Raw genomic sequence first — 115343 nt, 5'->3', positions numbered from 1 at the left:
GCTCATGTAGTTCGGTCCGTTGCAGCCATCCACAACGAGCTCCGCCGGTGGCTTCGGCGATTTGCTGGAATGACAGCGCGCGCAGGTGTTGGCGAACACCTCGCGGCCATGAGCCAGCACGGCAGCGTCGTGGCTGAGGTAGGCGTCGCCGCCGGGCGCATCGGCCAGGTGATCGGGTTTGGCGGCGGCGAGGAAGAATTGCGCGGTCTTGATCGTGCCTTGCTCGGTGGCACGCCAGTAGGCTGAGTGCTTCTCGGCCACTGCAATCTCGAACGGCGTGATCGGTTTGCCACCGACCACTGCGTTGAAGTGCTGCAACCACTCTTCGCTGAATAGCCCGATGTTGATATAGACGCGGTTCAGCGCACCCAGCGCGCCCACCGAATCGGAGCCATCCTTGAGCACGTGCGGCGTCCATACCTGGTCCGGCTTGCGGTACAACCCGGTGAGCCAGCCTTCGCTGAGGAAGTCGTTGAACTGGCGATTGTTCTGCTCGCCACCGGCCAGTTGCTCATGCCCCAGGCGCTTGCCGACCTCCAGGCGCGCCTGGAGGCTGTAGACGGCATTCATGGTGCGCGGGTTGTTGATGTTGTCGGTGGAAACCAGCGAGGTGTCCATCGAGCCGGGCCGATAGGTCTTCACCAACTGGTACATGAAGTTTGCCTTGTTCGGCTCGATGATGAACAGCCGGTCCACCCACATGTACTGCGCGCCCACGGTGGAGTTGAGGTTGGCCCACTGCGGGTTTTCCGGGTCGCACGGCGGATTGACCGGGCTGGGGCCGACATGGCAGAAGCCGCAGGACATGCCGACGCGATACGGGCGCACCAGGTTCGGGTTGCTGTAGTAGGCAGGGTCGTTGTAGTAGCGCTGCGGGTCCCAGGCAGCCTTTGCGGCCTCATCGAAATCCGGGTTGGTGAACAGGCGCAGGCCGACGATGCCGGTGGGCTCGCCATAGTACGAGCCCACCGGCAGCATGCTGCCATCCTTGTAGGTCTGGCCTCGCGCGCCGATCTTCACGCCGGGGTACTTCTGCGCGTTGGCGAACGGGTCGGGCGGGCAGTCGGCGCGGCGCACGTCCAGGCGCAGGCCGAAGCGCGACGGGTCACCGCTGGCGGCGGCGTCGAAGCAAGGCTCGTTGACCAACCCCAGGACCTTCCAGCGCTGGCCGCGCTGCAGGTCGCTGCCAGGCGGTGGGGCGACGATCTTCAGCAGGTCGAAGCCGCCCAGCGTCGGGCGGCCCATCGTGTCCCAGAAGCGGTCGTTGCCACCGCTCCAGACCAGCCACATGTTGCGGCCCTGCTCCTGGTCCGGCGTAAGGCTCACGCCGTTGTCCATGTCTTTGAAGTACGGCTCGTCCGCCTGCGGGAAATTCTTCTCGCTCAGGCCCGCACGGCTAGCTTCATCTTCGGTAGGTTTGTCGCAAGCGCTGCACAGCAGCGTCGCGGCCAGTATCAGCGCGATGCGGAATCCCTGCTGCCCGACCATCTCCGTGACTCCCCGGCAATCAGTTGCTGGAAAGGCGTCTGGCGAACTCCAATGCTCCAACGCGGTTCGAGGTTCGATGCGAGAGGTGCCCGCTGTGGCGTGAGCCGGCGGGGCGCGGTGCTGCCCGACCACCTCCCGCATCGCCGACACGCAGACACGGCTCGCACGGAACCGAGGGGCCGAAACGACTTGCTCGAATGCTGTCCCATAGCTTGATATAGGGCATGCTCCGCCGGCTCGATTGACTCAATCGCGCTAATGGCTAGAGCGTTCGGGAACAATGGCGCCTTGCCAGTGCGGCCGATTCCTGCGAAAACGCTCGCCTTTCGCGTCCCGCCACATCACCAGAGAACAGCATGAACAGCGAACTGCAGATCGAAGATATCGTCGTTGGCGACGGCAAGGCCGTGGTCAAGGGCGCCCTGATCACCACCCAGTACAAGGGCACGCTGGAAGACGGCACCGTGTTCGACTCGTCCTACGACAAAGGCCGCCCGTTCCAGTGCGTGATCGGTACCGGCCGCGTCATCAAGGGCTGGGACATCGGGCTGATGGGGATGAAGGTCGGCGGCAAGCGCAAACTCTTCGTCCCCGCACACCTGGCCTATGGCGAACGGCAGATCGGTGCGCACATCAAGCCCAATTCCAACCTGCAGTTCGAAATCGAACTGCTGGAAGTGCTCACCCGCGACGATTGACGCTCACGCAGGCGCAACCTCCGCGCTGCGCCGCATGGCCAGGATAGCCGTCGGCCCCTGCGCCTTGCGTGTGAACCAGAGCACCCGGCTCACGCCCCGGGTGATCGCCACGTAGGCCAGGCGCAGTTGCTCGTCCTGCTGAGCCTGGTCGTAGCCGCTGGCGAAGAAGCCAGACGCTGCGTACATCGCGCTGCGCAACGGGTGCTTCTCAGGCGGTGCGCAGTCGTCGACGATGATCGCCACCTCCGCCTGCAAGCCCTTGGCGCGATGGATGGTCATGCCCTTCACCGGCAGCTTGCGGTCCAGCTCGGCCTGGATCGTCTGCAAGGTTTCGTTGCGCCGGCTGAGTAGCAGCACCGCCGTCTTTTCCCGCGAGCCGCGCGCGGCGACGTGCTCGCACTGCCGGCGAATTTCCTCCAGCAACAGCGGCAGGCTGTTGCGCGCATCGAAGCGCTGGATCAGCTTCACCCCGTGGTCGCCGGCCTCGGCGGACTTGAAGGCGCGGCACGTCTTCGCCTGTTTGTGCGCCACGCCAGCCAGCACCCGATCGCCGTCCCGGATCACCGGATCGATGGAGCGGTAATTGGTCTCCAGTAACAGCACCCGGCTCTTGCGCCGCCCCTTGCTGGGGAAGTGCCGGTCGAAGTCCATGAACAGTTCCGGCGAGCTGCCACGCCAGGCGTAGATGGACTGCCAGTCATCGCCGATGGCCATCAGGCTGACCGCCTCGCCACGCTTGGCCAGGTCGCGATGCAGTGCCTGCAGCCACTGGACGATCTGCGGCGAAACATCCTGGAACTCGTCGATCAGCAGATGCTGGAATGGCTGCAGTGCCTCGGCCGGCAATTTGCCGTCACCCAGCCGGTCGGTGAGGTGCTGGAACGCCAGGTTGAAGGTGAGCAGTCCCTGCTCCTGCAACGCCGCTTCGAAGGCCGCCCAGAACAGTTGCAGCGCCAGGACGAAACGCCGCTCGCGCGGCGGGCAATCGAGCTTGCTCGGTTGCAGAGCGGCGATGCGCAGGCCGATGCTCTCGATGAAACCAGCCTGGGCGTGGAACGCTTCGAACAGCGGCAGCGCAGTGAATTCGCCCGCCAGCTTGAAGGTATCCAGCGGCGCCTTGCCGATACGCGCGGGCTTGCCGTCCTCCGTCGTTTCGGGCGGAGGCGGCAGGTCGAGCAACTGATGCACCAGCACCCGGAACTCAGGCTGGCCGGAGTAGCACTGCTGGTAGACCTGTTTGAGCAGGCGCTGCTGCGCGGGGCGCAGGCGGCCGGCGAGCAACGGGTTGTCCAGTTCGCTGGCAGGGTCGCGTTCATCCAGTTGCTCGAACCAGCGGGGATTCTTCAGTGCAGTCTTGGCCAGCGTACCCATCGCCGAGTGGAAGGTACGCACACACTGCCGGGCCTGCGCGGCGTCGAACGGGTGCCCCCAGAAGCCGAGCACTTTCACCAGTTGCTCGCGCAGTTGTGCGCAGGAAGCGTTGGTGAACGAAATCACCGTGACGCGCTGGGCGTCGATGCCCAGATGACAAAGCATATAAACCACGCGCAGCACCAGCGTGGTGGACTTGCCGGAGCCGGCACCGGCGAAGATGCGGGTCAGCGGGTCGGGCGCCAGAATCATCGCCCATTGTTCGTCCGACGGCAGGCTGATCACCCCGGCGGCAGCCGCCTGGCTGACCCGCGCGCGCATGTCGGCGGCGTGCTGCTCGTCATGATGCCGGGCATTGCCGTAGATGCCGGCTACCGTCGCTCGCGCTCGCTTCGCCGCCGGGGCGTCGCCGTCCTTCCTGGTCCGTACGGGGCGCTTGGCCTGAGCCTTGTTCTTGCCTTTCGCCTTGCCACGCACTGCCGGCTGCTTCGCTTCGCGCTCGGCGCGCAGGTACTCCGTGGTACGCGGGAAGTAACGCGCCAGGGCTTCGGCGACCAGCCGTTTGTAGCGTTCGACAGCAGACTCCATGAACCCCGTCCATTACAGATACTGCATTGAATAATAAGCGCTTTTCGTGACGGACAGGGAACCACGCGGCAGGTTCCGCGGGGTACTTAAAAATTGATAAGCATTAGCATTTGAATTAGAGTCGATCTGCCGCTCTTCCGGCCACGCAGCCCTACGGATTGACCTCATGTTCGAACTGGAAAACGTCAGCTTCAGCGTCCCCGGCCGCACCCTCCTGCACCCGCTCAGCCTGCAACTGCCGCATGGCCGGATGATTGGCCTGATCGGCCACAACGGTTCGGGCAAGTCCACTCTGCTCAAGCTGCTCGCCCGCCAGCAGCAGCCCAGCGCCGGCAGCATCCGCCTGGACGGCAAGGCGCTACGGGACTGGGGCAACCGTGACTTCGCCCGCCAGGTCGCCTACCTGCCGCAGCAACTGCCACAAACCGATGGCCTGAGCGTGCGCGAACTGGTCGCCTTCGGCCGCTATCCCTGGCACGGCGCACTGGGCCGAGTCACCGCCGACGACCGCGCACAGATCGACCGAGCTCTGGAACTGACCGATACCCAGGTCTTCGCCGACCGCCCGGTGGACCTGCTTTCCGGCGGCGAGCGCCAACGCGTCTGGCTGGCCATGCTGCTTGCGCAGAACAGCCGCTTCCTTCTGCTGGACGAACCGACCTCTGCGCTGGACATTGCGCACCAGGTGGAGGTGCTGTCGCGCGTGCGCGAGCTGAGCCGTGAGCTGGATCTGGGTGTGCTGGTGGTATTGCACGACGTCAACATGGCCGCGCGCTATTGCGACGATCTGATCGCACTGCACGGCGGCCGGTTGCTGTCTCGCGGCACTCCGGCACAACTGATGCGCAGCGAGACACTGGAAGATATCTACGGCATCCCGATGGGTGTGCTGGCAAACCCCGCGGACGGGTCGCCGATCAGCTATCCGCGCTGATTCCGACACTCAATCGAAACGGCTCGCCTCTCGCACCCTGGCGAGCCATTTGCGTCGAGAGAAAAACTGACGGCTACAAGTCGCTCGCTTCAGCCGGCGGCGCGTCGATCAACGGGCAATTGTCGCAATGGCCGATGCAGCCCAGCCGATAACGGATACAGCAGGTTCGCCGCTGACGCCACAGCCCATCCAGGCGCAGATCGCACGGTACCTCGACATAGCGGACCGGTCTGAACAGCGGATTGCGTGTGCCGTCCGGGCGACGCTCGGTTTCCAGCAGCTCCCTGCCGTGCCCGAGCGTTGCGGCCAATTGCGGCAACTTGCCCATTTCACCGATGAACCATTCGAAGTAGTTGCCGGCGTTGCTCCACAGCACCTTGGGCGAAAGCCGCGCTTCGGCGGCCAGTGCCTGGATGAAGGGCTGCAGATGTCCCTCCAGAAGATGGCCGAAGCGCTGGAACGGGTCGCCAGGTTGCGCGGCGAACGGAGCCCCCTCCCCCGGCAGCTTGAATGCCTCGGGAATCCCCTGGGCGTCCAGCACCACCTCGACCTCGTCGAACGCCAGCGGCAACGTGCGCCCCAGCACCAGGGCCGCCGCCACCACGGGCGGGATGATCCGCACCAGGTACCACTTGGACCATTGCGATGCGAGCGCGCGCCGGTCGCCGTCTGCGTGGGGCGGGTCGAAACGGCGCAGCACGCTGTCGAGCACCTCCCGCTCCAGAAGAGCACGGGCGGGAAGCGAAGGCCGAGGATCATCGCGGGTCACCAGTACGTCGCGGTAGCTGGCGAACTCGCCGAAATACAGCGGCGCAAGGGCTGCGATCACCGACAGCCTCCAGCGGCGAAGTATGGCGCTCTCAACACAGCGCGCAGCGCTCGAAGAAGGTTTCGCGGCTCTGCACCATCAGCGCCGCGCGTTTGTGCGGGAAGTCGAACTCCTTCTCCTTGCAGAACCCCAGGCGCTGCATGTGCCCGATCATTCGCGCATTGTCGGCGCGCGGCTCGGCAACGATGCGGCGGGTGCGCGGGTCGTCCAGCAGCAGGTAGTGCACCAGGGCGGTGAGCCAGCTTTCCACCTTGTGCGGGCCGCGATGATGCTCCTCGCCCACCAGCATGTGGATGCCACGATCGTAATCGTCGACCTCGTAGAACGGCGCGATGCGGTCTTCCTTGGCCCAGTAGGCTTCGTAGTAGGCGAACGGCTCGTCATCGATACAGCCGATCAGCGTCGTCGTGTGCGGGGCCTGGGCGAGCTTCTCAAGGTAGGCGCGATGCTGCTCCAGGCTGCCGCCTTCCTGCCAGAACTCCAGCACGCGCGGGCTGTTCTGCCAGCGATTGAAACGCTCCAGATCCAGCTCGACATCCAGAGTGCGCAGGGAAATCCACTGGCCCAGCCTGGCATCGAACCGCCGGTACACCTCACCCTGCGGCTTGGGCGCGCGCAGTGGATGGCGGCGGCCACTGTTCATGCGCCAGACCTGGGGATACCCGGCACTGCCCGTGCTCTGCAGCCAGAGCCCCGGCAACTGCCAGAATGCGGCTCGCTCGAGCTGCAGGCCGCCGATCTCATCGCGGCTGGCCAGCCCCAGGCTGAACGCCTCGGTGGCAACGCTGGCGGCGGTGAACCGTACACGCTGGCAAGGCGCGTCGCTGGCAAAGGCCCAGTAGGCCATCGCCCATAGCATCTCGACGCTGGCCGGACCGCCCAGTTGCCAGCAGTCGCCCTCGCGCCGGGCGACAAGCAGCGGCCGGTCGTCCAGCGACAGTACAAGGCTGCCGGCCCCGCAGTCGGCGGACAACCGACGGCCATCGGGCAACGGCAGGGAGTGAAGCGGAGCGGAATGCGTCATGGCGGGTCAACCTCGGGGAATGCAATGACCCCGCTCGTATGACGAGCAGGGCCGGAAAAAATTTAGTGGCCCGGATCATTCGACCCGGACGCAGGAATCAGGCGCTTTCGGCGGCCAGCGGACGCGACGGCGTTTGTGCGGTCTCGTGGGGCGGAAGATGCGCGAACATCGATGCGGCGATTTCCTCGGCGCGGATCGGCAGTACCGACAGCAACGTGTCGCTCAGGCCGTGGCTGTCCTGAGTAAAGCCCTGCAGGTAGACGGCGGCGCGCAGGCGCTCGTCGCTGCGCAGGCGGTAATCGCGGCCCACTTCGAAGTTGCCGAGGTAGTCCTGCAGCGGCGCCAGCAGTTCACGGTGGGACTTGCGCTCATAGCCGGTGGCGAGGATCACGGCATCGTAGAGGTGGGTCTCGACGGTACCGGTAGCGCTGTCGCGCAGGGTCAGCTCGATGCCCGCCGCATCAGCCTTAGCAGCTTCGACAGTGCGGCGGCAGCGGAAGGCGTGGCGTTCCGAGCCCGCCACCTTCTGCCGATAGAAGATGCCGTAGATGCGCTCGATGAGGTCGAGGTCGACCACCGAGTAATTGGTGTTGTGGAACTCCTGAATCAGCTTCTCGCGCTCGGCCTGCGGCTCGTTGAACACCAGATCGGTATAGCGCGGCGCGAAGATTTCGTTGACGAAGGGGCTGTCGTCCGCCGGCTTGAGCACCGCAGCGCGCAAGATCATGTCGACCTGCACCGACGGATAGCTGTCGTTGAGGTCGATGAACGCTTCCGCCGCGCTCTGCCCGCCGCCGATCACCGCGATACGCATCGGCTCGTTGCGGGTGCAGGGCTGGATGGCCATACGTTCGATGTAGCACGCATGGTGGAAGACCCGCGCATCGTCGCGCAGATGGCTGAAGGCCGAGGGAATTCGTGGCGTGCCACCGGTGCTCACTACCACGCTGCGCGCCAGACGGAAGCGCTCGTGGCCGCGAGCATCGGCAGACAGTACCTTGAGCAGCTCGATACCGGCAGGCCCCTGCACCGGCTCCACGCGAGTGACGGTTTCGCCACCGGCACGCTGTTCGGCGAACTGGTCGCTGACCCAGCGCAGGTAGTCGTTGTACTCCATGCGGCACGGATAGAAAGTGCCCAGGTTAGTGAAGTCGATCAACCGGCCCATCGCGTGCAGGTAGTTGACGAAGCTGTACGGGCTGGTGGGATTGCGCAGCGTCACCAGGTCCTTGAGGAAGGAAATCTGCAATTCGCTCTGCGCCACCAGGGTGTTGCCGTGCCAGCGGTAGTCCGCCTGCTTGTCGAGGAACAGCGCGTGGTAGTGGCGGCCCTCGCGTCGCGCTTGTTCCTGCAGGGCGATCGCCAACGCCAGGTTGGAGGGGCCGAAGCCGATGCCGAGCACGTCGTAGGTCGGAGTGATCATCTGAGTCATGGTGCCAATGTCCTGTGTCGCGATGGCCGTGGGGCACGACGACGCGGGAGCCGGCAGCCTGCCGCTGCGGCCAGCGGCACGGCGACTTCGCCTGCTGCTCCTGCGTGTCGTCCATGAGTTGCGCTATCTACAGCGCGTTCTCTGGAGAGACGAGACAAGGACGGCGAAATTTAGAATGATTCTCACTAAGCGTGAAAGTCCGGCTCAAACCGACAGCCATGCCGCGTATTGGCAAAGACGCGGAAAAGCGAAGGCGATTGCGTCAGCGCTGCCCGCCCCAGGCCTTCAGGCGCAGGCGACAGTGCTTCATGGCATTGACGATGTGCTTCTCCACCATGTCGCGGGAGATGCCCATGCGCTCGGCGATCTCCGTATGGCTGCAACCGTCTACCTTGCGCAACACAAACGCCTGGCGGCAGGGTTCGGAGAGCTCGCCCAGGGCACGCTGCAACAGGTTCAATTGCTGGTCGCGGCTGGCCTGCTCCTGCGGGCAGCGTTCGTCCAGAACCCCTTCGCGATCAAGGACCTCCAGCTCTTCGGTGCGACGTACGCGGGCGCGCCGATGCATATCGATGCTGAGATTGACGGCCGTGCGATAGAGAAATGCGCGCGGTTGTTCGATATGCTCGTGGCCCTTGCGGTCAAGCAGGCGCAGGAAGGTTTCCTGAGTGACATCGGCAGCCGCCTGGCGGTCGCCAAGCGTGCGATTGAGGTACAGGACCAGTTCCTGGTAGTAACGGATCAACGCGCTCTCCACCCCGTCGGGCATCCCATGAAAACAGTCGAGGCTGCTGGCGCCTGCTGACAGTCCGAGTCAGGCTTATTTATAATCACTCGCATCAACTCGAAAAGAAAGTGTGATACGAGCCACGCCAAAGGCTCGAACCGGGACCCTCGATGAACGCCTCCCCCTCTCCGATCGACGATGACCGCATCAGCGACGAAGCCGCGCACTGGTGCGCTCGTCTGCACGATGCCGATTGCGGCGTCGCCGAGCGCGCGGCGTTCGCGCAGTGGTGCGCGGCCGATCCCCGGCATGTGGAGGAATATCAGGCGATGCTGGAAATCTGGCAGCTCTCCGAACTGCTGCCGGCGACAGCCAGCGATGCGCCATTGCCGGCAGCCCCGCGTCGCTCCAGGGCTCGTCGAGCACGCAGCGGGCGCCGGTTCGCGGCAATCGCCGCCAGCCTCCTGGTGACCCTGGGCGCGGCCTGGTCGGCGGGCTGGTCCGCCGGTTGGCTGCCTTCGCGCATCGGCTACTACGGCAGCCAGCCCGCGCCACGCGAAGTTCATCTGGCCGACGGCTCCGCGGTCGAACTCAACAGCGACTCGCAACTGATCTATGCCGACTTCCGCGATCGCCGCAGCGCCTGGCTCAAGAGCGGCGGCGAAGCCTATTTCCGCGTCACCCATGACACACTGCACCCCTTCTCCGTACACACCGACAACGGCAGCGTGCGCGTCACCGGCACCCGCTTCAACGTCTGGACCGATGCCAACCAGATGCTGGTAACCCTTCTTGAAGGCTCGGTGGTGGTCAGCCCGCCGGACGACATCGATGGCAACAGCGCTCAGCTCACCCCAGGTATGCAGGCACGCTACCTGCGTGGCAGCGGACACATAGAACTGGCGCAGGTCGCTCCGGCAGGTGCAATCGCCTGGACCGAGGGCAAGCTGGTGCTTGACGACCTCACCCTGCAAGCTGCCATCCCGTTGATAAACCGTTACCTGAAGCAACCGGTGCGCCTCGACGACGCCGAAGCCGCCGCCATGCGCATCGGCGGCATCTACCGCACCGACGACCTGCAGGCACTGGTGGACTCCCTGCCCAAGGTACTGCCGGTAGAGCTGCGCAAGGACAACGCAGGGCGCATCACCCTCTCCAGCCGCTACGTACAACTCTGACTCCCCGCCTTTTTGCGAATCTTTCGCAAATTCCTTTCAGTTTTCTCCCGGCTCATTCGTCTTAACAGCAACGATTCGGATTTGCAGATCAGTCCATCGATCCGCCTGCCGTCTCGCCCACGATTTCCGGCCCGCCAAACCGCGGGCCGAGCCTAGGAAAAGACGATGCACACGCCTGCGCAAAGCCCACTGGGCGAACTCTTCAAGCTGCTGCGGCCGTTCTGGCTGCCCCTCGCCATCGCCACCCTGCTCGGCATTCTCGGCGGCGCGAGCATCACCGCCCTGCTGGCCACCATCAACTACAGCCTGCACTCCGAAGGCGGCATGCCGTCGGGCCTCCTGCTGGGCTTCACCGGGCTCTGCGCGCTGGCTCTGGTGGGCTCGATCATTTCCGATATCGGCACCAACTACGTTGGCCAGCACGTCATCGCGCGGCTGCGCAAGGAGCTGGGCAGCAAGATCATTTCCGCACCAATCGAGCAGATCGAGCGCTATCGCAGCCACCGCCTGATCCCGGTGCTGACCCACGATATCGACACCATCAGCGATTTCGCCTTCGCCTTCGCGCCGCTGGCGGTGTCCCTCACCGTGACCCTTGGCTGCCTGGGCTACCTCGCCAACCTGTCGCTACCAATGTTCCTCACCACCGCCGTGGCCATCATCATCGGCAGCGCCGTGCAGTACGTGGCGCGCAGCAAGGGCATCAAGGGTTTCTTCGAGGCGCGCGACGAAGAAGACGAACTTCAGAAGCACTACCGTGCAATGGCCGAAGGCTCCAAGGAACTGCGCATCAGCCGGCCCCGGCGCTTCCAGCATTACAGCGAGCGCCTCCAGGGCACCGCCGACCGCATCTGCGACATACAGGTCCGTTCGATCAACCTGTTCGTCATCGCCAAGGGCTTCGGTTCGACGCTGTTCTTCATCGTCATCGGCGTGGCGCTGGCCTACCAGTCACTCTGGCCAAGCACCGACAAGGCAACCCTCAGCGGCTTCATCCTGGTCTTGCTGTACATGAAGGGCCCACTGGAGCACCTGATCGGCCAACTGCCCATCGTCAGCCGCGCGCAGGTGGCGTTCCGCCGTATCGCTGAACTGTCGGTGCGTTTCTCTTCCCCGGAGCCGAACCTGCTGCTGGCCGACGACGGCCGCGCCGCCCTGGATATGCAGCGTATCGAACTGCGCGACCTCAGCTATCACTACCCCACCGAAGACGGCTCCCGGGGATTCGGTGTCGGCCCGCTGAACCTGACCCTGCTCCGTGGCGAAATTCTCTTCATCGCCGGCGAGAACGGCTGCGGCAAGACGACCCTGATCAAGCTATTGCTGGGCCTCTACGCACCGCGTGGCGGCGAGCTGCTGCTCAACGGCGAGGCCGTGAGCGATGCCAATCGCGACGACTATCGCCAGTTGTTCACCACCATCTTCGCGGACTACTTCCTGTTCGAGGACCTGCTCAAGGACAGCGGGGAAATCCCCGTCGAAGCCAATCGCTACCTTGAGCGCCTTGAGATCGCCCACAAAGTCAGCCTGAAGGGCCAGGAGTTCTCCACCACCGACCTCTCCACTGGCCAGCGCAAGCGCCTCGCCCTGGTCCAGGCGTGGCTGGAGAAGCGCCCGGTGCTGGTGTTCGACGAGTGGGCCGCCGACCAGGACCCGGAGTTCCGCCGCATCTTCTACACCGAGCTGCTGCCGGAGCTGCGCGCCCAGGGCAAGACGCTGATCGTGATCTCCCACGACGACCGCTACTTCGATGTCGCCGACCGACTGCTGCGCATGAGCGCCGGGCAGATCGTCGAGATCGAGGAACATGGCGCGCGGCAGCCCAGCGCCACCCCGGACATCGCCCTGCACTGAGACATTCATTTTTTCTGAAAAAGTTCTTCCGGTTTTTCCGGTCCTGCGCGTCATATAAAGCTAAATCATTCTTATTAGAAACAGCATTACACGATCATAGGAGTCTTCAAGTGAGTCGCACCCGCTCTGCGCCGCAATTCCAGCACCCGGTGAAACCCCTGGCCCGCCTGGTTCGCGCCACCGCCTTCGGCATGGTCCTGAGCGCCACCGCCGCCTACGCCGCTCCGGTCAACATCGACATCCCGGCGCAGTCGCTGGCGTCCGCCCTGACCACCCTGGGCGCGCAGTCCGACCTGCAGATCGTCTTCAACCAGACCCAGGTACGCAACCTGCGCAGCGCCAGCGTGCGCGGCGAAATGGAGCCGACCCAGGCCCTGGAGCGCCTGCTGCGCGGCACCGGCATCAAGTACCAGGTGGATGGCAGCCGTGTGACCCTGCTGGGTGCCGATGCAAGCGACAGCGACACCCTGAACATGTCCGCGCAGACCATTACCGGCACTGTCGAGGGCGAAGACAGCTACGTCCCGCGCACCTCCAACAGTGGCAGCAAGACCGATACACCGCTGCTCGAAATTCCCCAGTCCATCTCCGTGATCACCCGCAAGCAGATGGATGCCCAGGGCGCGCAGACCGTCACCGAAGCGCTGCGCTACGTGCCGGGCGTCAAGGTCGAAGCCTACGGCCTCGATCCCAAAGGCTTCGACTGGCTGTACATTCGCGGCTTCAATGCCCAGGCTACCAGCGACTACCTGAACGGCCTCCGCCAGCAGAACAACAGCTACGCCTACTTTCGTAGCGAACCCTACGCCTTCGAGCGCATTGACGTGGTCCGCGGCCCATCTTCGAGCCTGTTCGGCCTGGGCGACGCCGGCGGCATCATCAACCGCGTGAGCAAGAAGCCCACCGCCAACCACGTCAACGAAGTCGAGCTCACCGGCGGCAACCATGACCGCAAGCAGGGCCAGTTCGACCTCGGCGGCGCGCTGGACGACCAGAACCAGTATCTCTACCGCGTGGTTGGCCTGGCCCGCGACGCCAACACCCAGGCCGAATACGACGACGGCCACGAACTGCGCGACGACCGCCAGTACCTCGCGCCCTCCTTCACCTGGGCGCCGGACGAAGACACCAGCCTGACCCTGCTCGCCGACTTCCTGCGCGACCGCAACGCCGGCTCGATCTTCGACTACAGCGTGGGCGGCCACACCACCGGTACCCTGCTCGGCGACCACAGCTACAACCACTACGATCAGGACCAATACACCCTCGGCTATGAGTTCCGCCATCGCTTCGACGATGTCTGGGAATTCCGCCAGAACGCCCGCTACGGCCAGGTCGACCTGATCTTCGCCAACCTCCTGCCCCAGGGCGTGGTGGCCGGCAACGTGATCCGCACCGCCGACCGTTTCGACCAGCACATGAATACCTTCAACCTGGACAACCAGCTCCAGGCCAACTTCGAGACCGGGCCGTTCAAGCACACTCTGCTGATGGGCGGCGACTATGCCTGGCAGGACGCCGACATCGCCCGCTGGCGCACGCTCGGCCCATCGCTGAACCTGAACGATCCGAAGTACGGCCAGAGCATCCAGCGTCCCACCGAAGACACCACCCTGCGCGGCCAGGCAATCAACTACGACCAGAACATCGAACAGATCGGCGGCTACATCCAGGACCAGATCAAGTACGACGATCGCTGGATCCTGACCGCCGGTGGCCGCTACGACTATGTGCGCAACGACCTCGACAGCCACACCGGCGCGCACAGCATGCAGAAGGACAACGCCTTCACCGGCCGCGTGGGTCTGACCTACCTGACCGACTTCGGCCTGGCGCCCTACATCAGTTATGCCGAGTCCTTCGTCCCCAACACTGGCCTGGATTCCGCCGGCAACGCATTCAAGCCCAGCGAAGCCAACCAGTGGGAAATCGGCGTGAAGTACCAGCCCACCGAAAACCTGTTGGTCACCCTCGCGGCCTACGACCTGATGAAGAGCAATTCGCTGACCCCGCAACTGAACGCCAACGGCATCCCCACCGGCTTCAGCGAAGCCACCGGCAAGCAGCGCTCGCGCGGTATCGAGGCGGAACTCAAGGCCAGGCTGGACGAGAACTGGGACCTGCTGGCGTCCTATACCTACACCAAGGCGGAGATCCACAAGAGCAACGACGGCAACCAGGGCAACCGCCCGGCCAACGTGCCCGAGCACATGGCTTCCGGCTGGCTGAACTACACCTTCCGCGACGGCACCTTGGGCGGCCTCTCCATCGGCGGTGGCGCGCGCTACACCGGCTCGCTCTACGGCAACAACGCCAACACCTTCCACGTCGACAACTACACCCTGTTCGACGCCGGCGTGAGCTACCCGATCAACAAGAACGTGACCGTTTCGCTGAACGCCCAGAACCTCCTCGACGAGGACTACGTGGCTACCTGCGACAGCGCCATTTCCTGCTACCCGGGCCTGCGCCGCACCGTGCTCACCAGCGTGAAGTACAGCTGGTAAGCCACCCCGCGGCGGGCCGTCCCGCCGCAACTCCGGGCTCCCTGTTCGCAGGGGGCCCGTCGTCGTTTCAACCGCGTGGAGAAATGCCCATGCTCCTCAACCGCCGTCAGTTGCTGCAGCACCTCGCCATTGGCGGGCTGGCCTGCGCCACCGGGCTGCCAGCGTTCGCCGGGGAACGCCTGACCCGTATCGTCGCGCTCAACTGGGTCGCCGCCGAGACCCTGCTGACCCTGGGCGTCGCGCCGCTGGCGGTATCCGACGACCGCTACTACCGCGTACGCATGCCCACCCAGGCGCTGCCCGCCACAGTGCGCGACGTCGGACCGTACTGGGAACCGAACCTCGAACTGATCCAGCAACTGCGTCCGCAACTGATCCTCAGCGACCCCATGACTCCCACGCTGGAGCGCCGTCTCAACGGCATCGCTCCCACCGAGCGAGTAGCCATCTACCCCGCCGCGAATGGCGCCTGGCGCGCCACCACCGACTTCATGCGCGCACTGGCCGAGCGCCTTGGCCAGGAGGAGCGCGCGGTTCAGTACATCAAGGCCGGCGAGCGACGCCTGGCCGAGCTGCGCGCCCAGCTCGGGCGTCGCCCGCAGCCGCCGGTGTGCGTCGCCGTGCTCAACCAGGATGGCCGCCATGCGGCAGTCTATGGACGCAACAGCATGGTCCAGGATGTGCTGGACCAACTCGGCCTGGTCAACGCCTGGCAGGGGCCGGTCGGCCCGGTCGGGCTGGCGATGGTCAGCATCGAACGCCTGGCCGAGCGCCCGGATGCGCACCTGGTCTACCTCGACATCCCGACCACCTCGGCGCGCCTGCAGGCGCTGCGCCAACCCAACGACCTGTGGGCCAATCTGCCCGCCGTGCGCCGCGGCCACACCCTGACCCTGCAGCGCTTCTACCCCTACGCCGGGGCCGCCTCGATGCTCGACCTGGCCGAGCGCATCGCCACCTATCTCGACGCCCGGCCGGAGACCGACCATGCCTGAATCCACCCTCGGCCTCTCCGCAGCACACCGCCGTCTGCCCGCCGGGCCGGCGCTGTGCACGCTGGCCCTCGCCGCCCTCGCCGCGCTACTGGTGGTGCACGGCTTGCAGAACGCCCTGCCCCGCACACTGTGGTGGCAGGCGCTGTGGTCGCCGGACCTCGATGACGTGCGCCAGGTACTGATGCACTACAGCTTCTACCCGCGCCTGCTGGTAAGCCTGATGGCCGGCGCTGCCCTGGCCCTGGCCGGCACGCTGTTCCAGCAGATCCTGCGTAACCCGCTCGCCGAACCAGTGACCCTTGGCGTTTCCGCCGGCGCGAACCTCGCGCTGTCGGCCGCCACCATCTTCGCCCCGACCCTGCTTGTGCACGGCCTGGAAGCCGTTACCCTGACCGGCGCCGCCATCGCCACCGGCCTGCTGTTCGCCTTCGCCTGGGGCCGCACGCTGTCGCCGCTGCGCTTCATCCTCGCCGGCATGGTCATCAGCCTCTACTGCGTATCGCTCAACGCACTGCTGGTGCTGTTCAACCACGACTACCTGATCGACCTGCTGCTCTGGCAGGCCGGCTCGCTCAACCAGAGCGGCTGGGATGGCGTGCTGTACCTGGCGCCACGTTTGGCGATAGCCCTGGTCACCGCGCTGCTCATGGTCCGCCCGCTCGCCGCACTGGGCCTGGACGACGAAGGTGCCAGCGCCGTCGGCGTCAACCTGCGCCGCACCCGCGTGCTGGGCCTGGCGGTAGCCGTGGCGCTCAGTGCCTTTGTCACCAGCGCCGTCGGCATGCTGGCGTTCGTCGGCCTGGCCGCACCCGCCATCGCCCGTCTGTGCGGGGCGCGCACGCTGCGCCAGAGACTGGTCTGGGCGCCGTTGCTGGGAGCCGCACTGCTCTGCGTGGTGGACCAGATCGCCCGCGAACTGTCGCGCTTGGCTGGCGAAATTCCAGCCGGCATCCTCACCGGCGTATTCAGCGTGCCACTGCTGCTATGGCTGCTCGGTCGCCAGCGCAGCGGCGGCATCCTCCCGCGTCCCGCGGCAGCCAGGCCGCAACGCGAGCATCCCTGGAGAATGATAGGCGCCGCCGCCATCCTCCTCGCATTGCTGACCCTGCCGGCAATCTACTTCGCCGTCGATGCCAACGGCTGGCACTGGGGTGATGCCGGGCTCAGCGAAGCCATCATGCAATGGCGCCTGCCTCGCGTGCTCGGCGCACTGGCGGCCGGCGCCATGCTCGCCGTGGCCGGCCTGCTGGTACAGCGCCTGACCGGCAACCCGATGGCCAGCCCGGAAGTGCTCGGCGCTACCTCGGGCTCAGCGATCGCCGTGCTGGTGCTGTTCCTGGTCATGCCGCAGCCGCAGCCCTATATGGTCCCGGCGGCCAGCGCCGGAGCCCTGCTCACCCTCGGCCTGCTGCTGTGGTTCGCCTGGCGCAGAACCTTCAATGCAGAGCGCCTGCTGCTCACCGGCGTCTGCCTGACCACCCTGCTGCACTCGCTGAGCACCCTGCTGCTGGCCAGCGGCGACCCACGCATGACGGCGATGATGAGCTGGATGACCGGCTCGACCTATCAGGTGGATGCGGTATCGGCGAGTACCGGGCTGGCGGTCGGCTCGGTGATGATCGGTATCAGCCTGCTGATGGCTCGTCAGTTGGACCTGCTGACGCTGGGAAATGGCACCGCCACGGCGCTGGGTTTGCACCTGCGCGCAAGCCACCTCGCGATCCTGCTGACTGCCGCCGTACTCACCGCCAGCGCCACCATCATCGTCGGCCCGTTGAGCTTCGTCGGCCTGATCGGCCCGCACATCGCCCGCCACCTCGGCGTTCGCCGCGCCGCCCCGCAACTGCTGCTGAGCGCAGTTGCCGGAGCACTGATCATGGTGGTCGCCGATTGGCTGGGCCGCAACATCGCCTACCCCTGGCCGGTTTCGGCGGGCCTGCTGGCAGCGTTCATCGGCTGTCCCTACTTCCTCTGGCTGATGCACCGCGAGCGCACGGCCTGATCCACCCGTGCGGATTCGCTCACGAACAAAATCCTCCCCTGCGAAAGCCGCCCCAGCTCAGGAATGACCGGCATGGCAAGTTCGTAGGATGGCGTGGAGCGCAGCGATACCCATCGCAGCCCGCGCAATCGTGTTGATGGGTATCGCAAGCTCCACCCATCCTACGGCTGATCACCGACAGATCGCCGACCAGGCCCGCCCCGACGAAAGCCACCCCAGCTCGGGAATGACCGGCATGGCAAGTTCGTAGGATGGCGTGGAGCGCAGCGATACCCATCGAGGCCCGCGCAATTGTGTTGATGGGTATCGCAAGCTCCCCCCGCCCTACGGCTGATCACCAGCAAATCGCGGACGAGGCATCACCGGTTCACCAGCGTGCCGCAAGGAACTCCGCCACCCGTCGGTAATACCCCTCCACCTCCGGCACCAGGTTGGCCATGCGCAGGAAGTCGTGGGTCATGCCGCAACAGCGCTCGGCCTCCACCTCCACGCCCTGCTCTACCAAGGCCTGCGCGTAGGCCAGGCCTTCGTCCAGCAAGGGGTCGAACTGTGCAGCGAACAGCAGCGCCGGCGCGCTGCCCTGCAAGACGGAGCCCCCATGCAGGGGCGAACAGCGCCAGTCACTGCGCTGCGCAAGGTCCGGCACGTACTGATCATGGAACCAGTCCAGGCTGGCGGTTTCCAGCAGATAACCTTCGGCGAACAGTTCCCGGGACTCGCTGCGGCCGGCGGCATCCGTGGCGGGATAGAACAGCAGTTGCGCGCAAGGCTGATCGGCGGCCTCACCGGCCAATTCGGCGCATAGCACGGTGGCCAGCGTGGCCCCCGCACTGTCGCCGCCCACCGCCAGGCGACGCGGGTTCAGCCCAAGACTCCGCGCGGCGCCCGACAGCCAGTGCCAGGCGTCCCGGGCATCGTGGGTGGCCGACGGGAACGGTGCTTCCGGCGCCAGTCGATAGCCCACGGAGATCACCGCGCAGTCGCAATGCCGAGCCAGCCCCCTGCACAGCCCATCGTGGGAATCCAGGCTGCCTACCGTGTAGCCGCCGCCGTGGAAGTACAGGATCGCCGCATCTCCGGACGCCACCGGCCGATACAACCGCACCGCCAGCTCACGGCCATCGCGCGCGGGTATATGCAGATCCTTCACCGGCATCGATGGCGCACCGGCCCTGAGCGATGCGGAGGACGCCTCGAAGTCCTCCCGCGCCTGCGCCACCGACAATTCGTGCAGCGCCGGGCGACCGCCACGGCGGCCGTCATCGACCATGTCCAGAAACGCCGAAATCTCCGGGTGCAACATACCAACCTCTTTCAGGAACGCATTCATACTGTGGCTTTCTCCGTGCGGGCAGCGCCTTCGACCTGCGCGCAGCAGTGGCCGATCACCCCGTCCAGCTCCGTGCGCAGCTTCGCCATCAACGCCTCGATGCGCGACGGGCGGAACACCCGGCGGCTGAACATGCAGCGCAGCGTCAGTTCGCCGTCGTAGACCTGGCCGACGATCTCCAGCCAGTTGTTCATCGGCGTGCTGGCGGCATAGGTATCGCCGGGCTTCTCCTGCAAGGGTACGAACAGCGCCTTGTCGTCGAAGCTCTGGTCGAACTGGCCGAGGTAGTTGAAGGTGACGCGCGGTTCGGCGCGGGCAGCGAGCTGGCGGCGCAGCGCGCTGTCGCCCAGGTAGCGCAGCGCGCCGTAGCCGATGCCCTTGTCCGGTACCGCGCGCAGTTGCTGGCGGATCGCCGGGATGGCCTGGGCGTAATCGCCCTGCCCCGGCGTCAGGCGCAGCGGGAACAGGCTGGTGAACCAGCCCAGGGTGCGGCTGTGGTCGACCTCATCGAGAATGTCCTCACGGCCGTGTCCCTCCAGTCCGATCAATACCGACTCGCTGTCGCACCAGTCACAAAGAGTGCGCCCCAGGGCGGTCAGCAGCAGGTCGTTGATCTGCGTGCGGTAGGCCTCCGGCGCCACCTTCAGCAGGCGCTGGGTCTGCTGGCGGTCCAGGCGCAGGAACAGTTGCTCCATGTGCGCCATGCGCTCGGCACCACGCGGGTTGTCGCGCTGCGGCTCGCCCAGGCCAGAGGCTTCGGTCTGCTCCAGCCAGTACGGCAGGTCGGCTTGCGCCAGTTGACTATTGGCGTACTCGCGCAGGCCCTCGGCCCATGCGCGGTAGGTACTGGTGCGCTCCAGGCGAGGCGCCGGCCCGCCAGTGAGCTGCGCGGTGTACCGCTGTTGCAGCTCTTCGAGCAGGATGCGCCAGGACACCCCGTCCACGCCCAGGTGATGGATCACCAGCAACAGGCGCTGGGTGCCGTCGGCCATATCGGTGAGCACCCCGCGCAGCAACCGGCCTTCGGCAAGGTCGAGGCTGCGTTGCGCCTGGTTGGCAATCAGCAACGCCTCCCCGGCATTGGACGCCTGACGCTGCCAGAGCAGCGCTCCGGTGATCTCGCTGGCCTCGCGCAAGCGCTGGCGCCACTGGCCGTCAGCCCCTCGCTCAAACGCCAGGCGCAAACTGCCGTGCTCGGCCAACAGGCCTTGCAGCGCCGCCTCCAACGCGTCGCCGTCGAGACGCTGGCGGCACTCCAGCAGCACCGCCTGGTTGAAATGGTTCGGTTGCTCCAACCGCTGTTCGAACAGCCATTGCTGAATCGGCACCAGGCCGAAGGATTCGCCGTCGTCGGCCTCTGCCACCACGTCTGCCGGCGCCGCCTCGGGCACAGTCCCGGCGCGCTCCAGCAGGCCGGCGATGGTCTGGTATTGCAGCAGGTCACGCAGGCGGATTTCTACTTCTTCGCCCAGCGCCTGGCGAGCGCGGGAGACGATCTGCAGACTGAGGATGGAATCGCCGCCCAGATCGAAGAAGTTGTCGCGGATGCCCACGCGATCCACTTGCAGCACATCCTGCCAGATGTCCGCGAGGGCCCGCTCGCGCGCGTTGCGCGGCGCCTCGTAGGACTCGCCCTGCCAGGTCGGCTCAGGCAGGGCCTTGCGATCGATCTTGCCGTTGGGCGACAGGGGGAAGCGCTCAAGCCGCAGAATCTGCGCCGGCACCATATAGTCCGGCACCTGCTCGCGGAGGTAGCTGCGCAGCGCATCGCCCTCCACCTCACCGACAACGTAGCCCACCAATTGCTTGCCGCTGATGCCGTCGCGGGCCACCACCAGCGCCTCGCTGACCTGCGGGTGGTCCTGCAGGCGCGCTTCGATCTCGCCCAGTTCGATGCGGAAGCCGCGAATCTTCACCTGGTGGTCGATGCGCCCAACGTAGTCGATCACGCCGTCGGCGCGGCCACGCACCAGGTCGCCGGTGCGGTACAGGCGACCACCCACGGCGCCAAACGGATCGGCGACAAACCGCTCCGCAGTCAACCCGGCGCGCTGGTGGTAGCCGCGCGCCAGGCCGTCGCCACCTATGTAAAGCTCGCCGGCCACGCCAAGCGGCACCTGGCGCAACTGCTCATCGAGGATGTACAGGGTACGCGCGCCAACGCCCTTGCCGATCGGCGCATAGGCGGCATCGCAGGCGGTGGCGCGGCCGGCCTTCCACAGCAGCGGCGTGACCACGGTTTCCGTAGGGCCGTAGCCATTGATCAGGTACTCTGCCCGCAGCGCGCGCCTGGCCAGTTCGAAGCTGGCGTTGGGCACCGCGTCGCCGCCGAAGCAATAGATGCGCACCGGCGGCGGATTGCCGTCGCGCAGGGCGTGCTCGGCCAGTTGTTGCAGGTACACCGGCGGGAAGGCCGCCACGCTCACCTGCCGCTCGTGCAGTACGCGATAGGTCTGCTCCGGCGTCCACAGCTCGTCACCGCGCAGCACGAGGCTCCCGCCGTGCACCAAGGTCGTCAGCCAGCGCTCGTGGGCGCCGTCGAAAGCGAAGGACATGAAGTGCAACTCGCGGGTCGCCGCATCCATCCTGTACAGCTCGCCGATGGCAGCGCAGTGCATGGCCAGCGGGCCATGACTGACCGCCACGCCCTTGGGCTTGCCGGTGGAGCCGGAGGTGTAGATCAGGTAGGCAAGGTTTTCCGGCTCCAGGGCCACCACGGGCAGGTCGCAGTCTTCGGCGGAAAGATCGATGCCGTCCATTTCGAGGCAGGCCACATCCGCCGGCAGCGGCAAGCGTTCGCGCAGGTGGCTGTCGGTGATCAGCAGCGCAATGCCGGCGTCGGTCATCTGGAATGCCAGGCGCTCGCGGGGATACTCGGCATCCAGCGGCACGTAAGCGCCGCCTGCCTTCAGCACCGCCAGCAGGACCAGCGGAATGCGCACACCGCGCGGCAACGCCACACCGACACGTACTTCCGCGCCGACGCCCAGGGCCATCAGGCGATGGGCCAGGCGATTGGAGTCGCGCTCCAGCGAGGCGTAGTCGATCTCGTCGTCACCGCAGATCAGCGCGGTTTCGCTGCCGCGCAGAGCCGCCTGGCGGGCGATGGCCAGGTGCACCGGTTCCGCTGGCGGCAATGGCTGGTGCGGGCCGCGACAGGCGGCAAGAGCTGCGCGGTCGCTGACCGACAGGCACTGCAACTCGCCGAGGTGCTTGCCGGCACCGTGCAGCAGGCTGTCCAGCACCTGCTCCAGGTTGCCGCGCAGGCGTGCCACGGCTGCGGCAGTGAAATGACTGCGCAGGTACTGGTACTCGATCTCCAGCCGCTCCCCCACGCGCACCGCGAGGTCCATCGGGATGCTGGTCTCGTCCTTCGACTTCAGTTCGCCGAAACGCAGGCCCCGGGCGCTGCGCAGCACGTCGTCCACCGGGTAGTTCTCGAACACGATGATGCTGTCGAACAGCGCCTGCCCGGCCTGGCCGGCCCAGCGCTGGATGTCGTACAGCGGGGCATGGCCGAACTCGCGCACCGCCAGGTTGTAGTCCTGCAACTCGCGTAGCCAGTCGCCCAGCTTCATCTGCCCGTCCGGTGCCTGGACGATGGGCAGCGTGTTGATGAACAGGCCCAGCAGGCTGTCGGCGCCTGCCAATTGCGTGGGGCGCCCGGCCACGGTGGCGCCGAAGGCCACGCGCCGCTGGCCGGTATAGCGCTGCAGCAGGAGAATCCATGCAGCCTGCACCAGGGTGTTCAATGTCACCCGCTGGCTGCGTGCGAATGCCTTCAGGCGCTCGGTGGCAGTTTCGTCGTAGCGGCTGTATTCCAGGCCGTGGCCGCTGCCTTGCGTCGGGCGCGCCAGGCTGTCGGCGAGCAGGGTCGGCTGGGTCAAGCCCTCCAGCCGCCCACTCCAGAATTCCCGCGCCTGCTGCTGGTCCTGGGCTTGCAGCCAGTGGATGTAGTCGCGGTAGCGGCCCGGCTCGCCCAGTGGTTCGCCGTTGTAGCGCCGCAGCGCCTCGGCGAACAATTGGGCGTTGCTCCAGCCATCGAGCAGGATGTGGTGATGGGTGTAGAGCAACTGGTGGCAGTCATCGGCGCTGCGCACCAGCACCAGGCGCAGCAGCGGCGGCCGCTCCAGCGCAAAGCCACGGCCGCGCTCGGCGGCGGCCAGTTCGTCCAGGGCTGCTTCCAGGTTCTCGCGGCCACGCCAGTCGAGCACCTCCAGCGGCAGTTCGACCTGTTTGTGCACGGCTTGCAGCGGTTGCGCGAGGCCCTGCCAGTGCACGCCTGCGCGCAGGTTGCCGTGGGCATCCAGCGCGGCCTGCCATGCGGCGCGGAAACGCTCCACCTCCAGCCCATGCACCGCCACGCGCAACTGGTTGACGTAGACACCATCCTCGCTGCCGTCCACGCCGTGGAACAGCATGCCCTGCTGCATGGGCGACAGCGGGTAGAGCTCTTCGACCTGCTCGGGGTCCAGGCCAAGCGCGGCCACTTGCGCGGCGTCCGGCGCTGCAATGCCGGCAACGGCGACAGGCGCTTGCATCGATGCGGAATCACCGGCGACACGGGCCAGAGCTTGCAGCGTCTGGTACTGGAACAGGTCCTTCGGGCTGAGGTGCAAGCCGGCGGCGCGGGCACGGCTGACTACCTGGATGGAGACGATGGAGTCGCCGCCCAGCTCGAAGAAGTTGTCGTCGAGCCCCACGCGCTCCAGGCCCAGCACGGCGCGCCAGATGGTCGCCAGGGCTTGCTCGCGCTCGCTTTCCGGTGCGCGGTATGCCCTTTGCTGCAGGCTGAAGTCGGGGTCCGGCAATGCCTTGCGGTCCAGCTTGCCGTTGGGCGTAAGGGGCATGCGTTCGAGCAGGACGATCTGCGCGGGAACCATATAGTCCGGCAACTCATCCAGCAGGGCCGCGCGCAGGTCGCTCTCTATCCGGCCGGTCACGTAGCCCACCAGTTGCTTCACCTGCCCCGCGTCGCGGGCGATCACCACCGCCTCGCGCACGCCGGGCTGGCCGAGCAGGCGCGATTCGATCTCGCCCAGTTCGATGCGGAAACCGCGAATCTTCACCTGGTGATCGATGCGCCCGAGGTACTCCAGCACGCCATCCGCCCGCCAGCGCGCCAGGTCGCCGGTGCGGTACATGCGCACTCCCGGCTCGCTGGTGCAGGGATCGGCGACGAAGCGTTCGGCGGTCAGCCCGGGACGACCGTGGTAGCCGCGCGCCAGCCCGTCACCGCCGATGTACAGCTCGCCGGCCACGCCGATGGGCGCTGGCTGCAACTCGCCGTCGAGGATGTACAGCCGGGTGTTGGCGATAGGCTTGCCAAGCAGCGCGCGGGCGCCCTCGTCGACCTTCCAGGCCGCCGACCAGATGGTGGTTTCGGTGGGGCCGTAGAGATTCCACAAAGCTGCGGCCTGCGCTGTCAGCTTGCCAGCCAGCTCGGCGGACAGCGCCTCACCGCCGCAGAAGAAGCGGCAGCCGCTCAGGCGCGGGAACTCCTCGTGGCCACTGAGCAGGGTCCAGGTGCTCGGGGTCGCCTGGATCACCGTCACGCCCTGCTCCAGCGCCACGCCAAGCAGGCGCGACGGGTCGCGGGCGACGTCGCGGTCCACCAGCACCACGCGGCCGCCGACCAGCAGCGGCAGGTACAGCTCCAGCGCGGAAATGTCGAAGGACAGCGAGGTCAGCGCGAGCACGCGGTCCCGCGCATCCAGGCCGGGTTCGCGGGCCATGCTGAGCATGAAGTTGACCACCCCGCCGTGGCGCACCGCGACCCCCTTGGGCTTGCCGGTGGAGCCGGAGGTGTAGATGACGTAGGCGAGGTCGTCGGGCCGCGCGAGGTTCGGCAGGTCGCTGTCGGCGTAGCCATCAATTTGCGCCCAGTCGCGGTCCAGGCAGAACGTGCGGGCGCCGGTCTGTGGCAGTTCGCCAAGCAGGTGCTGCTGGGTCAGCAGCAGGCGCACGCCACCGTCTTCGAGCATGTGCGCCAGGCGTTCGGCGGGGAACTCCGGGTCCAGCGGCACGTAGGCGCCACCGGCCTTGAGCACCGCCAGCAGCGCCACCGGCAGCTCTACCGAGCGCTCCAGCGCGACGCCGACGCGGCTGTCCGGGCCGACGCCCTGCGCGCGCAGCCAGCGCGCCAGGCGGTTGGCGCGGCGGTTCAACTCGGCGTAGCTGAAGCGGCGCTGCCCGTCAGTCACTGCCATGTCGTTCGGCGAGCGCTGCACCTGCTGCTCGATCAGTTGGTGCAGGCAGGCGTCGCGCGGGTAGTCCATCGCGGTGGCGTTCCAGTCGTAGAGCAGTTGCTCGCGCTCGCTGCCGCCCAGCAGCGGCAGGCGCGCCACCGGGCATTGCGGGTCGCCCACGATGCCGTGCAGCAGGTTGAGGAAATGCTCGCCGAGGCGCGCGATAGTCGCCGCGTCGAACTGGTCGGTGGCGTACATGAACTGTCCGCGCACCTGGCCGTCGCGGCTTTCCTCGGTGTTCAGGGTCAGGTCGAACTTGGCGATGCCGCCGTCCAGCTCCAGGCTTTCCAGCTGCAGGCCGCCGGGCAGCTCGCGCAGGGCGTCGCGGCGGCTCGGCTGGTGGTTGCAGGCCACCTGGAACAGCGGGTTGTAGCTCAGGCTGCGCTCGGGTTGCAGCGCATCCACCAGTTGCTCGAACGGCAGGTCCGGATTGGCCTGGGCGCCGAGCACCGCGTCGCGGGTGCGGGCGAGGAAGGCGGTGAAGGATTGGTCGCCATCGATGCGCGCCGACAGCACCTGGGTGTTGACGAAGAAGCCGATCAGCCGCTCGCTCTCGGGGCGGCCCCGGCCGGCGATGGGCACGCCGACGCGCAGCTCGCGCTGGCCGCTGTAGCGCGACAGCAGCAGCTGGTAGGCCGCGAGGATCAACATGAACAGCGTGGCGCCCTGCCCCCGCGCCAGTTCGCGCAGGGAGTCGCCGAGCGCGCGAGGCAGTTCGAAGTCCAGCGTGGCGCCGCGATAGCTCTGCACCAGCGGACGCTGCCGGTCGCCCGGCAGTGTCAGCAGCAGGGATTCATCGCCCAGCCGCTCCTTCCAGTACGCCAGTTGCCGCTCTCCCTCCCCGGACGCCAGCCACAGGCGCTGCCAGCGGGCGATGTCGCTGTACTGGACGGGCAAGGCTTCCAGTTCGGCCTTGGTACCTCGCACCTGGGCGCTGTAGAACGCAGCGAACTCATCGATCAGCACGCCGATGGACCAGCCATCGGCAATGATATGGTGGAGGTTCACCAGCAGCAGCGCTTCACCCGGCAGACGCGCCAGGTGCAGGCGCAGCAGCGGGCCGTCGGCGAGGTCGAAGGGGCGCTGGGCACAATCGCTGAGCCATTGCCGTGCCCCGGCCTCGCTGCCGAAATCCTTCGCCTCCAGATGCGCCGGGCCCGGCGGCAGGATGCATTGCATCACTTCGCCTTCTGCCTCCACGCCCGGCCCACCTTGCGGCGGATGACGCTGCGCGTCATGCGCCCTACCAGAGAGCTCCTCTGCCGTGCGCGGAACCTTGCCGGCCGGCTCCCGTAGGGCGCATAACGCGTCAGCGTTATCCGCCGAGGAAGCGTGCCCGGACTGCGCCGCGCGGAACACGGTACGCAGGCTTTCATGGCGCGCGATCAGCGCGGCGAAGGCCTGCTCCAGCGCGCCCTCGTCCAGAGTGCCGCGCAGGCGCACCGCAGCCGGGATGCTGTAGGCGGCGCTGTGCGGCTCCATCTGCCAGAGGAACCACAGGCGCGCCTGGGCTGCCGACAGCGGCGCGCGCTCGCGCCCCTCGCGTAGGATCGGCAGGCGCGAAAGGCTCACGCCTTTCTCGCGGAGCTGGCGCAGGAAGATCACTTGCTTGTCCTCGGGAAGCGCACCAAGGCGCTCCGCGACCTGTTTCAACTGGGCGTCCATCGGGTGCGTCATTACAGGTTCTCCAGCTCGCCGAGCAGCTCGTCCATCAGATCCAGTTCCTCTTCCGCGCTGGCGGAACTCGCTCGCTGGGCCTCGATCCAGGCGGCCTGCGCCGCAATGTTGCTCAGCTCGAACAGGCGGTGCAGTGGCAGCTCCAGCCCCAGGCGCTGACGCAGCGTCAGGCCGACCTGGGTGAGCAGCAGCGAATGGCCGCCCAGTTCGAAGAAGTCATCGTGCAAGCCGACGCGGTCCACCTGCAGCACCTGCTGCCAGATACCGGCCAGTTCGACTTCCAGATCGCTGCGCGGCGCTACGTACTGGCGCGCACTGCCGCTGAATTGCGGTGTCGGCAGGGCCTTGCGGTCCAGCTTGCCATTGGGCGACAGCGGCATGGCGTCGAGGGCGATGATCCGCGCGGGCACCATGTAGTCCGGCAGCTCGCCTTGCAGCACCTGGCGCAGGGCTTCGGGCTCGGCGCTGGCGACCACGTAGGCCAGCAGCACGCCGTCCCTCGCCACAACCACCGCTTCGCTGACCTGCGGGTGAGCCTGCAGGCGCGCTTCGATCTCACCCAGCTCGATGCGCAGGCCGCGAATCTTCACCTGCTGGTCGAGACGGCCCAGGTATTCGATGGCGCCGTCTTCGCGCTGGCGAGCCAGGTCGCCGGTGCGGTACAGGCGTTCACCGCTGCCGAAGGGATCGGCGACAAAGCACGCCGCGGTCAACCCGGGGCGCGCATGGTAACCGCGCGCCAGGCCCACGCCGCCGATGTACAGCTCGCCGGCCATGCCTTGCGGCACCGGCTCCAGGCGCTCGTCCAGCAGCACCAGGCGCAGGTTGTCGATGGGCCGGCCGATGGGCACCACCTGCCGCGCGTTGTCCTCGTCGCAGGCCCAGAAGCTGACGTCGATCGCCGCCTCGGTGGGGCCGTAGAGGTTGTTCAGCTTCGCACTGCTGCGCTGGCGGAACTGCTGCTGCAGCGCATAGGGCAGCGCTTCGCCGGAGCACATCACCTGCCGCAGCGACGGGCAGCGTTCCAGCTCGCCAGACGCGACGAACGCCTGCAGCATCGACGGCACGAAGTGCAGTGTGGTGACCTGCTCCGCCTCGATCACCTGGCGCAGCGCTGCCGGGTCGCGGTGCGCGCCAGGCGCGGCGACCACCAGGGTGGCACCGGCCAGCAGCGGCCAGAAGAACTCCCACACCGACACGTCGAAGCTGAACGGGGTCTTCTGCAGCACCCGGTCGGCGCCATCCAGCGCATAAGCCTTCTGCATCCAGTGCAGGCGATTGACCAGCGCGCGGTGGCTGTTGCCGGCGCCCTTGGGTTTGCCGGTGGAGCCGGAGGTGTAGATCAGGTAAGCCAGGTTCTGCGGGCTGCCGAGGATGGCAGGGTTCTGCTCGGAGGCCGTGGCGATCTCGCCCCACTGGCTGTCCAGGCACACCATTTCAGCGTTACTCGCTGGCAGGCGCTGCAGCAGGTGCTGCTGGGTCAGCAGCAGGCGCACACCGCTGTCGGCGAGCATGTGCTGCAGGCGCTCCTGCGGGTAGTCCGGGTCCATCGGCACGTAGGCGCCGCCGGACTTGACGATGCCCAGCAAGGCTACCACCAGCTCCACCGAACGCTCGGCTGCCACGCCCACCAGCACCTCCGGGCCGACGCCCTGATCGCGCAGCCAGTGCGCCAGTTGGTTGGCGCGGGCGTTGAGCTGGGCGTAGCTCAGGCGCAGTTCGCCGAATTGCAGGGCCAGCACCTCCGGAGTCGCGGTGACCTGGCGCTCGATCAGCGCCTGCAATTGCATGTCTGCCGGGAACGCCGCCTCGGTGTCGTTGAAGCGTTGCAGCAGTTGGTTGCGCTCGGCATCGGCCAACTGACTGACCCGGCCCAGCGGACGCTCGGCATCTTCCACCAGGGTCAGCAGCAGGTGTTCGAAGTGGCCGCGCAACAGTTCGATCTGGCTGGCGCTCAAGCGGTCGGCGCGGAAGGTGTAGCGCACGTCCAGTTGCTCGCCGGCACTGACGACAAGGGCCAGCGCGTAGTTGGTGCCATCCACCGGACGGTGGCCGAGGATGCGCAGATCGCCGCCGGACGACGACAACGCCGCATCCATCGGGAAGTTCTCGAACACGATGAGAGTGTCGAACAACGCCTGACCGCCGCGCCCTGCCCAGCGCTGGATGTCATACAGCGGCGTGTGCTCGAACTCGCGCACGTCGAGGTTGAACGCTTGCAGCTCGCGCAGCCAGTCTCCGATGTGTTGAGCGTCGTCCGGCGATTGCAGAATCGGCAGGGTGTTGATGAACAGGCCAAGGCTCTCCTCCGCCCCCGGCAGCGTGGCCGGACGCCCCGCCACGGTGGCGCCGAAGGTAACGCTGCGCTGGCCGCAGTAGCGTTGCAGCAACAGCGCCCAGGCACCCTGCACCAGGGTGTTGAGGGTAATGCGCTGGCTCTGGGCGAAGCGCTGCAACGGTGCGGCGGCAAGGCGGCTGTACAGCTCGCGTGGCGCTTCCTGGAGGAAGCCCGCGGCGCAGGCGGTGGACAGCAGGGTCGGCTCGTCGAAGCCTTTCAGGCGCTCACGCCAGAAGGTCTCACCCGCCGCGCCGTCCTGGGCATGCAGCCAGCCGATGTAGTCGGCGTACTGCACGACCGGCGGCGGCAGCGTTTCGCCGCGGTAGAGGGCGAGTACTTCGCCGATCAGCCGCGCGCTGCTCCAGCCGTCCAGCAGCAGATGGTGGCAGGTCCAGATCAGGTGGTAGCGGCGTTCGCCCAGGCGCACCAGCGCCAGGCGCTGCAGCGGCGGCGTGGCCAGGTCGAAGCCGAGGCCGCGCTGCCCATCGGCGATGCCGTCCAGGCTCTGCTCATCCACCGGCCTTCCGCGCCAGTCGATGGACTGCACCGGCAATTGCACGTCGCGCAGGACGAATTGCAGCGGCGCCGAACCCGCATTCGCGAGGAAGCCGGTGCGCAGGTTGGCGTGGCGGGCAATGACGGCCTGCCAGGCGGCGAGCAAGCGAGCCTCGTCGAGGCCGTCCAGGTCGACACGCAACTGGTTGACATAGAGCGGCGAGCCCGGCACATCGAGAGCGTGGAACAGCATGCCCTGCTGCATCGGCGACAGCGGATAAAGGTCTTCCACGCCGGCCGGCAGCGGCAATGCGTCCAGTTGCGTCTGTTCCAGTTGCAGCAGCGGCAGATCAGCGGCCTCCAGCCTGCGCGGCGTGTTCAGGCACCAGGCGACCAGCGCCTGCAATTCGGCGCGCAGCAGGGCCTGGAGTTCGTCGATGTCGGCGGCGTCGAACATGGCGTTGCTGTAGGTGACCTCCAGGCTCAGCTCGCTGCCAAGCACGCGGCCGGTGTAGACCAGTGCGTTACCCAGAGCGGCATCGCGCGGCTGGGTGCGGCCCACGCCCTCGAAGACCGGCAGGAAGTCGGCGTCGGCGAACGCCTGGTCGAGCTGGCCGAGGTAGTTGAAGGTCACGTACGGCGCGGGCAGGTCACGCAGGCTTTCGGCATGCGTGCTCAGGTAGCGCAACAGGCCGTAGCCGATGCCCGCGCGCGGCAGGTCGCGCAGATGCTCGCGGGTGGCGCGCAGGTCTGCGCCCGGCTCGCCGCCGGCTTGCAGGCGCACCGGGTAGAGCGCGGTGAACCAGCCGACACTGCGGCTCAGATCCAGCACCGCCGCATTGTCGAAGGCATCGCGGCCGTGCCCTTCCATCTCGATCAGCGCGCACGATTCACCGCTCCAGGCGCACAGCGCGCGCGCCAGGGCGGTCAGCAGCAGGTCGTTGACCTGGATGCCCTGGGCCTTCGGCGCTGGGCCAAGCAACTGGCGGGTAGTCTCGGCGTCGAGACTGAAGCGCGCGTGGGCGGCTTCCTTCCAGGTAGCAGGGGCGCCGCGGTGGCCGCGATTGAGGGACGGCGCATCGCTCAGTTCGGCTTGCCAGTAGTCGAGCTCCGCTACTACATCTGTGCTGCTAGCGGCCTTCTGCTGGCGCGCGCTCCAGGCCTGGTAGCTATCGCTGCGCGGCAACGCGGCTGGAATACGGCCGGCGTGCAGCTCGCGATAGGCGTATTGCAGGTCCTCCAGCAGGATGCGCCACGACACGCCGTCCACCGCCAGGTGATGGATCAGCAGCAACAGGCGCTCCCCACCATGCTCCAGCGAGACGTGCATGGCACGCAGCAGCGGGCCGTTGACGATGTCCAGGCTGGCCTGGGCATCGTCGCACAGGCGTTCCAGGGTACGCATGCCGGAAGCTCGGCGGCGCCAGAGCAACGTCATGTCGAGCGGGCCGTGGTCCGCGTAACGCTGGCCGCTGTCATCGAAGCGCAAGCGCAGCGCGTCGTGCTGCCCGACCAGCCAGTGCAGCGCGCGGGCCAGGGCATCGACATCCAGCGGCTCCCGGGGTTGCAGCAGCAATGCCTGGTTCCAGTGATGGCGCTGGCCACTCGGCACGCGCTCGAAGAAGCGCGCCTGCACCGGCGACAGAGCCACCTCGCCGCTGACAGTGGCTACCGGCGCGGGTGCCGTGGCGGCAGCCGGCGCGCGGCTTTCCAGCCATTGCGCCAGCTGGCGCACGGTCTGCCGTTCGAAGAGTTGCCTGGGGCTGAGCTTGTAACCCAGTTTCCTGATGCGCGCGATGATCTGCAGGCTGAGGATCGAGTCGCCGCCCAGCTCGAAGAAGTTGTCCTGCGCACCGACATGCTCGACCTTCAGCACCGCCTGCCAGATATCGGCGATACGCTGTTCCAGCTCGCTCAGCGGTTCACTCTCCGCAGGCTTGGCAGCGGTTTCGGCACGCGGCAGTGCGTGGCGGTCGACCTTGCCGTTGGCATTCAGCGGCAGGCGCTCCAGCAGGATCAGCTGCGCCGGCATCAGATATTCCGGTAGCTCGATGGCCAGTTCCTCGCGCAGGCTCTCCACGCTCCGGCCATCGGCCACGGCCCATGCCATCAGGCGCTGCGGACCGTCGTTCTCGCGCTCGGCCAGGGCCACGGCATCGCGCACGCCCGGCAGGCGCTTGAGCGCTTGCGCCAGCTCCCCCGGTTCGACGCGGTAGCCGCGAATCTTCACCTGGTCGTCGATGCGGCCAAGGAACTCCACCTCGCCGCGACGGTTCAGGCGTACACGGTCGCCGCTGCGGTACAGGCGCTCGCCTTCGATCTCCACGAAGCGTTCCGCGGTCATCTCCGGCAGGCCGAGATAGTCCAGCGCCAGACCGGCGCCACCGATGTACAGCTCGCCGGGTACTCCCGGCAGCAGGTCGCGACCGTTCTCGTCGAGCACGCGGATGGCGGTGTTGGCCAGCGGCGTGCCAATGGGCAGGCTGCCCGCCGGCAGGTCGTCGTGCAGCGCCCATTCATGGGTCAGCACACCCACCGTGGTTTCGCTGGGGCCATAGTGGTTGACGATGCGCAGCGTGGGCGACAGCTCGCGGATCGGCTGCAGCAGCGCATGGCCGCAGGCTTCACCGCCCAACACCAGCAGGCGGCGCGGCAGCACGGCGGCAGCATCGGGGGCGGCGGCGAGCAGGCCGGCGAGGTGGCCGGGGACGATTTTCAGCACGTCGACGTTGCGCATGAATGCGGCGAATCGCTCGGCATCGGCCACTGTCCCGGCGTCGGCCAGGTGCAGACGCGCACCGCCGCACAGGGCACCGAACAGCGTGGTATAGCCAAGATCGGCGGCCACCGAGGAGACCACTGCCATACCCAGGCCCTTGGCGCGTCCCTGGTCCAGTTGCAGGCGCTTGAGCACGGCTTGCACATAGTTGGCCAGCGCGGCGTGGCTGACGCGCACGCCCTTGGGCTGGCCAGTGGAGCCGGAGGTGAAGATCACATACGCCGCCTGCTGCGGATCGATGTGCAGCGCAGGCGCAGCATCGCTGCCCTGCTCCGGGCCGCCAGCCGGCACCCGTGTGGCGGCGGCGCCGAAGGTTTCCAGCAGCCCGGCATCGCTCACCAGAACACGGCAGATGCCGCTGTCGCGCAGCAACTGGCGCAGGCGCTCGGCCGGTTGCGCCGGGTCCAGCGGCACGCAGGTGGCGCCAGCCTTGAGCACGCCCAGCAGCAGGAGTACCCATTGCGCGCCGCGCTCCTGGCAGATCGCCACGCACTCGCCCGGCTTCACGCCGTTTTCGATCAGCAGGCTGGCCAGACGATTGGCGCGGCGGTCCAGTTCGGCATAGCTGTAGCGGACGCCATCATCCTGCACGGCGATGGCATCGGGCTGTCCGGCCACCTGGGTGGCGAACAGGCCGAGAACAGTCTGCTGCGGCCACTGCCGGGCTTCGCCGCGGCGCCGCGAGGCCAACGGGCACGGCAGTTCGCCGAGGGCCCGCTGCGGCTCGGCGCACAACTGGCGCAACAGCGCCTCGAACTGGCCGGCAATGGCGGCAACGCTGTCTTCATCGAACAGATCGCGGGCATAGACGAAGCTGCCGCGCAGCTCATCGCCGGGCTGGCCGCTGGCATCCAGCGCCTCGGCCATGTCCAAGGCGAGGTCGAAGCGCGCGCCGTACTGTTCTTCGCTGAACAGCTCCAGCTTCAGCGCGCCGGCATCGGGCAGGCGGCTGACGTCGAAGCCGAAGTTGAACTTCACCTGCACCAGCGGGTTGTGGGCCAGGCTGCGCTCGGGTTGCAAGGCTTCCACCAGTTGCTCGAACGGCAGGTCCTGGTTTGCCTGGGCGCCCAGGGCCACGGGTTTCAGCCGCGCCAGCAGCGCGGCGAAGGACTCGTCGTCCGCCACTCGGCAGGGCATCACCTGGGTGTTGACGAAGAAGCCGATCAGGCCTTCGGTTTCCAACTGCTGGCGGTTGGCGATGGGTACGGCGATGCGCAGGTCGCGCTGGCCGCTGTAGCGCTGCATCAGCACGGCGTAGGCGGCCAGCAGCAACATGAACAGGGTGACGTCCTGCTCGCGGGCGAGCCGCTTGAGGCGGCGGCCCAGGCCGGCATCCAGGCTGAAGCCGAGGCTGCCGCCACGGTAGCTCTGCACCGCGGGGCGCGGACGGTCGGCGGCCAGTTCAAGAACCGGCGTTGCGTTACCGAGCAGCCCGGTCCACCAGCTCAACTGACGCTGGCCCTCATCGCCCGCCAGCAGTTCACGCTGCCACTGGGCATAGTCGGCGTACTGCACCGGCAGTTTCGGCAGTTCAAGTTCCTCACCCACGGCGAAGGCTCCGTAGAGGCGGCTGAACTCGTCCACCAGCACGCGGATCGACCAACCGTCGGAGACGATGTGGTGCATCGTCAGCAGCAACACGTGGTCGGCGTCGGCCAGCTTGAGGAGGATCAGGCGCAGCAGCGGGCCGTTGCGCAGGTCGAAGGGACGCTGCGCCTCTGTCTCCGCCAGTTGCCGCGCGGCGGCTTCGGCGTCTGATTCAGCGGACAGATCGACCCGCGCCAGATCCAGGGCCTGCGCCGGCTGGATGCGCTGGAAGGCCTGACCGTCCACCTCGCCGAAGGTGGTGCGCAAGGTCTCGTGGCGCGCCACCAGGGTGTCGAAGGCACGGCGCAGCGCGGCCTCGTCCAGAGGGCCGCGCAGGCGCAGCGCGCCGGGCACGTTGTAGGCGGCGCTGGCTGGCTCCATCCGCCAGAAGAACCACAGGCGGCTCTGCGCGGCGGACAGCGGGAGGTCGCCGTCGCGGGCCACGGCACGCAGCGATGGGCGGGTGCCGGGCGCAAGGTTGCCGACACGGGCGGCGAACTCATGCAGGCGGCTGGCTTCGAACAGGTCGCGCAGCGGCACATCGCAACCCAGGTCGCGACGCAGGCGGGAGACAACCTGGGTAGCCAGCAGTGAATGGCCGCCCAGGTCGAAGAAGTCGTCCTCGCGGCCCACGCCCGGTACGCCGAGCACATCGGTCCAGACGGCGGCGATGCTGCTTTCCAGCCCATCACGCGGCGCTTCGGCAGTGCTGGAGGTTTCCTGCGGTTCGGGCAGTGCCTTCCGGTCGATCTTGCCGTTGGCATTGAGCGGCATTTCATCGAGCACGAGAATGCGCCACGGCACCATGTAGTCCGGCAATTGAGCCCGCAGCGCGGCTTTCAGGGCCTCCTCGACGAGGCTTTCGCCGCTTGCGTAGCCCAGCAGGCGCTTGCCGCGCTCGCTGTCGCGGGCGATCACCGCCGCTTCGCGCACGCCAGGCAGCGCACGCAGGCGCGCTTCGATCTCGCCCGGCTCGATACGGAAGCCACGGATCTTCACTTGCTGGTCGATGCGGCCGAGGTAGTCCAGCGCACCGTCTTCCCGCCAGCGCACACGGTCGCCGCTGCGGTACAGGCGAAGGCCGTCGGCACAGGGATCGGCGACGAATCGTTCGGCTGTCATCCCGGCGCGCTGGTGGTAGCCCCGGGCGAGACCGTGACCGCCGATGTACAACTCGCCGGCCACACCCCTTGGCAGCGGCTGCAAACGGTCGTCGAGGATGTACAGGCTGCGCTCGCCGACCACCTCGCCGATCGGCGCGTAGGCGGCACCGCACGCGGTACGCGCGTCGGCCTTCCACAGCAGTGGCGTAACCACGGTTTCGGTAGGGCCGTAGCCGTTGATCAGATGTTCCGGCTTCAGTGCCCGGTGCGCCAACTGGTAGGCCGACTCCGCCACCGCGTCGCCGCCAAAGCAGTAGATACGCATGCTCGGCACATGGCCATGTTCCAGAGCCTGCTCGGCCAGTTGTTGCAGGTAGGCCGGCGGGAAGGCAGCGACGGTCACTTCATGGCGGCGCAACTGCCCCAGGGTCTGCTCCGCGGTCCACAAGGCGTCATTGCGAATCAGCAGACTGCCGCCGTGGGACAGCGCGGTGAGCCAGCGCTCGTGGGCACCATCGAAGGCGAAGGACATGAAGATCAGCTCACGGTCGGCGGCGCTCATGGCATAGCGCTGGCCGATGGCGTGGCAATGCGCGGCGATCTCGCCGTGGGCGACGGCTACGCCCTTGGGCTGGCCGGTGGAGCCGGAGGTGTAGATCAGGTAGGCGAGATTCTGCGGCTGGATACGCAGCAGCGGACGCACCGCCGGGGCGTTGCCGAGGTCGGCCTCTTCCAGCACCAGGCGCTCGACGCCGGCGGGCAGCGGCAGGGTTTCCGCGAGCGCGGCGTTGGTCAGCAGCAGCTCGACGCCAGCGTCCTGCATCAGCCAGGCCAGGCGCTCTGCGGGATAGTCCACGTCCAGCGGCAAATAGGCGCCGCCGGCCTTCAGCACCGCGAGCAGAGCCAGCGGAATATCCACGCCACGGGGCAACGCCACCGCCACCCGGCGCTCCGGACCGATGCCGAGCTGGACCAGACGCTGCGCAAGACGGTTGGAACGGTCTTCCAGCTCGGCGAAGGTCACTTCGCGCTGCTCATCGATCAGCGCCACCTTGGCCGGATGGCGGCGGGCCTGGGCGGTGATGGTCTCGCTGAGCGCCTCGAAGGCTGGCGCATCACCAGCCACGGCGATGCGCCAGTCGCTGGTTGGCAGCCAGTCGCGGGCGTCCAGCACGGCATCGGCATCCAGCCTCGGCAACGCCCGCAGCAGGTCGAGGAAGTGCCCCGCCAGGCGCTGCATGCCGGTCTCGGCGTAACGCTCGCGGGCATAGCAGAAGCTCAGACGCAGGCTCTGTTCGCCTTCGCGGACGCGCAGCACCAAGTCGAAGGGGGTTTCCAGGTCAAGCTGTTGCAAGGCTTCCACGCTGACGCCCGGCAGGCCGTTGCCGGCGAGCGGCTGCCACTGGTGGTCGAAGGCGACCTGGCACAGCGGATGGCGGCCATGCGCGCGCTCGGGTTGCAGCGCCTCGACCAGTTGTTCGAACGGTAGGCCCTGGTGTGCCTGGGCTTGCAGCAGGTCGTCGCGCAATTGGCGAAGCACACCGCGCAGGCTGGCGCCTTCGGGCAGCTCGCTGCGCAGCACCAGCAGGTTGACGAAGAAGCCGACCAGGCGTTCGCTATCCAGTTGCTCCCGGCCGGCCTGGGTCAGGCCAATGCGCAGGTCGTGCTGGCCGCTGTAGCGTTGCAGCAGCAGGTTGTAGGCGCCGAGCAGGAGCATCGGCAGCGTTGCGCCGTGGGCCTGGGCCAGTTGGCGCAGGCGGCCGGTCAGTTCGGCATCGACATCCAGCTCGATCAGCGCGGCACGCAGGCCATGCTCGCCGGCTTTCGTTTCAGGCAGGCCGAACGGCAGCTCCAGCGGCGCGTGCTCGCTGCCCAGGCGCTCGCGCCACCATTGCAGCAGGCGTGCGCCCTCTCCCGCTTCCAACGCGTTGCGCTGGGCGACAGCGAGGTCGAGGTACTGGCGCGGGAGAGTCGGCAGCACCGGCTCGCGCTGTTCGACGATGGCCCGGTAGCACTCGGCGAACTCGTCCAGCAGCAGGTTCAGCGACCAGCCATCGGCGACGATGTGGTGCACGCACAGCAGCAGGGCCTGACGTCCACCACCGAGATTCTGCAGGCGCAGGCGCAACAGCGGGCCGGTGGCCAGGTCGAACGGCTGCGCGGCGAAGCGCTCCGCGTCTTCGCGCACGGCGACGTCGCGGCGGGCGTTGCCCAGGGAGCTGAAATCGCTTTCGCTCAGCTCGACCTGAGAATCGTCGGCCAGGCTCAGCGCTACCTCGCCATCGGCCTGCTCGACGAACCGACTGCGCAGCGTCTCATGGCGGCCCAGCAATTGGGTGAACGCCTGCTCTACCGCCGGCCGGCGCAGCTCGCCGCGCAGGATCATGCGCCCGGCGATGTGGTAGACGGCGCTTTCCGGCGCAAGCTTCCAGAGGAACCACAGGCGGCGTTGGGCCGGCGACAGCGGCAGCAATCCGGCACGCGATACCTGGGGCACGGCCTGGGTTTCGCTGACGTGCAGCGCCGCCAGCGCGGCGGCGAAGGCACCCAGCTCCGGCGCCTCGAACAACAGCCGCAGCTCGACCGCCTGCCCCATGCGCTCGCGCAACCGCGCCATGAGCTGGGTAGCCTTGATCGAGTTGCCACCCAGGGCGAAGAAGTTGTCATCGCGGCGGATCGCCGGCAGCTCCAGCACTTCGCTCCACAGCGCGGCGATGGCTTGTTCCTGCGCAGTCAGTGGCGCGACCGGCCTGGCGCTCGCGCCGTCGCTGATCGGCTCGCCGGCCCGCTGGATGGCGTAGGCCTGGATGCTGCCGTCGAGCAGTTGGGCACGGCAGGCGGAGCGTTGCAGTTTGCCACTGGAGGTCTTGGGCAGCGCGCCGGGTTCCAGCAGCGCCACCACCAGCGGTGCTTCCTGGAAGGCTTCCGCCACAGCAGTGGAGATGGCCTTCGCCAGCGCCTCGGCGGAAACCAGCTTGCGCACGCTGCGCCCGACCTCGGCGGCGATGCCGATGCCTTCACGACCCTGGTGCTCGATGGCGAAGGCCGAGACACGCCCCTTGCGCACCAGGTCCACCTCTTCCTCGACACAGCGCTCCAGGTCCTGCGGGTAGAGGTTCTGTCCGCGAACGATGAGCATGTCTTTCAGGCGGCCGGTGACGAACAGTTCGTCGTTGTGCAGGAAGCCCAGGTCGCCGGTGCGCAACCAGGTGTGGCCGTCCTTCTGAACAAAGGTACGCGCGCTGGCTTCCGGGTTGCGCCAGTAGCCGAGGGCGACGCTGGGGCCGCTGCTCCAGATTTCACCGACGCGATCCGGGCCGAGTGTTTCGCCGCTGAGCGGGTCGACCAGCCGGATGTCGTGATCGGGCTGGGCGCGACCACAGTTGATCAGCGCGGTACCACGCCCCGGCCGGGCGATGTTCTCGCCCAGGGCGTCGAGGTCCACTTCCAGTTGGCCGATGCCTTCGCCACGCACGCCGCCGGTGACGAACAGGGTCGCCTCGGCCAGGCCGTAGCAGGCGTAGAACGCCGACGCGTCGAAGCGCGCCGGGGCGAACCAGGCGGCGAAGCGTTCCAGGGTGTCCTGGCGGATCGGTTCGGAGCCGGAGAAGGCGAGGCGCCAGCAGCTCAGGTCCAGCCCCTCCAGCGCGCTTTCGTTGACCCGCTCGCAGCACAGGCGGTAGGCGAAATCCGGCCCGCCGCTGATGGTGCCGCCGAAACGGGCGATGGCTTCCAGCCAGCGGCGCGGGCGTTCGAGGAAGTAGCGCGGCGACATCAGTACGCACTCGATGCCGCTGTAGATCGGCTGCAGCAGGCCGCCAATCAGGCCCATGTCGTGGAACAGCGGCAGCCAACTGACGATCACGTCGTCGTCACCGATGCCGAAGCCGTGGCGGATCAACCGCTCGTTGGCCACCAGATTGCCGTGGCTGACCTGCACGCCCTTGGGGGTGGACGTGGAGCCGGAGGTGTATTGCAGGAAGGCGATGTCGTCGGCGGCCAGCTCGGGCATCTGCCACTCGACTGCGAGCGCCGGATCGGCCTGGTCAACGGCCAGCAGCAGCGGGCTGCCGCCGTTGTCGCGCGCACAGGCCGGACGCAGGGCTTCGATCAGGCTCGAGTCGGTAAGCACCAGGCTCGGCTCGGCGTCAGCGAGGATCGAACGCAGGCGCGCCAGGTGCTGCGGGCGTACGGACTCCGGCGGGTAGGCAGGCACGGCGATGATGCCCGCGTAGAGACAGGCGAAGAACGCGGCGACGTAGTCCGGGCCGCTGGGCAACAGCAGCACGGCGCGGTCGCCCTGCCGGCCGTGGCGAAGCATCCACACGGCGAGGGCGCGGGCGCGCTCGTCCAGCTCGCGAAAGCCAACGGATTCCTCGACACCCTCGGCGATGAATCGCAGGGCGGTTTTGCGCGGCATCTCGCTGGCGCGCTGCAGCAGCGCCTCGACCAGGTTGCCTGCGGCTTCGTAGCGGTCGTTCATGACATCACCTGTGCTGTCGGCAAATGGTGGGCATCTGCCGGAAAAGATTTTCGGAAATGGACCTGGGCGCGCGAGCGGGAGCCTGGCGATGCGGGAGGCTGGCAAACGTGGAGCGCACTGCGGTGAATGGTCCTGCCTGCCTTCCAACGGAACATGGCCGGCGCGCGGCCGCTCAGGCCCCGTACCCTTCGGCCATCGCGACCACTACCTTGCGCGGCCCGCTGAACGGCGCGCGCGCATGGGCCGCGAGCATGTTGTCGAGCATCAGTACATCGCCGCTGCACCAGGGGAAGCAGACCTTGGCCTGGTCCAGCACGCCGCGGATTTCGTCGAGTACCGAGGGCTCGATGGGGCTGCCGTCGCCGTAGTAGACGTTGCGCGGCAGGTCCTGCTCGTCGACGATTTCCAGCAGGCTTTCGCGCACTTCCGCAGGCAGGTTGGAGATGTGGAAGAGGTGCGCCTGGTTGAACCAGACCCAGTCATGGGTGAACGGATGCTGCGCCACCGCCTGGCACACCTGGCGGGTGCGCAACTCGCCGTCGTCCTTCCATTCGCAGGCGATGCGATGGGCCTTGCAGTAGGCCTCGACCACTGCCGGGTCGTCGCTGTTGAACACCTGTTCCCAGGCCACGTCGAGGCCATTGCCGAAGTTGCGGGTGTACATCAGCCCGCGCTCGCTGAAACGGCGGCGGATGCCTTCGTCCACTCGGCGGTAGATCTCGCGGCTGTCGGCAATGGGCGTCTCTCCGCCGCTGTGCGCGGCCTGCACGCAGTAGAACCATATCTTCATCGGCCACTCGCGGGTGTATGCCTGCTCGTTGTGCAGCGGGATGTGCTGGTGCGGCGGGTACTCGGTGGAGGTGTAGACGCCGCTGGTGACGTTGCTGCGCGGGGTGGAGCCGAACTCGTAGTTCAGCAGCGGGTGACCGAAGCCGGCGGCGAACTCGCGGAAGCGCTCCGCCGCGCCGACCTGGAAGCCGCGAAACAGGATGCCGGCACATACCGGCAGGCGCTCATCCACGAGCGGCCGCAGCTCGGTGAGGGCGTCGAGCAGGTCGATGCCATCGCCGCGCGCCTGCACCAGTAGCGGCAGGCCACCACGGGCACCGGCAAGGGGAGCGATTTCGAACAGGGTTGATTGGGACATCGGAGTTCTCCGCGCCAGCCGTTCAGGCCAGCGCCAGGCTAGGCGCAAGGCCCGGCTGCCGCAGGCGCCCGAGCAGAAGTTCAAGCAGGCGCGCTTCGCCGCTGTTGATGAAGAAGTGGTCGCCGTCGAGCATCTCCAGAGAGAAGCCGGCGCGGGTTTCGTCCTGCCAGGCCGACAGCGATTCCACCGACAACCGATCGCGCTTGCCGCCGAAGACGTGGATCGGGCAGCCGAGCTGGGCGCGGCGGTAGTAGCGGTAGCGTCCGCAGAGCAGGAAATCGGCGCGCAGCACCGGCAGGATCAGCCGCAGCATTTCGCTATCGGCGAACACTGCTTCCGGCGTACCGCCCAGGCGCCGCATGCGCTCCATGAGTTGCGCGTCGGTCTGTTCCCGCGCCAGCTCCAGGTGGCTTTCGCGGCGCGACGGCGCGGGGGCGGCGGAGGCGAACAGCATCTGCGGCGCGGGCAGGCCGCGACGGCGCAATGCGTGGGCCAGCTCGAAGATCAGCAGAGCGCCGAGGCTATGGCCGAACAGTGCGTAGGGCTGGTCCAGACGCTCTTCGATCTCCCCGGCCAGTTGATCGGCCAGCGCGTGCAGGTCGGTCTGCAGGGCTTCGCCAAAGCGCCGGCCACGGCCAGGCAATTCCAGCGGGCAGATATCGATCCAGCCGGGCAATTGACGTTTCCAGCGCGCATAGACCATCGCACTGGCGCCGGAATACGGCAGGCAGAACAGCCGCAGCATGGCTCAGCGCCCCGCCACCGGGCCGTCCATCTTCTGTCGCAGGCTCAGCGGGCGCATGTCGGTCCAGTGACGCTCCACGAAGGCCAGGCACTCCGCCTTGCTGCCGCGCTGACCGGCTTCGCGCCAGCCGGCGGGGACTTCCTTGTAATCGGGCCACAGCGAGTATTGCTCCTCGCCGTTGACCAGAACCTTGTACACCGCATCTTCGCGATCGAATGCCATCGCACGTTCTCCTGTCGCTGCATGGAAAGGCGGCACCGGGCCATCGCCCAGGTTTTGCCTGCTCTGCCATGAAGACGAGGGAGATCGAGAAATAGTTAGTGTTCTCGTATGTGATTAATTCTCATAAAATGCCTGGAGATGAATCCGTCTGGCCGGCGGCGCCCCGCGATACGCATGAATTTTCTTCATGCCGCCTGGGAACCCTGTCGCAGAGCGATAGTCGGAGTCTCTCGAATAAATTGATAATAATTATCATTTGAACTAGATTGGCCGCCTCACCCCATGTGGACGCCCCCTCCGCCGCATAGGAAACCTTGCATGTCCAAGCCAATGCCCGCCGAGTCGCGGCCCGCTCTGCACGAGCTGTTCGCCACCCACCGGCAGACCTTCATCAATGCGGCCGCACGCATCCTCGGCTGCCGCAGCCATGCCGAAGACGTGGTGCACGATGCCTATCTGAAGCTCAATGGCTCGGTGCTCACGCCCGGCATCCAGTCACAGAGCGGCTACCTGATGCGCGTGGTGCGCAATCTCGCCATCGACCTCTACCGGCGCCAGGCGCTGGAGAAGCGCTACGCCGGCAGCGAGGAGGAAGGCATGTACATCCCGACGCCCTCGGCGTCGCCGGAAGCCGAGCACGAAGACCGCCAGACTCTGGAAGCCATCTCCAGCGCCCTGCAGTCCCTGCCCGAACGCACCCGCTATGCCTTCGAGATGTATCGCCTGCACGGCTGTACGCAGAAGGAAATCGCCGAGGAGCTGGGGGTTTCTCCGACCCTGGTGAACTTCATGGTGCGCGACGCGCTGGTGCACTGCCGTAAAACCCTGAAGAGCCTGGATGGCAACCGCGGCTGATTTCAGCCTTCCGTCAGCGCACGGAAGGTCAACCGGTACTGCTCAGGGGTCGTGCCGGACAGCCGGCGGAACATCGAGATGAACGCCGACGGACTGCTATAGCCCAGATTGAAGGCGATCTGCTGCACACCCTCCCCCGACGCCAGTGCCTCTATCGCCGCAAGAAAGCGCAGGCGCTGGCGCCATTCACCGAACGACATTCCCAGCTCCCGCTGACAGCAGCGCGCCAACGTGCGCTCGGTGCTGTGGACACGCTCGGCCCACTGTGCCAGGGTGCGACTGTCGCCCGGTTCGGCCTGCAGCGCAGCCAGCACTTCGGCCAGCGCCGGGCTGCTGGCATAAGGCAGGTAATCGTCGTGGGGCTGGGCAGCCTGCAACTGGTCGATCACGACGCCGGCCAGGCGGCGGTCGGCATCGCTGCGCGGGAGATTGACCCGACGTGCGGCGAAGTCGGAGAGGATCGCCTTGAGAATGTCGCTGATAGCCAGCGTACAGGGCGTCGCCGGCAACTTGCGGGAAAGCTCGGCGGACACATACAGCGAGCGGTAGACGATGGCCTGGCGGTTGTAGCAACTGTGTTGCAGCCCCGGCGGCACCCAGACCGCGTACTGCGGTGGCGAAAGGAAGCGCTGACCGTCCACCTCCAGTTCCATCACACCATGAGACGCATAGTTCAACTGGCCCCAGGCGTGGCGATGGCTGGGCGAATGGGTGCCGGCGTCGAACTCGTCGTAGCGGAAGTACAGGTCGCCGGGCAGCCGGTCGGTGTCGGGAAGCGGGAGAGGTAACGGGCGGGTCATGTCCGAATGCCGGGGTGGATTGTCCGAAATTCATTATACGTCGAGGTACAGACAAGCCGACAATGAGCGCCGTTATCCCCGGAAGCGCTCCACCATGAATTACCTGTTCCCCTTGCTGGCCGTGGCCATCTGGTCCGGCAACACCGTCGTCAACAAGCTGGCCGTGGGGCAGATCGCCCCAGCGGAGATCGGCTTCTTCCGCTGGCTGCTGGCAGGCCTGCTGCTGACACCCTTCCTGCTGCGTGCCACCCTCGCCCACTGGCCGACGATCCGCGCCAACCTGGGGAAGATCGTCACCCTCGGCCTGCTCGGCATGGCCGTCTACCAATGCCTGGCGTACTACGCCGCCGCGCTCACCTCGGCAACCAACATGGGCATCATCCTTTCGCTGATGCCACTGATGTCCCTGGCGCTCGCCGCGCTGATGCTCAACCACCGCATGAACCTCGCCGCCGTGCTCGGCGCGCTGGTCTCGCTGGGTGGCGTGCTGCTGGTGATCACCCAGGGCAACCCGCGGCAACTGCTCAGCCACGGGATGAACCTGGGCGACGGCATGATGATCGTCGCCACCCTCGCCTACGGTGTCTACGGCGTACTGCTGAAGAAGTGGAACCTGCCGCTGCCGCCGCTTTTGATGCTTTACCTTCAGGTGCTTGTGGCGATCATCGCGCTGGCGCCGCTGTACATCGCCTCGCCGCATCACGGCCTGACCTCCACCAACCTGCCGCTGGTGCTGTATGCCGCTCTGCTGGCGTCCATCGTCGGTGCGCTGGCCTGGATGCAGGGCGTGGCGCGCATGGGGCCGAGCCGCATGGCGCTGTTCTTCAACCTGCTGCCGGTGCTGACCGCCGCCATCGCCGCCGTAGTGCTGGACGAACGCCTGACCAGCTACCACCTGATCGGCGGTGCTCTGACACTGGCCGGCGTGCTGCTCGCCGAGCTGTGGCGGCCACGGGAGAAACCCGCCGCCGCCATCGGCGCGCGCTGACTCAGGCGCCGGCGCGCAGTTCCCGCATCAGGGTCGCCACCAGTTCTGCCGCCGGCATCTCCCGTGAAAGAGGCGCGCCCTGCCCGGCCCATTGCACGGCGAAATCCGCGTTGCCCCTGGCCGCTGCAGCGGCAGTCAGCGCCTTGGCCGCATCGTAGGCGATCGGGTAGTCCGGCAGTGACGGTGCGCCTGCACAGCCCACAGCGGTGAACAGGCGATTCACAAGCCCCCGCGCCGCCCGTCCGGAGATCGCCGCGGTCACTTCGGTGCGCTCCCCCCGCTCGCCGCGCAGTGCTGCCTTGAAGGCGGCATTGGCGGAGGATTCGTTCGCCGAGATGAAGGCCGTGCCCATCTGCACGGCCTGCGCGCCCAGCTCGAAGACCGCGCGCATCCCCTGCCCGTCCATGATGCCGCCGGCAGCGATCACCGGCACGCCGGTGCCCTTGACCAACGTGCGGACCAACGCAAAGGTGCCGATGCGCGCGTCCTTCTCCGGGTCGAACACGCCACGATGGCCGCCGGCTTCATAGCCCTGGGCAACGATTGCATCGATCCCCGCCGCCTCGATGGCACGGCCTTCATCCAGGCAGGTCGCGGTAGCCAACAGGCGAATGCCGGCGGCCTTCAGGCGCTCGATCCACGCCTGGGGCGGCAGGCCGAAATGGAAACTGACCACTGCAGGCTGCGCATCGAGAAGAAACTCCAGCATCTGCGGATCGGCCAGGAAGCTACGGTAGATCTCGCCGATCCGCTCGGGCGGCTGCGCACCGAACTCCTCGAACAACGGCCGCAGATGCTCCAGCCAGGCAGCCTCACGGGCCGTATCGGCGACCGCCGGGCGATGGCAGAACAGGTTGAGATTGAGCGGTTTGTCGGTCAGCGCGCGCGTCTGTTCGAACAGGCAGCGAGCCTGCTCCGGGTTGCTCGCGCCCAGGCCGATGGAGCCCAGCCCGCCGGCATTGGACACCGCCGCCGCCAGCGCCGGCGTGGACACGCCGACCATCGGAGCCTGGATGATGGGGTGCTGGATGCCTAGCAGTTCCGTGATGCGCATTGAAGGGTCCTCGTCGTCGGGCACGGCAGATCGCCGCTTGACTTACGATCTCATACAGAGAATATTCTTCGCAATACATTCTCTTATAGAGATACAAATGGATCTCTCCAGTCTGGAAATCTTCCGCTGCGTCGCCGAGGAGCAGAGCGTCACCCGCGCAGCCGCCCGCCTGCAACGCGTGCAGTCGAATGTCACCACGCGCATCCGCCAGCTCGAAGACGACCTCGGCGCGCCGCTGTTCCTGCGCGACGGCAAGCGCATGACGCTCACCGACCAGGGCCGTGACTTCCTGGCTTACGCCGAGCGACTGCTGGCGCTGGCCGCCGAAGCGCGCCAGTCGCTGCACCCCGACACTGCCAGCGGGCCACTGCGCCTGGGCAGCATGGAAAGCACCGCCGCCAGTCGCCTGCCCATTCCGCTGGCGCGCTTTCATCGCGACTTTCCCGAGGTGGAGTTGCGCGTCAGTACCGGTCACAGCCAGAAGCTCCTGGGTGAGGTGCTCGATCGCCAGCTCGACTGTGCCCTGATCGCCCATCCCGATATCCTGCGGGCCGAGCCCGGCTTCGAAGCGACACTGGAACGCGGCCTGTGCGCCGAGCCGGTGTTCCGCGAAGAGTTGTTGCTGGTGCTGCCCGCCAATCATCCGCCGGTGGCGCGCCCGGAAGACGTGCGCATTCGTACTCTCGCCGGGTTCGCCCGTGGCTGCACCTATCGCCTGCTGGCGGAACGCTGGCTGGCCGGCGCGCCGTTGGCGGTGCAGGAAGTCGGTTCGTACCACGGCATCCTGGCCTGCGTGAACGCCGGTTCCTGCATCGGTGTGCTGCCGCGCTCGGTGCTGGAGCTGCAGCGCGATATGCCCGGCCTGCAGGTCGTCCCGATGCTGGAAGTGGATACGCTGCTGATCTGGCGCGAGGGCTACGCGACCGGCGCGTTCCGGCGCTGGCGCGAGATCCTGGCGGCACGCCCATGAGCAGCGCGCGACGCCTGCCCGCCGCACTCTCGGCGGCCTTGATCCTCGCCGTGGGCATGGGCTTTGGACGTTTCGCCTTTACCGGCCTGTACCCATTGATGGTGCGCGACGGCCTGCTCAGCGTCACTGGTGGCTCGCTGGCGGCGTCGGCCAACTACGCCGGCTATCTGCTCGGCGCGCTGCTGCTGGCACGCAGCCACGAACGCCACGCCGCGCGCATCTGCATTCTGGCCCTGGCCGGTACCGTAGCGGCCCTCGCGGCGATGGCGATTCCCGCACCGGTCTGGTTCGCCATTTGCGTGCGTCTGCTCGCCGGTATTTTCAGCGCCATGACCCTGGTTGGGGCCGCCCAATGGCTGCTGCAGACGATGGGCGAGAGCCACGGCGCGCCGCTGATGTTCTCCGGTGTCGGGCTGGGCATCCTGCTCTCGGCGGAGCTGATCGCCGCGGGCAACGCCTTTGGCCTGGGCAGCGCATCGATCTGGTGTGCCCTGGCGTTGGCCGGGCTGGTGCTCGCACTGCTCGCAGGGCCGGCTCTGCGACAGGCGCCCACGCCACAGCAGGCGCAGTCGGCAGCCGCCGCACCGCATGACGCGCCCATCCCGGCCGGTGCAATTCTGCTGATCTACGGCCTGGCGGGCTTCGGCTACATCATCACCGCTACCTACCTGCCGCTGCTGATGAGGTCCGGGCTCGCCGCCGTCGACCCGTTGCAGGTCTGGGCCGTCTTCGGTCTGGGCGCGGTGCCTTCGTGCTTCCTCTGGCACCGGCTGCACCTGCGGCTGGGAAGCCGTATGGCGCTGGCGTTGAACCTGCTGGTACAAGCCATCGGTGTGATGCTGCCGGCGCTCGGCCAGTCCGCCCTGCTCTACCTGGGCAGCGCCGTGCTGGTCGGCGGCAGCTTCATGGGCACCGTGACCATCGCCATGCCCGCAGCACGCGCGGTGGCCGGGCAGGTGCGCTTCAACATGCTGGCGGCGATGACGGCGCTGTATGGTATCGGGCAGATCGTCGGCCCACTGGCCGCCAGCGCCCTGCGCGGACTGACCGGCAGCTTCGTGCCGGCCCTGGGCACCGCCGCCGGCGCGCTGCTGGTCGGCGCGCTGTGCTGCCTGCCGCTGCGCCGCAACGCCAGCCTCGCCGGAGACACATCAGGGCGGCGGTAACTGGCGGAATGAAACGGCCAGCCGGTTCCAGCAGTTGATCGCGCCGATGGCCACCGTCAGGTCCACCAGTTCGCGCTCGCTGAACTGCTCACGGGCATGCAGGAACACCGCTTCGGGCACCCTGGACTCCGACAGCAGTGTCACCGCCTCGCACCACTCCAGCGCAGCCCGTTCGCGCGCGGTGAAGAATGGCGACTCGCGCCACACGCTGACGGCGAACAGGCGCCGCTCCGTTTCACCCGCACGGCGGGCCTCCATCGCGTGCATGTCGGCGCAGAACGCGCAATTGTTGACCTGCGAAACCCGCAGGCGGACCAGCTCCAGCAGAGGCCGCTCGACGGACAGTTCGAAGATCGCGGCTTCCAGGGTCAGTACAGCCTTCAGGGCCTCTGGCGAGGCGGTGTAGTAGTCCAGGCGAGGCTCCATGGCCGGCTCCGGGATAAATGAATGGCCCACTCATTGTGCGCCGCGCCGGGCATGCTGCCGGTGGCCAATTGCGGGAAATCCCGCCGCTCAACTTCACCAGCCTTCCACCCCGGCGCTACTCTTGATGTTCTGCATGCCCGCCGGGAGTCCGTTCTTGGAGCTTCACCTGATCATCCACGGCCAGAAGGACCTGGCCGGGCAACTCTATCGCCAGTTGCGCGAAGCCATCGACTCCGGCCGTCTCGCTTCGGGCACCCGGCTGCCTCCCAGCCGCCTCCTGGCAGAGCAACTGGGCATTTCGCGCAAAACCATTTCCGATACCTACGCACAGCTTACCTATGAAGGCGTGCTGGTCGGCAAGGTCGGCAGCGGTACCTTCGTCAACGCCCGCGCACCACGTCACGAACGCAGCCAGGAGACCTTCCGCTTCGCCAGCCAGGACAATATCGACCACTGGGCTGGCCTGAACACACGTCTCAGCCATCCTGGCGCAGAAGGCACAGCGCGAGCCGATTTCATCGGCGGCGCCACTACCCGATTGCAATTTCCCCAGGAGGAATGGCGCCGCTGCGTGAATCACGCCATGCGCCAGATGAACACGCCGCGCGGGCACTACAGCCGCCCCGAGGGGCTCACCCAACTGCGCGATGGTATCGCCCAGCACATCGCCTATGCCCGCGGGGTGAACTGCCGACTGGACGACGTGATGGTCTGCAACGGCGCGCAACAGGCCCTCGACCTGCTGGCCCGGGTGATGCTGCGGCCCGGCGACAAAGTGGCGATGGAAGACCCCGGCTACCCTCCGGCACGCCTGCTGTTCCGCATGCTCGGTGCCGACGTGGCGAGCGTCCCGGTGGATGCCGAGGGAATTTGCGTCGACCGGATTCCCGACGGCACGCGGATGATCTACACCACGCCATCGCACCAGTTCCCGCTCGGCATGCCGATGAGCCCCGCACGCCGTGAAGCCTTGCTGGCGCGCGCGGTGGAACTTGGAGCGCTGGTGATCGAAGACGACTACGACAGCGAATTCCGCTACGAGGGCCGCCCCAGCGACTCGCTGCAAAGCCTCGACCGCCACGGCGTGGTCGCCTATATCGGCACCTTCTCAAAGGTATTGCTGCCGGAGCTGCGCCTGGGCTACCTGATCCTGCCGCCACCACTGTTCCCGGCGGTCATCCGCGCCCGCCAGCTCAGCGACTGGCATAGTTCCACCCTGCCGCAATGGGCGCTGGCCAAGTTCATGGCCGAGGGCTACCTGCTCAAGCACATCCGCCGCTGCCACGGCATCTACGCTGGCCGCCGCGAGCGCATCCTCGCGCGCCTGGCCGGCGATCTGGCGCCGTGGCTGGAGGCCGTGCCGTCGGTTGCCGGCTTCCACCTCACCGCCCTGCTGCACAAGGACGTCAGCGTGCCGCTGCTGATTGAACTGGCACGCAAGCTGGACGTCGGCCTCTACGGGCTCGCCCCGTTCTACGACCAGGTTCCACCCCGCGAGGGCCTGGTGCTGGGTTTTGGCGCCATCGATACCCTCGACATCGACCCGGCACTGGACAAGGTACGCAACCTGCTGCAGCAACTGGGCTGAGCAGCGGCGATTGGCCAGGCACTTTTGCGCGGAGCTGGCGGTTCAGGCAGCCGCCGCAGGCACCCAGGCTTGCAGCATCGATCATATCGTTTGAAAGCCGTTTCCGGCGTTTACCCAAACCCAGCGTCGGCGCCCAATGACACCGTGTCCGCCAGCCCAGGGAGCTTCGCCATGTCTTCGCCCGCCATTGCCATCGTTCGCGTCCGCGCGGCTCCAGGCCGGGCCGCCATGCTGGAACAGCATCTGGGCGCCCTGCGCGACCAACTCCGGCGCCAGCCCGGCTGCCAGTCCTGCGAACTGTGGCCACTGGCTGTCGATCACTGGCAGATGCAGAGCCACTGGATCAGCCAGAGTGAGCTGGACGCCCATCTGTCCGGCCCGGAGGCGCAGCAATGGCTCGGCCACCTCGGCTGCGGCAGCCTGGCGCTGGGGCTGGAGTTCGAAAGCCTCAGCGCCGACTGAGCGCCAGCCCTAGACGATCGAGCGCACCACGCCGCCGTCCACGCGCAACGCCGCGCCATTGGTGGCCGATGACGCCTCGGAACAGACGTAGACCACCAGGTTGGCCACTTCCTCGGGACGGGCGAAACGCTTGATCAGCGAGCTGGGCCGAGCGCTGCGGAAGAATTCCGCCTCGAACTCCTCGAACGGCTGCCCACCGGAAAGCTTCTCCACGAAGTCGCCCACGCCTTCCGAGGCTGTCGGCCCCGGCAGCACTGCGTTTACCGTCACCCCGGTGCCGGCGCAGCTTTCCGCCAGCCCGCGGGACAGCCCGAGCTGGGCAGTCTTGGTCACACCGTAGTGAATCATCTCCAGCGGAATCTGCACGCCGCTCTCGCTGCTGATGAACACCACGCGCCCCCAGTTCTTGCGCTTCATGCCCGGCAGGTAGGCCCGGGACAGGCGCACTCCCGACAACAGGTTGACGTCGAGAAAACGTACCCAGTCCTCATCCGGAATCTCCTCGAACGGCTTCGGATCGAAGATACCGAGGTTGTTCACCAGCACATCCACCACCGGATGACGCGCGACCAGCGCGGCAATCTGCACCGGGTCGGCAAGATCACCGGCGAACCCCTCCACCCTGGCATCGGCCTGCGCGGCACGCAGCCGGCCCAGCGCCTCATCGACCGACGCCTGGCTGCGGCCATTGATGATCACATCTGCGCCTTCGCGGGCGAGGCCCTGGGCGATGGCGAAGCCGATGCCTTTGGTCGAGCCGCTGACAAGGGCCAGTTTGTCTCTCAGGTGCAGGTTCATCACATGCCTCCAACGTTGAGGATGATGGCTTCGGCGTGCAGCCGAAGAGTGGGCAAAGGATTCAGGATAGGCGCCCGTTCGGCGTAAAGCAGGCCAATCGATACAGGGCGTCCGCGCAGAGACACAGTGGACACCGGCAACCAATTGCACACCGGATAAACCTGCTCGGCAGTCCCAACAGATAGCGATCTTTCCTCAGGTATTCCCGGAATTGACCGACTGCGCCCCTCTTGTATGAAACCCCAACATCCAGGCCTTCTCCGCCAGCCATTGCGGCACAGCGGACCTCCAACAGAAGGCCCTGTGAATGTTCGCCAACGACATCACCTCTCGCGTCACACTGCGTATCGATGACTTTTCCCAGGAGTTGCTGGTCTGGCGAGCAACTGGCGAGGAAGCCATCAGCCAGCCCTATCGATTTGATATCGAGTGCGTCAGCGAACGAGCCGACATAGACCTGAACCGACTGCTAGGCAAAACGGCCTACCTGAAGCTACCCGGAACCGACCAGGGCATTCACGGCGTCATCTACCGCGCGGAATTCGCCGAACCAGGCGTACGACTGAGCCACTACAGGCTGAGCCTGGTTCCACGACTACAGCTCCTTGCCCATCGGCGAAATTCCCGCGTATTCCAGCACCTGCGTATTCCCGACATCATAGCGACGCTGCTTGAGTCGCACGGCATCCTTCAGGGCGACTATCGCTTTTCAGAACTTGCCGTCGATTACCCCGAGCGCGAGTACTGCGTGCAATACGCCGAGAGCGACCTCAATTTCTTGCAAAGAATTTGTGAGGAGGTTGGCATTCACTACCACTTCCAGCACACCACGGAAAATCACGTGCTGGTTTTTGGCGATGACCAGACAGCCTTCCCTCTGTTGCCCGCTCCGGTCTCCTTCCATCAAGGCAATGGCCTGGTATCCGACGAGCCCGTCATCAAGCGCTTCAGCCCGATTGCCACCATCGCCAGCTCAAACGTTGCCCGACGCGATTACAACTTTCTCCAGTCCAGCCTGACCCTGGAGGCAGAGGCGACCACCGATCTTGCGCCCAGCCTCGAAGACTATGATTTCCCTGGGCACTTCGATAACCGCGCAACTGGTAAGCGGCTCAGCCAGCGACGCCTCGACCTGCATCGTTTGCAGCGCGATCAGGCCACAGGAGACAGCGACCAACCTCTGCTGCGCAGCGGCTATTTCCTGACCCTGCGCGACCATCCCCGGTCTGCCTTGAACGACCTGTGGCTCATCACCTCCGTCAGCCATACCATCGTGCAGAGCCAGGCCCTCGAAGAACTCGCCGATGCAACCGGCGACAACGACAGCCAGAGCTACAGCAATCAATTCACCGTAACCCCCTGGGCGGTCCCATTCCGACCGCCGATGAAGCATCCACGGCCTCGCGTGCTGGTGAGCCAGAGCGCGCACGTAACCGGCGACTCGAACGATGAGATCTGCTGCGATGAGTTCGGCCGGGTAAAAGTCGTATTCCCCTGGAGCCGCGAAGGCGACCTGGGTGCCCGCAGCAGTTGCTGGATTCGCGTGGCCTCCAGTTGGGCCGGCGACCGCTACGGTGCCGTCACCATCCCGCGCGTGGGGATGGAGGTGCTGGTCAGCTTCTATGAAGGCAACCCGGACAACCCCGTCATCACAGCCTGCATACCAGACTCCCGGCACAAACCACCGTACGAACTCCCAGCCAATCGAACACGCAGCGTATTCCGCAGCCACAGCAGCCCGGGTAGCACTGGCTACAACGAACTGCACATCGAGGATCGTGCAGGCCAGGAGCAGATCTACCTGCATGCCGAACGCGACCTGCGCCAGGACATCAAGAACGATAGCCTGCTGCACATCGGCAACCAACGACGCGAGATCGTGGAAGGCAACAGCCTCAGCCAGTTGAACGCCGAAGAGCACCGCATCATCCAGGGCGACCGCAAGGTTCACCTCTGCTCCAACGACCATCTGTGGGTCAGCGGCGATCAGCACACCCGCACCAATGGCGTAATTACCGTCGCGGCAGGCCAGCAGATCCACCTGAAAGCTGGTGCGCAACTGGTGATCGACGCAGGCTCCAGCATCAGCCTGCATGCCGGCGGGCACCACATCCTCATCGGGCCAGGGGGCATTTTCAGCAGCACCTCGATCGTGCTGGGCGGCGCCCCACTTCCCGGCCTGCCCGCAACCCCCCTGCCGCCCGGCGAACTTGTCGCGCCACCGCAACCACCAGAGCCACCCGCAGCGATCAGCGTTACCCAACTCGGCCTGATGGCTGCGTCTCGCCGCCTGCAAAGTGACTTCTGCCCGATTTGCGAGGCCTGTCGCGAAGGCCAGTGCGAACTCGGAGGTGCAGCATGAACGTCATTCAGCAGTGGATGCATGAGCAACGCCGGCGGGGCGATTCGCTGTACCTGATCCTCGATGCGCAGTGCCAGCCCGACACCCTGAAAGCCCTCAATCAGATGACGCAATTGCCGGGAGCGCAAGCCATCTACGCCGGTACACCGCTGGCCGAACTGCAGCAGGCCGGCCCCTGGCTATTCGAATTGGACGAAGCAGCACTGGACCTGCTGACACCCTTGCACGACGCCCCTCGGCAAGACTGGGGTTGGTTGGCCAGCGCACCGTCCGGGCAAATCGCAGCCATCGCCCGGCACTGGCGCGAGCGCCTGCTGATCGGTGAACCGCCGCGCCAATTGCTCTACCGCTTCCACGACAACCGCGTGCTCGGCCGCGCCCTTCACCACCTCGCAGAACAAGACCTTCCCGCTTACCTCGGGCCAATGCATGCCGTCTGCTATTGGGCCTCCGGGTGGCGCGCCACGCGAAATCCCGCCCCCGGCAACCTGCCCGTACCCGCCGCCCCCGCCTGGCTTTCACTCCCGGAAGACCACCCGCAAGCAAACTCCATCCTGCGCGAAAACCTTCACCGCTACCTGCTTGCCGAACATCCTGAGGCCTATACCGGGCTGGCATCAAAGCAGCCCCCGCTGGAATGGCTCGACAGCATCATCCACCAAGCCACGCAGTGGCAGTGGAAAGAACCAGAAGCACTGCATCTGCTGCTCATCCAGACTCTCTACGACGGCCATCACCGCTTTCCGGAGCGCTGGCATCCGCAGCCTGGCGAAACACCCACCAGTCACTTCCAGCGAGCGCTGGGCGAAGCGCGCTTCCGGCCGCAGGGAAGCGACTTATGAAACAGGCGACGCAACTGTTACTGCTGCTCGCCCTTGGCGGCTGCGCCAGCAAAGATTTCACGCTGGAGACCGACCTGCCCGCCAATTTCAAAATCACCGCGCTTGCGCGCTACGAACCTGCCCCAGGCACCGAATGCGCGCTATTTCGTGCCACACGAGGCCCTACTGAGTACCCCCATAAGTCATCAGACTTCACCGACAGACCTCAGCACCTCAGTTTTCAGATTCCTGTCAGCCAGCGTGTCAGTGGCTGCCCACTGGCATTGATGAGCGTCTCCTTCGTCGTGCGTGGCAGATGGGGATATCTGCGCCAGGGAGGATATTGGGTTCAGCAGGACGGAACAGGCGCTGGGGGGCTGTCGGTTCTTGACCAACTGCCGGAACAAATAACAGGCATGCCGACCTCCGGCGTTAAGCAGTTCGATGGCCAATGCCGCTGGCTGTTTCGAACATCCGGCGCAAAACGCCAGTTGATCAAGATTCTCGACTGCCGTGCCGTGGACGAGCACGGCCAATGGCTCAAACACATGCCCGGCGGTGCGGTACAGCGTGAGCAGGTAGTTGGGAAAACAGTGCGGCTAGTGATCGAGATGTCACCCGATGAGCTACCCGCCGTGGGTGACAACTGGATCAGATTTCCCTCGGGCTGGAAACGTTGCTTAGGCAAGGGACTGGCGGACCCATATGGATTCTGTTTTGGGAACACATCCGACTTCTCGACATATACAGCCCCTGATGGCCGGACTTGCACCATTTATCCCAATTGCACTGAGCAAGGAGCTTCGCATGACAAGTTATAAGCCTCTGAAATCTGAAGACACCCCTTTTCTCAGCAACAAGATTCTCGCGTGCCCTCGTCGTGGTAATCGGGTCTCCTTTCAATTAGTTGATGAATCTGGCGACGGCAAAATTTTTGCGGGCTTGTCGTTTAAAGTAGTGGACCAAGAGTCACAGATATATTCCGGCATACTCGACGCCGAAGGCAGGGGGAAGGTCGACAATTGTTTCAAGGGCCCGATTATCCTTTCGCTCCCGGCGGCCTACATCGGCACTGACTCGGCTTATCGCTGGCTGATGACACGTCCCCACTACCCCCTCCCCATCACCGAACTCCAAGTCCGCGCCGAGCAAACCCGCTTTATCAACCCCAACGCCCAGCGCACCGCACACAACCCCGCCGTCAACGCCGGCGACAATTTCATCCAGGTGGAGGTGCGGGACCTGGTGGAACATGGCGCGCACCTTCCGCCACGCGTACCAGCGCCCTTTGCGCCCAACCGCGGCATCCCCATTGCCCTGGCCGCCAGCCAGCATTCGCCGGACGAGTTGCCGCTGTTCGGCGTGGGCCTGCTGCCCAACCGCCGCATGCTAGGTCTGCTGACCCTGCTCACCCTTGGCGGCTGCGCCAGCAAAGATTTCACGCTGGAGACCGACCTGCCCGCCAATTTCGCGGCTACTGCCGAGGCGCGATACGAGCCAGCCGAGGGGCCGGAATGCGCACTCTTTCGCGCTACGAAGGGACCTACGGTCTATCCCCAGGAATCACCGGACATCATCCCCGAACCGCGCCGCGCCAGTTTCAGAATCCCGCTTGGCAAACGGGTCGGTGGCTGCCCGCTGACACTCGACGGCGTAGGCATCAAATTGATGGGGCAATGGCGTCCCTATCATCCAAACTTCACCGGCTCCAGCTATGTCTATGCGTCACTCGGGCTTCTCGAGCAACTGCCCGCCAACTATCCCGGTATACCCAGTGACGGGGTACGCGTCCTCAACGGCCAATGCCGCTGGCTGTTTCGAACATCCGGCGCAAAACGCCAGTTGATCAAGATTCTCGACTGCCGTGCCGTGGACGAGCACGGCCAATGGCTCAAACACATGCCCGGCGGTGCGGTACAGCGTGAGCAGGTAGTTGGGAAAACAGTGCGGCTGGTGATCGAGATGTCGAGCAATGACGAACCATATTACAGCCGATCCTGGTTAAAAACCTCAAAAGGCTGGAAACCGTGCCAAGAAACAAAAGAGACCATTCGTTGCCAATCATCGCCGACCTTCACTGATTACACAGGCGTAGACGGTCGCACTTGTACTGTTTACCCAAATTGCACCGAATAAGGAATTCATCATGAGCATATACAGGCCACTAGAAGAAAAAGACCACCCTTCATTCAGCCGAAAAGTCCTGGCGTGTCCAATACGCGGAGGATGGGTAAGTTTTCAATTAGTGAATGAGTTTGGCGATGGAAAACCTTACTCAAACTTGGAATATGAGTTGCTTGATGCAGAGAACCAGCGATACAAGGGTAAGCTTGATGCCGACGGAAATGGCAAAGTAGAAAATTGTTTCAAAGGCCCAGTTTGTTTGTCACTTTCTGTTCCGTACCAAGGCGGCGTAGACACGCTTTATGAAAAATTAACGGACCGCAAACACTACCCCCTCCCCATCACCGAACTCCAAGTCCGCGCCGAGCAAACCCGCTTTATCAACCCCAACGCCCAGCGCACCGCACACAACCCCGCCGTCAACGCCGGCGACAATTTCATCCAGGTGGAGGTGCGGGACCTGGTGGAACATGGCGCGCACCTTCCGCCACGCGTACCAGCGCCCTTTGCGCCCAACCGCGGCATCCCCATCGCCCTGGCCGCCAGCCAGCATTCGCCGGACGAGTTGCCGCTGTTCGGCGTGGGCCTGCTGCCCAACCGCCACCATGTGCTGGAGGTACGGCCGTTGCGGGCCCTGCGCCCGATGTTGTCCACCGACAACCGCTTCTGTGCGCTTAACCTGTACCAGTTGGCACTCATGGCCAGCATGTCCTACGACCCGTTGGGCCAGGTACCGGAACAGCACCCCAGGGACCAGGTGAGCTTTCCCCTTGCCCAAACGGTCGGCAACTTCTTCGCCGAGCAGGCCGGCAATGGCTACGAGGCGTGGCGCATCGACTCCGGGCAGAAGCAGCACTACGTTCCGCTGTACGAGGACGTACCCTATTCCCGGCGCTTCGAGATACTGCCGTTCGACCCCACGCTCTACCCTGCCAACGACCCGGCACTGGGCGACAAGCAGGAACACCCCAATACCCTGCATTACTTCGACGACACCAGGGCGCCGCAAGGGACCGATACCCAGGCTTTCGTCACCCACCACGAGCAGACCATTCTGATTTCCGTGCGTGGCACCGCCAGCCTGAGCGACCTCCGCCGCGACCTGAATGCAGCCCAGGTGCGCTTCGAGGAAGGGGAAGGCATGTTGCACAGCGGCTTCTACGGGGCCTATCAAGCACTCAAGGGGTTCATTCTCGGCTATCTGGACAAGTTCTATGTTGGCCAGAAGATCATCATCTGCGGCCACAGCCTTGGCGGTGCCATCGCGCAGATTCTTGCAGAGGCGCTGCGCCGGGACACCCACCAAGGCGCTTACGACATCCTGCTCTACACCTATGGAGCCCCTCGCGCTGGCGACAGGAACTTCGTCAAGGGCGCGCAGGCCCTTGTCCATCACCGCATCGTCAATAATAACGACCCGATTCCGAGCGTACCGGCCCCTTGGATGAGCACGAAGAAGGCGCTCTGGCTGCCCGGGCTGGTGGCGATCATCGGAGGTGCCAATCCGGTACTGGGCGTACTGGCCTTTGCCTTGGGCCTGACGCGTATCGGCGGAGGCGAAGATTACGAGCACCAGGGCGAGTTGCAGCACTTCATGCCGATCAGGCTGGGCCGCGGGGAAGAGTCGGCGATTCTCTGGCGGCCAGGTTGCGAATCGCTGGAAGAAGCCGGCTGCACCCGTGTTCTGGCCAAGTACACCAATGGCGATCTGCCTGATCGCGCCGCTCTCCTGCTGCAACTCTTCCAGATCAACAACCATCGGATGTCCGCCGGCTACATCCCCCACTGCTGGGCCACCCTGCGACGCTGGAAGGAAGCGCTGGACAATGGCCGCCCCCTGGTAACGGCGCGGGAGGTAGAGATGGTGGACCTGGAGCTGGAGCACCTGCAGCAGCGCCTGGCAGCGCAGCGGCAAAGCAGCCGGGAAAACTTCTGGCGCTTTGGTGACGATCGGGAATATGTCGCGGCTGAAGGTGCGCTTACCCGGGAGATCATCAATCTCAAGGCTTCGCGGGAACGTCTGGGCACCCTGCAGTATCGACACCCTGACGCCACGGATGTCTACGGCAGCATGGCGGACGGCGACACACTCGCCGAAGGGCTCGAACGCTGGCTGGCACACGCACAGAACACGGCGGCCGAGCAACTGGCGATGGCACCACGGGACTACACGGACGTTCTTGCTTCAATCCAGGGGCTGGGCCGACGGCCTCTGGATCTGGACAGCATCTTCTGATGCCCTGCCCACCTTCGGCTACCCGCGGCTGCCCCCCTCGGGGCGCGCCGGGGCGGCGTGCCACTGATCCTTCGGCACCCATTTGGGCTGGCTCGGGTCGCCCAGGTAGTGCGGCGACATGATCTGCACGCCGTACTCGTTGAACACATCCTGGATATTGGCGTGCAGCATACTCAGCAGCACCGCTCGCGGCCTGGGCTCGCTGGGGATGGCCTGGGCCACCAGGCGGTACTCGGGGTAGAAGTCCGATAGCGCCGTCTGGAAGACCTGCGGCGCTGGCGCCTCCAGGATACCTTCGGTGCGCCGCGCCGCCTCGATCAGCATCGCTTCGACCTGACGCCAGGGAGTGTCATAGCCGATGGTGACCACGGTATCGACCACATAGCCCTTGCCCTGCACGATGCGCGAGTAGTTCTTGGTCACCGAGCCGGTGATCATCGAGTTGGGCAGGGTCAGCACCTCGCCCAGGCCGGTGCGGATGGTGGTGTTGAACATGCCCACCTCAGTCACCGTGCCCTCATGCTCGCCCACCCGCACGAACTCGCCGGCGCGCAGCGTCCGCGAGTAGGTGAGGATCAACCCGGCGGCAGCCTGTCCGACCACGCTGGAGGCGCCCAGGGAGATCATCAGGCCGATCAGCACCGACAGGCCCTTGAAGGCTTCGGTCCCCGAGCCCGGCAGGTAGGGATAGGCCATCACCAGGGCGAACAGCCACACCGCCAGGGAGGTCAGCCGGGTGGTCGGCTGCAGGGTTTCCTCGGTCAGCCAGCGCAGGGTGCCGGGGCGCGCCAGGCGTTGCAGGAGATGGCGGGCGAAGCCGCTCACCGCCCGCGCGATCAGCAGGATACCCAGGGCCACCGCCAGCCCCGGCATCGCATCGAGAATGCCGTTCAGCAGGTAGCGCACCAGGTCCAGCAGGTGAACGTTGAGGCTCTCGCCCCAGGGTCGGGTATAGGGGAATTGCGAGAGTACGAAGCTCAGCCACTGGTAGCTGATCAGGAACACCACCAGCCAGTAGATCAGCCACAGCAGCCGGCCGAACAGGTAGTAGAGGTACTGGATGTCGAACAATGGTGTCTGCCCAAGCTTCAGCCAGTGTCGGTGCTGGCTCATCAGCCCGGGAAGACGGCTGAACAACCGGCTTCTGACCCATGCAGTGCCGCGCAGCAGCAGGACATAGATGACCGTAGCCAGCGCTGAGTAACCCAGCGCAGTGAGCAGGAAGCGCAGGCTGCGTGCCTGCCGGTTCTCCTCCACCGCCAGGCGCAGATTGCCTGCCGCCTGCTCCGCCGCGGCACGCACGGACGAGCCCGGCGGGTCGACATCCTGCGGCGAGACGATGAAGGCGCGGCTATAGCCCAGCAGCACCAGGTAGCTGTTCTGGATCGGGTCGATGCTGACCTTCGGATCTGCGCCGCTCTGCAGCGCTTCCTCGATGGAAGCCGTGGCCCGGTGTGCGCGGACCACCGGCGTTTCGCCGAGCAGGGTGCTGCGAAAAACAATGATGCTGCGGTTCTCGATTTTCAGCTCGGCGGGTCGTACGTCCTGGACATCGGCGGCTTCGCCCCCCGCCGCTTCGCAGAAACCGGGCTGGGGCCAGGCGAGCAGCGTCAACACCAGCAGCATCCAGTACTTGAGTCGACGCATTGGCGATCTCTCCCCATTGTTGCGCAACGGGCCTGCCTCTATTCACTGAGGCTTGGCCCCTCCTGACGCTCAAGCGTAGTAGCCGCGGCGGAATTTGCCGGGTCGCAAGGGGCGCGAGGAATGGATGCCGCGAGAGGTTCGAGGAGCACGGATAGCCCTTGCAAGCCGACCCTCGGAGCAATGCCGGAGCAAGTGCAGTATGAGCAACGTGAAGCCCTGGGTGCCAGGACAAGACCTTTTGGTTCCTTCGGCGAGGACGGCTATACGACGTTTGGCAGAAGGGACTCGCAAATCCTCCAACCAACCCCGAAGCGACGCATGAACAAATCCACACACCGCCACCAGAAAGAGCATTCCTCCGATCGCTCTCTCGGGTTGCCCAACGAGCGATGCCTCGCTAGAGTGCGCCGGTCGCGGTCAATCCCGCGACTCGGGTTTGGCGACTCGATTCACAAGGCGCGGTTCACGCGCTGTAAAGGCTATTGGTGCTGACCAGCATCGATACGCCTGTGGCTGGAAGCTGCACTCTCTAGTGCTGCATCAAGCCCTCTATGGCCGGCCGCGTGGGGAGACCCTCGGGTCTGCCGGGTCCTTGTGCCGGTTCGCCAACCCTGCGCGGTCTGCCACCCTATGTTTGGCGACATGGGTGACAGCTCTAATCCATTCACAAGGAGCTTCACCATGGACGATGGTTTCTTCCCTTCCGTCTTCATCCGTAACAACCGCCCCCTACGCGCCACGCTGATCGACGATCAGGCCTGGTTCGTCACCTCCGACTTCGCCCGCCTCATGGGCCAGTACAACGAACAACGCTTCCGCCGCAGGCTGGACGAAGACCAATGGCGCGAGTCATTCATCCGTGCGCAGTCCGGCAACGAAATCCCCGTGGAGCTGATCAGCGAATGTGCGATCTATGCCCTGCTGGTGTATTTCCCTCACCCCGAACAGCGCGCCCTGCGCCAGTGGATCAGCCGAACCGTCGTCCCCGCCCTGCGCAGCGAGTTCGACAGCCGCAGCGAATCGCCCAGGCGCACGCAACTGCGCTGGGAAGCCCGGCGCATCAATGTGCTGGAATGGCAGAACAAGCTCTGGCTGGACATCGATGAACTGCCGCGCTGGACCTACGCCAGCCGCAGCAACCCGGTAAAGCGCCTGCTCTCGGGAATCGGCGTGCGCTGAAGCCTGGCGATGGCAGCGGGGTAAAAAAAGCCCGGATGTCTTTCGACATCCGGGCTTGCTGCCTGAGGGGCCGAGTGCGTGGCTACGGCTGGACCGGCGGCAGGTACTGCAGCGTGGTGCCCAGTGCCCACAGGAGCAATAGCACCAGCGGGATATGCACCAGCAATTGCACGAATGAGAACCCGATCAAATCTCGCGCCTTCAGGCCCAGCACGCCCAGCAGCGGCAGCATGTAGAACGGGTTGATCAGGTTCGGCAGCGCCTCGGCGGCGTTGTAGATCTGCACCGCCCAGCCCAGGTGGTATTGCAGGTCGTTGGCCACCTGCATCACATAGGGCGCCTCGATGATCCACTTGCCGCCGCCGGAGGGAATGAAGAAGCCCAGCACGGCGGAGTACACACCCATCAGCAGCGCATAGGTGTCGTGGGAAGCGATCTGCACGAAGAAGGTGGAGATGTGGTGCGCCAGGGTCGAACCGTCGGAACCATTCACGGTGGTGAGGATCGCCGCGATGGAGCCGTACAGCGGGAACTGGATCAGCACCCCGGTGGTGGTCGGCACGGCGCGGGCCACGGCGTCGAGGAAGCTGCGCGGGCGCCAGTGCAACAGCGCGCCGGCCATGATGAACAGCAGGTTGTAGGTGTTGAGCCCGGAGATGGCGGTGATCGCTGGCTTGGTGCTGAATTCGTTGACCAGCCAGCCGGCAGCCAGCGCCACCAGCAGCAGGATCAGCAGCGGGCTGTGCTCCAGCCACTCGCCCGGGCGGGTCGCCTTCGGCGCGCTCGGCGCAGTGAAGCTGACGTCGACGCCGCATGCCTTGGCGTCACGGGCGCTGCCGGAGCCCGGTGCAGTCATGTAGGCGATGGCCAGCGACACCAGCACCAGGGCCAGCAGCATCACTCCGGATTGCCAGAGGAAGATGGTCTCGGTGAACGGGATCACCCCGGTGATCGCCAGGATCGACGGCGGCAGGCTGGCCGGGTTGGCCTGCAACTGCGCGGCGGACGACGACAGGCCCAGCGCCCACACGGCGCCCAGGCCGAGGTAGGCGGCGGCGCCGGCCGCGCGGTAGTCCATGTTCAGCTCTTCGCGGCGCGCCAGCGCACGCACCAGCAGGCCGCCGAAGACCAGCGACAGGCCCCAGTTGAGCAGCGACGCGAGCATGGAGATCAACGCGACCCAGGCCACCGCCTGGCGGCCGTTCTTCGGCACGCGGGCGAACAGGTCGATGAGGCGCGAGGCGGGGCCGGAACTGGCCACCACATAGCCGCCGATGACCACAAAGGCCATCTGCATGGTGAAGGGAATCAGGCTCCAGAAGCCGTCGCCAAAGGCTTTGGCAGCAGAGGTAGCCGGCGCACCCATTGCCAGGGCAGCGACGGTGACGATGAAGACAGCGAGGGCAGCGAATACCCAGGAGTCAGGGAACCAGCGCTCGGCCCAGTTGGAGCAGGCCATCGCGAAGCGCGCGGAGCGACTGTCCTGCAAGGCCGTGCGGTTGGATTGCACGTGGGAATTCATAGTGGTCTACCTCTACCTCGTTGTTCTTGTAATCGCTCATTGTGCAATGAGAAGCCGCCCGGCCTACTGTGGGCCGGGCGGTGACGCAAGTGCCCAGGCGCTTCCGGGAAGAACGTCGCCGGGCGGGTTCAGCGCTGATGCCGCCTGTCGGCTCCCATCACGCTGCCCGGCCTGGCTGGGGGAAGCCGGCCGGATCTCGCCAATGATTCCTCAGTCGCGCGCCAGTGCCAGGGCAACGCCCTGCCCGCCGCCGATGCAGAGGGTCGCCAGACCTTTCCTGGCGTCGCGGCGCAGCATTTCGTGGAGCAGCGATACCAGCACCCGGCAGCCCGACGCGCCGATGGGGTGGCCAAGGGCGATGGCGCCGCCGTTGACGTTGACCTTCTCGGCGTTCCAGCCCAATTCCTTGCCAACCGACAGAGCCTGGGCGGCGAAGGCTTCATTGGCCTCGATCAGGTCGAGTTGGTCCAGCGACCAGCCTGCCTTCTCCAGACAACGGCGGGTAGCCGATACCGGGCCGATGCCCATGATCGCCGGGTCGACGCCGCTGCTGGCGTAGGCCTGGATGCGCGCCAGGACCGGCAGGCCGAGCGCCTTGGCCTTGGCGGCGCTCATCAGCAGCACGGCGGCGGCGCCGTCGTTCAGGGTAGAGGCGTTGCCGGCGGTGACGCTGCCGTCCTTCTTGAACGCCGGCTTGAGTTTGGCCAGCGACTCGGCGGTGGTGCCGGCGCGCGGCTGCTCGTCGGTGTCGAAGGACAGCGGGTCGCCCTTGCGCTGCGGAATCAGCACGGGGGTGATTTCATCCTTGAAGCGCCCCGCCTCGATGGCCGCGCTGGCCTTCTGCTGGGACTGCGCGGCAAAGGCGTCCTGGGCCTCGCGGCTGATGCCGAACTTGTCCGCCAGGTTCTCGGCGGTGATGCCCATGTGGTAGTCGTTGAAGGCATCCCACAGGCCATCGATGATCATGCTGTCCTGCAACTGAGCGTGGCCCATGCGCAGGCCGGTGCGGGCCTTGGGCAGTACGTAGGGCGACAGGCTCATGTTCTCCTGGCCGCCAGCGATGACCACCTCGGCGTCGCCGCAGCGGATCGCCTGGGCACCGAGGAACAGTGCCTTGAGGCCGGAGCCGCAGACCTTGTTGATGGTCATGGCCGGTACGCTGTTCGGCAGCCCTGCGCTGATGGCGGCCTGGCGCGCCGGGTTCTGCCCCGCGCCGGCGGTGAGCACCTGGCCGAGGATCACTTCGTCGACCTGCTCGGGCTTGACGCCGCTGCGTTCGAGCAGCGAGCGGATGATCAGCGCCCCCAGGTCATGGGCCGGAATGTTCGCCAGGCTGCCCTGGAAGGCACCGATGGCGGTGCGGGTGGCGGCGACGATGACGACGTCTTGCATGTTTCGCTCTCCTGAATCGGGTATCACGCTTGCGCAGATGGGGTTACTTCTGCCGCCCATCCTACGCTGCTTGCCCCTCCCCCTGCCCACCCCGGTAAGGAAAGGGCAGACCGCCGGGCTGTGCGGCGGCGTACGCTCATTACATGCGAGCGCGCCGGGAACGGGATGTTCAATGATGTTTCAGAAAGTCATCTCGACCACATCGTCCGGCACGATCAGGCGGCCGGCGGTCTTCTCGGCGATTTCGGCGATGCTCACGCCCGGCGCGGTCTCGCGCAGGATGAAGGCGCCGTCTTCGATCTCCAGGTAGGCCAGGTCGGTCAGCACCTTGCGGATGCAGCCAGCCCCGGTCAGCGGCAGCGAGCAACGCTCCAGCAGCTTGGATTCGCCGTCCTTGGAAGCATGGGTCATGGTCACGATGATGTTGTCCGCGCCTGCCACCAGGTCCATCGCGCCGCCCATGCCCTTGACCAGCTTGCCGGGGATCATCCAGGAGGCGATGTTGCCCTGAACGTCCACTTCGAAAGCGCCGAGCACGGTGAGGTCGACGTGACCGCCGCGAATCATCGCGAAGGATTCGGCGGAGGAGAAGATCGACGCGCCCTTGACCGCGGTGACGGTCTGCTTGCCGGCGTTGATCATGTCGGCGTCCACCTCATCGTCGGCGGGGAACGCGCCCATGCCCAGCAGGCCGTTCTCGGACTGCAGCATCACTTCCATGCCCTCGGGCACGTAGTTGGCCACCAGGGTCGGAATGCCGATGCCCAGGTTCACGTAGTAACCATCCTGCAGCTCGCGCGCCACGCGCTGAGCCATCTGTTCGCGAGTAAGTGCCATGGCTGAATCTCTTCTCTTGTTCAATACGGTTGAAGATCGAGCGGGCTGTCGATTGGCCGACGCACAACCGATCCTTAGCGAGTCGTGCGCTTCTCGATGCGCTTCTCGAAGGAGCCCTGGATGATGCGGTCGACGTAGATGCCGGGGGTATGGATCTGGGCGGGATCCAGCTCGCCCGGTTCGACGATCTCCTCCACCTCGACCACGGTGATGCGGCCTGCGGTGGCGACTACCGGATTGAAGTTCTGCGCGGTGTGGCGATAGATGACGTTGCCGTAGTGGTCGGCCTTCCAGCCCTTGACGATGGCAAAATCGCCGGTGATGGCGCGCTCCATCACGTAGTGGCGGCCTTCGAATTCACGCACTTCCTTGCCATCGGCAACCGGTGTGCCGTAGCCGGTGGCGGTGAAGAAGGCCGGGATTCCGGCGCCACCTGCGCGGAGTTTTTCCGCCAGGGTGCCTTGCGGGGTCAGTTCGACCTCCAGTTCGCCAGACAGCAGTTGCTGCTCGAACAGCGCGTTCTCGCCGACATACGAGGCGATCATCTTGCGGATCTGCCGGTCCTCCAGCAGCACGCCGAGGCCGAATCCGTCGATACCGCAGTTGTTGGAGACCACGGTTAGACCCCTCACGCCCATGCGGCGGATCTGTGCGATGAGGTTTTCAGGAATGCCGCAGATGCCAAAGCCACCGGCCAGCACCGTCATATCGTCGGTCAGCCCGGCCAGGGCTTCCTCGTAACTGCCTACACGCTTGTCGAGTCCTGCCATGTTGCTGCTGCCTCTTGTTCTTGGATTATCCGACTCTTTGGTCAGAGAGCGTCCGCAGCTTCACCGCTCGGGAATGATTTGTTAAGTTTGTTTTTCCAATTGATTAATCCGTTTTCCTTATCAATAAGAACCCACCCGAATGACCGTCAAACAGCTACGCGCCTTCCTCACCGTCGCCCAGACCCTGAGCTTCGCCCAGGCCTGCGAGCGCCTGCACCTGTCGCAACCGGCACTGAGCCTGGCGATCAAGAGCCTGGAAGATTCCCTCGGCGGTCAGTTGCTGGTGCGCACCACCCGCAGCGTGGCCCTGACGCCGGAAGGCGAAACGCTGCTGCCCCTCGCCCTTCGCCTGCTAGCCGACTGGGACAACGTCGAAGAGCTGATGCACCAGCACTTCACCCTGCAGATGGGCAAGGTCTCCATCGCCGCCATGCCCTCCTTCGCCGGCAACCTGCTGCCCGCGGTGCTGCGCAGCTTCCGCGACCGCCACCCGAAGGTGAACGTGGCGGTGCACGACGTGATCAACGAGCAGGTGCTGGAGATGGTGCGCAACCGCCGGGTGGAACTGGGCATCGCCCTGGAGCCGGACAGCCTCGACGGGCTGACCTTCACCCCGTTCTACACCGACCGTTTTCTCGCCGTACTGCCGGCGGGCTCGCCATTGGCGGGCGCGGCATCGGTGAGTTGGGAGCAGCTTCTGCACTACAGTTTCATCACCCTGCAACGCCCCTCCGCCGTGCGTTTGCTGCTGGAGGAACGGGTGTCGTCGCGGCATGGGCGGTTGCCGGTGGCGTTCGAGAGCCACCAACTGGTGACCGTGGGCCGGATGGTCGCCGAGGGCCTGGGCGTCAGCGCCGTACCGCGCCTGTGCCGGCAGCAGATGGAAGAGCTGGGCGCGCGCTGCGTGGCGCTCGACGAACCACGCATCGAGCGCCGCGTGGGGCTGTTCTGCCTGGCGGAGCACAAGCTGTCCAGCGCTGCACAGGCGCTCAGGGACGTGCTGGTGCAAGGCACGGACTGGGCGGGAATGGAGCGGGATTGAGCGGATTCGCGCTCCATCGGCGGATCTCCGGCAGCCTCAGGGCGCGGCGTCAGCCTCGCCGCCCATCCGCAGGCTGATTTCCCGCGCGGTTTCCAGCAAGGCTCGCGCAGCCTCGCCCTGCGGCTCAGCGGCAAAGCTCGCCTGCGAGCCCACCACGGTAATCACCCCGGCCAGCTCCCGTCCGGTTCTGAACAGCGGTACCGACAGCGCATTCACGCCCGGCATCAGCAAGCCGTGAATGGCATGCAGCCCCTCGGCGCGGATATTTTCCAGTACATCTGACTGCGCGCCCTCCTCCAGCCCATCCTTGAACGCGGCGAACACCAGGCCGGTGGATGAGCCATGCAGCGGCAGCACCGAACCCACCTGCGTCACCAGCGTCACCATCCCCTGCGCCGGCTCCACCTGCACCACGGTCGGCCCGTGGCTGCCCCAGATGGCCAGGAAGCAGGTTTGCCCCAGCCGGTCGCGCAGGTCCGCCAGCGCGGGGCTGGCCACCTTCACCACATCCAGCCGGCGGATCGCCGCCAGGCCCACATAGAGAGCCTCCCGACCCAGGCCATAGTGGTTGGTCAGCGGGTCCTGCTCGGCGAATCCGCTGGCTATCAGCGCCTGCAGATAGCGATGCACCTTGGCTGCGGGCATGCCCAGGTACTCGCCCAGACGCTTGAGCGACGTGCTCGGCGCCAGGTCCGCCAGAGCCTTGAGAATTTCCGTGCCGACTTCCGCCGACTGGACCTTCTTGCCCTTCGTCGCAGCGGAGTCTTCCGCATCGTTCATGGTCTTCAACTTAAAGGAACTCCCAGACGGGCTTGACGGCCCGACGACACGAAATTACGTTAATCGTAATCCAATTACGACAAAAAGAGTGAAACCACCATGACCTCCACCAGCGCTCCTGCCTACCTGTCCGGGTTCGGCAACGAATTCGCCAGCGAGGCCCTGCCCGGAGCCCTGCCTTGCGGGCAGAACTCGCCCCAGCAGGTGCCCTACGGCCTGTACGCCGAGCTGCTCTCCGGCACCGCGTTCACCGTGCCGCGCAGCGAGTCCCGGCGCACCTGGATGTACCGCATCCGCCCGTCCGCCGCGCACCCGCGCTACGAACGCCTGGAACGCCAGATCACCGGCGGCGCCCTCGGCCCGGTCACACCCAACCGGCTGCGCTGGAACAGCTTCGAAATGCCCGAGGAGCCTACCGACTTCGTCGACGGCCTGCTATGTGTGGCCGCCAACGCCGAGGCCGACGCCGCCAGTGGCGTCAGCCTGTATGCCTACCGCGCCAACATTTCCATGCGCCGGGTGTTCTTCGACGCCGACGGCGAGTTGCTGATCGTGCCCCAGGCCGGCCGCCTGCGCCTGGTCACCGAACTGGGCGAATTGCTGATCGAGCCGCTGGAGATCGCCGTGATTCCGCGCGGCATGCGCCTGCGCGTCGAGTTGCTGGACGAATCCGCCGCCGGCTACATCGCCGAGAACCACGGCGCCGCCCTGCGCCTGCCCGACCTCGGCCCCATCGGCAGCAACGGCCTGGCCAACCCGCGCGACTTCCTCGCCCCGGTGGCCCGCTACGAAGATGTCGAAGGCCCGGTACAACTGGTGCAGAAGTTCCTCGGCGAACTCTGGGCCACCCACCTCGGCCACTCGCCGCTGGACGTCGTCGCCTGGCACGGCAACAACGTGCCTTACAAGTACGACCTGCGCCGTTTCAACACCATCGGCACGGTAAGCTACGACCACCCCGACCCGTCCATCTTCACCGTGCTCACGTCGCCCAGCGACACACACGGCATGGCCAACATGGACTTCGTGATCTTCCCGCCGCGCTGGATGGTGGCCGAGAACACCTTCCGCCCGCCGTGGTTCCACCGCAATCTGATGAACGAATTCATGGGCCTGATCCAGGGCGTTTACGACGCCAAGGCCGACGGCTTCGTCCCCGGCGGCGCCTCGCTGCACAACTGCATGAGCGCCCACGGCCCGGACAACGCCACCACCCGGCAGGCCATCGCCGCCGAGCTGAAACCGCACAAGATCGATCACACAATGGCCTTCATGTTCGAGACCGGCCGCGTGCTGCGCCCCAGCCGCTTCGCCCTCGGCTGCCCGCAACTGCAGCGCGACTACGACGCCTGCTGGAGCGGGATGCAGAAGACCTTCGCCCCTTCCGTGGAGTAAACCAATGAGCGCCTCCCACCTTGCGCAAAGCTGGATCGAGTCGGCCAACGGCCATCCGGACTTCCCCCTGCAGAATCTCCCGCTGGGCGTGTTCAGCCCGCCCGGCGACTCGCCACGGGGCGGCGTCGCCATCGGCGACTACATTTTCGACCTGAAGACCGCCTGCGACGCCGGGCTGTTCCACGGCGCCGCTCACCAGGCCGCCCTGCTGGCCAGCGGCGACAGCCTCAACGCCTTCTTCGCCGCCGGCCCCACCGCCCGCCGCACCCTGCGCAACGCCCTCACTGCGCTACTCACCGAAGGGTGCGCCGAGCACAAGCGCATGGAGAGCCTGGGCGCCGCGCTGCTCAAGCCGCAAGCCGGCTGCCGGCTGCACTTGCCGGCGAAGGTCGGCGACTACACCGACTTCTACGTCGGCATCCACCATGCGAAGAACGTCGGCAAGCTGTTCCGCCCCGACAACCCGCTGCTGCCCAACTACAAGTACGTGCCCATCGGTTACCACGGCCGTGCGTCCACCATCGTCCCCTCCGGCAGCGAAGTGCGCCGGCCCAACGGCCAGACGCTACCCGCCGGGGTCGACGTACCGGTGTTCGGCCCCAGCGCACGCATGGACCTGGAGCTGGAACTGGGCATCTGGATCGGCCAGGGCAACGAACAGGGCAAGGCCATTCCCATCAGCGCCGCCTCCGGCCATATCGCCGGTTTCTGCCTGCTCAACGACTGGTCCGCGCGCGACGTACAAGCCTGGGAGTACCAGCCGCTCGGGCCGTTCCTGTCCAAGAGTTTCGCCACCAGCATCTCGCCGTGGGTCGTCACCGCCGAGGCACTGGAACCATTCCGCACCGCTCAGCCGGCCCGCCCGGAAGGCGACCCGCAGCCGCTGCCGTATCTGTTCGACGAGGCCGACCAGGCCCACGGCGCGCTGGATATCGAACTGGAAGTGTTGCTGCTCACCGCCCGCATGCGCCGCGAACACCAGGGCGCGGAGCGCATCGCCCTGAGCAACACCCTGAACATGTACTGGACCGTTGCGCAGATGGTCGCCCACCACAGCGTCAATGGCTGCCGCCTGCAACCGGGCGACCTGTTCGGCTCCGGCACCCTTTCCGGCGAAACCCCGGACAGCTTCGGCAGCCTGCTGGAGCTGACCAACGGCGGCAAACAGCCAGTGGTACTGAGCAATGGCGAGGAACGGCGCTTCCTCGAAGATGGCGACGAAATCATCCTGCGCGCCCGCTGCCGCCGCGACGGCTACCCGTCGATCGGCTTCGGCGAGTGCCGCGGGCGGATACTGCCGGCACACTGACCGGCGCCGGCTCGCGCGCAAGGCCCGCGGAGTGGCGTAATGGCTGCCCCGCGGGCCTACTTCCGCCGCCACCACCGGCCGCGCCGCTCGTCGCTCATCAACCGCGGCACCTCACTCATCGGCACCCACAACTCCCCCTGCCAGTCCAGCACCACCACCTGATGCCCCTCACCCCTGGCCTGCATTCGCCTGGGGCCGGCGGCCGCACCCGGCGCCTGGTCCCGCAGCAGCGGCAGCACATGGCTTGTGATCCACTTGCGCAACTCCCGGTGCTCCGGGTCGCGATAGCGTTGCAATACGTGGAAGACTCCGAAGTCGTTCACCAGCAGGACAGTCTCCTCGCCGCTGCCCGTTGCCAGGCGCGACTCGCGAAAGAGGTCTTCATCCAGACGCAGGACATATGGCTCGACCCGCTCGCGGATCAGGTAGCCCAGCTCGCGGGCGACCAGCCAGGGCTGGTTGTCGATCAGCACGCCGCGTAGGGAACGGTTGTAGCGATGGAATACGATTGGGATGTAGATGTCGTCCATGTAACAGCTCCTATATTGAAGAAGCCGCCACGTCCGTCGCCAAACGGATGGGTGGCGGAACCGCGCAAGGTTGGCGAACCGGCAACATAGAACCGGCAGACCCGAAGGTCTCCCTGCGCGGCCCGCCATAGCAAAGATCCGTGGACGTGTGTACGTCACGGTCTTACGAAGCGTTACCGCAGCGATGTTGAGTTCGGGCCGCCAACCCCGTCCTCATCGCCGTCACAGTGGCACCGGGACGTTAGGGGGACGGTTCGCCAGGGTCAAGCCAGCGACATGCTCTGGCGCTGCCGGCACCGCTCGTCGCGAAGGCATCCGCAACTGATGCGCCACGCATTTCCCGCAGAAGCCTGACTTCAATCCCCCCGCGAAGCACGCGCAAGCCGCCCGCGCCTGCCCCCGGTCGGGCCATGACCTTTCGCAATGGCGTTGCGCAGGCGGGCCACTACACTTCCGGCGGTTCCATACAGCAACCCTCCGGGTGTCCACCCATCGCCACGAACGGACTCGATGCCCGTCGCCCGGAAAACGGTGGCAATTATCGGTAGCTAGATGGAGTAGGTGCTTGCCACGCAACCCACAAGCCCCAGCGATAATGGGAGTACTACCATGAGTGGCTACAACGCAGTGTTGGCACGTAATACGGACAACGCCCCCACAGGCACTGGCCCGTATTCGCAGACCGTTGCTTTCTCTCACTACAACAACCTGTCGGCGCAACTGCCCATCGATTCCGCGACCGGAAAACTGGTCGCCGGGGGCGTGAAGGAGCAGGCCGAACAGTGCTTCAAGCATGTGAAGAGCATCGTGGAGAGCATCGGCCATGTGATGGATGACATTGTCAGGGTCACCATCTTCCTGAAGGACATCGCCGATGCCGACACCGCCAATGAGGTGTATGCACGGTTCTTCCCGGACTATCTCCCGGTAGTGACGACCGTTGCCGTAGCAGCCCTGCCGATGGGCGCGCTGGTACAGGTCGAGGCGCTGGTCACCAACGGCGAAGGCACCATTCCAGGTGCGCCGCAGGCTGGCGACCTGGTCAAGGTAACGCGCAATACCGACAACGCGCCGGTCAGTCGCCTGTCGTCGCAAAGCGTGTCGTTCTCCCACTACAACAACCTGTCGGCGCAACTGCCCATCGACCCGGCGACCCACCAGTTGGTGCCAGGTGGGGTGAAGGAGCAGGCGGCGCAGTGCCTGAAGAACATCAAGGCGATCCTGGAAAGCATCGACGTTCCGTTCGACGACATCGTGAAGATCACTATCTTCCTCAGGAACCTCTCCGATATCGGTGCGGTGAACGAGGTCTATTCGACCTTCTTTCCCGACTCGGCCATCGCCAGGGCTGCGGCCTACGTGCCCGCGCGCACGGCGATCGCGGTTGCCGGCCTGCCGATGAACGCGCTGGTGCAGATCGAGGCCGTCATCTCTCACGGCGACGGCACTCCGCCGCAACGGGTGGAGGACCGCCACGGGATCGTCATCAAGGCGAACAACACCGATGCCGCGCCAAGAGACCCGCTGGCCACGCAAACCGTCGCGTTCTCCCACTACAACCATATTTCCGGGCAACTGCCGCTGGATCCCGAAACCGGCAAGGTGGTGGGCAGCAGCGCAAGGGAACAGGCCGGGCAGTGCCTGAAGAACCTCCGGGCGATCGTGGAAAGCATCGGCCACAACCTCGGCGACGTGGTGAAGGTGAACCTGTTCCTGCGCAACATCGAAGATGCCGCCGCGGTGGACGAAGTCTATGCGACGTTCTTCCCCAATGGCATTCCGGCACGCAGGACAGTCGGCGTTGCGGAGTTGCCCGAGGGCGCGCTGGTGCAGATCGAGGCTGTCGTGGCGAACGCGGAGGGAACGCCTCCGGGCAAGTGACAGGCGCCACCGCGCGGACGTAGCCGGCGCTGCGTCCGTGGTGGCGGATCGGGTGCGCGAAGGGAAGCTGGGCATTGTTCCAGCTTCCCTTTTTTGTGCGCGTACGATTGGCTGCCCATGAGCTGTCTCCACCCGGGCGGGGTTGGCCGCCACTCGCAGCGAATCGTCTAGGCTTGCGATGTCGTGTACGAAGGAGACGGACATGGCTCGAATACTGATCGTGGAGACGTTGCCGGCCATTCGCCGCTGCCTGGAAACGATGCTCGAGCAGATGGGGCATACGGTGGCCGGCAGCGTTGCCAGCGGCAGCGACGGACTGGAGCTGGTCCGCATGGCGCAGCCGGATCTGGTGATCCTGGAGCTTTGCGCAGGAGGCAGGAGCGGCTTCGATCTGATTCGCCGCATGGGTGCCCACAGCCCGGACAGCGCCATCCTGGTCTACACCGCGTTGAAGGCGGAGCACTTCGCGCCACTGTGCTTCAACGAGGGGGTGCGCGGGTTCGTCAGCAAGCTGGATGATCTGGACGAGCTGGCGCTGGCCATTCGCAGCGTACTGAAGGGGCGCAGCCACTACCCCGCCGTGCCGATGGCGACCTCCGATGGCGGCGGGCTGTCGGCGCTCTCTACCCGCGAGCTGTCGGTACTGCAGCTCATTGCCGAGGGCAAGTCAAACCAGGCGATTGCCGATACCCTGTCCATCAGTTTCAAGACTGTCAGCACGCACAAAACACACCTGCAGGAGAAGCTCCATGTCGACTCGCGCATGGAGCTGGTGGAGCTGGCCAGGCGGCATGGCCTGGGCGGCAAGGATGTGGCCGAGGGCTTCATGGCGGACACACTGCCTGCGGGCTGGGAGAGCGAGATTGCACGCTTGCGGGCGATGCTCGATGCCGTGGGACATCCGATGTTTCTGCGCGGGCATGACGCTCGGCTGCTCCTGTGCAACCAGGCGTTCCTGAACTTCTACGGGGTCGGCGCCGATGAAGTAGCCGGGATGAGCCTCCTGGATTCCTGGTGGTTCGATGCAGCGGATCGCCAGCGCATGGAGGCCAATTTCTCGCGGCTCCTGGCGGAGGACGCACCGTTCAGCCTGGAAATCACCATCAAGGTGCGCGGCGCGCCCCGACTGCTGCATGTGTGGGGCATGCCGTTTCGCGATGACCACGGGCAGGCCATCGGCATCGTCGGCGGCCTGCGCGACATGACGGAACAGGCGCAGCGGATGACCGAGCTGCGTGATGCCCGGAGGCAAGCCGAGGCGGCCAACGAGGCGCGGCTGGATATGTTCGGGGTGATCCTGGCTGAACTGGACGAGGCGTTGGCCAAGTCTGCGGCGAAGGCCGCCGAGGGGGGATCGCTCGAGGAGCTGGAACAGTCGATTCAGCGCCTGAAGCGCCTCACCGACCTGGCGAAGGAAGAGCGGCTGCCCACGGCGGAGCCTTCGGATATCGCCGCCCTCACTGCCGCGCAGCTCCAGTCGCATGGCGTGGAGATGCTACCCGGCGCGCCGGCGACTATCGTGGCCTGGCTGGCCGTGGATGCGTACCGCGAACTGCTGGACATGCTTTGCCTGTCATGCGGCCCGATGCCCCGCGCGGAACTGGCCGAAAGGCGCAACAGCCGTGGCCTGCTGGAGCTGCAATTGAACCTGTCGAGCCAGCCGCCCGCCTCCGCGCCGTCGGCGATTCTGCTGCGAACGGCCGAGCTGCTGGCCGAGAAACTTGGCGGCCGCCTGCTGAAACTGTCGGACTCGCACGGGCAGAAGCTGGTTCTTGCGCTGGAGCTGGAGGAGACGAGCACTCTCTCGCCGGTCTGATGGGCGTATGGGGCAAGCGGATGCCGTTCCGGAGCCAACCGGAACGGCATTTTCCCGCCGCCGGATCACCAGTCGTGTTTTATCCCTATCTGCAGTTCCGAGCCGTGGTGATCTTCCGAGCCACGCTCGGCCGCGACGCTGCCCCAGACGCTGGTGTTCTTCGCGACATTCCCTTGCAGGCCGACCTTGACCTCGTAGCGGTCGCCGGGCAGCCGGTCTTTCACCTTGTCGGCGTTGAACGACATGCTCTGGCTGGACGGGCCGTGCCACCAGTTCAGCTCACCGAAGGGCCGCAGCATGTCCTTGCCGGCATCGTCCTTGACGTTGCCATGTACCCGCACACCCAGGCGAGTGGTCAGGTCGCTGCCGGACATCCCGGTGACCCTGGTGCCGTTATCCTCGGTGTGGGACCCGGCGCTGTAGCGCTGCGTGACGACCTGCGCCTGGGGTTCGACGAACACCTGCTTCTTGCCATCGTCGCGAACCATGAACGAGTAGCCGCCTTCGAGCGAGCCGGTCAGTGTCCGCGAGCGATAGTCCTCCGCCGCCAGCCCCTGGCCCTTGACACGGTTGTCGTAGCTGCCGTGCATGATCCACGCATCCATGTAGGGGCCGGTGAGGATGTCGGGATTGCCGTACCAGGTGCCGTAGACGCCGAGGTTGTAGCCGCTGACCCGGCTATCCGCCTTCAGCGCTCCGTTGTCCACGTTGGAGCGGCTGCTGCCCCAGGAGGCCATCACACCCAGGCGCACACTGCCGTCGTCGCCATCGCTGAAGCGCAGCAGGTCGCTGCCCAGGTGCAGCAGTTGGCTGCGGGAGTTGATGTCCATGCCTCCGGCTCCGTCGCGGCTGGTGTGGTCGCCCAGCACGCGAATCCAGGTCGACTCGTCGGCAAGTTCCTCGAGGCTGCGGTCGTCGGTGCCGGGCGCCTGCCCCTGCCGTTCATGCAGGGTATGCACCGGCATGGCGAGCGCTGCCTGGCGGTTGCCCATGTAGGCGCCCACTTCCGGGCGGTACGGCGACGATGTCGCGGCCGGGGCCGGGTCCGTCGAGCGCGGCTCGCTGGCTGCGCTCTGCTGCGAAACCAGGTACCAGTCATCCTCGACGCCCGCGTTGCCGCCACGGGCCAACCGGTAGTCGTAGGCCCCGGCGGCGAGGGAATCGGCGCCATGACGATAGCCATCGGAAGTCGGGTCGAGCCTGAAGGCATCGGTGGAGGTCGTCGCGCCATTGACGGTTTCCACGACGCGGATGCCCTGCTCGGTATGCGCACCCTGGCCGCCGGCGGATTTCACCACCAGCCCGGTATCGCCGGTCGCGCTGCCACCGTCGACCACCAGTTTGTCGGTTGGCGAGGCATCGTCGCCCAGTTGGGTGCGGATGATCATGCGGCCGCCTTCGCCCAGGTAGTCGCCTTTCACCAGCAGTACGTTGCCGGGTGTGCTGCCGCTCTGGCCGGCGAGGCTCACGACGCCAGCGTTGCTCAGGCCATTGGCCAGGGTGAAGGTGCCGGGAGCGCCGGTCCCGTGGCCGGCCAGGCCGTTGAGCAGCGCCACGGTGCCGGCGTTCTGCACGTGGCCGCTGACGGTGCCCAGCCCGGCTAGCAGCGCTCCGCCGGCGACTGTTACTTCATCCGCGCCGGCACTGCCCAGGGTACGGCCCTCGCCAACGAGTACGCCGCCATGGTTGATGTCGGTACGGCCGCTGTGCCCGACATGCTCGCCAACACCAAGCTGGCCGCTGCCGTCCTTGACCAGGGAGCCGCTGCCGCTGAGTGTGTTGTCCAGCGTCCAGTCGGTGCCGCTGTCGATGCGCAGCACACCTTCGTCGTCTACCTGGGCGGTGCCCAGGTTCTGCGCGGTGCTCACGCTCAGACGCGTACCGGCCTCAAGGCCGAAGCCACCGCTGAAGCCGCTGTTGTCGCCGCTGGCGATGATGTCCGCCGCCGAGTTCAGCTCGACGCGGCCGGTGCCGCTGACGGCATTGCGCAGCTCGCCCTGGGCGCCGGCCAGTTCCAGCGTGCCTTCCGTGGCGATGGTGCCGCTGCCCAGGCCGCTGGCCTGGGACAGGCTGGCCGTGGCTCCGTCAGCGATCGTCGTGCTGGCACTGAGGCCAGGGTTGGCGCCGCTCACGAACAGGGTGCCGCCGTCGATGCCCAGATGCCCGCCGCCGGACAGCACGCCATCGGCGCGCCCGCCGTTATCGATGGCAAGGCTGCCGCCTTGCAGGTCCAGCGATGAGCCCGCCTCGGCGCGCAGCGCGCCAATGCGTTGCGAATGACCGCCCATCCCGGCGCGGGTGCCGGCTTCCAGCCCCAACTCCGAGGTGTGGCCCAGTGCGTTGTCGGCTGCCATTTGCAGGCCGCCGCTGCTGACGCGGGTGGTGCCGCTGTATTCGTTGGTGGCGTTGGACAGCGAAATGGTGCCGGCGCCCGCGTCCACTTCCAGGTTGCCGGTACCGATGACCCGCGCCGAGAGGTCCGCCGCCGCGCCGGTGGCGCCGGGAGTCTGTTGCAGGGTCAGGGTGTGGTCCTGCTGCAGATCGACCTGGCGCAGTCCGTAGTTCACGTAGAGGCCGTCACTCGGAGCGGTGGTCAGCCCGAAGTCGTAGTCGCCGATGGCGACGGTTTCACCGCCCTGGGCGATATCCACCTGTTGCCGTGCGCTGATCACCTGCCCGGCCTGGTCTTGCAGTTCCAGCGCGCCGCCGCTGCCCACTACCTGGCGGGCGGCGACCAGTTGCACGCCGATGTTGCCGTCGTCCTGCTCCAGCAGCGTCGCCGTGTCGATGGTGCCGGGCACGCTGGGTACATAGGGTGACGGCAGGTCGACCTGCACGACACCGGTGCCGCTGGCATCGAGGGTCTGCGCGCTGACGCTGGCGCTGGAGCGGGTAGCGTCCGGCACCGCCGTGCCGAAGTTGGCGGTGCCGCCATTGAAGGCCAGGCCGCCGATCTGCTGCACACCGTTGCCGACGGTGGTGGTGCTTTCGCTATCCATGCGCAGCGTGGCCTGTGCCAGAGCCTGGGTATTCACGCCGGACAGCGAGAACTGCCCACGGCCCATGCCCAGCGTACCCTGGAAGTTGCTGCCGGCGGCGCTGGTGAAGTCGAAGTGGTCGGCCCCCGTGGCCATTTCGGCCAGCAGAGTGCCTTGGCCGCTCAGGGAGTTGGCAAAGGCGAAGCCGCCCAGGCTGGGCGCGACTCTCAGGGTACCTTCCAGGTCCACCGTGGCAGCGCCCAGATGTTCGGCGGCGCGCACCTGGGCGCTGCCTCCGCTCTCTACCTGCAGTTGCCCGGAGAACGCGGAGTTGTCGGCGGTCACGTCGATGTCGTGGCCACTGACCTGTACCGTCCCGGTGCCGCTCAGGGCGTTGTCGAAGGTAGAGTCGTAGGCGCCATCGGTGCCGGAAAACGCAAGCTGCACCGTTGCCGGTCCGCTCACGTCGATGGAGCCGATGCCGGCGGCATCCTGGTGTTTGAGCACCAGCGTGCCCTCCTCGGCCAGGGTGCCGCCCGCATAGTCGTTGGCGCCGCCCAGTTCCAGGGTGCCTTCACCGATCTTGCGCAGGGTGCCGGTATCACTGATGGGGTCGTCATAGATCAGTTTGCGGCCGGCCTCCACCAGTGCATCCACCACGTCCTTGAGTTTCATCCGCGTGGCATGCAGCACGCCGCTGCCGGTAATCAGGGCAGCATTTTCGGCCGTCACGCCGTTGCTATCGGCCAGCGTCAGATCGCCGTCCGCGGTACCATCGCCCACCACCAGGGTGCCACGCAGGGTGACGCCGTTGGTGGACGTACTGTTGCCGTCGCCGCCGAGCATACCGCCAGCCTCCACGACGACCTTGCCGGCGAACTTCAGGCTGGCAAAGTCCAGATGCAGCTCGCCGTCATTGTCGACCACCAGTTGGTTCGCCGCGGTGCCGCTGCGGGTGAATTCGAGGCTGTCGTCGATGCGGGTGGCGCCGTCGCTGACACGCACGGTGCTGGTGCCGGTGTTCATGGCAATCCGCGCGGTATCGACTTGCACACGCTTGAGGTTGACGGTGTCGTTACCCGCCCCCAGGTCGACGGAGTCCGCCGTTGCGCTGCCGGTAAGGGTGACGTCGCTCAGGTTCAGCGTATCGTCGCCGGCGCCGAGCTTCATCGTGGCGTGCTCGCCCAGGGTCAGGTTCATGGCGTCGATATTCGCCGTGTCGTTGCCATTGCCCAGGTCGAAGGCGACGTTGTTCTTCAGCGTCGTGGCGTTCAGGTTCAGGGTGTCGTTGCCGTCGCCGAGGTTTATTTTGACGCCGTCCAGCGTTGCCCGCGGGGCATTGAAGGTGTCAGGTCCATTGCCCATGTCCACGGAGCCGCCGATCAGCCGCGCGTTGGTGCCAACGTTCATCACGTCGTTGTAGTAGCCGAAGGTGTAGGCGATGTCGGTGGAGGAAGCACCGCTGCGGATGTCCACGGTATCGCTGGGGTTCGCACCGGAGCCCTCGCCCATCGAGCCGCTCAGGCCGCCGGTGCCGGCATCGGTGGCGCCAGTCGAAGCAGTGGCGAACTCATACATCCGCACTTCACTCACCGGCACGCCGTTGAGCCTCAGCGCGGTGATGTTGATTCCCTCCGGCACCACGAAGGTGTCCGAGCCCATGCCCATCTCGATCTTGCCGATGGCCTGCCCGTCTTCGTCGGCGGTGATCAGGTCATCGCCTCCCCGAGTGGACAGCCAGCCGCCGTTGAAGATGAAGTTGGAGAGCTTCACATCGCGGTCATGGCGATAGGGGTCGAAACGGAAGGTGCCGCCGGTGAGCTTGATGTGCGAGCCCTCGCCGAAAACCACTGGCGTGTACGCATAGTCGTAGTTGCCGTTGTTGGTCACCGCGACGTAGTTGCGGCCTTCGTAGCTGAAAGCGATTTCCAGCGTGGAGTTCTTCCCGAGCACCAGTTGGCTGCCTGCCTTGCGCGGGTCGTAGAGCAGGAACATGGCGCCGGATTGCTCCGGGGCGCGGTTCAGTATCGGAATGGTCGGATAGTAGGAAGGCAGGTTGGCACTGCTGCCGCCGGTGATCTTGCCGTAGCCGCCATCGACCACACTCAGACGGCCGATGGCCCGATAGTAGCCACCGGTGAGATCCAGGGTACCGCCCTGGAAGCGGAAGTTGTCCGACACCAGGGTCGCACTGTCGGCGGCACCGGCGGCCTTGTCCTTGTAGCCGCCGAGGATGGTGCGGCTGTCCTCGTCCAGCAGGTCGACATCCGCCGATTCGGCAAAGTCGGCCCCGGTCAGTGCGAACAAGGTGCCGATGCAGGTCACAAGGGCTGTTCGGGCAGTACGCCCCACGCTCGAACCATGCGAGGAGACGAATTCACTGGCGACATTCCACAGCCGCGCAGAAGCATTCCAGACAGTGCGATAGAGCTTGTTCATGACGCTCTCCCAAGTACGAAAGTACTCAGAAGCGTGCGCCTGCGGCCTTTGGCTATCTGTCAGAGCAATGCTGAGCTGCGCATCGGAGTGAGTCCGGTATCGGCACTGGATTGACTCAGATCAGAGGTGCAAAACAGGACGTTTCCGGCCCGGCGACAGCCTGAATGCGTGACCAGCGAGCCTGCCGTCGGGGAGCGATGATGAGCCTGGACAAGACAATCGCGGCGATCCTCAGCATTGGTGGCGTCGCTTTCGAGCGGCAGCCGCAATCTGACGCATTGTTCAAGCAACAGCCCCGCCGACTGAGGCACGTTTGCACCTGCCGGCGCAGCTCCCCGATCGGCCTCCGCCCGATGATGACGGACGGCGCATACGGTAGTGGCTACTCGCCAGACTCCGTCGTATAGTGCCGCGCGCAAAACGGGCCGGGGCTGGATATCCGGCTGCGGTCCGCCGCCAGTGCGGTGGTGCGCTCGAACAATTACAACTACTGGCAGTTCCGGCCATCCGCGCTATCCGGACTGAACGGACCGACGATCGAACAATGAGAAAACTGCAATCCATCCAGGGCCTCAGGGGGCTCGCGGCGGTCATGGTAGTGGCCTTCCACTCGCTGAGCATTCAGGCGAAGTACCTTGCGGCCAGCAGCGTCATTCCCGCTTTCGCGCTATTCGGGCAGACCGGGGTTGATCTCTTCTTCGTCATCAGCGGCTTCGTCATGGCAACGACCGCTCTGAACAAGCCCGGCACGCCGGCAGAGATACTTACCTTCCTGCGCCACCGCTTCCTGCGCATCTACCCCGTCTACTGGGTGTTCTTCCTTCTTCTCACGGCTGTGTACCTGCTCCGCCCGGAGATCATCAACTCGTCCCAGGGGGGCAAGGTCGATCTGCTGAGTTCGTTCCTGCTGTTGCCCTCGGGCACCTTGCCCATCCTCATGGTGGCCTGGTCGCTGACACATGAGCTGTGGTTCTACCTGGTGTTCGCGGCGCTGCTGCTCCTTCCGCGCGCCGCCAGGGTGCCGGCCATTGGCACATGGGCGCTGCTCGTGCTGCTCTCCCGCTTCGTCGAATTTCCCCCCGGCGCCTTCCTGCGTGTCATCACGCATGAGTTCACGCTGGAGTTCATTCTCGGTGCCCTTGCAGGGGTGCTGTACATGCGCCCGCGCCAGCATGGGCGATCACGCGGCCTGGGCCTGGCAGGCCTGGCGGCGTCCATCGGCCTGCTCGTACTGGCGATGAAGGGCGACTATCTCGATGGCTCGGATGTACTGGCCGCCATTCCCCTGGGGCGCGCGCTGCTCTTCGGCGGCGGCTATGCGCTGATGATTCTCGGCTTCGCCCTGCTGGAGCGGTCGGTCCGCGTGCCCTCCGCCTGCAGTTGGCTCGGCGACATCTCGTACTCGCTGTACCTTTCCCATCTGCTGACATTGAGCGCCGCCGGCAGGATCTGGAGCGCCATCAAGCCGAGCGCCGCCATTCCGGAGGTGATGTTCTGGGTAGCTGCCTACGCCGCTACCATCGCGGTCGCTTATCTGAGCTATCGACTGCTGGAAGCACCACTGATCCGATCGTCGTTCTACCGTGGCCGCGCGCATTCGGCACGAAACGAAACTCCGCCGGCGCAGCCTGCGTGAGGACGGTCCAGCGAAAGGGCCGCGCTGCGGGACGCGGCGACCAGCAGCGCCCGCTCCGGAGGTGCCGAGGATTGTCGCAGCGGTTTCCATCAAGGAAGACCTGAAGGCGAACGCGCCAGAGCGTGGCAGGCAGATGGCCTCCCGTCGCTCGGCCCGTCCACGCTTTGACAGCAGCGAGTGTCTCGCCCCATTCTGACCAGGCTGCATGACGGCGCGCGAGGCGCCGTCTCAAGGTGCGCAGTCCTCGGCGCAACCGACAGGCCGTTCCGACAAGACAAATAAGAGAGGCATTCGATGAAGTGGTTTCAGGCCGCCGCGGCGCGAAGCAAAGGCGCGCTGCGGAGCAGCAAGTGCAAGGCGCGCTATCGCTCCCGCCTGTCCTTTGCCCTGGCGTGACCGGGCGTGCCTGACTTCTCCCACCTGAACACCCTGTTGGTCGAGCCGGTGATCAGCCAGCTATCCGGCCTGTTCGATCTGAACGGGCGCGTTGGCGTGGTGTTTCTGCTGCTGTCCTATGCGGTCGCCTATGGCCTGTTCCGCCTGCGAAAGCGGCGCGGGCTGACCAAGGCGCCTTCGTTCTGGCAGTTTCTGGGCGGCCATCGGGTCCATTTCCATCGTTCCGCACTGCTGGATTACCGTTATTACCTGGTGCGGGGCATCCTCAACGTAGCGCTGCTGGTGCCCATCGTCGGCGCAGTCGACCCGTACATCCTCCGCTCGGGGGACTGTCTCGCATTCTTCACCAACCTCTGGGGCGCGCGGCCACGCGTGGACGAAAACCTCAGCCTGTCGCTGCTCTACGGGCTGGGCGTATTCCTGGTGAGCGACTTCAAGAACTATTGGGTGCACCGGGCATTTCACTCGCGCTGGCTATGGGCCTTCCACAAGGTGCACCACTCGGCGGCGGTGCTGGTACCGATGACGGCGAGCCGCGTGCACTTCGTGGAGAAGCTCGCGGCGAACCTGGCCGGGACGATTCTGCTCGGCGCCTATGCCGGGAGCTTCTGGTACGTCTGCGGCGGCGAGATCGGCGCCTACACACTCTTCGGCGTCACCTGGCTGATATTCATCTTCAACGCACTGGCGGTGAGCCTGCGTCACAGCCATGTGTGGCTGTCGTTCGGACCGCTGGTGGAGCACGTACTGAACAGCCCGGCCCAGCACCAGATTCACCATAGCGATGCGCCACGGCACTTCGACAAGAACTTCGGTATCAACCTGTCACTGTGGGACTGGATATTCGGCACGCTCTACGTCACTCGCTCGACGCCCGAAGCGCTCCGGTTCGGCTCCGGGGAGCGCGGCGATGAAGGCTACACGTCGATCTACAGCCTGATCGTCACGCCGTTCGTGACAACCGCCCGCAAGCTGCGCAATACAGGAGGCGCACAGGGGCTCGGGCAGGGAACCTCCCAGGCGCCTCATTCATAGCGGGCGCCGGGCAAGGCGAGAAAAAATATTCCGCCTCAGCAAGAATGTTCAAGCCAGCCGACGCTTCGTTCTGGCAACCTGCCGGCTCGAAAGACTGCCAAGAATCACCATGTCCCATTCCATGCTTCCCTCTAGCGCCTTCCTCAAGGGCGCCATCGACATCATGCCGCTGTCCCTGGCGGTGCTGCCCTGGGGCCTGCTCGCCGGCTCGCTGGCCATCGACGCGGGGCTTTCGCCGCTGCACGGCCAGGGGTTGTCCGCCATCGTCTTCGCCGGTGCCGCGCAACTGGTGGCCATCGGCATGCTCAAGGGCGGTGCCGGGTTCTTCTCGATCATGATCACCACGCTGCTGCTGACCTCCCAGCACCTGCTCTACGGCATGACCATGCGTCCGGTGATTTCCGGCCTGCCCGGCCGCTGGCGCGCGGGCCTGGGCTTTCTGCTCACCGACGAATTCTTCGCCCTCACCAGCGGCCACGACCGCGAGACTTTCAATCGCTGGTACGCCCTGGGCGTGGGGCTGACGTTCTATATCGCCTGGAACCTCTTCACCCTGGCCGGCGTACTGGTCGGCAGCAGTATCCCCGGCCTGGAACACCTGGGGCTGGACTTCTCCATCGCGGCCACCTTCGTCGCCCTGATCGCACCAGTGGTGAAGAACGTGCCAACGGTGGTCTGCGTCGCTGTCTCGCTGTTCTGCTCGGTGCTGTTCAGCTACTGGCAGGTGGGCTCGGCGCTGGTACTGTCGGGCCTGGCGGGGATGTTCGCCGGCTTTGTCTGCCAGAAGTTCCAGGGGGTACGCGCATGATGGTCTGGGCAGTGATTTTCGGCATGGGCCTGATCGTGTTCTTCAATCGCTATGTGTTTCTCGAACCGCGCCTGCCGATCCGCCTGAGCAGCAACGTGCGGCAGTTCCTCGGGTTCGCCGTGCCGGGAATGCTCACGGCGATCTGCGGGCCGATCGTGTTCCTGCCCGAGCATCAGTTGAACCTGCGCCCGGACAACCCGTACCTGCTGGGCGCCATCGTTGCCGTGGCGCTGGTGCTGTGGACACGCAACGTGCTGCTCAGCGTGGTGCTGAGCATGGGGGCCTTCTACCTGCTGCGCTGGTGGCTGTAGAGGCGTCACTCGACCATCCGCCAAGCCCCCGCGCCCGCCGATTCATGGCAGGCTGGGCGTCGCCTTGCCCTGTACCGGGAACAACGACCGGAGCCGTTGCCACCGCGCAACCGGCTCTGGCGCACTCGACGCGATCACGCGAGCCAGGACGCCCCCATGCCCCACCCCCGCTATCTGCTGCTGACGCTTCTCGCCATGCTGGCTTTCGCCGGCAACTCCCTGCTGTGCCGCCTCGCCCTGCGCGAGACGAGCATCGACGCTGCCAGCTTTACCGGCTTACGCCTGCTTTCCGGGGCGGTCACCCTTCTCGTCCTGCTGCGCCTGCGCAGCGGTGGCTGGCGGGCCGGCGGAGACTGGCGCGGCGCATGCTCCCTGTTCATCTATGCGGCGGCGTTTTCCCTGGCCTACGTGCAGATGAGCGCGGCCAGCGGTGCGCTGCTGTTGTTCGGCGCGGTACAGGCGGGAATGCTGGTGGCAGGCTACATGAAGGGTGAGCGACTGCACGGCTGGCAACTGCCGGGGCTGGCGCTGGCCCTGGGCGGCATCGTCGCTCTGCTGTTGCCCGGCGCCAGCGCGCCACCGCCAGGCAGCGCGGCGCTGATGATTCTCGCGGGCCTGGCATGGGCGCTGTACAGCCTGCGCGGGCGGCATGGTGGCGATCCGCTGGCGGCTACCACCGGCAACTTTCTGCGTAGCGTGCCGCTGGCCGCCGCGATGTGCCTGGCGCTATCGCTGAAACTCGATGTCGATCTTCACGGCGCGATCTATGCGGTGCTCTCCGGCGCGCTGGCCTCGGGCGTCGGCTATGCCATCTGGTACAGCGCCCTGACCGGCCTGGGCGCGCTCCAGGCCGCATCGGTGCAACTGAGCGTGCCGGTGTTCACCGCCCTGGGTGGCGCGCTGCTGCTCGGCGAAAACCTGACCTTGCGCCTGGGCCTGTCGACGCTGGCGGTGCTGGGCGGTATCGCGCTGATCCTTGCAGGCAAGCGTAAAGCGGCGTGAAGCCGGCTCACCCATCACTCAGTTCTCGTTCGCGCAATCCAGCCCCCACGCCCGATAGCGCAGGCGATGCAGTTGCCCGGCGCTGTCCTCGTAGGTCATCTCCACCTCGCGGATACCGCAGAAGCTCAGGTCCGCGGGCCGCACCACGCGGTGAATGTCCAGTAGCTGGTCGTAGTGGTAGTCCTGTGCCGGCGGTACGCCGTCTGTGGCGAAGGCGCTCCCGGCAAGCGCAAGGCAGGCCACGGCGAGCAGCGTTTTCATGAGCGCTCTCCACCCGGCTCGCGCGGCATGGCGCCGCCGGTCATGCTGGGCAGCACGTCGTCGCGGCGGATGAGCCGGTGGAACAGTGCGGCGGCGAGATGCAGGAGGATGGTCAGCAGCAAGGCGTAGGCGATGACGCTATGGGCGCCGCGCAGAACGGCGTGGAGCTGTACCGAGGGCTGGACCAGCGCGGGCAGCTCGAAGCCACCCCAGAGCACCACCGGGTAGCCGCCGGCGGACTGCATCGTCCAGCCTACCAGCGGCTGAGCCAGCAGCATGGCGTACAGCGCCAGGTGCGAACAGTGCGCGGCGAGGCGCTGCCAGCCGGGCATGTCGCCGGGCAATGCGGGGACCCGGTGAGTCAGGCGCATGGCGATGCGCAGCAGCACCAGTACCAGCAACGCGGCACCCAGCGGCTTATGTATGCAGACCAGCACGGCATGGCGTGGCGAGACGCTGGCGACCATGCCCAGGCCGATCAGCAGCATGGCCAGTACCAGGGGCGCCATGACCCAGTGAAGAATGCGCAGGGACAGCGGGAAGTAGTCCGGTTTCATCAGTGGGCCTCCTGGGCTTGTTCGCGGGTACGGCGATTGAAGGATTCCGAGTAGGCTGCCGAGCGCGCGCTAAGCAGTGGATCGTCCGAAGCGCGGATGCCATCCGGGAGGATCAGCGGGTCGTAGTTGACGTCACGGCAATCGCCACCGATTTCCGGTTGCAGGCGCTCAATCACCAGTTCACCGGCATCCACCTGGCGACGGCTTGCGGGCCATGCCTGGGTGGCGTCGGCGGTGCTGTCACCGGGTTCGCCCAGGGTGAAGCGCAGGTGCCAGCGCAGCGGGCCGGCGGCGATGCGCTGGGCCAGCTCGGCAGCGAGGAAGTCGGCGTCGCCACGCTTGTCGGCGGCCAGTGGCTCTACCGCTGCCTCGGGCTGCACGGACCAGCGCACAGGCCGCTCGCGCCCTTCCCGGTCCACCAGATAGAAGGCGTTGAGGCTGTAATAGGCGCTGTTGGCGTAGCTGGAAGTCGGCGTGGAGGACTTCGCCCAGTCGCGGAATGCCTGGGTTTCCGGATGCGCCTTGAAGAACGCGGCGGCCTTTTCGGGGTCGGGCTTGCCGCTGCCCGGCTGTGGCGCCGTGGCCTTCTGCAATGCGTGGAAACTGGCGACATCGCGGACGACGAAGACCGGCATGGCATTCATGCCAGTACGCCACTCCTGGCCATCGTCTGGCAGGAAGCGCAGTGCCAGGCTGCGGATCGGCGCGGCGCCATCGCTCGCTCTTGGGTTGCCGCCGGGAATGGCGAGACGCCCGACCACCGGCACGCGGCCAACCGAGAACAGGCTGGCACGGGACAGCTCGGCCAGCGCACCATTGCTGTCGAAGTGGCCGGTCACGCACAGGCCCTTGGCATGGTTGCGCCGGAAGCCGGGGTAGATGCCACTGTTGTGCTCCAGGGTGTCGATGACCGTGTCCGGCGTGAGCCGCTGCGGATCGAGCCAGCCGGCCACATAGGCGAAGATGGCGGCCGTACCGAGCACCACGGCGCCAATGAGGGCCAGGCGCAGCGGTTTGTTGGGACCGGCGGGCGGTGTATCTGTCATTTCCAGCTCCTGGGGCCTGGATCCGTTCGATGCCTGCCTGCGTTCGCTCCGTGAGCTACGCTCGGCATGCCCTCGACCGGGCTCGGCGGCGATGTGCATTGAGCCGGTACGACGCACCGCGGGCCGGGTTATTCCCGAAGTCCAGCAAGAATATTTTTGCCTCGGCGGTGGAATAGACTGCCGTAGCGTTCGTCCTTACCGCACCAATCCACCATTGCCTGGCGTACCGATGCACTCACTGGACGACCACTCACTGCGCGAACTGCTGCCCCCGCTGCGACGTTTCGCCCTGTCGCTGACCCGCAGCGCGAACAGTGCCGACGACCTGGTCCAGGCGACGCTGGAGAAGGCGTTGTCGGCCTGGACCGGCCGGCGCGACGACGGCGATCTGCGGGCCTGGCTGTTCTCGATCCTCTATCGCCACTTCATCGACGGGCAGCGCCGCGCGCGCCGCTATGCGCGCATCCTCAGCCTGTTCGGCGCGGACAGCACGGTGAGTGCCTCGCCCGAAGAGATCGTCAGCGCGCGTTCGACCCTGGAAGCCTTCGAGCGCCTGCCCGCCGAGCAGCGCGCCCTGCTGACGCTGATCAGCGTCGAAGGCCTGAGCTACCGGGAGGTGGCCGAGGCACTGAATATTCCCCTGGGCACCGTCATGTCCCGCCTCTCGCGCGCCCGCCAGGCGCTGCGCTCACTGAGCGAAGGACAGGCAGCGACTCCCTCATTGCGGGTACTGAAATGAACGAACGCGCACCCGACGAGCACGACCTGCACGCCTACCTCGACGACCAGCTCGACCCGGCGCACCGCCAGTGGGTCGAAGCGTGGTTCGCCACCCATCCGGAGGACGCCCGCCGCCTGGAGGGTTGGAGGCAGGATACCCAGCAATTGCGAGCAGCTTTCGCCGGCCAGGGGCGCGGGACGACTCCCGAGCGACTCGACCCCGCACGGATTCGCCAAGGCATCCGGCAGCGCCGGCGAACCCGCCTGGCCACGGCAGCAGCGCTGCTGGTGGCACTGGGAGTCGGCGGGTTTGGCGGCTGGCAGGTACGCGACAGCAGCCTGGCGCGAGGTGTGCTGCCGATGGAGGATGCGGTCCAGGCGTACCGCCTGTTCGCCGACGCCAGCCAGAGCGGCCTCGATCTGCGCGATGGCGGCGAGCTGCGCGACTGGCTGGCCCGCTACCTGAAGGACGCCCCGCCGCCACCGGCGCTGGAGCGGGTGGGCCTGAAGACCGTCGGTGCCCGTCTGCTCGCCACCGAACAGGGCGCGGCAGCGCTGGTGATCTACGAGGACGGCCAGGGCCGCCGCCTTACCTTCTTCATCCGCCCACCGGGACCGCGCCATGAAACGCTGCCGCAGGGGCAACGCACCGATGGCGACCTGCTGACGCGCTACTGGAGCCAGGGCGGCTACAACTACGCGCTGGTAAGCCGCAGCGACGACCCGCAGGCCGGTGCGGTGGGAAAAATGGTGGGGTTCTAGCGCGGAAGCCTCGCAAATTTGCTCTGCGTAAGGTGAGTGGTGTGCGATACCCATGCGGATGGTGCACGGAACGATGGGTATCGCTGCGCTCCACACCATCCTGCGCCGAGGTCAATGGCAGGCTCTGGTGCTTGCCCTGGCCATGTCTGTAAAAACCCGAGCGCAGGAACAGCAGAACGCTCTGAGTAGGATGGGTGGAGCGCAGCGATACCCATGCGGATGGTGCACGGGATCGATGGGTATCGCTGCGCTCCACGCCATCCTACGTCGAGGTCAATGGCGGGCTCTGGTGCTTGCCCTGGCCATTCGGCGATCAGGCTTCCTGCAAGGCACGGGGACGGTTGCCGCGGTCCTCGGCATCGGCGTTCACCGCCTGCTGTAACTGGAAGTCGAACTCGATCTCGGCGAAGCGCCCTTCCACACCGCGGGCCTTGGCGGCTGCGGCGTCTTCGACGAAACGTACCTCGCCGATCAGCCCGTCGCGGGTGGCGTAGGCGAAGTCGTCCCACAGGTACTGGTCGCCCGCCAGGTTGATCTGCGTGGTCAGGTGGCGATGGCCCGGCGCGGAAATGAAGAAGTGGATGTGTGCCGGGCGCTGGCCGTGGCGGCCGAGCTGATTGAGCAGTTCCTGGGTCGGGCCGTCCGGCGGGCAGCCGTAGCCGCTGGGTACGATGCTGCGGGCTTTGTAGCGGCCTTCGGCGTCGGTGACGATGCGCCGGCGCAGGTTGAACTCGGACTGGGTGCTGTCGAAGTACGAGTAGGTGCCGTTGGTGTTGGCGTGCCAGAGGTCGACCACGGCGCCGGCCAGCGGCTTGCCCTGCGGGTCGAACACGCGGCCGGAAAGGAACATCACGGTACCCGGGTCCTTGCCGTCGTCCATCCGTGCCTCGCCTTCGGACAGCGGGGCGCCGGCCACGTACAGCGGGCCCTCGATAGTGCGCGGGGTGCCGCCGCCAATGCCCGCCGCCGCGTCCTGGGCGTCCAGCAGCAGGTCGAGGTAGTGCTCGATGCCCAGGCCGGCGACCACCAGCCCGGCCTCCTGGCGCGCGCCGAGGCGGTTCAGGTAGTCCACCGCCTTCCAGAACTCGTCGGGGGTGACGTTCATGTCTTCGATCAGCCGCGCGGTGTCCTGCAGGATCCGCAGGATCAATTGCTTCACGCGCGGGTTGCCCGCATCGTTGAGCGCGCCGCTGGCTTCTTCGAAGAGTTTCTGTGCTTCGGTCATCTGCGACATGAATGCCTCGCTCTTGTTGTTGTGGAAATATGGCGAAATTCAGCCCGCGCAGTGCACGGCCTTGCGATCGACGCGGTGGAACAGCCGGTTGAAGTACACCAGGCTGTCCTGGCGCTCGCGCACGGCGACCTTTTCAAGCTGCACGAACATCACGGTGTGGGAACCGACTTCCTTGCAGTCGCTGATTCGTCCCTCGAGGCTGGCCAGCGCCTGGCGCAGCACCGGCAGGCCGGCGTAACCGTCGTCCCAGAGGTCCCAGGCGAAACGTTCTTCCATCGATACCCTGGTCATCCCGGCGAAGTGCCTGGCCAGCTCTTCCTGCTCGCCGCAGAGGACGTTGACGCACAGGTGGCCGTTGTTTCTGAACACGTCATGGGTGGCGCTGCCACGGTTGACGCAGACCAGCACGGTGGGCGGCGAGTCGGTGACCGAGCAGACCGCGCTGGCGGTGATGCCGCAGCGGCCGTCCGGGCCATTGGTGGTGATGATGTTGACCGCTGCCGGCAACTGGGCCATCGCGTTGCGGAAATCGACCTGGGTCTGACTGAGGGTGTCGGCCATTGTTTCGCCCCTTCTGCTGGAATGGCCGGCACGCCCGGCCTTTCTTGTATGGGGCCAGCGTAGGGCAGCGCAGGGGCGCGCAATATTGAGACGATCACCACGGATTCGGGTAATGGCCGCTAGTCATCTAGGTGCTTTCTTTATCGTCAGCTCCCACGACTATGGGTATGCTCCGAGCCATGCCATTGCGGCGCCCGATGCCTGTGCACGGCGCGCCTGGCTTGCGTGCATACGAACAACTATTAGAAAGACAGTGGCAAAGCCCGATGGAAGCTCGAAAACCTCTGGTCTATATCGTCGACGACGATAAGGACCTGCGCACCTCCCTCGCCTGGCTGCTCGATTCGGTCAGCATCCAGTCGCTGTGCTTCGGCGGCGCCGAGGAGTTCCTGCGCGAATACGACCCGAAAGTCCCCGCTTGCCTGGTGCTCGACGTGCGCATGCCCGAAACCAGCGGATTCCAGTTGCAGGAGATGCTCAACGAACGCGGTATCACGCTGCCGACCATCTTCGTCACCGCCCACGGCGACATTCCCATGTCGGTGAAGGCAATGAAGAACGGCGCGCTGGATTTCGTCGAGAAGCCCTACAACCCGCAGCAGATGCTCGACCGCATCCAGGCCGCGCTCAAGAGCGCGGCCCAGGTGCATGCCGGCCAGGCACAGAAGCAGAACCTGCAGCACAAGCTCGACCTGCTCACCGGGCGGGAACGGGAAGTCCTGATGATGGTGGTGGACGGCAAGGCCAGCAAGGTGATCGCCCGCGAGCTGAACATCAGCGTCAAGACGGTCGATGTGCACCGCACCAAGATCAAGGAAAAGATGGGCGTGAGCAGTATCGCGATGCTGGTGCGCGAGGTGCTCAACGTGCCGCTGGAAGAAACGCGCCACTGAGCGGGCGCAGTTCTTTCAGAGGCGGTTTATCCGTCGACGCGCTCGCCGCACAGGTCGAGGGCGAACAGCCGCTCCGCTTCAGCCTGCGACAGCCCGCTGCCAAGCAGGCTGAACAACTTGCCCAGCGCGGCCTCACGAGTCATCCCGCCACCGGAAACAAGCCCCGCGTCGCGTAGCCGGCTGCCAGCGGCATAGACGTCGAACGCGACGTGCCCTTGCGGGCATTGGCTGATCGCCGCCAGTACCACGCCGCGCGCATGTGCCTCGCGCAGTACGGAGAGCAGTTCCTCGTTGTCCGACGGACCGGTTCCGCTGCCATAGCACTCCAGTAGCAGGGCCTGCACACCGCCGCCCAACAGGGCGCGCAGGTGCTCGGCACGCAGGCCGGGGAACAGCGGCAGCACCGCAAGGTTCACCAGTTGGCGCGGCTGGCGGTAATCCAGCGTCTCGGGCAGAGAGCCGGTACGCTCACCAACGCGTTTGCGCGGCAACACGGTAAAGGCGTCGAAGGCATCGCTGCACAGTTTGGTCACGCGCGCGCCATGCAGCAGTTCGCCGTTGAAGTAGAGCCAGACGCCTTGTGGCGCGCCGTTCTGCAGAGCCTTCAAGGCGCCGCCGAGGTTATCCCAGGCATCGCTGCCGGGCGCGCCCATTGGCTGCATCGAACCAGTCAGCAACACCGGGACGTCCAGGCCAAGCAGCAGGAAGGACAATGCCGCCGCGCTGTAGGCCAGGGTGTCGGTGCCGTGCAACACCAGTACGCCGTCATGGCCGCCCTGCTCCACCGCCTCGACGATGGCGTCGCGCATGGCCAGCCAGTTGGCCTGGGTCATGTTGGCGCTGTCGAGCAATGGCTGCAGTTCGGCGAATCCCCAGTCAAGGGTGATTTCATCCTGGCCCTGCAGTTGCTCACGCATCCGCGCCTCGAATCCGCCAGCCGGCGCCAGGCCTTCGACTGTCTGCAACATGCCGATGGTGCCGCCGGTATAAAGGACGAAGAGGTTCTTCACGGGACGCATGCCATTGCCCTTGCAGGAAAATTCGCAGGATAAACCGCGAGGCCGGGGATGTCCCGGCCTCTTGTATCGAACATCGGTATGGGGTCAGCCCTGGGCCGGCAGGCTGCCGTGGGCCGGTGCGGTCGCATTGACCTTGTGGGCGTCGCGCCAGGCGTCGTGGTCCAGGTCCAGGTCGGCGAACCTGGCTGGGTCGAACACCGGGCGCTCGATACCGGCGGCGCGCTGCTCGTCGTAGTCGCGCATCACCCGCAGGCCGACCTTGATCAGCATCGCCAGCGCCGCCAGGTTGACGAAGGCCAGGCAGGTCATGGTGATGTCGGCGAAGGCGAACACGGTGCCCAGGTTCTGCATCGAGCCCCAGAGGATCAGGCCCAGCACCAGTACGCGGAAGGCGATCAGCGCAGTGCGGCTGCGGCCGACGATGAACTGCAGGGCGTTCTCGCCGAGGTAGTAGTTGTAGGTGATGCAGGTGAACACGAACAGCGACAACGCGACGCTGACGAAGATCCGCCCCCAATCACCGACCACGGCGGCCAGGGAGTTCTGGGTCAGGGTGATGCCGTCGCCTTCGAAGCCGGGAGTGTAGAAGCCCGAGAGCAGGATCAGCAGCGCGGTACAGGTGCAGATGACGAAGGTGTCGAGGAACACGCTGAACGCCTGGACCACCCCCTGGGACGCCGGATGGCGCACGGCGGCGACGGCGGCGACGTTCGGCGCACTGCCCAGGCCCGCTTCGTTGGCGAACACGCCACGCTTCACGCCCATCACGATGGCGCTGCCCAGCAGGCCGGCGAAGGCCGGTTCCAGCCCGAAGGCGCTCTTCACGATGGTGGTCAGCATGCCCGGCACCAGCTCGATCTGGGTGGCGATGACGTACAGGGTCACGGCGATGTAGGCCAGGGTCTTGACCGGCACCAGCAGGTCGGACACGGCAGCAATACGCTGGATGCCACCGAAGAATACGATGGCCAGCAGCACGGCCAGGCCGATGCCGGAGTACATCACCGGTATATCGAAGGCATTCTGCAGCGAGTGGGTGACGGTAAAGGCTTGCAGGCCGTTGAAGGCGAAACCGTAAGTGACCAGTAGCAGGACCGCGAAGGTCAGCGCCATCCAGCGCAGTTTCAGCCCGTGCTGGATGTAGTAGGCAGGGCCGCCACGATACAGGCCGTCGCCGTCGCTACGCTTGTAGACCTGGGCCAGGGTGCACTCGAAGAAGCTGCTGGACATGCCGACCAGCGCAGTGACCCACATCCAGAACACGGCGCCCGGCCCGCCGAGGGTTACGGCAATGCCGACACCGGCGATGTTACCGGCGCCGACGCGACCGGCGAGGCTCAGCATCAGGGCCTGGAAGGAGCTCAGTTGGCCGGCCTGACCACGGATCGATTCCTTGAACACGCCGAACATGTGGCCGAAGTGGCGAAACTGAACGAAGCGGGAGCGAATGGTGAAGTACGCGCCAAGTCCGACGATGAGGACGATGAGGACTTTTCCCGAGAGGAAATCGTTGATCGCGTCGAGCATGTGTTGGGACCTCGATTGTTATTTTCTGAACCTGGGCCTGGGGCTGGCCCGCTCACTGGGGCGCATGGTTGCGTCGGAAGCGTGTCGATACAATTTCGCGGCCTGCTCCGATTTGATGCGACCTGAAGCTACAATTGCGCCACTCGCATCACCCGGATCTGGCACGCATGTCCGAAAATCTCGGCCCCAATCTCAAGCTGCTGTGCAACCACTACCGCTCTATCTCCGAGGTTTGCCGGAAGCTGTCGATCAATCGCGCGCAGTTCAACAAATACCTGAGCGGGCAAAGCCGGCCCACGGCGTACAACCTCAAGCGAATTGGAGATTTCTTCGGCGTCGAGGATTACGAGCTGCTACTGCCGCCTGAGCAGTTCGCTCGCCTGATCGGCGCGCGGGGCACGGCGCAGGCCAACGCGCACCGCGACGATCCGCTGCTGGAGATGCTGCGGCCGCTGCGCGACCACGGGGGCAACCTGTCGCGCTACTGCGGCTACTATTTCGAATATTCCAACTGCATGTCGGTGCCCGGCTCCATCCTGCTGTCGCTGGTGCATCTGTATGAAGAGGACGGCAACTTTCTGTTCGAGCGCCAGGAACGCCAGGAGCGCTCCAGCAGCACCGACGTACAGGCCGAGGACTGGGTGCGCTGCCGCTATCTGGGCGCGGCTTTCCAGTTGCAGGACCGGCTGTTCCTGATGGACTACGAGTCGCTCACCGTCAACGAGATGAGCCAGACCATCCTGATTCCCAGCTTCAAGAGCCGCATCACCCGCCTCAACGGCCTGAAGACCGGCGTTTCCAGCGGCGACCGGCGCACGCCGGCCTGCACCCGCGTGGTCTGGGAGTATCTCGGCCCGGAGATCAACCGGATCAACGCCTATCGCCAGGTGAAGCTGTACCAGCCCGACGATGCGCGCATCGACGATGACGTGCGCCAGCGGCTGACAGTGGGGCCGATCCGCCACGGGTTATTCGAGATCGAGTAGCCCGCCCTACCCTTTGCGGCTTTGCAGCCAGGCTGCGGCCAGTCCGCTGCCGCAGATCACCGCGATGCCCAGCAGCGCCGATGCCTCGGGAGAATGGCCGAAGAACACCAGGCCGAGCAGCCCGGCAAAGACGATCTGGCAGTAGCTGAACGGCGCCAACAGTGCCGGGGCGGCATGGCGGAACGCCTGGGTGAGGAACAGGTGCGCGGTCATCCCGCAGGTGCCCAGGGCCAGCATCATCAAGGCGTGCTTGAGGCTCGGCCATTGCCAGAAGAACGGCACCAGCGCACTCACCAGCAAGGTATTGAACAACCCGGCGAAGAAGTTGCTGGTGGTCGGGCTGTCGATCTGGCTGAGTTTGCGGGTCAGCAACTGATAGAAACTGAAGCACAGCGCCGAGCAGAACGGCAGCAGCACTGCCGGGGTGAACAGCGCCCCGCCGGGATGCACGATGACCAGCACGCCGATGAAACCGACGATCACCGCCGCCCACTGCCCCCGGCTGACGCGTTCGCCCAGTAGCGGTACCGACAGCGCGGTCACCAGCAATGGCGAGAGGAAGTTTACCGAGGTCGCCTCCGCCAGCGGAATGTACTGCAGGCCGGTGGTGAAGAAGAAGCTGGTACCCAGCAGACACAGTGCCCGCAACACCTGCAGCAGCGGATGCCGGGTGCGCAGCACGGCAAACCCGGCTCGCGGCAGGAAGATGCCCGCCATCAGCAGCGTATGCACCACATAGCGCGCCCAGACCACCATGACGATCGGATAGATACCGGCCAGGTACTTCGACAGCGCGTCATGGCTGGAGAACAGGAAGGTCGCCAGGACAATCAGCAGGATGCCCTTCAGCGGCTGGCTGGCGCCGGACAGCGGCGATTGCGTGATACTCATGGAAGCCTGTGCAAGATAGCGGGAACGGCGGACGCGCGGGACCGCACAGACTAACCAAGAAGCGCGCCGGAAGCACCCGCCTGAGCGCAGCGCCGATGCCTCGCGGGCCCGCTGCGACCGGCCCGGCCATGAAAGCCCCCGGCATGCCGGGGCTCCCTGAGAAGCGTTGAGGTCTTACAGGCCGCCGGGTTTGTCCGCATCCTCGGCTTCGATCTCCTCCAGCGCCAGTTCCAGCCCCCAATTGGAAGCTTCGGCGGCAGCGACGGCCGGCGTGGCAGATGCCATCGGAGCCGGTGCCGGCGCTGGTGCCGCCTTGGCCGCGGCAGCGCTCATGGCCATCGCCGGGTTGTCGCGCTGCAGCTTGAGCTTCAGGCGCAGATTGTTCGCCGAGTCGGCGTTTTTCACGGCCTCTTCCTCGCTGATGGCACCCTCCACCGCAAGGTCGAACAGTGCCTGGTCGAAGGTCTGCATGCCCAGCGCACGGGACTTGTCCATGATTTCCTTGATCGAGCTGAAGTCACCGCGCTTGATCAGATCGCTGATGGTGGCGGTGCCCAGCAGCACTTCCACCGCCGCGCGGCGCTTGCCGTCCTGGGTACGCACCAGGCGCTGGGAGACGAACGCCTTGAGGTTGTTGCCCAGGTCGTTGAGCAGTTGCGGCCGGCGCTCCTCGGGGAAGAAGTTGATGATGCGGTCCAGAGCCTGGTTGGCGTTGTTTGCATGCAGGGTGGAAATGGCCAGGTGGCCGGTATCGGCGAAGGCCAGGGCGTGTTCCATCGTCTCGCGGTCGCGAATCTCGCCGATCAGGATCACATCTGGCGCCTGGCGCAGGGTGTTCTTCAGCGCGGCATGGAAGCTGCGCGTATCCACGCCCACTTCGCGCTGGTTGATGATCGACTTGCGGTGCCGGTGCACGTACTCGATCGGGTCTTCGATGGTGATGATGTGCCCGCCGCTATTGCGGTTGCGGTGGTCGATCAGGGCCGCCAGCGAGGTGGACTTGCCAGAGCCGGTGCCACCGACGAACAGCACCAGCCCACGCTTCTCCATGATCACCTTGAGCAGCACTTCCGGCAGCTTGAGGTCGTCGAACTGCGGGATGTCGAGCTTGATGTTGCGCGCCACGATGGAGACTTCGTTGCGCTGCTTGAACAGGTTGATCCGGAAACGGCCTACGCCCTGAATGGAAATGGCCAGGTTCATCTCCAGCTCGCGGTCGAACTCGGCGCGTTGCTCCTCGTCCATCAGGCCATAGCCGATGCGTGCCACATCGCCAGCCTTCATCGGCTCGCCGGACAGCGGCTTGAGCACCCCGTTGAACTTGGCGCAAGGCGGCGCGCCGGTGGAGAGGTAGAGATCGGAACCATCCTGGGTGGCCAGGATCTTCAGCATCGACTGGATATCCATAAGAACTGCATCCGTTCGCAAGGGGCTGTTGGATGGCTTCAATAAGAGCCGTCCTATTTGTCGGAAATTTCCCGCGACTCTAGGCAGCGGCCCGATAAGGCACAACGCCACCCACCGCAAAATGCGAAGTGCGTCACCGCTGCCGTACAATGCCCGTCCCGCCTGACTTTCCGAGGAAACACCGATGCCTGTCGCGATGGCCCGCCACATCCTGGTCAAGACCGCCGCCGAAGCCGAGCAGATCAAGCAGCGCCTGTCCCGTGGCGAGGATTTCGCCGCCCTGGCGCGCAAGCATTCCACCTGCGCCTCCGGCAAGCGCGGCGGCGATCTGGGTGAGGTTCGACCGGGGCAGATGGTCCGCAGCATCGACCAGGTGATCTTCAAGAAGCCGGTCGGCGTGGTCCACGGTCCGGTCAAGAGCCAGTTCGGCTACCATCTGGTCGAGGTCTATTTCAGGGATTGACGATGACGCCACAACAGATCGCCAGCTTTTGCCTGCAACTGCCCGGCGCACGCGAGGACATCAAATGGGGTAGCAACCGCGTATTCTCGGTGGCCGGCAACAAGATGTTCGCCATCCTCGACTTTCTCGACGAAGGCGCCGGCGGGCTGGCCTTCAAGGTCGGGCCGGAACTGTTCCTCGGCTACGTCGACCGTCCCGGCATCCGCCCGGCGCCCTATCTGGCGCGAGCCTACTGGGTCGCGATGCAACGCCCCTACCCCCTGGGAGACGCCGAGTTGCGCGAGGCGCTGACTCGCTCGCATCAGTTGGTGGTCGCGCGCCTGCCCAAGCGCCAACGGCTGGGCCTGCTGCTGGATGTGACACCATGAAGACGCTGCGTTGGGAAGGACTCTGGCGTGCTCCGGTGTCGAGCTGGGAAGAATTGCTGTTGACCGATGGCCGCGCGGAAAGCCAGCTTCGCGCCATTGATGAGGCCGGTGGGCCGTCCTATCAGTTGGACTATCGATTGCAGTGGGATGCCGACTGGCGCCTGCTTGAGGCATGTTTCAGCGTCGAGAGCAGCCGTGGTGAATGTCTGCTGCACTTGCTCGCCGACGGCGAAGGCCACTGGCGCACCGCCGCAGGCGAACCCCTGGGCGAGCTGGATGGCTGCCTGGATATCGACATCTGGCCGACCCCCTTCACCAACACCTTCCCTATCCGCCGCCTCAAGCTCGCCGATGGTGAGCGCCGCGAACTGGCGGTGGTCTATCTGGAAGCGCCACGGCTCTGGCCGACGCGCATGCGCCAGGGCTATACCCGCATCGATGCCAGCCACTACCGCTACGAGAACCTGGAAGGAACGAACTTCCAGGCGCTGCTGACGGTGGACGACGACGGCCTGGTGCTGGATTACCCGACGCTGTTCCGGCGGACCTGAGAACGCGCACGAAGCGGCGGCGCCTGCCCCGCGCGGGGATGAAAGCCGCTGTCGTCAAAGGTAGTTCGTTAGCTTGCTTTCCTACACGCCGGACCGGGTCCATCATGTGCCATCTACCCGCAGCCCCCGATCGCCCGCCATGCCCGCCGAATCCCGCTCCGGCACCGGGACCACACTCCAGGTGGTCTCCGTCGTCCTCTTCACCTTCATCGCCTACCTGACCATCGGCATCCCCCTGGCGGTCCTGCCCGGCTACGTACATACCGACCTTGGTTTCGGCTCGGTACTGGCGGGACTGGTGATCAGCATCCAGTACCTCGCCACGCTGCTCACCCGCCCCTACGCCGGCCAGGTGATCGATACTCTCGGCCCTAAGCGCGCCGTGCTCTACGGCATGGCCGGCTGCGCCGGCAGCGGCGCATTGATGCTGGCATCCTGGTCGACCCAGGGCGTGCCGTGGGTCAGCCTGGGGCTGCTGATGCTCGCGCGACTGGTGCTGGGAACCTCCGAGAGCCTGGTGGGTAGCGCATCCATCAGTTGGGGCATCGACCGGGTCGGCGCGGCGAATACCGCAAAGGTGATTTCCTGGAACGGCATCGCCAGCTACGGCGCTCTGGCCATAGGTGCGCCGCTGGGCGTGCTGATGGTGCAGCACCTGGGGCTGGCCAGCATGGGAGTGGGCATCATTCTGCTGGCAACGCTGGGCTTCGCCCTTGCCTGGCCCAAGCGTCCGGCCGCGCTGGTACACGGCGAGCGCATGCCCTTCCACCACGTGCTCGGGCGCGTGCTTCCACACGGTATGGGGCTGGCGCTGGGCGGTATCGGCTTCGGTACCATCGCTACCTTCATCACCCTGTACTACGGCAGCCGTGGCTGGAGCGATGCGGTCTACTGCCTGACCGCCTTCGGCGGCTGCTTCATCGGCGCTCGCCTGCTGTTTGCCAATGCGATCAACCGGCACGGCGGCTTCCGCGTAGCCATCGCCTGCCTCTCGGTGGAGAGCATCGGCCTGGCGCTGCTATGGCTCGCGCCCTCGCCCTGGCTCGCCCTGGCCGGTGCGGCGCTGAGCGGCTTCGGATTTTCCCTGGTGTTCCCGGCCCTGGGCGTCGAAGCAGTCGGCCTGGTACCGGCATCCAACCGAGGCGCCGCGCTGGGCGCCTATTCGCTGTTCATCGACGTATCGCTAGGCATCACCGGGCCGCTGGTGGGCGCCATCGCCGGCGCCTTCGGTTTCGGCTCGATCTTCCTGTTCGCCGCGCTGGCGGCGTTGAGCGGGCTGGCACTCAGCCTGGTGCTCTACCAGCGCTCGTTCGCCCCTCAGTCGAATGCCAGGGCCTGACGCACCGAGGGCTCGCGGCAACCGGCGAACATGTCCAGGTCAGCGTTGTAGGTGCGGGTACGCACCTCCAGCAGGCCGAGCATGGAGTGGAACAGGTTGTCCTGGGACAGCGGCTGGCCGCTGCGCTGGCGCAGGCAGGCGCCATCCAGCGCGAAGGATTGCTGGTAGCCCTCGGAGAACCACGCCAGCATACCGACGTGCTTCTGCTGGTCAGGTGCGAGCATGTAAGGCGTGCCGTGCAGGAACAGGTTGTACTCGCCCAGCGATTCGCCGTGGTCGGCCATGTAGATCATCGCGGTGTCCAGCTTCGATTGATTGCTGCGCAGCAGGTCGATCAGGCTGGCCAGTACATGGTCGGTATACAGGACGGTGTTGTCGTAACCGTTCACGATGCTGTCCCGCGAGCAGGCGCTCAGGTCATTGCTCTGGCATACCGGGGTGAATTTCTCGAAGTCCTTCGGGTAGCGCTTGTAGTAAGCCGGGCCGTGGCTGCCCATCTGGTGCAGGACCAGCACGGTGTCGCGATCCAGCCCATCGATATAAGCCTGCAGGTCCTTGAGCAGGATCTCGTCGTGGCACTCGCCGTCACCGCACAGCGTCAGGTCGTTCGAGTGGCTCATGTCCTGGAAGGCGACCCGGTCGCAGGTGCCTTTGCAGCCGGACTGGTTGTCCCGCCACAGCACCTGGAAACCCGCGCGCTTGAGCACATCGAGCAGGCCTTCCTGGCTCTTGGCCTCGGAGTCGCTGTAGTGCTGGCGCGTCAGGTCGGAAAACATGCACGGCACCGAGACGGCGGTTTCGGTGCCGCAGGAATGCACGTCGCTGAAGTTGATCACGCCCTGCTCGGCGCTCAGACGCGGAGTAGTGTTGCGCGGATAGCCGTTGAGCGCGAAGTTCTCGGCCCGCGCGCTTTCGCCGACCACCAGCACGGTAAGGGATTTGCGCCCGTGCGTCTGCCAGCTGGATGAGCGCTGCGCATCGCCGGCCACCGTCCGCAGCTCCTTGCTCCCGGCTACCGCCTTGCCCTTGGCCAGGCTGAACAGCGCGCCCACGGTATTGCTCGGCGTGACCTGCAGGCGCAGTTCGTGGTGGTTGCGCAGCATCGACGACAGGCCCTGGTAGTTCCCCAGCGCGATGCCGCCGATCATCAGCATCGAGACCACACCCACACAGGCCTTGCTCAGCAGCTCGCGCGGCCAAGGACGGTAGGCGATCGGCAGACGCCAGAGCAGCACCACCGGCAGCAGCCCGAGCAGCAGGTAGATCGCGAGCTTGAACGACAGCAGATCGCGCACCTCGGCGGGGTCGGTCTCCAGCACGTTGCGCAGCATCTCGACATCGATCAGTACGCCGTACTGGTTCATGAAGTAGGCCACTCCGGCGCTCATCAGCAGCAGTACGGTCAGCACCGGCTTGAGCACACCCCGGAAGGCGAACAGCGTCAGTATCAGGTTGAAACACACCCCCAGCAGCAGGATGAAGGCGCCGGCCAGCAGACGCCCCGACCAGCCGGTCGGTGTGATTTCCAGCAAATGGCGCCAAAGCGGCAGGTTGTAGCACGCGAGTAGCAGGATACTGGCTGACAACGTGACCCATTCGGGGCGAAGCGGACGAAGCTTGAACATCGGGGACAAGGTTCCGGGAATACGGGAAGCGCTTGTGAACCGCGGCATTCAGGCCCCGATCCATGAGCGGGGGCGATGCTAGGAACGCTGTCGTCAATCTTTCGTGAAGAAAATCTGCAAAAAAGGTGGCCCTTGCCATTGGCGTCGCAAAGTACGCGTCGCCGCTGATCCGGAGCAATGTCAAGGATGCTCCCATCCAATCCGAAATCCTTCGATCCTCTGCTATCATCGCGTCGCTGTGGCCCCTGGGGCCGACTACAAACATAACGAACCAGCCAGCACAGGACGCCATCTCCCTGATGACACACATCGGGGCGGGACGCCTTTTTCCGTCTTGTCGGCGCTGCACCATTAGCACAAGGAAAACAACATGTTGCACCACCGGATCAGCCTGCTCGCACTGGGCATCCTCGCGTCCACCGCGGCCATCGCCGAAGACCAGTCCACCGCCAACGGCTTCGTCGAAGACAGCCACCTGGACCTGTTCTTCCGCAATGCCTACATGAACCGCGACAAGTGGCACGAAACTCCGGGCGGCAAGGCTCACGACAAGGCCGAGTGGGGCCAGGCCGCTACCGCCACCTTCACCTCCGGCTTCACCCAGGGCACCGTCGGCTTCGGCGTCGACGCGTTTGGCATGTATGCCGTGCGCCTGGACGGTGGCCAGGGCAAGAGCGGTGCCCCCGGCATCGACTTCTTCAAGCAGGGCGACAGCGGCGAAGCCGCCAGCGACCTGGCTCGCGCCGGTGGCGCGGTGAAGGCGCGCTTCTCCAATACCGTGATCAAGTACGGCGACCAGATGCCGTCCCTGCCGGTCCTGAGCTACGACAACTCCCGCCTGCTGCCGGAAAGCTTCACCGGCACCCTGATCACTTCCAAGGAAATCGAAGGCCTGGAGCTTAACGTCGGCCGCTTCACTTCGGAGACCCGCAAGAGCGCCGAAGGCCGTGACAGCGGCGGGCTGAAGCGCATCGACGTGTTCGGAGGCAGCTACAAGTTCACCGACAACTTCAGCGGCTCGCTGTACGGTTACGAGAGCGAAGATGTCGCTCGCAAGCAGTACATGAACCTGAACTACGTCATCCCGCTGGCCGACAAGCAGTCACTTACCCTGGACTTCAACGGCTACCGCACCCGGGTGAACGAGGACTTCGCTGCCGACCATGACATCGACGGTACCAAGAACACCATCTGGAGCCTGTCGGCGGCATACAACATCGGCGCGCACACCTTCATGGTCGCGCACCAGCGCAACAACGGCGACTCCGGCTACCAGTACGGCTGGTATCAGAACGAGGGCGGCCTGGGCGACGGCGGCACCACCATCTGGCTGGCCAACTCCTACTGGTCGGACTTCAACGGCGAGGACGAGCGCTCCTGGCAGGCCAGCTACGGCATCGACTTCAGCGAGTACGGTGTACCGGGCCTGAGCTATCAGGTGGCCTACGTCTACGGCGACAACATCAAGACTGACTACACCAGCGACGGCAAGGAGCGTGAAGTCTTCAACCAGTTGAAGTACGTGGTGCAGGACGGCCCGGCCAAGGATCTGTCGGTCAAGCTGCGCGGTTCCTGGCTTCGCGTTTCCAACGACGCCTGGCAGTACAACACCGACGGCAACGAAGTCCGCGTGTTCGTCGAGTACCCGGTCAACATCTTCTGATGCGCTGATCGACGCCTGATGCGAAACGCCCCGTGGCAGCGATGCCTCGGGGCGTTTTTCATTCCAGGCCGCGTCGCCGCCACAACCGCGAGACGTTCAATGGCGGCAGCGACATGCGCAGGATATGGATGCACAGCAGCAGGATCAGGCCGCCGGCAAGCAGCGACCCCAGGCGTTGCCCCGCGTCCAGGCTGTCGTTGAGCACATTGAGGAACAGCATCGCGCAGCCGCCGAGCATGCAGGCCAACAGGAACACCGAGAGGATGTAGATCTTCAGCGTCAGCAGGCGCCAGTGCCAGCGCATGCGGCGGCGAGGGGGAGTTTCATCGGCAGGGAGTTTGGGCACGGTCCGTTGCCTCCTGTCATATTTCCGGCGAATCGGCGCGCCGCCATCAGGCAGCGCCGACATACTGGCGGTAGGCTAGCCATCCCCACCGGAAAAGCCAAGGCGCACGCCGACGACCCGGAAGTCACCGCGGCACCGGCCGATGAACGGCCGCTCAGCGCACCACGCTGTTGATGTCGTGGCGGTTGAGGGAAGTACGCATCTCCTCGTACCACGCGGGGATCGCCTCCTTCAGCCGCTCTTTCGCATCCTCCAGCTTGAACGGCTGGGTATAGCGCTTCTTGCGGTAGGAGTAGATGTAGTAGGTGCCGTTGCGATAGAGGATGCGGTCGAAGGTGTAGAAGCCGATGTGCGTGCCGTTGCAGCGCGCGGTCAGCACCATGTCGCCTTCTTCGTAGGGCAGCACGCCCTCGGCGCATTCGTAGGTGAAGAACTCGCGCACATCGTCCCAGTCCACGCCATCGCTGCTGGCATGCAGGAAGGCTTCGGCCTGTTCTTCGGATTCGTCGGAGTGATCGCTGTACCAGATGAACAGCGGGATGCTCTGGTTGGTCTCGTCGCCCAGCCAGCTCTCTCCATCCAGATACTGCGCGCTGCGCGCCAGGCTCGCCTGCATGCGGCGGTGACTCTGGCGGTACTCGTCCAGCATCTCGTCAAAGGCCGGAGCATCCTCGCCCAGCACCACGCCGTCGGTGGCCTTGATCTGCTCGACACGCGCCAGATAGTCGGCATACAGCGCCGCGTCCTGGATCACCGCGCAGGTATCGCGGGTCAGGCTAAGGCCGATTTCGGTGAAATTGGCGCTACCCAGAATGACTACATCCGGTTCGATCAGGATCAGCTTCCAGTGCACGCTGTTCTGCGCGCGGAAATCGACATGCAGCGTCACACTGCCGCCCGCATCGCGCACGCAGAAATCGATGAAGTCCGGCGAGGTGAACGCGTTGATGGTACCCACCAGCAGATCGAGGCGATTGCCGTTCTCCACCAGGGTTTCGATCAGCGACTCGGTTTCACTGGCGGAGGCCGAGACAACGGTGATCAGCTTGCCGCTGACCTGCTCCAGGTACTGCTTGAGCGAATGTTGAGCGTTAAGGATTTTCATACAGCCCCCACCAGAATTCTGAACACCGAATTCTGATGCAGGACAATGGCGGCTTTCAACTGTCTGATACCGCCACATGCCCGAATAACGGGCGCTGCAGCGGCAAACATGCAAGCCGGCGCCCGCCTGTGGCATAATAGGCGGCTTTGTCGGAAGCGCCCTTCAGCGCCCGCCTTCCCTGCCCGCCCGCGCCGTTCGCGCCCGGCGCGCACCATGTTCCAGCCAAGGGTTACCCAGTTGATTTCCACTGCGAATATCACCATGCAGTTTGGCGCCAAGCCGCTGTTCGAAAACGTTTCCGTCAAGTTCGGCAACGGCAACCGCTACGGCCTGATCGGCGCCAACGGTTGCGGCAAATCCACGTTCATGAAGATCCTCGGCGGCGAACTGGAGCCGTCTTCCGGCCAGGTGATGCTGGAAAACGGCGTGCGCCTGGGCAAGCTGCGCCAGGATCAGTTCGCCTACGAAGAATTCTCCGTGATCGACACCGTGATCATGGGCCACGAAGAACTGTGGAAGGTCAAGGCCGAGCGCGACCGCATCTACTCCCTGCCGGAGATGAGCGAGGAAGACGGCATGGCCGTGGCCGAACTGGAAGTCCAGTTCGCCGAGTTCGACGGCTACACCGCCGAATCCCGCGCCGGCGAGTTGCTGCTGGGCCTGGGTATTCCGCTGGAACAGCACTTCGGCCCGATGAGTGCCGTGGCTCCGGGCTGGAAGCTGCGCGTGCTGCTGGCCCAGGCGCTGTTCTCCGATCCTGACCTGCTGCTGCTCGACGAACCGACAAACCACCTGGACATCAATACCATCCGCTGGCTGGAAAACATCATCACGGCGCGTAACAGCACCATGATCATCATTTCCCACGACCGCCACTTCCTGAACAGCGTCTGCACCCACATGGCGGACCTGGACTACGGCGAGCTGCGCCTGTTCCCGGGCAACTACGACGAGTACATGACCGCGGCCGAACAGGCCCGCGAGCGCCTGCTCTCGGACAACGCCAAGAAAAAAGCCCAGATCGCAGAGCTGCAAACCTTCGTCAGCCGTTTCTCGGCCAACGCCTCCAAGGCCAAGCAGGCCACCAGCCGTGCCCGCCAGATCGACAAGATCCAACTGGAAGAGGTCAAGCCGTCCAGCCGCGTCAGCCCGTTCATCCGCTTCGAGCAGTACAAGAAACTGCACCGTCAGGCCGTGACCCTGGAAAAAGTCAGCCAGGGCTTCGACGGCGTAGCGCTGTTCAAGAACCTGAGCATGCAGGTGGAAGCCGGCGAGCGCATCGCCATCATCGGCCCCAACGGCATCGGCAAGACCACCCTGCTGCGCACCCTGGTCGGCGAGATGGCGCCCACCGCAGGCGAAGTGAAGTGGACAGACAGCGCGGACGTGGGCTACTTCGCCCAGGACCACGCCGAGGATTTCGAGGACGACTGCAACCTGTTCGACTGGATGGCTCAGTGGACCCAGGGTGGCGAGCAACTGGTACGCGGCACCCTTGGCCGCATGCTGTTCTCCAACGACGACATCAAGAAGTCGGTGAAGGTGATCTCCGGCGGTGAACAGGGCCGCATGCTGTTCGGCAAGCTGATCCTGAAGAAGCCCAACGTGCTGGTGATGGACGAACCGACCAACCACCTGGACATGGAGTCCATCGAGGCGCTCAACCTGGCCCTGGAGAACTACCCGGGCACGCTGATCTTCGTCAGCCACGACCGCGAATTCGTCTCCTCGCTGGCAACGCGCATCATTGAACTGTCGGAGAACGGCATCACCGACTTCAGCGGCAGCTACGATGACTACCTTCGCAGTCAGGGCGTGATCGTCTGATCGTTCCCCGGCCATGAAAAAGCCCCGCCAGTGCGGGGCTTTTTTCCGTGCGCCAGCACTCAGCGCCCGGAGGTCTGCATCACGGCGTTCCCCAGGCTGATATCGAAGAACTCCGCTGCGGACGCCGCCAGATCACGATGGATGGCCCGGCGATCCAGACCCTCGGTGTCCTTGCACAGATCAGGCGTCGCCTCCAGCTCCTCCTCCGAGCACGGTGCCATGAACACGAAATGCCCGGCGCCGTCCAGCACCCGGAGCTCCGGCTGGCGCGGCAGCTTGCGCGCGAGCGCCCGAGCGTTCTTCTTCCAGTCCAGGACATTGTCGGCGTTACCGGTATAGAGCATCACCGGCACCTGTACGTCCTGCAATTCATGCACCCCGTACATCAGGCTCAACGGCGCCAGCAGCAGCAAGGCGCCGACACGGGGATCAGCCATCGGCACCAGGTCGTTGCGGTCGGCGCGCAACTCGCCCTGCTCGCTGCAGGCATCGCGGTCGTCCGGGCGCGCCTGGCAATACTTGAGCAAGCGCTCCAGGCGTGGCTGTGCGCCGGCCAGGATCAACGCAGTCTCGCCACCAGCGGAGTAACCGATCACCCCGATCTTGCGCGGATCGACCATCGCCGCCACCTGCGGGTCGAGCAAAGCCGCGCTGATGGTCTCCGAGACCTGCAACGGCCTGCCGTACAGGTTGCTCAACGCGCCCAGGCGGCTGTGATCGTGCAGGTTGTCGCCCGGATGCAGCAGCGTCACAACCACGAAGCCCTTGCGCACCAGCGCCTCGATCAGGTCGCGGTGGGCCAGTGGCGTGCCGTAGTTGCCATGCGACATCACCAGCAGTGGAAAGCGCCCATTGGCGGTCTTGCCTTCATAGGCGACATCGAGGATGAAATTACCCAGGTGCAGCGGCTGCTCGGTGGCCCGGGTCGGGTAGAACGCGATGGCCTTCATCGGCTGCTGGTCGAGGGGGTCGCTGACCTGCAGGCGATGAAACCCCACATTCCAGCCCGGCGCCGCCACGGCACCGGTACTCAAGGTAACAAGCAGTGCAAACCAGAACAGGCGCCTCGACATGGTGCAGTTCGCCTCGAACCCGTACCCAAATCAGGCGCCACAAGGGTCTTGGGACAGTCCGAGAAGGCCCGGGCGCCGCCTGGAGGGAATCTCTGCATACTACGCGCCAGTTCGCGCGCGCTTCCGGCAGTGGACGGGCGGTAGCGCCGTGCAAACGAAAAAGCCCCGCAATGCGGGGCTTCTTTTCGAACGAAAGGTTCAGGCGGCAGCGAACTGGCTGGCGATGCTCGCCCGCGCACTGGCGATGGCGTTGCGGCGCGGCTCGTCACCGTACGCCAGCCCCTCGGCGCGCACGACTTCGATGTCGGTGATACCGAGGAAGTTCAGCACCAGCTCCAGGTAGTTCTCGTGGGCCACACCGGTAGGCTGGCCAGCGTGGATGCCGCCAGCGGTGGAGACGATGATCACCTTCTTGCCGCCAGCCAGGCCGACCGGGCCGTTTTCGGTGTAACGGAAGGTCTTGCCGGCGACCGCGATACGGTCGATCCACGCCTTGAGCTGGCTGGGAATGGAGAAGTTGTACATCGGCGCTCCAATGATGATGGCGTCGGCAGCCAGGAACTCTTCGATGCTGGTTTCGCCCAGAGCGGCTTCATGCTTCTGCGCCGCATCGCGCAGTTCCGCCGGAGTGCCGGCGGCAACCAGGCTGGCAGAAGACAGGTGGCTGATCGCGTCGGCGGCCAGGTCACGGTAGGTGACTTCCACGCCCTGCTCGGCGGCGGCCCAGGCGGCGGCCAGTTCGGCGCTGAGCTGACGGGAAGCGGAGTTGTCGCCGAGGATGCTGGAATCGATATGCAGCAGTTTCATGTGTGTTCTCCAAGCGATTAGGCCAAGTGGGTTGGCAGTGCAATTCGTCGTTGGAGCCAAGACTATGCATGTAGCCAATGCTCGATAAGTCGGCAAAAATGCAATGATTCGTCTCACTGATAGGACAATCCCATGCAGGACCTCAATGACCTCTTCTACTTCGCCAAAGTGGTGGAGGCCGGCGGCTTCGCCGCCGCCGGGCGTCTGCTCGGGCTGCCGAAGTCACGGCTGTCGCGCCGCGTGGCGGAGCTGGAGGCACGGCTCAACGTGCGCCTGCTGCAGCGCACCACGCGCAAGCTGGCGCTTACGGACCTTGGCGAGCGTTATTACCGGCACTGCCAGGCGATGCTGGTGGAAGCCGAGATGGCCGACGAAGTCGCCGCCCAGCTCAGCGCCGAGCCGCGCGGACGAGTCAAGCTGTCCTGTCCGGTGGCGCTGGCGGAAACCTCGCTCAACGAGATGCTTCCCGGCTTCCTGGCCGCCTATCCCCAGGTGAACCTGGAACTGCTGCTGACCAACCGCCGCGTCGATCTGGTCAACGAAGGCGTGGACGTGGCGCTGCGGGTGCGCGCGCCAGGCGACGAAGACCTGTCGCTGATTTCCCGCCGCCTGCGTCCGGCGATGACTGCTCTGGTGGCAGCGCCATCGCTGTTGCAGGGGCGCCAGCCCAGTACGCCGGACGACCTGGCCACCCTGCCCGTCCTCGGCGCCATCCAGAGCGATCGCAAGGTGCACATGAAGCTGCTGGGGCCACAGGGAGAAGTCCGCGAGGTGGCGCTGGAGGCCCGGCTGGCTGCGGAAGATTTCAACCTGCGCAAGAACGTCGCTTTGGCCGGTCTTGGAGTAACGGTGTTGCCGCTCTACTACTGCCGCGAAGAACTGGCAGACGGCCGGCTGATCCGCGTTCTGCCCGACTGGTCCGAACCGGAAGCCAACCTGCAGGCGGTCTACCCGCATCGGCGCGGCATCCTGCCAGCGGTGCGGGCACTACTGGATTACCTGCAGGAAGGCTTTTCGAAGGATGACTCGCCGCTATGACGCGCCCGGTCCCAGCAGAGCGCCAAACCAGCCCAGCAGCCGCCCGCCGCTGAGCCAGTCGATCCAGAACACCTGGTGCAACACGACAATCGCCCAGAACACCAACTGGAACGACAGCTTGCGGGTCTTATGGCGAAGGAGTTGCTGCGCGAGCAGCGCCCCCGGCCAGCCGCCCAGCAGCTCCAGCAGATGCAGGCTCTGCTCCGGTGTGCGCCAGCCGTCCCGTTCGGCGCTGCGCTTGTCGCGCCAGTAGGCGAAGAACGCCAGCACGCTGAACAGCGGATAGAGCAGCAGGAACCAGGCGAAGTAGCCCTCCTTCAGCCAGACCAGCGCACCGCAGACCGGCAACACCAGTGACACTGCCAGCAACAGCAGCCCGCGTCCGAGCGAACGGCGTGGCGGCGTCGGGAAGGCCACCTCACGCCCGCTGCGTACGCGTGCACGGGTCGCCGCGGCGCCCGGTTTGCGGCGAATGTCGGGCGTGTCGATGGCCAGCCCGGCCAGGCGCGCATGCTCCGCCCGCGGCCGGCCCTGCCTGTCGGCACCCGCCACGTAGCACACCTGATCGCCGCTCTGCGGGCGCCGATCGCCGCGAAACGCCGAAATGTGCAGGAAGAGTTCCTCGCCGCCGGACTGGGGACGGATGAAGCCGAAGCCCTTGTCGTCGTCCCAGCGGCTGATGATGCCGTTCTTTTCCATTCTCAGTGCTTGACGCTGCTCCAGTCGATCAGGCCGAACTGCCAGGTCGCCAGGATCAGCAGGCCGAAAGCGATACGGTACCAGGCGAAGGCGGCGTAGCTGTGGTTGGCGATGAACTTGAGCAAACCGCGCACGGCGATCATGGCGAAGATGAACGAAGTGACGAAACCGATGGCGAACACCGGCAGGTCATCGGGTTGGAACAGATGGCGATACTTGTAGCCTGAATAGACCGCCGCCCCCACCATCGTCGGCATCGCCAGGAAGAACGAGAACTCGGTGGCCGCCTTGCGCGACAAGCCGAACAGCAGGCCGCCGATGATCGTCGCGCCGGACCGGGAGGTGCCCGGAACCAGCGCCAGGCATTGCGCGCAGCCAACCTTGAGGGCGTCCTTCCAGGTCATCTGATCCACCGTTTCGGCACGAATGCGGTGCTCGCGGTTCTCGGCCCAGAGCATCACGAAGCCACCGATGACCAGCGCCACGGCAACGGTGATGGGATTGAACAGATAGCGATGGATCTGATCGGCGAAGGCCACGCCGAGCACCACGGCCGGCGCGAAGGCTATCAGCAGGTTGGCGGTAAAGCGCTGCGCCCGTGGTTCGCTGGGCAGGCCGACGACGATGTCGAGAATCTTCCGGCGGAACTCCCAAACCACCGCCAGGATGGCCGCCAGTTGAATGATGATGTTGAACGCTTCGGCGCGCTCACCGCCGAAGCCGATGATGTCCGCCACGATGATCTGGTGGCCGGTGCTGGAGATCGGCAGGAACTCCGTAAGCCCCTCGACCACTCCGAGAATGAATGCCTGGAAGGCACTCCACAAATCCATACGTCTTCCCCCGCGCGGCTCTATGGCTCGCCCTTTCTAATGGTTCGGCGCCGACCGAACGGCCGGCGACTCCGACAACAACCGGAGCCTGTACAAGGCGACGGCATGCTAATGCATTGGACGCGTCTTGCTATGGATATAACGAAAATTTCTCAACTGACCGACTGGCCTTACCCACCTGGAAGATGCCGGGGCCGGGGCGGGACCCGCGCCGTAGACCGCGACGGCGCTGTCCGCGAGTCATACATCCGGCGCCTGCGGCCATCGTTGCCGACGCACTGTTGCTCGCGTGAAGCAGACAATCACGGCAGGCATGCGTTCGCCAACCGGCGAGAAATGGCTAATTCATTGATATCCAATGGCGTACATGCGTACCAGAAAGTCGAGAAATGGCGGCTCCTGTTGCGTCGGTGAAACACCCCGATACGCCGCAAAGCCCCATGCGCCGGGAAACGGAAACACCATCACAAAGTTGTGTTTCAGCAGCGATACAGATGATGGCTCATCCGTGATTCAGGCCCCGTTGCAGGGCCTGCGACGGCATTCCCGCGGTCTGCGCTGTAACGCCCGAGAGACACCGCACGACAACGGTTCACCCGGCATTTTTGCAAGTCATTGATTTTCCTTGGCAAGTCAATTCCGGCACGGCAAGTGCTCCAGGCTGGTACCGCTGGTTAGGGCTCAGCGCACCAAGAAGGAACCGCCATCATGTCGGGGAGCATCGCAAGGAGAGTTGCATCCTGCTCGTTGCTGGCCGCAGGCTTTGTCGCCGCGGTCGCGATGCAGCCATTCGCCGCGGTCCAGGCCGACGACGGCGTCATCGTCCTGCAACGCACGGTACAACCCCGGGTCGCCACGCGACCGACCATGACGCCTGATCCGAATCCGATCACCGTCAATACCAACATCTCCTCCCAGGTCAACGCCACCATCGGCGGCACGCTCGGCTCGTCCGAAGTGGGCGACGCGGAATTCGCCTCGGTCACCAGCGGTTCGGGCATCAACGCAATGATCCTCCCGGGCGGCAACCTGCCGGCCATGACCCCCACCCAGGCCAACATCAACAACACCGTCGGCAACGTAAACGCTGGCCATTCCCCTGGCGGCGGCGGTGCGGGCGCCGGGTTGTCCAACCAGATCAACGGTGCCATCGGCCGCGGCCTGGCTCCGCTGCAGATGCTCGGTGGAGGACGCTGACATGCGCGCCTTCGTCTTCTGCGCCAGCGCCCTGCTGCTGCCGCTGCTGGCCCACGCCGCCAGCCAGACCGAACAGGACAACGCCATGATCGACGGTACCGGCCGCGACTACGTGGGCAACGTCTCCGTCAACCAGGCCGCGGGCAACCAGCAACAGCAGAGCAACGCTCGCGCACTCGCCAACGGCACCAACTCCCATGCCTCCACCTATCAGAACCAGCAGCTGCAACTGATCGACCCCGATGCCTCGCTGGATGCCAGCGCCAGCATCAAGGGCAATTCGTTCCAGGGCAGCGGCGTGGTCGGCGTCAACCAGGGCGCAGGCCTTGGCAACCAACAGATCAACGCCTTGCGGATCAGCGCGTCGAATACCGCGAGCCATCCGGAAAGCCTCGATGACAGCACCCTCGCCCAGAGCGTAGCGGTGACCAGAAACTCAGGTTCCCCCGTAGCCATGCCCGGCCAGCGGATCGTCAACACCGACGATCAGGCCTTCGCCGGCAGCGTGGGCGTGGTGCAGGTGAACCAGAGCGCTGGGGTTGGCAACCAGTCGTACAACAACCTCAGCATCAGAGTCGCGGGAGGACTCTGAACAACCAACCTAGCCCAACACTAGATGCACAATAAGCAAGGAGTAAGGCCATGAAAGCAAAACTGGTACTCACCCCGTTAGCAATGGCAATGGCAGCAGTGCTCTCCGTCGCGGCTTATGCCGATCAAGGCGGTGAAGGCAAAGGCAAGGATGATCACCACCATCAACACCACCACCAGCAGCCCGGCATTCCTGATTGGGCCAAAGGTGGCGCCACCGCTACCGTGACCGATGCCCAGTACAACTACGGCAACCAGGTCACCAACAAAGGCACCCAGAACAATGCCAGCGCCAACGGTTCCATCGGCGGCGTATCCGGCAACGTGGGCGCCAACGTGGCAGCGGGCGACAATAACCAGCAGGCCAACGCCGTAGCACTGGCAACCGCCGACGAGAGCTTCGTCTTCGGCTATGCCAACGCCTCGACGTCCGTCACTCAACAGGCCTATGCCAACAAGCTGGACAATTACTCGACCGCTAACAACGCGAGCCTCAACAACTCGCTGCAGGGCGTCTCGGGTAACTTCGGCGTCAACGTGACCGCGGGCAACTACAACCAACAGAAAAACGACATGGCAGCGGCCGTATCCAACGGCCAGTACACCAGTGCCAACGGCAGCGCAACGCAGCTGAGCACCGGTAACGTCACCAACAACAACTCCACCGTCAAGACCGAGTACGTGCAGGTTGGCATGGGCTTCGTCGCAGGTGGCGGCTACAAAGGGATCTCCGACCAGCACGGCGATACCTACCTGGATACCTGGCAAGGCGAAACCCACCCGGGCGGTGCCAACACCGGCCACATCGACGTGGATAGCCAGGCTCAGGGAGCCCAGGATCGCCTGAACAACGGCGGCGCCCTGTCCTTCGACGAAGTGGGCACCATCGGCCTGGCTGGCTTCGCTACCGGATACATTCCGGTGGTATCCGGCTTCAACAAGGCAGTCGTGAACAACGCCTCGTTGAACGGCTCGATCATTGGCGTCTCCGGCAACGTCGGCGTCAACGTGGCAGCCGGTGGCGGCAACCAGCAGACCAACTCGCTGTCCATCGGCGCCGGTTGCTCTGCTTGCGCCGGCAAGTCGTCCTTCTGAGTGGCTGTATCGGGCCCCGGCTTCGGCCGGGGCCCCTTTCAATGACGGGACCTGCCGCCATGCGCTCTCTCTTTGCCCTGACACTGCTGTTGCTGACCGGAATTGCCGACGCGGCCTATCTGCCGTTCGCCGCGCTGCCCGGCGGCAACCTTGCGTACAAGGAAGTCCAGAGCATCCGTGAGCGCCGCTTCGCCGACCTGGTGGAACAGAAAACCGACTTCAGTTGCGGCGCCGCCGCCCTGGCTACCATCCTCGAGAAGGCCTACAACGCCCCGCTGGATGAGCAGACAGTGATCCAGGGCATGCTGACCTACGCCGACGCCGAGCAGGTGCGCAAACAGGGCTTCTCGATGCTGGACATGAAGCGCTACGTCGAGAGCATGGGTATGCGCGCCCGCGGTTATCGCATCCAGGCCGACCAGCTCGAACAACTGAAGATTCCGGTGATCGTCCTGATGGAAATCCGTGGCTACAAGCACTTCGTGGTGCTGCAGCGCACGCAGGGCAACTGGGTCTACATCGGCGACCCCGCATTGGGCCACAAAAGGTACACCCGCGACGACTTCAACAAAGGCTGGAACGGCATCGTGTTCGCGGTCATCGGTCATGGCTATGACCGCGACAATCCGTTGCTGACCCCGCCGGAACCCCTGACCGCACGAGACAGGCTGGACCGTTTCCGCCCCGTCAGGGATGCCGATCTGATGGACTTTGGCTTCATTCACAGCGACTTCTTCTGAGAATGAGCGGAGCAGGAAAGCTCCTGGAGAGTGCCATGAAACGACAACTCCTGCTTGCCGTGAGCTGTCTCGCCGCAAGTTTCCAGTTACCCGCGGCCACCCTGCTGCAGCCGACGGAACTGAGCGATCTCGAACTGTCCCAACTGCGCGGGCGTTTCGTCCTTCCCGACCGCATCATCAGCTTCGGGGTGACCATGTCCAGCATCTGGCAGAACGCCAACGGACAGACTCTCGGGGCACAGGTCAACATGCAGGTGCAGAACACTATGGACCTGCAGAAGAAAATGCCGGTGGCGACGCCGGTGTTCAACGTCACCATGCTCAACGGTCCGCAGAACAACCAGATACCGACGCCCAACGCCGGCACCGGGCAGGTCAACGGCGGCGCCGGCCTCGGCCAGGTCCAGGGCATTTCCCAGAGCGTGCGCACCGCCGGCGACTACAACCAGGCCGGCAACAACATGACCATCGACGTCAAGCAGGGCAACTCCGCCTCGCCCCTGCCCAGCGGCACCAGCAACCTGAACCAGAGCCTCACCACCGACGCCGGTACCGTCGCGGTGGCCGCCGCCAACAACGGCCTGCAACTGTCGGTTCAGGCCAACGGCCAGGGCACCGCCCTGCAGACCATCGGCGCCAACGGCGTAGCCCAGGCGATCGCGTTGAGCGGCAATACCAACCTGGTGCAGAACCTGGCCAACCTGAACGTGGTGATGAGGAACAATCCCACCGCGATGAACAACATCAACTGTGCCCTCGACCAGCTACGCGCCATACGCCCTACAGGTTATTGAAAGTTGAACTAGGCTGAGACCACACGCGTATTTCTCAACCAAGACCAACCACTAATAGGGACGCCGGAAATGCGTAAGACCACCTGTTTGCAGGCAGTCGTGTGTGCAACATCCGTTGTGGCTTCGCTGGGCGCCCAGGCGGCCAGCGAAGCCGAAGTAGAAGCACTGAAGAAGGAGCTTCAGGAGCTG

General features: G+C 65.6%; 86 protein-coding genes (2 of these 86 only partly in view). 46 read left to right on the top strand and 40 right to left on the bottom strand.

What is annotated here, in order from left to right:
- On the bottom strand, nucleotides 1-1488 hold the 5' portion of the coding sequence (locus tag OU419_RS13765) for a hypothetical protein (RefSeq protein ID WP_254474273.1). Its footprint begins 999 nt before the window's first position; the window shows 1488 of its 2487 coding nt (coding positions 1-1488); its start codon is at nucleotides 1486-1488; its stop codon lies beyond the left edge, outside the window.
- A gap of 356 nt (nucleotides 1489-1844) precedes the next feature.
- Between OU419_RS13765 and OU419_RS13760 the strand changes: the two genes are divergently transcribed.
- The gene (locus OU419_RS13760) at nucleotides 1845-2186 is read left to right on the top strand and encodes an FKBP-type peptidyl-prolyl cis-trans isomerase (protein WP_254474275.1); all 342 of its coding nucleotides are present in this window, start codon (nucleotides 1845-1847) and stop codon (nucleotides 2184-2186) included.
- A 3-nt stretch (nucleotides 2187-2189) separates the two neighbouring features.
- Here OU419_RS13760 and OU419_RS13755 read toward each other — a convergent pair whose 3' ends face one another.
- Complete coding sequence (locus OU419_RS13755) at nucleotides 2190-4145, bottom strand: DEAD/DEAH box helicase (RefSeq protein ID WP_254474278.1); 1956 nt, start codon at nucleotides 4143-4145, stop codon at nucleotides 2190-2192.
- A gap of 166 nt (nucleotides 4146-4311) precedes the next feature.
- Between OU419_RS13755 and OU419_RS13750 the strand changes: the two genes are divergently transcribed.
- A complete protein-coding gene (locus OU419_RS13750; protein WP_254474279.1) occupies nucleotides 4312-5079 on the top strand; it encodes an ATP-binding cassette domain-containing protein in 768 nt (255 codons plus the stop codon).
- Nucleotides 5080-5152: 73 nt separating this feature from the next.
- Here the strand turns inward: OU419_RS13750 and fhuF are convergent, their stop codons facing one another.
- The 4 genes from fhuF to OU419_RS13730 all read right to left on the bottom strand — a co-directional run bounded on the left by fhuF (nucleotide 5153) and on the right by OU419_RS13730 (nucleotide 9109).
- Entirely contained in the window at nucleotides 5153-5908 is a 756-nt protein-coding gene (gene fhuF, locus OU419_RS13745; protein WP_254474281.1) for a siderophore-iron reductase FhuF, read from the bottom strand.
- A 31-nt stretch (nucleotides 5909-5939) separates the two neighbouring features.
- The gene (locus tag OU419_RS13740; RefSeq protein ID WP_254474282.1) at nucleotides 5940-6932 is read right to left on the bottom strand and encodes a GNAT family N-acetyltransferase; all 993 of its coding nucleotides are present in this window, start codon (nucleotides 6930-6932) and stop codon (nucleotides 5940-5942) included.
- 97 nt (nucleotides 6933-7029) lie between these two features.
- A complete protein-coding gene (locus tag OU419_RS13735) occupies nucleotides 7030-8364 on the bottom strand; it encodes a lysine N(6)-hydroxylase/L-ornithine N(5)-oxygenase family protein (protein ID WP_254474283.1) in 1335 nt (444 codons plus the stop codon).
- A gap of 262 nt (nucleotides 8365-8626) precedes the next feature.
- A complete protein-coding gene (locus tag OU419_RS13730) occupies nucleotides 8627-9109 on the bottom strand; it encodes a sigma-70 family RNA polymerase sigma factor (RefSeq protein WP_254474284.1) in 483 nt (160 codons plus the stop codon).
- 152 nt (nucleotides 9110-9261) lie between these two features.
- Between OU419_RS13730 and OU419_RS13725 the strand changes: the two genes are divergently transcribed.
- The 5 genes from OU419_RS13725 to fhuB all read left to right on the top strand — a co-directional run bounded on the left by OU419_RS13725 (nucleotide 9262) and on the right by fhuB (nucleotide 17627).
- The gene (locus OU419_RS13725) at nucleotides 9262-10269 is read left to right on the top strand and encodes a FecR family protein (RefSeq protein WP_254474285.1); all 1008 of its coding nucleotides are present in this window, start codon (nucleotides 9262-9264) and stop codon (nucleotides 10267-10269) included.
- 165 nt (nucleotides 10270-10434) lie between these two features.
- Entirely contained in the window at nucleotides 10435-12123 is a 1689-nt protein-coding gene (locus OU419_RS13720; RefSeq protein WP_254474286.1) for a cyclic peptide export ABC transporter, read from the top strand.
- A gap of 110 nt (nucleotides 12124-12233) precedes the next feature.
- Complete coding sequence (locus OU419_RS13715) at nucleotides 12234-14630, top strand: TonB-dependent siderophore receptor (protein ID WP_254474287.1); 2397 nt, start codon at nucleotides 12234-12236, stop codon at nucleotides 14628-14630.
- A gap of 89 nt (nucleotides 14631-14719) precedes the next feature.
- A complete protein-coding gene (locus tag OU419_RS13710) occupies nucleotides 14720-15625 on the top strand; it encodes an ABC transporter substrate-binding protein (RefSeq protein ID WP_254474289.1) in 906 nt (301 codons plus the stop codon).
- Nucleotides 15618-17627, top strand: a complete 2010-nt coding sequence (gene fhuB / locus OU419_RS13705; protein ID WP_254474291.1) for a Fe(3+)-hydroxamate ABC transporter permease FhuB — start codon at nucleotides 15618-15620, stop codon at nucleotides 17625-17627. The genes OU419_RS13710 and fhuB overlap by 8 nt, the downstream gene beginning before the upstream one ends.
- Before the next feature lie 367 nt (nucleotides 17628-17994).
- Here fhuB and OU419_RS13700 read toward each other — a convergent pair whose 3' ends face one another.
- The 6 genes from OU419_RS13700 to OU419_RS13675 all read right to left on the bottom strand — a co-directional run bounded on the left by OU419_RS13700 (nucleotide 17995) and on the right by OU419_RS13675 (nucleotide 41781).
- The gene (locus OU419_RS13700) at nucleotides 17995-18957 is read right to left on the bottom strand and encodes an alpha/beta hydrolase (protein WP_254474293.1); all 963 of its coding nucleotides are present in this window, start codon (nucleotides 18955-18957) and stop codon (nucleotides 17995-17997) included.
- Nucleotides 18954-26882 (bottom strand): non-ribosomal peptide synthetase, encoded by a 7929-nt coding sequence (locus tag OU419_RS13695; RefSeq protein ID WP_254474295.1) that lies wholly within the window; start codon nucleotides 26880-26882, stop codon nucleotides 18954-18956. The genes OU419_RS13700 and OU419_RS13695 overlap by 4 nt, the downstream gene beginning before the upstream one ends.
- Complete coding sequence (locus OU419_RS13690) at nucleotides 26882-39667, bottom strand: non-ribosomal peptide synthase/polyketide synthase (RefSeq protein ID WP_254474297.1); 12786 nt, start codon at nucleotides 39665-39667, stop codon at nucleotides 26882-26884. Before OU419_RS13690 ends, OU419_RS13695 begins: the two co-directional genes overlap by 1 nt.
- Nucleotides 39668-39839: 172 nt before the next feature.
- Nucleotides 39840-40814 carry a TauD/TfdA family dioxygenase gene (locus OU419_RS13685; protein ID WP_254474299.1) on the bottom strand — a complete coding sequence of 325 codons (975 nt, stop codon included), beginning with the start codon at nucleotides 40812-40814 and terminating at the stop codon, nucleotides 39840-39842.
- A 22-nt stretch (nucleotides 40815-40836) separates the two neighbouring features.
- Nucleotides 40837-41559, bottom strand: a complete 723-nt coding sequence (locus OU419_RS13680; protein WP_254474301.1) for a thioesterase II family protein — start codon at nucleotides 41557-41559, stop codon at nucleotides 40837-40839.
- A 3-nt stretch (nucleotides 41560-41562) separates the two neighbouring features.
- Complete coding sequence (locus tag OU419_RS13675; RefSeq protein WP_254474303.1) at nucleotides 41563-41781, bottom strand: MbtH family protein; 219 nt, start codon at nucleotides 41779-41781, stop codon at nucleotides 41563-41565.
- Nucleotides 41782-42099: 318 nt separating this feature from the next.
- On the opposite strand from OU419_RS13675, the gene OU419_RS13670 reads away from it, so the two are divergent.
- Entirely contained in the window at nucleotides 42100-42636 is a 537-nt protein-coding gene (locus OU419_RS13670; RefSeq protein ID WP_254474305.1) for an RNA polymerase factor sigma-70, read from the top strand.
- 2 nt (nucleotides 42637-42638) lie between these two features.
- On the opposite strand, the gene OU419_RS13665 is transcribed toward OU419_RS13670, so the two are convergent.
- Nucleotides 42639-43436, bottom strand: coding sequence for an AraC family transcriptional regulator (locus tag OU419_RS13665; RefSeq protein WP_254474307.1), 798 nt, complete (start codon nucleotides 43434-43436; stop codon nucleotides 42639-42641).
- Nucleotides 43437-43530: 94 nt separating this feature from the next.
- Here OU419_RS13665 and OU419_RS13660 point away from each other — a divergent pair, with 94 nt between their 5' ends.
- On the top strand, nucleotides 43531-44424 hold the full coding sequence (locus tag OU419_RS13660) for a DMT family transporter (protein WP_254474309.1): 894 nt from the start codon (nucleotides 43531-43533) through the stop codon (nucleotides 44422-44424).
- A gap of 1 nt (nucleotide 44425) precedes the next feature.
- Here the strand turns inward: OU419_RS13660 and OU419_RS13655 are convergent, their stop codons facing one another.
- Nucleotides 44426-45478: an NAD(P)H-dependent flavin oxidoreductase gene (locus OU419_RS13655; protein ID WP_254474311.1), complete on the bottom strand. Its 1053-nt coding sequence runs from the start codon at nucleotides 45476-45478 to the stop codon at nucleotides 44426-44428.
- A 97-nt stretch (nucleotides 45479-45575) separates the two neighbouring features.
- Here OU419_RS13655 and OU419_RS13650 point away from each other — a divergent pair, with 97 nt between their 5' ends.
- Nucleotides 45576-46448 carry a LysR substrate-binding domain-containing protein gene (locus tag OU419_RS13650; protein WP_254474313.1) on the top strand — a complete coding sequence of 291 codons (873 nt, stop codon included), beginning with the start codon at nucleotides 45576-45578 and terminating at the stop codon, nucleotides 46446-46448.
- Nucleotides 46445-47614, top strand: a complete 1170-nt coding sequence (locus OU419_RS13645; RefSeq protein WP_254474314.1) for a YbfB/YjiJ family MFS transporter — start codon at nucleotides 46445-46447, stop codon at nucleotides 47612-47614. The genes OU419_RS13650 and OU419_RS13645 overlap by 4 nt, the downstream gene beginning before the upstream one ends.
- On the opposite strand, the gene OU419_RS13640 is transcribed toward OU419_RS13645, so the two are convergent.
- On the bottom strand, nucleotides 47600-48040 hold the full coding sequence (locus OU419_RS13640) for a carboxymuconolactone decarboxylase family protein (RefSeq protein WP_254474326.1): 441 nt from the start codon (nucleotides 48038-48040) through the stop codon (nucleotides 47600-47602). The genes OU419_RS13645 and OU419_RS13640 overlap by 15 nt on opposite strands.
- Before the next feature lie 154 nt (nucleotides 48041-48194).
- On the opposite strand from OU419_RS13640, the gene pdxR reads away from it, so the two are divergent.
- Together pdxR and OU419_RS13630 are read left to right on the top strand one after the other, a co-directional pair.
- Nucleotides 48195-49628, top strand: coding sequence for a MocR-like pyridoxine biosynthesis transcription factor PdxR (gene pdxR / locus OU419_RS13635; RefSeq protein ID WP_254474350.1), 1434 nt, complete (start codon nucleotides 48195-48197; stop codon nucleotides 49626-49628).
- A gap of 171 nt (nucleotides 49629-49799) precedes the next feature.
- On the top strand, nucleotides 49800-50090 hold the full coding sequence (locus OU419_RS13630) for a putative quinol monooxygenase (protein WP_254474352.1): 291 nt from the start codon (nucleotides 49800-49802) through the stop codon (nucleotides 50088-50090).
- Between the two features lie 9 nt (nucleotides 50091-50099).
- On the opposite strand, the gene OU419_RS13625 is transcribed toward OU419_RS13630, so the two are convergent.
- Nucleotides 50100-50888 carry an SDR family NAD(P)-dependent oxidoreductase gene (locus OU419_RS13625; RefSeq protein WP_254474354.1) on the bottom strand — a complete coding sequence of 263 codons (789 nt, stop codon included), beginning with the start codon at nucleotides 50886-50888 and terminating at the stop codon, nucleotides 50100-50102.
- 307 nt (nucleotides 50889-51195) lie between these two features.
- Here OU419_RS13625 and tssI point away from each other — a divergent pair, with 307 nt between their 5' ends.
- From tssI to OU419_RS13600, 5 genes are read left to right on the top strand one after another with little or no spacing between them, the layout of a single operon-like run.
- On the top strand, nucleotides 51196-53250 hold the full coding sequence (tssI, locus tag OU419_RS13620; protein ID WP_254474356.1) for a type VI secretion system tip protein TssI/VgrG: 2055 nt from the start codon (nucleotides 51196-51198) through the stop codon (nucleotides 53248-53250).
- A complete protein-coding gene (locus OU419_RS13615; RefSeq protein ID WP_254474358.1) occupies nucleotides 53247-54092 on the top strand; it encodes a DUF4123 domain-containing protein in 846 nt (281 codons plus the stop codon). The genes tssI and OU419_RS13615 overlap by 4 nt, the downstream gene beginning before the upstream one ends.
- Nucleotides 54089-54892: a hypothetical protein gene (locus tag OU419_RS13610; protein WP_254474360.1), complete on the top strand. Its 804-nt coding sequence runs from the start codon at nucleotides 54089-54091 to the stop codon at nucleotides 54890-54892. The genes OU419_RS13615 and OU419_RS13610 overlap by 4 nt, the downstream gene beginning before the upstream one ends.
- Complete coding sequence (locus tag OU419_RS13605; protein ID WP_254474361.1) at nucleotides 54879-56207, top strand: hypothetical protein; 1329 nt, start codon at nucleotides 54879-54881, stop codon at nucleotides 56205-56207. Before OU419_RS13610 ends, OU419_RS13605 begins: the two co-directional genes overlap by 14 nt.
- Before the next feature lie 10 nt (nucleotides 56208-56217).
- Nucleotides 56218-58431 (top strand): lipase family protein, encoded by a 2214-nt coding sequence (locus tag OU419_RS13600; protein ID WP_408004941.1) that lies wholly within the window; start codon nucleotides 56218-56220, stop codon nucleotides 58429-58431.
- Between the two features lie 18 nt (nucleotides 58432-58449).
- Here the strand turns inward: OU419_RS13600 and OU419_RS13595 are convergent, their stop codons facing one another.
- Nucleotides 58450-60078 (bottom strand): mechanosensitive ion channel family protein, encoded by a 1629-nt coding sequence (locus tag OU419_RS13595; protein ID WP_254474365.1) that lies wholly within the window; start codon nucleotides 60076-60078, stop codon nucleotides 58450-58452.
- 681 nt (nucleotides 60079-60759) lie between these two features.
- Here OU419_RS13595 and OU419_RS13590 point away from each other — a divergent pair.
- Nucleotides 60760-61257 (top strand): BRO-N domain-containing protein, encoded by a 498-nt coding sequence (locus OU419_RS13590; RefSeq protein ID WP_254474368.1) that lies wholly within the window; start codon nucleotides 60760-60762, stop codon nucleotides 61255-61257.
- Between the two features lie 82 nt (nucleotides 61258-61339).
- On the opposite strand, the gene OU419_RS13585 is transcribed toward OU419_RS13590, so the two are convergent.
- The 4 genes from OU419_RS13585 to OU419_RS13570 form a co-directional block, all read right to left on the bottom strand.
- Nucleotides 61340-62779, bottom strand: coding sequence for a short-chain fatty acid transporter (locus tag OU419_RS13585; RefSeq protein WP_254474370.1), 1440 nt, complete (start codon nucleotides 62777-62779; stop codon nucleotides 61340-61342).
- A 210-nt stretch (nucleotides 62780-62989) separates the two neighbouring features.
- Nucleotides 62990-64171: an acetyl-CoA C-acetyltransferase gene (locus OU419_RS13580; RefSeq protein ID WP_254474372.1), complete on the bottom strand. Its 1182-nt coding sequence runs from the start codon at nucleotides 64169-64171 to the stop codon at nucleotides 62990-62992.
- A 180-nt stretch (nucleotides 64172-64351) separates the two neighbouring features.
- Complete coding sequence (locus tag OU419_RS13575; RefSeq protein ID WP_254474373.1) at nucleotides 64352-65008, bottom strand: CoA transferase subunit B; 657 nt, start codon at nucleotides 65006-65008, stop codon at nucleotides 64352-64354.
- A 74-nt stretch (nucleotides 65009-65082) separates the two neighbouring features.
- Nucleotides 65083-65778: a CoA transferase subunit A gene (locus OU419_RS13570; protein WP_254474376.1), complete on the bottom strand. Its 696-nt coding sequence runs from the start codon at nucleotides 65776-65778 to the stop codon at nucleotides 65083-65085.
- A gap of 139 nt (nucleotides 65779-65917) precedes the next feature.
- On the opposite strand from OU419_RS13570, the gene OU419_RS13565 reads away from it, so the two are divergent.
- Nucleotides 65918-66820, top strand: a complete 903-nt coding sequence (locus tag OU419_RS13565) for a LysR family transcriptional regulator (RefSeq protein WP_254474378.1) — start codon at nucleotides 65918-65920, stop codon at nucleotides 66818-66820.
- A 36-nt stretch (nucleotides 66821-66856) separates the two neighbouring features.
- Here OU419_RS13565 and OU419_RS13560 read toward each other — a convergent pair whose 3' ends face one another.
- Nucleotides 66857-67600: an IclR family transcriptional regulator gene (locus OU419_RS13560; protein WP_254474601.1), complete on the bottom strand. Its 744-nt coding sequence runs from the start codon at nucleotides 67598-67600 to the stop codon at nucleotides 66857-66859.
- A 99-nt stretch (nucleotides 67601-67699) separates the two neighbouring features.
- Between OU419_RS13560 and hmgA the strand changes: the two genes are divergently transcribed.
- Both hmgA and fahA read left to right on the top strand, forming a co-directional pair.
- Nucleotides 67700-68995, top strand: a complete 1296-nt coding sequence (hmgA, locus tag OU419_RS13555) for a homogentisate 1,2-dioxygenase (RefSeq protein ID WP_254474380.1) — start codon at nucleotides 67700-67702, stop codon at nucleotides 68993-68995.
- Between the two features lie 4 nt (nucleotides 68996-68999).
- On the top strand, nucleotides 69000-70304 hold the full coding sequence (gene fahA / locus OU419_RS13550; RefSeq protein WP_254474382.1) for a fumarylacetoacetase: 1305 nt from the start codon (nucleotides 69000-69002) through the stop codon (nucleotides 70302-70304).
- A 56-nt stretch (nucleotides 70305-70360) separates the two neighbouring features.
- On the opposite strand, the gene OU419_RS13545 is transcribed toward fahA, so the two are convergent.
- Nucleotides 70361-70834 (bottom strand): BRO-N domain-containing protein, encoded by a 474-nt coding sequence (locus OU419_RS13545; RefSeq protein WP_254474384.1) that lies wholly within the window; start codon nucleotides 70832-70834, stop codon nucleotides 70361-70363.
- A 609-nt stretch (nucleotides 70835-71443) separates the two neighbouring features.
- On the opposite strand from OU419_RS13545, the gene OU419_RS13540 reads away from it, so the two are divergent.
- Together OU419_RS13540 and OU419_RS13535 are read left to right on the top strand one after the other, a co-directional pair.
- Entirely contained in the window at nucleotides 71444-72715 is a 1272-nt protein-coding gene (locus tag OU419_RS13540; protein WP_254474386.1) for a Rid family detoxifying hydrolase, read from the top strand.
- A gap of 202 nt (nucleotides 72716-72917) precedes the next feature.
- A complete protein-coding gene (locus OU419_RS13535; protein WP_254474388.1) occupies nucleotides 72918-74531 on the top strand; it encodes a LuxR C-terminal-related transcriptional regulator in 1614 nt (537 codons plus the stop codon).
- Nucleotides 74532-74596: 65 nt separating this feature from the next.
- Here the strand turns inward: OU419_RS13535 and OU419_RS13530 are convergent, their stop codons facing one another.
- Complete coding sequence (locus tag OU419_RS13530; protein ID WP_254474390.1) at nucleotides 74597-79948, bottom strand: autotransporter outer membrane beta-barrel domain-containing protein; 5352 nt, start codon at nucleotides 79946-79948, stop codon at nucleotides 74597-74599.
- 544 nt (nucleotides 79949-80492) lie between these two features.
- Here OU419_RS13530 and OU419_RS13525 point away from each other — a divergent pair.
- The 5 genes from OU419_RS13525 (at nucleotide 80493) to OU419_RS13505 (ending at nucleotide 85136) form a co-directional block, all read left to right on the top strand.
- Complete coding sequence (locus tag OU419_RS13525) at nucleotides 80493-81584, top strand: acyltransferase family protein (protein WP_254474392.1); 1092 nt, start codon at nucleotides 80493-80495, stop codon at nucleotides 81582-81584.
- Between the two features lie 402 nt (nucleotides 81585-81986).
- Nucleotides 81987-83015 carry a sterol desaturase family protein gene (locus OU419_RS13520; protein ID WP_254474394.1) on the top strand — a complete coding sequence of 343 codons (1029 nt, stop codon included), beginning with the start codon at nucleotides 81987-81989 and terminating at the stop codon, nucleotides 83013-83015.
- Between the two features lie 109 nt (nucleotides 83016-83124).
- Complete coding sequence (locus OU419_RS13515; RefSeq protein ID WP_254474396.1) at nucleotides 83125-83823, top strand: AzlC family ABC transporter permease; 699 nt, start codon at nucleotides 83125-83127, stop codon at nucleotides 83821-83823.
- Nucleotides 83820-84134, top strand: coding sequence for an AzlD domain-containing protein (locus OU419_RS13510; RefSeq protein WP_254474398.1), 315 nt, complete (start codon nucleotides 83820-83822; stop codon nucleotides 84132-84134). The genes OU419_RS13515 and OU419_RS13510 overlap by 4 nt, the downstream gene beginning before the upstream one ends.
- Before the next feature lie 156 nt (nucleotides 84135-84290).
- Nucleotides 84291-85136, top strand: coding sequence for a DMT family transporter (locus OU419_RS13505; RefSeq protein WP_254474399.1), 846 nt, complete (start codon nucleotides 84291-84293; stop codon nucleotides 85134-85136).
- A gap of 18 nt (nucleotides 85137-85154) precedes the next feature.
- Here the strand turns inward: OU419_RS13505 and OU419_RS13500 are convergent, their stop codons facing one another.
- The 3 genes from OU419_RS13500 to OU419_RS13490 are packed head-to-tail and all read right to left on the bottom strand — an operon-like array spanning nucleotide 85155 to nucleotide 87000.
- Nucleotides 85155-85397, bottom strand: a complete 243-nt coding sequence (locus tag OU419_RS13500; protein WP_254474401.1) for a DUF2790 domain-containing protein — start codon at nucleotides 85395-85397, stop codon at nucleotides 85155-85157.
- Nucleotides 85394-85954: a cytochrome b gene (locus OU419_RS13495; RefSeq protein ID WP_254474403.1), complete on the bottom strand. Its 561-nt coding sequence runs from the start codon at nucleotides 85952-85954 to the stop codon at nucleotides 85394-85396. Before OU419_RS13495 ends, OU419_RS13500 begins: the two co-directional genes overlap by 4 nt.
- The gene (locus OU419_RS13490) at nucleotides 85954-87000 is read right to left on the bottom strand and encodes a catalase family peroxidase (RefSeq protein WP_254474405.1); all 1047 of its coding nucleotides are present in this window, start codon (nucleotides 86998-87000) and stop codon (nucleotides 85954-85956) included. Before OU419_RS13490 ends, OU419_RS13495 begins: the two co-directional genes overlap by 1 nt.
- 229 nt (nucleotides 87001-87229) lie before the next feature.
- Between OU419_RS13490 and OU419_RS13485 the strand changes: the two genes are divergently transcribed.
- Nucleotides 87230-87739 (top strand): sigma-70 family RNA polymerase sigma factor, encoded by a 510-nt coding sequence (locus tag OU419_RS13485; protein ID WP_254474407.1) that lies wholly within the window; start codon nucleotides 87230-87232, stop codon nucleotides 87737-87739.
- Nucleotides 87736-88482 carry an anti-sigma factor family protein gene (locus tag OU419_RS13480; RefSeq protein WP_254474410.1) on the top strand — a complete coding sequence of 249 codons (747 nt, stop codon included), beginning with the start codon at nucleotides 87736-87738 and terminating at the stop codon, nucleotides 88480-88482. Before OU419_RS13485 ends, OU419_RS13480 begins: the two co-directional genes overlap by 4 nt.
- A gap of 313 nt (nucleotides 88483-88795) precedes the next feature.
- Here the strand turns inward: OU419_RS13480 and catA are convergent, their stop codons facing one another.
- Together catA and hpaC are read right to left on the bottom strand one after the other, a co-directional pair.
- Nucleotides 88796-89716: a catechol 1,2-dioxygenase gene (gene catA / locus OU419_RS13475; RefSeq protein WP_254474411.1), complete on the bottom strand. Its 921-nt coding sequence runs from the start codon at nucleotides 89714-89716 to the stop codon at nucleotides 88796-88798.
- Between the two features lie 39 nt (nucleotides 89717-89755).
- A complete protein-coding gene (gene hpaC / locus OU419_RS13470) occupies nucleotides 89756-90277 on the bottom strand; it encodes a 4-hydroxyphenylacetate 3-monooxygenase, reductase component (protein ID WP_254474412.1) in 522 nt (173 codons plus the stop codon).
- Nucleotides 90278-90543: 266 nt separating this feature from the next.
- Between hpaC and OU419_RS13465 the strand changes: the two genes are divergently transcribed.
- On the top strand, nucleotides 90544-91170 hold the full coding sequence (locus tag OU419_RS13465; RefSeq protein ID WP_254474414.1) for a response regulator transcription factor: 627 nt from the start codon (nucleotides 90544-90546) through the stop codon (nucleotides 91168-91170).
- A gap of 26 nt (nucleotides 91171-91196) precedes the next feature.
- Here OU419_RS13465 and OU419_RS13460 read toward each other — a convergent pair whose 3' ends face one another.
- Nucleotides 91197-92189: an asparaginase gene (locus tag OU419_RS13460; protein WP_254474416.1), complete on the bottom strand. Its 993-nt coding sequence runs from the start codon at nucleotides 92187-92189 to the stop codon at nucleotides 91197-91199.
- A gap of 84 nt (nucleotides 92190-92273) precedes the next feature.
- Nucleotides 92274-93716, bottom strand: a complete 1443-nt coding sequence (locus OU419_RS13455) for an alanine/glycine:cation symporter family protein (protein ID WP_254474419.1) — start codon at nucleotides 93714-93716, stop codon at nucleotides 92274-92276.
- Between the two features lie 167 nt (nucleotides 93717-93883).
- Here OU419_RS13455 and OU419_RS13450 point away from each other — a divergent pair, with 167 nt between their 5' ends.
- A complete protein-coding gene (locus OU419_RS13450) occupies nucleotides 93884-94702 on the top strand; it encodes a helix-turn-helix domain-containing protein (protein ID WP_254474421.1) in 819 nt (272 codons plus the stop codon).
- 6 nt (nucleotides 94703-94708) lie between these two features.
- Here OU419_RS13450 and OU419_RS13445 read toward each other — a convergent pair whose 3' ends face one another.
- Both OU419_RS13445 and OU419_RS13440 read right to left on the bottom strand, forming a co-directional pair.
- Complete coding sequence (locus OU419_RS13445; RefSeq protein ID WP_254474423.1) at nucleotides 94709-95593, bottom strand: DMT family transporter; 885 nt, start codon at nucleotides 95591-95593, stop codon at nucleotides 94709-94711.
- Nucleotides 95594-95767: 174 nt separating this feature from the next.
- Nucleotides 95768-97000, bottom strand: a complete 1233-nt coding sequence (locus OU419_RS13440) for a PilT/PilU family type 4a pilus ATPase (RefSeq protein ID WP_254474425.1) — start codon at nucleotides 96998-97000, stop codon at nucleotides 95768-95770.
- Nucleotides 97001-97184: 184 nt separating this feature from the next.
- On the opposite strand from OU419_RS13440, the gene OU419_RS13435 reads away from it, so the two are divergent.
- The 4 genes from OU419_RS13435 (at nucleotide 97185) to OU419_RS13420 (ending at nucleotide 99721) form a co-directional block, all read left to right on the top strand.
- A complete protein-coding gene (locus tag OU419_RS13435; RefSeq protein WP_254474427.1) occupies nucleotides 97185-97463 on the top strand; it encodes a peptidylprolyl isomerase in 279 nt (92 codons plus the stop codon).
- A 2-nt stretch (nucleotides 97464-97465) separates the two neighbouring features.
- Nucleotides 97466-97831, top strand: coding sequence for an MmcQ/YjbR family DNA-binding protein (locus tag OU419_RS13430; protein WP_254474429.1), 366 nt, complete (start codon nucleotides 97466-97468; stop codon nucleotides 97829-97831).
- The gene (locus OU419_RS13425; protein ID WP_254474431.1) at nucleotides 97828-98382 is read left to right on the top strand and encodes a putative glycolipid-binding domain-containing protein; all 555 of its coding nucleotides are present in this window, start codon (nucleotides 97828-97830) and stop codon (nucleotides 98380-98382) included. Before OU419_RS13430 ends, OU419_RS13425 begins: the two co-directional genes overlap by 4 nt.
- A 139-nt stretch (nucleotides 98383-98521) precedes the next feature.
- Complete coding sequence (locus OU419_RS13420; protein WP_254474432.1) at nucleotides 98522-99721, top strand: MFS transporter; 1200 nt, start codon at nucleotides 98522-98524, stop codon at nucleotides 99719-99721.
- On the opposite strand, the gene OU419_RS13415 is transcribed toward OU419_RS13420, so the two are convergent.
- Nucleotides 99700-101346 (bottom strand): phosphoethanolamine transferase, encoded by a 1647-nt coding sequence (locus tag OU419_RS13415; RefSeq protein ID WP_254474434.1) that lies wholly within the window; start codon nucleotides 101344-101346, stop codon nucleotides 99700-99702. The two genes, OU419_RS13420 and OU419_RS13415, sit on opposite strands and share 22 nt — an antisense overlap.
- A 370-nt stretch (nucleotides 101347-101716) precedes the next feature.
- Here OU419_RS13415 and OU419_RS13410 point away from each other — a divergent pair, with 370 nt between their 5' ends.
- Nucleotides 101717-103009, top strand: coding sequence for an OprD family porin (locus OU419_RS13410; RefSeq protein WP_254474436.1), 1293 nt, complete (start codon nucleotides 101717-101719; stop codon nucleotides 103007-103009).
- 58 nt (nucleotides 103010-103067) lie between these two features.
- Here OU419_RS13410 and OU419_RS13405 read toward each other — a convergent pair whose 3' ends face one another.
- Both OU419_RS13405 and OU419_RS13400 read right to left on the bottom strand, forming a co-directional pair.
- On the bottom strand, nucleotides 103068-103355 hold the full coding sequence (locus OU419_RS13405; RefSeq protein ID WP_254474438.1) for a hypothetical protein: 288 nt from the start codon (nucleotides 103353-103355) through the stop codon (nucleotides 103068-103070).
- Between the two features lie 154 nt (nucleotides 103356-103509).
- Complete coding sequence (locus OU419_RS13400; RefSeq protein WP_254474440.1) at nucleotides 103510-104460, bottom strand: phospholipase D family protein; 951 nt, start codon at nucleotides 104458-104460, stop codon at nucleotides 103510-103512.
- 237 nt (nucleotides 104461-104697) lie between these two features.
- Here OU419_RS13400 and OU419_RS13395 point away from each other — a divergent pair, with 237 nt between their 5' ends.
- Nucleotides 104698-106287, top strand: coding sequence for an ABC-F family ATPase (locus OU419_RS13395; protein WP_254474602.1), 1590 nt, complete (start codon nucleotides 104698-104700; stop codon nucleotides 106285-106287).
- 59 nt (nucleotides 106288-106346) lie between these two features.
- On the opposite strand, the gene OU419_RS13390 is transcribed toward OU419_RS13395, so the two are convergent.
- Both OU419_RS13390 and OU419_RS13385 read right to left on the bottom strand, forming a co-directional pair.
- Nucleotides 106347-107360 (bottom strand): alpha/beta hydrolase family protein, encoded by a 1014-nt coding sequence (locus OU419_RS13390; protein WP_254474442.1) that lies wholly within the window; start codon nucleotides 107358-107360, stop codon nucleotides 106347-106349.
- Between the two features lie 198 nt (nucleotides 107361-107558).
- Nucleotides 107559-108167 (bottom strand): FMN-dependent NADH-azoreductase, encoded by a 609-nt coding sequence (locus OU419_RS13385; protein WP_254474444.1) that lies wholly within the window; start codon nucleotides 108165-108167, stop codon nucleotides 107559-107561.
- A 132-nt stretch (nucleotides 108168-108299) separates the two neighbouring features.
- Here OU419_RS13385 and OU419_RS13380 point away from each other — a divergent pair, with 132 nt between their 5' ends.
- Entirely contained in the window at nucleotides 108300-109205 is a 906-nt protein-coding gene (locus OU419_RS13380; protein ID WP_254474446.1) for a LysR substrate-binding domain-containing protein, read from the top strand.
- On the opposite strand, the gene OU419_RS13375 is transcribed toward OU419_RS13380, so the two are convergent.
- Both OU419_RS13375 and OU419_RS13370 read right to left on the bottom strand, forming a co-directional pair.
- Nucleotides 109200-109904, bottom strand: coding sequence for a DUF1294 domain-containing protein (locus tag OU419_RS13375; protein ID WP_254474448.1), 705 nt, complete (start codon nucleotides 109902-109904; stop codon nucleotides 109200-109202). The genes OU419_RS13380 and OU419_RS13375 overlap by 6 nt on opposite strands.
- A gap of 2 nt (nucleotides 109905-109906) precedes the next feature.
- Nucleotides 109907-110737 (bottom strand): undecaprenyl-diphosphate phosphatase, encoded by an 831-nt coding sequence (locus OU419_RS13370; protein ID WP_254474450.1) that lies wholly within the window; start codon nucleotides 110735-110737, stop codon nucleotides 109907-109909.
- Nucleotides 110738-111445: 708 nt separating this feature from the next.
- Here OU419_RS13370 and OU419_RS13365 point away from each other — a divergent pair.
- The 6 genes from OU419_RS13365 to OU419_RS13340 all read left to right on the top strand — a co-directional run.
- Complete coding sequence (locus OU419_RS13365; RefSeq protein WP_254474453.1) at nucleotides 111446-111934, top strand: hypothetical protein; 489 nt, start codon at nucleotides 111446-111448, stop codon at nucleotides 111932-111934.
- Nucleotide 111935: 1 nt separating this feature from the next.
- Nucleotides 111936-112526, top strand: a complete 591-nt coding sequence (locus OU419_RS13360) for an adhesin (RefSeq protein ID WP_254474455.1) — start codon at nucleotides 111936-111938, stop codon at nucleotides 112524-112526.
- A gap of 50 nt (nucleotides 112527-112576) precedes the next feature.
- Nucleotides 112577-113620, top strand: a complete 1044-nt coding sequence (locus OU419_RS13355) for a hypothetical protein (RefSeq protein ID WP_254474457.1) — start codon at nucleotides 112577-112579, stop codon at nucleotides 113618-113620.
- A gap of 59 nt (nucleotides 113621-113679) precedes the next feature.
- Complete coding sequence (locus OU419_RS13350) at nucleotides 113680-114360, top strand: C39 family peptidase (protein WP_254474459.1); 681 nt, start codon at nucleotides 113680-113682, stop codon at nucleotides 114358-114360.
- 35 nt (nucleotides 114361-114395) lie between these two features.
- Nucleotides 114396-115154, top strand: a complete 759-nt coding sequence (locus OU419_RS13345; RefSeq protein WP_254474461.1) for a hypothetical protein — start codon at nucleotides 114396-114398, stop codon at nucleotides 115152-115154.
- 69 nt (nucleotides 115155-115223) lie between these two features.
- Nucleotides 115224-115343, top strand: partial view of a hypothetical protein gene (locus OU419_RS13340; protein ID WP_254474464.1) — the 5' portion only. It continues 1185 nt past the right edge of the window; the window shows 120 of its 1305 coding nt (coding positions 1-120); its start codon is at nucleotides 115224-115226; the stop codon falls past the right edge of the window.

The sequence above is a fragment of the Pseudomonas triclosanedens genome (assembly GCF_026686735.1).
In the GTDB taxonomy this organism is placed as follows: Bacteria; Pseudomonadota; Gammaproteobacteria; order Pseudomonadales; family Pseudomonadaceae; genus Pseudomonas; species Pseudomonas triclosanedens.
This window is presented reverse-complemented; position numbering and strand designations above follow the sequence as displayed.

Excerpts from the sequence above, each read along its gene's own strand:
- OU419_RS13760 (WP_254474275.1), top strand. The coding sequence starts at position 1,845 with ATGAACAGCGAACTGCAGATCGAAGATATCGTCGTTGGCGACGGCAAG.
- OU419_RS13755 (WP_254474278.1), bottom strand. The coding sequence starts at position 4,145 with ATGGAGTCTGCTGTCGAACGCTACAAACGGCTGGTCGCCGAAGCCCTG.
- OU419_RS13750 (WP_254474279.1), top strand. The coding sequence starts at position 4,312 with ATGTTCGAACTGGAAAACGTCAGCTTCAGCGTCCCCGGCCGCACCCTC.
- OU419_RS13740 (WP_254474282.1), bottom strand. The coding sequence starts at position 6,932 with ATGACGCATTCCGCTCCGCTTCACTCCCTGCCGTTGCCCGATGGCCGT.
- OU419_RS13735 (WP_254474283.1), bottom strand. The coding sequence starts at position 8,364 with ATGACTCAGATGATCACTCCGACCTACGACGTGCTCGGCATCGGCTTC.
- OU419_RS13725 (WP_254474285.1), top strand. The coding sequence starts at position 9,262 with ATGAACGCCTCCCCCTCTCCGATCGACGATGACCGCATCAGCGACGAA.
- OU419_RS13720 (WP_254474286.1), top strand. The coding sequence starts at position 10,435 with ATGCACACGCCTGCGCAAAGCCCACTGGGCGAACTCTTCAAGCTGCTG.
- OU419_RS13710 (WP_254474289.1), top strand. The coding sequence starts at position 14,720 with ATGCTCCTCAACCGCCGTCAGTTGCTGCAGCACCTCGCCATTGGCGGG.
- fhuB (WP_254474291.1), top strand. The coding sequence starts at position 15,618 with ATGCCTGAATCCACCCTCGGCCTCTCCGCAGCACACCGCCGTCTGCCC.
- OU419_RS13700 (WP_254474293.1), bottom strand. The coding sequence starts at position 18,957 with ATGAATGCGTTCCTGAAAGAGGTTGGTATGTTGCACCCGGAGATTTCG.
- OU419_RS13695 (WP_254474295.1), bottom strand. The coding sequence starts at position 26,882 with ATGACGCACCCGATGGACGCCCAGTTGAAACAGGTCGCGGAGCGCCTT.
- OU419_RS13690 (WP_254474297.1), bottom strand. The coding sequence starts at position 39,667 with ATGAACGACCGCTACGAAGCCGCAGGCAACCTGGTCGAGGCGCTGCTG.
- OU419_RS13685 (WP_254474299.1), bottom strand. The coding sequence starts at position 40,814 with ATGTCCCAATCAACCCTGTTCGAAATCGCTCCCCTTGCCGGTGCCCGT.
- OU419_RS13680 (WP_254474301.1), bottom strand. The coding sequence starts at position 41,559 with ATGCTGCGGCTGTTCTGCCTGCCGTATTCCGGCGCCAGTGCGATGGTC.
- OU419_RS13675 (WP_254474303.1), bottom strand. The coding sequence starts at position 41,781 with ATGGCATTCGATCGCGAAGATGCGGTGTACAAGGTTCTGGTCAACGGC.
- OU419_RS13670 (WP_254474305.1), top strand. The coding sequence starts at position 42,100 with ATGTCCAAGCCAATGCCCGCCGAGTCGCGGCCCGCTCTGCACGAGCTG.
- OU419_RS13665 (WP_254474307.1), bottom strand. The coding sequence starts at position 43,436 with ATGACCCGCCCGTTACCTCTCCCGCTTCCCGACACCGACCGGCTGCCC.
- OU419_RS13660 (WP_254474309.1), top strand. The coding sequence starts at position 43,531 with ATGAATTACCTGTTCCCCTTGCTGGCCGTGGCCATCTGGTCCGGCAAC.
- OU419_RS13655 (WP_254474311.1), bottom strand. The coding sequence starts at position 45,478 with ATGCGCATCACGGAACTGCTAGGCATCCAGCACCCCATCATCCAGGCT.
- OU419_RS13650 (WP_254474313.1), top strand. The coding sequence starts at position 45,576 with ATGGATCTCTCCAGTCTGGAAATCTTCCGCTGCGTCGCCGAGGAGCAG.
- OU419_RS13645 (WP_254474314.1), top strand. The coding sequence starts at position 46,445 with ATGAGCAGCGCGCGACGCCTGCCCGCCGCACTCTCGGCGGCCTTGATC.
- OU419_RS13640 (WP_254474326.1), bottom strand. The coding sequence starts at position 48,040 with ATGGAGCCTCGCCTGGACTACTACACCGCCTCGCCAGAGGCCCTGAAG.
- OU419_RS13630 (WP_254474352.1), top strand. The coding sequence starts at position 49,800 with ATGTCTTCGCCCGCCATTGCCATCGTTCGCGTCCGCGCGGCTCCAGGC.
- OU419_RS13625 (WP_254474354.1), bottom strand. The coding sequence starts at position 50,888 with ATGAACCTGCACCTGAGAGACAAACTGGCCCTTGTCAGCGGCTCGACC.
- tssI (WP_254474356.1), top strand. The coding sequence starts at position 51,196 with ATGTTCGCCAACGACATCACCTCTCGCGTCACACTGCGTATCGATGAC.
- OU419_RS13615 (WP_254474358.1), top strand. The coding sequence starts at position 53,247 with ATGAACGTCATTCAGCAGTGGATGCATGAGCAACGCCGGCGGGGCGAT.
- OU419_RS13610 (WP_254474360.1), top strand. The coding sequence starts at position 54,089 with ATGAAACAGGCGACGCAACTGTTACTGCTGCTCGCCCTTGGCGGCTGC.
- OU419_RS13605 (WP_254474361.1), top strand. The coding sequence starts at position 54,879 with ATGACAAGTTATAAGCCTCTGAAATCTGAAGACACCCCTTTTCTCAGC.
- OU419_RS13600 (WP_408004941.1), top strand. The coding sequence starts at position 56,218 with ATGAGCATATACAGGCCACTAGAAGAAAAAGACCACCCTTCATTCAGC.
- OU419_RS13595 (WP_254474365.1), bottom strand. The coding sequence starts at position 60,078 with ATGCGTCGACTCAAGTACTGGATGCTGCTGGTGTTGACGCTGCTCGCC.
- OU419_RS13590 (WP_254474368.1), top strand. The coding sequence starts at position 60,760 with ATGGACGATGGTTTCTTCCCTTCCGTCTTCATCCGTAACAACCGCCCC.
- OU419_RS13585 (WP_254474370.1), bottom strand. The coding sequence starts at position 62,779 with ATGAATTCCCACGTGCAATCCAACCGCACGGCCTTGCAGGACAGTCGC.
- OU419_RS13580 (WP_254474372.1), bottom strand. The coding sequence starts at position 64,171 with ATGCAAGACGTCGTCATCGTCGCCGCCACCCGCACCGCCATCGGTGCC.
- OU419_RS13575 (WP_254474373.1), bottom strand. The coding sequence starts at position 65,008 with ATGGCACTTACTCGCGAACAGATGGCTCAGCGCGTGGCGCGCGAGCTG.
- OU419_RS13570 (WP_254474376.1), bottom strand. The coding sequence starts at position 65,778 with ATGGCAGGACTCGACAAGCGTGTAGGCAGTTACGAGGAAGCCCTGGCC.
- OU419_RS13565 (WP_254474378.1), top strand. The coding sequence starts at position 65,918 with ATGACCGTCAAACAGCTACGCGCCTTCCTCACCGTCGCCCAGACCCTG.
- OU419_RS13560 (WP_254474601.1), bottom strand. The coding sequence starts at position 67,600 with ATGAACGATGCGGAAGACTCCGCTGCGACGAAGGGCAAGAAGGTCCAG.
- hmgA (WP_254474380.1), top strand. The coding sequence starts at position 67,700 with ATGACCTCCACCAGCGCTCCTGCCTACCTGTCCGGGTTCGGCAACGAA.
- fahA (WP_254474382.1), top strand. The coding sequence starts at position 69,000 with ATGAGCGCCTCCCACCTTGCGCAAAGCTGGATCGAGTCGGCCAACGGC.
- OU419_RS13545 (WP_254474384.1), bottom strand. The coding sequence starts at position 70,834 with ATGGACGACATCTACATCCCAATCGTATTCCATCGCTACAACCGTTCC.
- OU419_RS13540 (WP_254474386.1), top strand. The coding sequence starts at position 71,444 with ATGAGTGGCTACAACGCAGTGTTGGCACGTAATACGGACAACGCCCCC.
- OU419_RS13535 (WP_254474388.1), top strand. The coding sequence starts at position 72,918 with ATGGCTCGAATACTGATCGTGGAGACGTTGCCGGCCATTCGCCGCTGC.
- OU419_RS13530 (WP_254474390.1), bottom strand. The coding sequence starts at position 79,948 with ATGAACAAGCTCTATCGCACTGTCTGGAATGCTTCTGCGCGGCTGTGG.
- OU419_RS13525 (WP_254474392.1), top strand. The coding sequence starts at position 80,493 with ATGAGAAAACTGCAATCCATCCAGGGCCTCAGGGGGCTCGCGGCGGTC.
- OU419_RS13515 (WP_254474396.1), top strand. The coding sequence starts at position 83,125 with ATGTCCCATTCCATGCTTCCCTCTAGCGCCTTCCTCAAGGGCGCCATC.
- OU419_RS13510 (WP_254474398.1), top strand. The coding sequence starts at position 83,820 with ATGATGGTCTGGGCAGTGATTTTCGGCATGGGCCTGATCGTGTTCTTC.
- OU419_RS13505 (WP_254474399.1), top strand. The coding sequence starts at position 84,291 with ATGCCCCACCCCCGCTATCTGCTGCTGACGCTTCTCGCCATGCTGGCT.
- OU419_RS13500 (WP_254474401.1), bottom strand. The coding sequence starts at position 85,397 with ATGAAAACGCTGCTCGCCGTGGCCTGCCTTGCGCTTGCCGGGAGCGCC.
- OU419_RS13495 (WP_254474403.1), bottom strand. The coding sequence starts at position 85,954 with ATGAAACCGGACTACTTCCCGCTGTCCCTGCGCATTCTTCACTGGGTC.
- OU419_RS13490 (WP_254474405.1), bottom strand. The coding sequence starts at position 87,000 with ATGACAGATACACCGCCCGCCGGTCCCAACAAACCGCTGCGCCTGGCC.
- OU419_RS13485 (WP_254474407.1), top strand. The coding sequence starts at position 87,230 with ATGCACTCACTGGACGACCACTCACTGCGCGAACTGCTGCCCCCGCTG.
- OU419_RS13480 (WP_254474410.1), top strand. The coding sequence starts at position 87,736 with ATGAACGAACGCGCACCCGACGAGCACGACCTGCACGCCTACCTCGAC.
- catA (WP_254474411.1), bottom strand. The coding sequence starts at position 89,716 with ATGTCGCAGATGACCGAAGCACAGAAACTCTTCGAAGAAGCCAGCGGC.
- hpaC (WP_254474412.1), bottom strand. The coding sequence starts at position 90,277 with ATGGCCGACACCCTCAGTCAGACCCAGGTCGATTTCCGCAACGCGATG.
- OU419_RS13465 (WP_254474414.1), top strand. The coding sequence starts at position 90,544 with ATGGAAGCTCGAAAACCTCTGGTCTATATCGTCGACGACGATAAGGAC.
- OU419_RS13460 (WP_254474416.1), bottom strand. The coding sequence starts at position 92,189 with ATGCGTCCCGTGAAGAACCTCTTCGTCCTTTATACCGGCGGCACCATC.
- OU419_RS13455 (WP_254474419.1), bottom strand. The coding sequence starts at position 93,716 with ATGCTCGACGCGATCAACGATTTCCTCTCGGGAAAAGTCCTCATCGTC.
- OU419_RS13450 (WP_254474421.1), top strand. The coding sequence starts at position 93,884 with ATGTCCGAAAATCTCGGCCCCAATCTCAAGCTGCTGTGCAACCACTAC.
- OU419_RS13445 (WP_254474423.1), bottom strand. The coding sequence starts at position 95,593 with ATGAGTATCACGCAATCGCCGCTGTCCGGCGCCAGCCAGCCGCTGAAG.
- OU419_RS13440 (WP_254474425.1), bottom strand. The coding sequence starts at position 97,000 with ATGGATATCCAGTCGATGCTGAAGATCCTGGCCACCCAGGATGGTTCC.
- OU419_RS13435 (WP_254474427.1), top strand. The coding sequence starts at position 97,185 with ATGCCTGTCGCGATGGCCCGCCACATCCTGGTCAAGACCGCCGCCGAA.
- OU419_RS13430 (WP_254474429.1), top strand. The coding sequence starts at position 97,466 with ATGACGCCACAACAGATCGCCAGCTTTTGCCTGCAACTGCCCGGCGCA.
- OU419_RS13425 (WP_254474431.1), top strand. The coding sequence starts at position 97,828 with ATGAAGACGCTGCGTTGGGAAGGACTCTGGCGTGCTCCGGTGTCGAGC.
- OU419_RS13420 (WP_254474432.1), top strand. The coding sequence starts at position 98,522 with ATGCCCGCCGAATCCCGCTCCGGCACCGGGACCACACTCCAGGTGGTC.
- OU419_RS13415 (WP_254474434.1), bottom strand. The coding sequence starts at position 101,346 with ATGTTCAAGCTTCGTCCGCTTCGCCCCGAATGGGTCACGTTGTCAGCC.
- OU419_RS13410 (WP_254474436.1), top strand. The coding sequence starts at position 101,717 with ATGTTGCACCACCGGATCAGCCTGCTCGCACTGGGCATCCTCGCGTCC.
- OU419_RS13400 (WP_254474440.1), bottom strand. The coding sequence starts at position 104,460 with ATGAAAATCCTTAACGCTCAACATTCGCTCAAGCAGTACCTGGAGCAG.
- OU419_RS13390 (WP_254474442.1), bottom strand. The coding sequence starts at position 107,360 with ATGTCGAGGCGCCTGTTCTGGTTTGCACTGCTTGTTACCTTGAGTACC.
- OU419_RS13385 (WP_254474444.1), bottom strand. The coding sequence starts at position 108,167 with ATGAAACTGCTGCATATCGATTCCAGCATCCTCGGCGACAACTCCGCT.
- OU419_RS13380 (WP_254474446.1), top strand. The coding sequence starts at position 108,300 with ATGCAGGACCTCAATGACCTCTTCTACTTCGCCAAAGTGGTGGAGGCC.
- OU419_RS13375 (WP_254474448.1), bottom strand. The coding sequence starts at position 109,904 with ATGGAAAAGAACGGCATCATCAGCCGCTGGGACGACGACAAGGGCTTC.
- OU419_RS13370 (WP_254474450.1), bottom strand. The coding sequence starts at position 110,737 with ATGGATTTGTGGAGTGCCTTCCAGGCATTCATTCTCGGAGTGGTCGAG.
- OU419_RS13365 (WP_254474453.1), top strand. The coding sequence starts at position 111,446 with ATGTCGGGGAGCATCGCAAGGAGAGTTGCATCCTGCTCGTTGCTGGCC.
- OU419_RS13360 (WP_254474455.1), top strand. The coding sequence starts at position 111,936 with ATGCGCGCCTTCGTCTTCTGCGCCAGCGCCCTGCTGCTGCCGCTGCTG.
- OU419_RS13355 (WP_254474457.1), top strand. The coding sequence starts at position 112,577 with ATGAAAGCAAAACTGGTACTCACCCCGTTAGCAATGGCAATGGCAGCA.
- OU419_RS13350 (WP_254474459.1), top strand. The coding sequence starts at position 113,680 with ATGCGCTCTCTCTTTGCCCTGACACTGCTGTTGCTGACCGGAATTGCC.
- OU419_RS13345 (WP_254474461.1), top strand. The coding sequence starts at position 114,396 with ATGAAACGACAACTCCTGCTTGCCGTGAGCTGTCTCGCCGCAAGTTTC.